Genomic DNA, 115,343 nt, shown 5'->3' with positions numbered 1-115,343 from the left:
TATATAGAGCAGCGCCGACCCTGGTAGAGGCGGCCCATTTAGTTCGGATACAACCTTTTGCCAGGAATTAGATTGACTTGTGATGACGGCATCGCGCATAGGATGTTGCAATCCGGTTTCTGTGAGGTAATAGGCGTAGAATGGTTCATCTACACCGCGGCAATCAGATCGATTCCCAAAGGAACGCATCATTGCCGTCGAAATATTTCTCGGGCCGGACCACATGGATATTCGGGTTGTTTCGTCCGCTGTATTCATCAATCGCAATCTTGCTGACTTATTTTCTGTGTTACAGCGGACAAATTCTGGCGTCTATAGACCTAGAATAAGCTTCGCCATGATATTCCGCTGGATCTCGTTGGATCCGCCGTAGATGGAAACCTTTCTTGCGTTAAAATAACGAGGGGCGACGCCGCTTGAGTAATCTTCACCAACGGGCTCTTCGTTTTGCCCTGGGTAAAGAGGTGTAAAGGGCGTTGAATGTGTGCCAACGGCCTCTAACGCCAACGCGACAACTTCTTGATACAAGTCAGTGCCGCGGCATTTCAGCAACGAAGATTCAGGCCCCATATTTTGACCCGAGGACAACTTGCTCAAAATTCGAAGTTCTGTCATTTCAAGTGATTGAATGGCGACTTCAAGCTTCGCAAGCTTCGCAATAAATGCAGGATTTCGGATCATAGGCTCTTCGCCATCGATTTCTTTTGCTGCAATGGTTCGGATTTTCCCGATGCCGCGCTTCAATCGACCAGCGTAGGCGCTTCCACGTTCGAATTCGAGAAGGTATTTGGCGTAAGTCCAGCCTTTGTTCACATCGCCAATCAAGTTTTCTTTAGGAACTTTTACATCATTAAAGAATACCTGATTAACTTCTTGCGCACCGGCAACAGGCAAATCCAGGGTTTGAATCGGATCGACACTGACACCTTCCGAGTTCATATCAATCAGTAGAAATGATATACCCTCTTGTCTTTTACCTTCCGTAGATGTCCGTACGAGGCAGAAAATCCAGTCGGCATATTGTGCTAAGGTCGTCCAGATTTTCGAGCCATTGCAGAGGAAATGGTCGCCCTTGTCTTCTGCTTTCATCTGCAGGCTGGCAAGGTCAGAGCCTGAGCCTGGCTCAGAGTATCCCTGACACCACCAGACATTTGTTTCTAGCATATCTGGCAAGAAGCGTTTTTTCTGTTCTTCATTACCAAATTTCATGATCACCGGTGCACACATGCTTGGTCCAAAGGGTATAACCCCCGGAGCATTTGCGTTGGCCATTTCAGTCTGAAAAATATACTTCTGCGTAGCGGTCCAGCCTGGGCCCCCGTACTTTACCGGCCAATCCGGAGCAAGCCAGCCTTTTCTTGCCAGCGCTTTTTGCCATCTGACATGGTCATCTTTCGGCAGATAACTATTCCGATTCTCGGCCATTTTGGTTTTTAGGTCATCATCAAAATCGTCTTCCAGAAACTGGATGACTTCGTCACGGAAAGTGTTGTCTTCTGCGGTGAATGAAAGGTCCATGGGTTCTCTCTGTTTTATTTTTTTTCATTGGCGCGTTGTTCACGTAAATTGTAACATCATATATAGGGCAGTTTGCAAGATCGTTTTAACAAAAGATGCTACGGGAACAAAAAAAATGAAAAAAACCGTCAAACAACTCGTTGAAGATGCGAATAGCCAGATAGAAACGTTGTCGATCGACGAAGCTCTTGCCTTACATGGTAAGGAAGGCGTGACGTTTGTGGATATTCGTGACGTTCGGGAATTGGAGCGTGAGGGACAAGTTCCGGGAGCCGTTCACGCACCCCGCGGCATGTTGGAGTTTTGGGTGGATCCGGAAAGTCCTTATCACAGGGAGTTGTTTGTGAGCGGAAACCGGTTCGTTTTTTTCTGTGCGGCGGGCTGGCGATCTGCATTGGCGACACGTACTGTACAGGATATGGGTCTTGAGAATGTATGCCATATTGATGGCGGATTTGGTGCCTGGAAAGAAGCTGAAGGAGCTATTGAAGAGCGAAAACCGCGCGGTGAAAAATAAATTAACAACTCCAAAGCGTCAATTTGGACGTTCTGTTTTTTCAAAGAATTCAGGAATGAGTAGATAGGCGGCGACTAAGAAACAGATCGCCCCGCCGAATGTACCTGTGTTGGCTAACCAAGGGATATTCAGTAAATTTCCAGATGACATAAAACTAACAATTGCAGACAGCATGAATAGGATTGCGCCCGTCATGTTTATTGCAACAATCCACCAGGATATTTGTTTGGGTTTGAAGGAAAAAGCAGCGTGGGAGAATTCCATAACGGCAAATTGGCTGGCTAGCAAAAAACAAATAGACCCCAGAAAATTGGGAAGCCAGACAACGACATCGTAATCTTTCATGTCCATACTACCGACTAAAGCATCACCTGTGTTGAAATTGAAGAAAATCGTACCGATTAGTTGTACCGCAGATGAAAGGTAGCCCAGATCCCGGCTTCGCCATCCCCAATATTTTATTTTTGACCGTTGCGAATATTGCGCAGCCAAACCCTCTGTCGTCAAAGGGCTATTGACTGCCTGAATCCATTGTAAGTAGGCTGCGCTTGTGAAAAAAAGTGAGCCCAAAAAATAAATATCCCCGATCCACCTATTGAGACCAAGGTTGGTGTCCGCCAGATCTGGCCAAAGGGATAGGGCGCTGGCAAGTGCAAAATGAGCGGCACCAACCATGAAAAGAACAGCTATCCACCAGCTTAGATGCGAGGTAGCCCAAATTTGAAACCAATGGTGGTTGATCATTTTTATCAACTCATGGGGTGCATGACGTTGGGTGTGAAACACCGGTGGCATAATCGTTTTACGTCGCCGACGTGAGGTTTGGTGCAAAAAACCTGACATGGGATGCTTTTGAACAACCCACGTCGTAAAGGGGCCGGGGCCTCCCGTTTTTATTTTCGGCTTATATCGTTGATCATCCATCAAATAAGCTCAGTGATGATGTCCGGTCGCTTCCTTTGCGGTCAATGACACAGACACTGGGTGTTTTGAAAGTTTTTCCAGTGCTGCTTTCATGTCTTCCAAAAGGAGATCAGCGAGGTCTCGGCTCACACCATGTCGCACCAATATTCTTTGAATGGCTAATTCCTCCATGTTTGAAGGCAGGGCATAAGCCGGTACCTGCCAACCTCTCGTTCGAAGTTGGTCTGCGAAATCAAAAAGGTTCCAATTGACGTCGCAATCGCTTTTTAATTGCCAGCAGAGGCCGGGAATTCCGCCTGTACCATTATAAATAATCTCGAAAGGGCCTAGATCACTGATTTTCGTCGCAAGATGCGCAGCGACATCGTAACAAGCGTAGTGAATTTTACGATATCCTTCTTTTCCGAGTCTTAGAAAATTATAATACTGACAGGCAACTTCACCTCCGGGACGCGAAAAATTCAAAGCGAAGGTTGGCATATTACCGCCTAAATAATTAACATCAAAGATAAGGTCTTTAGGGAGATCTTGGGATTCTCGCCAAATTACCCAACCGACACCCAAAGGAGCGAGACCGAATTTATGGCCAGAGGCGTTAATTGACTTTACGCGTGGCAGCCTGAAATCCCATACAAGGTCAGGGTCGCAAAATGGAGCAAGGAAGCCACCGCTTGCAGCATCCACGTGAATAGGGATGTCTAAGCCAGTGCGTGCCTGCAGGTCGTCGAGAGCGGCGGCAACTTTAGCTACAGGCTCATATTGGCAGGTAAAGGTTACCCCTAACGTCGGGACAACTCCGATGGTATTTTCGTCGCATCTTTTAAGAACTTCTGCAGCTGTCATTAGCAGTCGGTCTTCTTCCATCGGTATTTCCCGGAGTTCTATATCCCAATATCGTGCGAATTTGTGCCAGCATACTTGTACCGGTCCGGTGATAAGATTGGGACGATCTGTTGGCTTTCCTTGCGCTTCGCGTTTGGCGCGCCAACTCCATTTCATAGCCATGCCACCAAGCATGGCAGCTTCACTTGATCCTGTGGTTGAGCAACCAACAGTATCCGCGGAAACCGGTGAATTCCATAAATCTGCGAGCATATGAACACAGCGTGCTTCAAGCTCGGCTGATTGCGGATACTCGTCCTTGTCGATCATGTTTTTACCAAGGCACTCGTTCATCAAGTCATGGACTTGCGGTTCAACCCAAGTTTGGCAAAAAGTAGCGAGATTTTGTCGGGAATTTCCATCAAGAAGGAGTTCATCGTGAATGACTTGAAAAACCTGTTGAGGATCATTTTCTTCGTCCGGCATGCGATATTTGGGCATCGAGCGTGGGAGAGTTGACGACGCATATATATCATCAAAAAGATTGGCTCGGATGTCGTTTTTCGAATGAACTGTCATCAAAATCTCCTGTTACTGCGCAAAAAAAAAGGGTAGCTGATGCTACCCTTAATCTTGGTTCGCGTTAATACTATTTCTTTTTACCAAATAAGCTTCCTGCTGCATCCAATAGCCCTTTGACGGCTTCTTCGTCACCGCCTTTCGCGCCTTTGAGAGCGTCCTTTAGTCCGTCTCCGGATCCTTTCGCGCCGTCTATTAGGTCTTTGACGCCTTCAGGGCTCGTTACGTTCTTGAGAACGCCGGCGAGATCTGGGGCGAACTTAAGATTGTCCCAAGATCCTGAAACATTAATCGGGATCGCGAGGCCTGATTTCTCCGCGCCACCCTGACCTTCCGCCGTCGCCACTAATTTTGGTTCAATGCGGTAGTTTAATGTTTTCGGTGGCAGTTCAACAGTGCCAGCGCCAGAAAGCCGAACGAAAGGATTGAGCATTGTTAGATCATTATTGGTCAAGATTCCGTTTTTTATATCAAACGTGCCTGATAATTCCGCGAAATCCGTTTTCTGGGATCCTTGGTTATCTGTGAACGCGGTTGCAACGTTGCGAGCCATCGCCGCCAAGTTTATGCCGGAAATAGATCCGTCCTCAAACAAAATTTGACCAGCACCGTTCAATGCGCTCACCATATCAGCTTGAGATTTACCCACGGTTGTCGTGTCAATTTGAACAAGGCCTTTGCCGGAAAGTTTCTTGAAATCAGCCGCGTCGGTTAGAAGTGGCTGAAGCTGCACACTTTCAATAGTAAATGAGTTCGAAATTTTTAGAGTTGGGTTTGTTGCATCAACTCGGATCGATCCTCTGCCGCTTCCGTCATACAAATTCAGTTCATTTAGACCGATATCCAAAATACCGTTCTTAAGCGTGGTTGCCAAAGCACTGGCGCCGATTTTAATTTTTTTAATGAGGATTTCTTGAACAGATAAATCGAACTTGGCGTTCAGGTTGTTGAGGCCCCTAAGGTCGGTCGGCGTAGAATCCCATTTTTCGCCTGTGGTGGACACAGATTGTGATTTTTGTGAGGTTGTTGTTGTTTCCTGATTTTCGGCTGCCAAATAGGGATTGAGGTCTAATGTCTCAAGCGCTAATTTTCCAATTATATCAGGAACTTCACCGCCGAGATCAACGGTAAAATCCCCCGCACCATTTATCTTGTCAAAAATTATTTTTGCGTTTGTGAAGCTGTATTTAGAAGTATTCACTCCCACTTTTCCACTGATGCTCAGAGGCCCAAATCCATCTCCTCCTGCTTCAATAGGTTGGCTCACCCAGGCTGCTAGTTGGCGAACGGATGGTATATCCAAAACAACATCCCCACCCAATACAAGTGGATCTAGTGTCGTCACAGCGCCGTCATACTTCAGGGTGAAATTTGTGGACGACATGTTGAAATTTGTCGTTGTATCGCGATTCTCGAGAATTGCCCTGAGGGCACCAACTTTAACATCGATATCTGTTTTTTCTTGATTCCAGACAGCACTTCCCTTCGCCTCAAAAGGCTCGTCCAATCCGGCGAGTAATATGTCTAAATTTAAGTCACTTAGTTCAATTTTAGTATCAGATTTCAGATCTATGTAACTGACGAAGCCATCAACAACACGGACGTCACCAAGGTTTAAATCGGATATACCAAGATTCATTGATCCTGAACTTGAGTCAGTCTCTACTGCTTCGGTAGTTGAATTTTCTTTTGATTGCTTTGCGTCAAAGACCCAATTGGCCTGGCCGTTCTTGTCTATCTCTAGGTTGATTACCGGTTTCGTTAATACAAATTCATCCACCTGTATTTTGCCACTTAACAACGGTAATAGATCGAGCTCGAGCACGAGGCTGTCAATAGTCGCCATCTTAGCGGCCGATGCGCCGTTCGCATTACTAAAAGAGACGTCAGACGCTTTGACACCGAGTGTAGGAAAAATGGACAGGCTGAAATCGCCATCGATAGCCAGTTCCCGGCCAGTGGCATCATTTGCTGCGGTGACCAATTCTTGTTTAACACGGTCGATCGGGACGATAAAAGGTAATGCAACGGCTGCGGCTCCGATAATGACCACAAGCGATACCAAGGCAATAATAGCTTTTTTCATAGCAGACCTTTCTGTCTCTTCCTTCAGAACGTTAGGCTTCAAGAGAATAATGCCATATATTTGATTATATGACAGGAAAAGTTAGACTAATTTTGTGTCACAATTTGGCCGTTATAATTGATACACTAATGCTTACTACAATGCCCTCAACCCTTAACCCTCTGGATCTCATATGAAGTGGCTTGCTGTTGCGATAGCGTTGATTTTTGCGCAGAGCATCGATCGTTTCGTTGAGGCGGCGGAAGTAGATGTTCAGCTTGTTTTGGCAATAGATGTCTCTTCCAGCGTGAGTTGGGATGAATATGGACTGCAGATGCAAGGCGTTGCGGCGGCTTTTCGCGATGAACTGGTCATTGACGCAATACAATCTGGGCCAATGGGACGCATAAGCGTTGCCGTTACTCAATGGGCGGGCCTGGGACAGCAGAAAACTGTAATGTCTTGGCGGGTTATTTCAGGCCCGGAAGAAGCCGCGGCGTTAGCAGATGACCTTGGATTGATTTCAAGAGCGTTTCCTTATGGCGGAACGGCCATTGCCGAAGCTCTGGATCATGCATATGCGCTTTTCTCCAGAGATGGAAATATATCTCAGCGTCAGGTGATTGATATATCCGGCGATGGTAAAGTTTCGATAGGCCCATCACCTGATGCTACGCGGAATAGGATCGTGAATAAGGGTGTAATTATCAATGGATTGCCTATTTTGGACAGTGCCAAGGATCTGGAGATATACTATCAGGACCATGTGATAGGTGGAATAGGGGCCTTTATTGAGATTGCGGCGACATTTGAGGATTTTTCCAGAGCAATAGCCGAAAAACTTGCCCGCGAAATTAGAAGCACCTGGCAGGGAGTGTAATTCCTGAAAAATACTTTGTTGGAGTTTATCCGGGACGATTTAGTGCAAAAGTATTCTCGACATAGCAATAATCCATATATCCTAGTCGCGCCAATGGTTGGTATTTCGTCATATCCACCATACCGTCCGTTATGACATCATCGCTAATATGGATGCCAACGACTTGGCCCAACAGCATATTGTTTTTGTGATTGGGGTCGCTGGACGGCAATTCGATCGTTTGCCAATAAACACACTCTAAATGGGCAGCGCACTCTTTTACGCGAGGCGGTTTAACAAGCTCTGATGGTGTGGGCGTTAGTCCGGCCAGTTCAAATTCATCAACAGCCCGCGGCGCCATGGCCGATGTTGTGTTCATGCTGTCCCGTATATCGTATGTCACCATATTGCAGACAAACTCTTTAGTTTTTTCAATATTGTGCAGAGTATCTTTTGCACCGCCTTCTGAATGAGTACCATTTATTCCCATCGCAACCATAGGTGGGTTTTCTGCCATTGCGTTGAAAAAACTAAAAGGAGCCAAGTTTAACCCACCAGCTTCGTCCAAGCTGCTGATCCATCCGATGGGTCGAGGCGAAATGATAGCTTTCAATGGCCCGTGCTTCAATCCATGTGGCTCGGATGGCTTATAGAACATACTGTCTCTCCAACTATTTTTTATTATGCGCGGCAGCTATTTCTTTGAAATCTATCGCGCCACCTCCACAGAGGCAAGCGGCTAATTATTTCTTTATTTGTCCGCAGGCTTATGATAAATCGGCAGGATGGCATATGAATGGATCATACGACGACGACGAGCCGACGCAAGTTACAGCGCCGCCGCTTGATATTGCCTATTCTTCCTTAAACGAAATTTTCGTGACGGTTCAGGCGCTCCAAGAGGCCTACTTCCCAGACAGTTTGGAAATTGGAAAATCGTCATGCCACAGATAATTCACGAACGGCCAGAAGACGCCGCACTTATAGAGCCCTTATTGGAAAAATGCTTCGGTTCGGAGCGGTTTAAAAAAACTGCCTACAAAATTCGAGAGAAGCTTGAGCCAATACGGGAGCTGAGTTTTATCGTCAAAGAAAGTGACAAACTTTTAGCGACTATTCGCTATTGGCCTATAATTATTGGAAAACATACTGAAGCCTTGCTACTTGGACCGATAGCCGTTGAGCCGGAACGCCAAGGAGAAGGGCTAGGGGTATCCCTAATTCGGAAAAGCCTTCAAGTTGCAAAAGATCTCGACTATCAAATTGTTATTCTAGTTGGGGATCCAGAATATTATGAGCAATTTGGGTTCACTAGTGCAGCAGAAAATAATCTCTCGTTGCCGGGTCCAGTGGAAGATCGGCGGTTTTTGGTCAAAGAATTAACAAGTGGAAGTTTGTCCGGAGTTTTGGGAACAGTTAGCGGCGGCGGCATTGGTCCGCAACCAGCAGGGCGGATTTCTAGGTTGCAAGAAACAGCAACCGAAATAACTAAACTAACGTCCTTCGCGCCACCACCCGAGGCATAAAAATGCCATCGCTAAAATTAGTCCAAGAAGTGGTGGCAACAATGCTTGTCGTTTGTACCCTGTCACTTCGAATTTCTCATTTGCCCTAAGGCCCATCCAATATGTTGAAGCCTGGCTATTGTTAGGTTTCGTTCTTCGAAAATCGGGCAATCCTTGTTCATTCAACCAACGGACACCGCCTCCTGTAGTTTTCGCGACAGGTAAAACCTTGTCGGTTGTCGCTCGTAAGTCATGAAGTTCTTTAGGGTTGAGAACACCTACCGCGACGAGGGATTTTTGGTCATTGTGCTGCAATGTATATAGGCCGCTGGTCGTTATGGGCGTGGTGCCTGTTTGCCGTCCCGAGCCGCTTGGTGAAAGTGCGACGAAGGAACTATTTCCATCGGGATCGGTCACCGTGACGGTGGCGGGCGCCTCTTCCAGAGATTGGCGGTACAGAACCAGATTGTCGCCTTCCACAATCGCAGACAATTGCTCCTCTTCAAGTTCCGGTTCTTTCATAAGCCAATGGGAAACACGTCGTAGTAATTCGGATTGTGGACCACCACCCTCAAAACCACGACCCCACAACCAAGCGTGATCGGAAAGAAGCTGTGCTACCCTGCCATTCAATCGTTTTTCGAGTATCAATAGGGGTTGATCATCAGGGCCGGTCATGAGCGTTTGGCCAGCAAGCGCTTCAGCTTCAATCATACGGAACCATCGCCCCCATTCGGGGCTATTTATGTCATCGGGTTTCAATTGGCCTGTAACAGGATGCCTCTTTCCAATATCGCTAATCGCCGGTACATAACCTTCATTGAAAACATAACCAGTTGGCCTTCCGGGTAATACATCAGATAGCGGGGTTCTGTACAAACTTAATGCTGTTGCAAACGCGGGGCCGGCGGCCTCTAGCAACGCACCACCTTCCTCTACATATCGAGAAATATTTCGAAGATAAGTAGAAGGAAGTACGCCTCGACGTCTATATCGATCAAAGATTATCAAATCAAAATCGTTTAGCTTTTTCTCGAACAGGTCTCTAATTGGAAAAGGAATGAGAGATAATTCTGTTATTGGTGTACCGTCTTGCTTTTCCGGCGGCCGCAGTATCGTAAAGTGGACAAGATCGACGGAGGGGTCAGACTTTAAAATATTACGCCAACCACGCTCTCCCATATGTGGTTCACCGGAAACCAGCAAGACTTGGAGCCTATCCCTTACACCATTAATGGTGACGTATGCCGTATTGTTTTTTTCGGTAAGCTCACCATCCAATGGGTCAACCGTTATCTCTACAAAATTTGCCCCTCCGTGTGGCAACGACAATTCTATTTCGACGTCTTCACCGACTTGAATTGGCCGGTTTTGTATTAACTGCCCGTCCAGCATGATCGAAAGCTTCGCAGTGGCGATTGGATCTCTAACACCAAAATCTTCCGCTTTTACGACAAGGGAGATAGGTTGATTGACGATGCCAAAAGCCGGGGCCTTGACAAGTTGCAAGACACGGTCTTTTTCATTTTTGTTGCCAGAAAGCAGAAAGTGAATCGGCCCTTCCGACTTAGAAAGATTTTCAAGGTTTGGGATATCGTGAATTTGCCCGTCAGTGATCATTATAGTCGCGGCAATACGATCTGGCGCAATATTTATTAAGGCATCTTGCCGTGAAGAGAATAGAAGCGATCCATCCTCATCTCCTGTTGCCGAAGATATTTCGTTTTTAAAAACAAGCGTTTCGACTTGAAGATTGTCAAAGGCTTCAAGTTGTCCTACTAAATTTTCATAAGTATCCGATGTTACTTCTTGCCGTTTGCCTATGCGCTGGCTATCGCTTTCGTCGATTACTATAAGAGCAACATCATCGAGATAATTTCTTTTCTCCGCCAGTAAAACTGGGTTTGCGAGCATAAATAGGAGAAGCGCGAGGAGACCGCCCCGCCAAATAGATCCGCGTGCGTTGCGTAAAATTCCGAGCGTTAAAATAGCAGCTGACAAAATAGCTAAACCGATTAACCATTCCAAAGAAATATGAGGACTGAAATCCAAACTGTAAGCTAGGTTTTCCGGCATTACTGACCAAGCCTTTCCAGGATGGCCGGTACATGCACTTGGTCCGCCTTATAATTGCCAGTGAGCGTATACATTACTAAATTTATACCGAACCGGAAGGCCATTTCGCGTTGTCGTTCGTCACCGGATGCAATTGCAGCTAAAGGTTTTCCTTCATCATTAACAGCCCATGCGGCCGCCCAATCGTTGCTTCCGATAAGCACGGATGCAACACCATCGTTACCTTGTTTTTCCGCTGTATCTTCAACCCATAACTCCCCATTGAGATATCTTCCGGGGAAGTTTTGCATCAAATAGAATGATCGTGTCAAAACGTGGTCTATTGGCACTGGTTGCAGGCGCGGTATATCTAGTTTCGACAGAATTTGACGTAATCTAATATTTTCTGGGCTGTTAAATAAATCAGCACCAAAACCTCCTACTGAATTTTGATTCCGTGTATCAAACAGGACGGTTCCGCCGCCGCTTATATAATCATTCAGCTTGGAAAGAGCGGAGCTGGAAAGCAACGGAAAGTCACTGGTCATCGGCCAATAAATGACTGGATAGAAAACCAAATCATCTTGCTCGATATCGAGGGGTAAAGGCGCTTTGGCTTCGACAGAGGTGCGCCGGCGTAGCTCAGCAGCAAGACCAGTCAACCCGGCTTTACTCATTGCGTCGATTTTAGCGTTGTTAGTGAGAATGTACCCAAGCCGCGTATCTAAGGTCGCCGCCAGAACTTTCTCTTCTGTCGTCATATCGGTTTCTTGAGCAATACTTTTTGGTGGATGTCCGAAAATACCTGCACTAAGGGCAAATAGAATTAAAACAGAAGTTGCAATTGGGCGTCGTCCGGAGAACTTACCCTGTAAATACAGAGAAATCAGCTGGTCGATGAGGGCTAGGAAAATAGCAAGGAGTAGCAACGGGGTTGATAAATCAATAACTTCATCGCTATCAAATGGTTTAACTTCGGCACTAAATCTGGTGGGATCAATGGCCCGATAGATTGCTTTTTCATGTCCGACATTCACGGCAATTTTATAATCTTCGTTGCCATAGAATCCTGGTGGATGATCAGCATCCAGCGGTAAATTTTTGAGGAGGCCCGTATCCAAGGGTTCTGCAGTACCAATATCTAAGGTCAGATCACCAAATCCATTGAGAAGTCTATACGGTGGTAAATTTCTATTTTGGGCAATATCCTCAGTAGTGAACTGGCCTAAATTTCCGATTTCTCGGAGCATTTCTACAAATAGTCCTGAGATTGCCAGATCTGACCACTCTGGCGTTGCCGTGATGTGAAATAAAACGAGCCACCCTTTACCGCGCTTTTGCGCCGTCACCAAGGGTGTTCCGTCTTCAAGTTGCGCCCAAGTTTTATCAAGTAGGTCGGGGGACGGATTGGCCAGCACTTGTTTCATGACTTTGATATCATCTGGTATTTCAAGTGTTCTAAACGGGCTATGATCTGGTATTTTTCCGAGTTGTGATGGTTTCGCCCAAGACATTGCACCTTCTAGATTTCGATTGCCTGATCTCAACTCAACAGGAATTAAACTTGTTTCAGCGTTCGCAAGTTTTGGACCGGCAAAGCGGATGAGAACGCCTCCCTTATCAATCCAGGATTCTATTGACCGTTCAATATTGTCGGGCAGATTGCCAGTGTCACCAAGAGCAATCATTGAAACGTCTTTTTCAATCAACTCCTCCAAAGGCATTTTATCAATATCGAAATAGGGAATGAGGGCTTGCGTGAGATAATGGTTTTCTGTCAATAACGGTTGGTCAATGGAGGTGAGGGATGCACTGACAAGGCCAATTTGGCGGCGGTGCCACCTATGATCCAAAAGAAAAACAGAGCCCGAATTATCAGCGTCCTTAATCTCAATTCTGCTGATGTCATTTCGAATATCGTTGGGTATGTTTAGGGTGACAAAACTACTGCCAGTCTGAAAATCTGTTGTTATTGGCTCGGAAGCGAGGATTTTCCCGTCCAATGTTTGCGCGGTCAAAATGCCGTTAAATAACTGGGGACCATTCGTTGTAAAAAGCGGAATTTCCATTGTTTCGCCGGAGATTTTTGGTGTCCCAACGATAGGCGGTCGCTGAATAGCGTCTTGTTGGAATATTGTAAGAGGACCAATCTCCGTAAGTGCCGTAAAAAATTCTGCGAGGCCCACCTCATCTTCTTCTTGCATAAGACCACTGGATAGCCAAATAAATTCAGGGTCTTCCAAAGAATTTAGTTGTGGTATTAAACTGAGGAGCTGAGTTCGGTCTGAAGGCCAGGATTTGGGTTGAATGGAATAAGAAATTCCTAATGCTTCTTTTTCTGACAAAGGCCTAAATGTTGGCTTGACGCCCTTGGCAGGCTGTGATGTCGTCACGACATATATTTGGCGTTGCTCTCGGGTGACATCATTTACAAGTGAGTTAAAAGTCGTTTTAATTTCCGTCCAGTTATTTGCTGCGCTCCACCCATCATCAATAATAAAAACGGCCGGGCCATTTCTGTCTTGATGCTCGGGCAAGTTTACGAAAGGGCTGGCTATCGCGAAAATTATTAACGCGGTAATTAGGAGTCTAAGGAGAAGGAGCCACCAGGGAGTTGTCGCCGAACTCTGTTCTTCTTTCTTTAATTGATAAAGAAATTGAATGGCGGGAAAAGTGACTGTTTTTGGCTTAGGCGGAACCAAACGTAATAGCCACCAAATAACGGGCAAGGCGAGTAAGGCGGTTAACGCCCATGGAAAGAGGAATGAAAAGGAACTCATAAACGCCAATTCATCACACCCCTTTCACTAAAAGTGCTGCATACATTTTGCCCAAGGCATCGCTAGGAGAAACGTCGGTACGGTGAAACACACATTCCCAAGAAACACTATTAGCGAGATCAAAAATCTTCCGTTTATGCTCTCGGAAAACGTCTTGATAGTCTGATTTTAGGATTTCTACTCGCCCAAAGGTTAGACTTTCTTCGTCATACATGCCTTCAAAACGTGTGCGGCCGGAAAACGGTAGATCAACCTCAGCCGGGTCTGCGATATGCAAAATAATTCCATTGCATCCCAAATCAATGAAGGCTTGTAAAGTGTTTTTCAGGTCTTCCAATGGCGTGAGAAAATCGCTTATGAGAACAATCGTTGCTTTTTGCGGAAGCTTAATGTTTTTGGTCATCGTCTTGAGGGGTATTGCTTCACCGCTTTCGAGGTTGGCGGCAAAGGTATTGAAAACCGTCGGCCCTGTAACGGCCTTTTCTGAAAGGCCAAGCAATCCAAATTTCTCTCCACCTTTCGTCAATAACAATGCGAGGGCAAGTGTCAGGACTTTTGCTCGGAACTGTTTCGTGCCAGTTTCTGGTGTTGAAGAGTAATCCATCGTGACCGAGCTATCGCTCCAAAACCAAACGCTTTCGGATGTTTCTTGTTCTTTTTGCCTGATAAATAAATGCTCACGCTTGGCACTTTGACGCCAGTCAATTTTGGACGCGGCGTCATCTGGGCCATATTGCTTGAACTGCCAGAAATCTTCTCCTGTGCCCGTACGACGGCGTCCATGGACACCTAGGTCATAGGCATTGGCCAAATGCTCCGCCGCAAGGATCAAGGCAGGAAGGGTTTCAGCAAGTTTCTCTGCTTCCGCTTTTTCATCTGGTTTTCGATTGGAAAGACGAGAAGGCCTCAGCATTCCTTATTCCAATGTTGATGTCAGAGAACTAATAACGTCATCCATTCCGACATTTTCAGCCCGTGCCGCGTATGATAAGGCCATTCTATGTTGTAAAACGGGCTTCGCCAGTACAACAATATCATCAATTGAGGGACTTAGCCGGTTCTCTAGTAATGCACGAGCACGGGCAGCAAGGACAAGCGCTTGGCTCGCCCGCGGGCCAGGCCCCCATGATACGTATTTGGCTACAAGATCATTATCAGTTGTATCTGGTCGGCCATTTCGCACAAGTTTTAAGATTGCTTCGATTACTTTATCGCTGACAGGTATATCTCGAACCAGATGCTGGGCATCTTTGAGATCCTGTGGTGACATAATCTGAGTGGGGACAACTTCTTCATTTCCGGTAGTTTCCAATAGAATCCGTCGTTCCGTGTCCTTGTTAGGATAGTCAATGTCAATTTGCATTAGGAACCGATCCAGCTGCGCCTCTGGAAGCGGATAGGTTCCTTCTTGTTCTATGGGGTTTTGGGTAGCAAGCACATGGAAGGGGGATGGTAGAGGGTAGGTTTCTCCCGCAATAGTGACGGTTTCTTCTTGCATTGCCTGTAAAAGGGCCGATTGTGTCCGTGGGCTTGACCGGTTTATTTCATCTGCCATGAGAAGTTGACCAAAAATAGGACCTTTCAGGAATTTGAAATATCGTTCGCCACTTTCCGAGGTTTCTAAAATTTCTGACCCAAGTATATCTGCTGGCATTAAATCAGGCGTGAACTGGATACGTCGATCTTCCAAGCCTAAAACACCCCCTAAAGTTTCCACCAAACGAGTTTTTGCAAGGCCTGGTACGCCGATTAACAATGCATGTCCACGTGCTAGCAAAGTAACAAGGGTGAGTTCGACAACTTCTTCTTGCCCGAATATATACTCGCCTATGCCTGTTTTGAGTGTATTCAATTTTCCGGAAAGATCGTTAACTCTCTCCAGTATTTGTTGATCCGATTTAAATGTGGTTGTCATGCTACTATGTCGATCCAATCGTAAACCGTTATTATTAAGTGTGCATTTGATAGCCAGCGACGAATATCCTAAATATAGTATCAAAATAAATGTGTTTAAGGCCAAAAATATGACAGAACAAAGCACGCAAGATGGACTTAGCGCTATTCTTCAGCAAATAAAGGGGCAAAAGCATCCGCCAGTGCATTTGTGGAACCCGGATTTTTGCGGAGACCTTGATATGCGCATTGCGCGGGACGGTACCTGGTTCTATCTAGGCTCACCAATTGGCCGAAAACCTTTGGTGAAGTTGTTCTCAGGTGTAATAAGGCTCGATGAAGACGATAAATATTATCTTGTCACACCTGTAGAAAAGATAGGTATTACAGTTGATGATGCTCCGTTTGTAGCCGTCGAAATGTTTCGTGAAGGAGACGGTCCAGATCAAATATTAAGTTTTCGAACTAATGTTGACGATTTTGTGATCCTGGATAACGATCATCCTTTTCGAATTGAAATCGACCCGGAAACAAAAGAACCTGCTCCCTATATTAGGATTCGGGCCAACTTAGATGCATTGATTACTCGTGCGGTTTTTTACGATTTGGTGAATTTAGCGGAAGAAAAAATGATAAATGGTAAGAATCTATTTGGTTTCTGGAGTAGCAGCAAATTCTTTGAGTTGGGGCCGGTTGATGAAATTTTTGAAAATTATAACTAGATGCTGACAAAAACACTTCGCCAAAACCTTGAGCCCGTTCCAAACAATATTGCGCCGGCGTTAAACCTGAATGGCACTTTTCGGGGCGACCACGATCTGAATCCTGCAAGTCCGCCCATACGCGATGAAGTTTATACGCCAGCAGCGGTTCTGGTTCCGATTGTTTTACGGGAGGAAGGTCTGACGGTGCTATTGACGCGCCGTGCTGCGCATCTTGCGAAGCATCCGGGTCAGATTAGTTTTCCGGGAGGTCGGGCAGAGGAAGAAGATTTAAGCGCGGTTGAAACAGCGTTGCGTGAATCAGAAGAAGAAATTTCTCTTGATCCAAACCTCGTTGAAATTGTCGGCTCGTTGAATACATATATAACCGTGACACGTTACTCGGTGACGCCAATTGTTGGCTTGGTGCAGCCTTCCTTCAGTTTACAACCCGAAGTCGGAGAGGTGTCCGAAATTTTCGAAGTTCCGTTGTCCTTTTTACTCGATGAAAGAAATCGGAAGAAACACAGCGGATTTCACGATGGAATAGAGCGGTTCTGGTATGCCATACCCTACAATGACTATTATATTTGGGGTGCGACCGCCGGGATGATTAAAGACCTTTCAGAGAGAGTATTACTAGAATGATCAGAGGACTTTTGTTTCATGTAATTCCGCTTATTCTGCCTTTTGTAGTGTATGCAGTTTATTTATATTTTAATAAGCGAGCAGGAGGGGATAAAACCTGGCGCGGAAAATCTATCGCGGTTTCGACGGTAATTGGCTTGATGCTGATGGCGATTAGCTTGATTGTGCTAGGGTCGGTCAGCGGGGAAACACGTGACGGCACAGAATATATTCCGCCGAAATTTGAGGATGGCAGAATAATCGATTCACAAGTAGTTCCCGCTAAAGACAAAAATTGATCAGCTATGGGTGTTACGCCGCCAAAAAGAGATTTTCAGGCAAACCCACCGGCTTGGTTTAGATGGCCGGAAACAAAACAAGTGCTTGATGCAATTTCGGAGGCACAGGGGACAGCACGATTCGTTGGCGGCTGTGTACGAGATGCATTGCTCGACATAACGAGCGACGATATTGATATATGCACGGATCTAATACCGGCGGATACAATTGAAGCACTCGAGAAAAAATCTATACGGGTTATTTCAACCGGATTAGCACATGGAACGGTTACGGCTGTGATAAACAAACGTCAATTTGAAATAACGACGCTGCGCATAGATGTTCAAAGCCATGGCCGTCACGCGGACGTTCGTTTTACGAAAGACTGGCACAGTGACGCATCGCGACGGGATTTTACAATCAATGCCATATATCTGGATTCTTTAGGCGTGCTTTACGATCCAATGGGTGGTGTATCAGATATAGCGGGTGGGCGCGTTCATTTTATTGGTAACCCTGAAGACCGTATTGCCGAAGATAGGTTGCGCATATTAAGGTTTTTTAGGTTTTTTGCCCGTTTTGGTGACCAAAATCCGGACAAGGAAGCTATCGATGCTTGCCGGAAAAATGCTCAATATTTGGAATGTTTATCCGGCGAGCGTATACAGAAAGAACTTTTGCAGTTACTTGCAGTCGTTGATCCGTTGCCAGCCGTAAGTCTGATGGCAGAAAACCGAATTCTCACAGCAGTTTTGGAAGACGTTCCAAATATAGAACTTTTGGCTTCATTGCTATCCCTGCCTTTTGACACCGATAATATTCAGCGCCTGGCTTGTATGTTAGGCGGAGAAACAAAGCTGGTGCGGAGAGTTGCGAAAAAGTTGAAGCTCTCGAGAAAACTTGAAGCCCGATTGGTGGGTATGTGTGACATTGACATTCGAAAACATTCTTCTGAGCAGCAAAGGAAATCTGATTTGTATCGATTGGGGAAACAAAGGTTTATTGACCAAACACTTCTTCTGTGCGCAATGCAGGAGGGAATTCGCGATTTGGCAGCCTCTTCGGATCTAGCGAATAACTGGCAACTTCCTAAGTTTCCTGTTGCCGGATCAGAACTATTTGCCTATGGCGTCACGCCCGGCCGTGAAATGGGTCTGCTTCTCAAAAAGATGGAGCAGCGATGGATTCAATCAGGATTTTCCTTAACTAAAGAATTGCTGATTGATCAGGTCTTGCCGCCGTCGCTAGACTCCTAAAATCCACCCTTCTTCTTGTTCGCATTTTTGTTGATCACTTAAGGAGAGCCGGTCTGGAGCTTTAAAGAGGTTGCTGAGTGTATTCCGCGCCTCATGTTCAAGAATCCAGTCTCGACAAGCCATAACCTGACGGGCGTCCTTGATAGGATGTGTATACGCTGAAAGATCGTTCAAGCTGGGCCAGACTTCCGTTAAAATGATTCCGCTTAGATCCTGATCCCACTTGGTATTGAAAGGCCAGAATTTAATATTATTCGTTAGCTCGGGTCGCATGTACAGGTCATGAAGTGCTTTGAGCCCCGTTAATGTTTGACTGCCAACAGATCCCTGACCCAATAATTGCCATACATTCATAATTCTGTGCTTTTTTGACTTAAGGTATCGCTCTACCATACGCCATTCTTGAAAGTGCTCGTGCTGAAACGGAGGTTTTGTTGTCGATAAATATTGATTTTCCAAGGCAGGTGGGCAGCCCCAAAAAGGCCCCTTATGTGGAGAGATGCTTCGATTCAAAATTGTAGCCGCGCCAAATCGATTGTTGGCATCATTATGATCTGAAAAAAGGATCTTTGAAATATTTTGCGCGGCGCTTAGGCCACCCCCTAAACTACTGTTGAATGGGTATCCAAAAGGGAAATCAAAGCCGAGCAAGGACGTGCCAGGGTATTTTGTAAGGAGCTCGTAAATTCTGGACATGCAATCTGCTCGGGTGCGAAAATATTCTGCTTCGGGGCAAAGGGTTCCGACACTCCACGCGATCCAGCATCTGTCCGAAGTGGGTTTCTTCGGCCCGGGTTTTGAGGCGGCAGACCAATCGACAATGATAATTAGTTCAAAGATAATTTATGCTTTCCGACAGGGTTTCGACTAATCCTTTTGTTATAGTGTGCTATACTAGGACGAAGGTTTCGCCTTGAAAATGACAAAATCAATAGGGACATACAGTCCTTTGACACATTGTTAGCGGAAAATTTAGGAGAAGGTGATGAAACAGGTTCTTTTAGTCTCGGTGATGACAGTTTTTGTGTCTATGGCTGCTCCGGCATCTGCTCAATCAAATGACAACACGCCTGAAGAATTGGCGGTTGAAGGTATCGCTAAGCTTATGGATGCACTGGGCGTATTTATTCAATCCATTCCTCAATATGAGATGCCCGAAATGAATGAAGATGGTGACATTATCATTCGGCGTAAACGCTCCGAAGAAGATGAAAAAACAGATCCGAAACTAGAAGAAACTTCTACGTAAAGACGAATATCAATATCGGCACGGAAACCGGATAGGTCGACTTTGAGCAACGAACTAAGTTACGTATCAACACTGATTGATACGGAGCAAACAAAATGAATTATGAGAGAAAACTAGAGGCCGTTCTGGCCCGTGATACCGCACAAGATGGGCTTTTCATTTATGCGGTTAAGACGACGGGTATTTATTGTCGTCCTTCTTGCCCATCTCGCAACCCAAAACCGGAAAACATTAAATTTTTTGAGAAAGCAGAAGAAGCGGAATCTGCTGGATATAGACCGTGTAAACGATGTCGGCCTGATTTGGTCAAGATAGCGGATCCGAAGCTTTCTCTAACGCGGCAGATATGTCGGCTAATTGAAGCTTTTATTGATAATCAACCGGAAGAGAAAATTTCACTGTCTTCTCTGGCTCAAGAAACGGGCTATAGCGAAGATCATCTTTCGCGAAGTTTCAAAAAAGTTATGGGTATTACTCCGATTGACTATTATGACAATTTACGGGTGTCGACGTTTAAGAAGAACTTGCATTCAGGTGACGACATCTCTGGTGCGGCTTATGGTGCCGGGTTTGGATCATCAAGTAGATTGTATGAAAAGGCGAGGGAGCGTCTCGGGATGACACCAGCGTCCTATGCTAAAGGGGGAGCTGGAGCAGAAATTGCATATGCCTTTGTCGATTGCTTTTTGGGGCGAATGCTAGTCGCAGGAACACGGTCTGGTGTTTGCGCAGTTTATTTTGGAGACAATGACAATAATTTACTGTTGGAACTTCGAGAAGAATTTCCGAAGGCTGAAATAGCACCGGATGTTGGAAAACTGTCCGAATGGTCGACGGATATCATCGCGTTTTTAGAAAAATCGTCTATAGCATTGCCTGAAATTCCATTGGATATGTATGGCACTGCCTTTCAGCGTCGGGTTTGGCAGGAGCTCTTAAAAATCGGCCCGGGCGCGACTAAAACGTATCGGGAAATTGCTGAGGATATGGGTCAACCAAAATCCGCACGCGCCGTGGGACGAGCCTGCGCAACAAATCCGGTTTCACTAATCGTTCCGTGTCATCGGGTGATTGGCTCAGACGGAAAGTTACATGGATATCGATGGGGTCTGGAGCGCAAAGAAGCACTACGTCAGTGGGAGGGCGCCGCTTAGCCGGCATCACGAAGCTTCGTCACCGATCAATTTTTTCCGCTTGATAGTTTGTGTGAATCTACGGGCGCTGGCCTCTTTCATTCGTTCTTTTAGTTTTTCGCGTGACAGACGATATGTTTTTCGTGCTTGAGCGCGGCGTGCCTCTGAATCTTTTCGGCGTTCTTCTCGCCAGATTTTCATAACCTTTTTGCGATAAGGGATATAGAATTTTTTCGTTTTGGAATGGTAATGTGCAATTGCTTTCGTCCACGAACGATCACGTTGGCGCAACGACGATAACAATTCGGCTGCATATTTCGTATTACGGTTCGGATCAAAGGCAGCTTCCAGATTTTCAAAGGCTTTCGGATGGAAGTGCAGGTTGACCTGCATGCAACCCACATCGATGTTTTTGATCCCTTTCGCTTTAAGAGCTATAACTTCTTCTACGGCAGCAGCTTTGTTGGGAAGATATCGACCTCTTCCTTCTGCATAAACTGTCCAGGGCCAGGCAATTATTTCCTGTCTTTTCGCATGCCAGCGTCCTGTTTCAGTTAGGGAAATAGCAGTGAGGAGACGCTTCGGTAGCCGATTTTCTTCTTCTGCTTTTTCTACGGCAGATCGGCAAGTATCTTCATACTCCGCGCTATTCTGCGGAAAAATCGCAGCAACTGCAGAACTGTTAATAAGCCAAAAAGCGGCAGATCCAATAAGTAGACTTGTTATACGCATAAATTCTCTCCTGCAATACTAGAAGCAATAATCGCGCCAAGTTACAAAATATGGAATTTAGGTCAGGTTTTTCTGCAGAATGACAGTGTCGACCCATTGATCGCGCTTGTAGCCGATATCTTCCAAAATACCAACAAGCCGAAAGCCCAGTGAGGTATGCAGAGAGATGGAACCGCGGTTTTTTGAATCACCTATAACGGCAATCATTTGCTTTTTGCCTAGATTTTCACAATCTTCGATAATTTGCTCAAGAAGTGCCTTGCCAATTCCCTGTCGGTGCATTTCCGTTCGAACATAGACAGAGTTTTCAACAGAAAATCTATAGGCAGGTCGTATCCGATACGGACTGGCATAAGCGAAACCAAGCAGAGTTCCCTGTTGTTCGGCGACAATATAGGGTAGTTGCTGTTCCAGCACGTTGTTGCGACGCACAGTCATTTCGAGGATATCGGGTGCCGTATATTCGAATGATCCTAACCCGGTTTCTACACTATTGCCGTAGATCTCCGTGATGGCCGGAAGATCTTTGGGCGTTGAGGGGCGAATATCAAAATCAAGTTGCTCAGACATGTGACTTATGCAATCAATAAAGAACTATCATACATGCCTAATTCGCCGACATAACGGGATAAATTATTGCGAAGGTTTTCGAAACCTTCATTCGGCGTCAGGGTTTTCTGGTCCATATAAAGTTCCCGGCTGATTTCAATTTGAAGGGCGTGGACGTTTTTGTCGGGCTTTCCGTAATGGGTCGTAATGAAGCCACCGGCGTAGGGTGAGTTATGGCCAACCCGATAGCCAAAAGATTCAAAATGGTCCAAAGATCGGTAGAAAAAAGCGCTTTCACACGACGTTCCATACCGATTGCCAAGGATGATTTCAGGTCTTTTGTTCCCAAATCTTGCTCCTGGGCGAACCGCTGGCATGGAGTGACAATCTATTAGATAAATAACGCCAAATCGTTTAAGGCCATCACTAATCAATTGTCGAAGGGCATGATGATACGGAAAGTAGCATTCATCAATGCGGTTCCTTATTTCTTCGAATTCCAGCTTCTTTGCATATATTTCCTGCCCTGCGCCGACCACCTTTGGAATTGTACCAATACCTGAACTTAACCGAGAACTATTCGTGGATACATATTTAGGAAGTGGTGTTGTGAACATATTTGGATCAAGCTCAAAAGCTTCCCTATTGACATCGCAATAAGCCCGCGGAAATTGCGCACAGAGGATTGGTGCGCCAAAAGAAGGCACTGCCGAAAAAAGTTCATCAACCAGAAAATCTTCTGATTGCCGTAAAGCTGAAAATTCCAGTTGCGAATTGTTTATAAAGTCTTGTGGATAATGGCGTCCGCTATGGGGTGAGGAGAAAATAAATGGAAGGCTCCATTCTTTCGGCCACTTAATCGATACTGGATTTGATGCCGCGCCCATCTGATCTGTCACCTTAATAATAATCAAAGAGATATTGGTCTATCGCTTTCTTTGCCATGATTATTTTAATAGTATAATCTACAAAAGGTAAAAAACAGAATGACAATTACGTGGTTTTTTTAGTATGGCGCGAATACTACTGGCAGAAGATGATGATAACTTGCGTCCCTTTCTCGCGCGGAGTCTTGAAAATGCGGGGCACGAGGTTCTTGCCTTTCGCGATGGTGAAGATGCGATCCCTGTTCTTGATACTGGGGAAATTGATATTCTGGTTTCTGATTTGGTTATGCCCGGAATTAATGGAATTGAACTTGCACGGCTCGCCAAGGACAAAGCGCCAGATCTTCCGGTCATTTTTATCACTGGATTTTCAGCAGTTGCTGTCGAGGCGTTGGAAACAGTTGACGGCGTAAATAAGATTTTGTCAAAGCCCTTCCATCTCAATTCATTAGTAGAAGCCGTAAATCGGGCGCTTGCCGAAGTTGCGTCCTCATAGAATAAGGGCGCCGCTTTCTTTTCGCCTCCGCTATTCAGATTGAACTTGCAAAGCCCTTGGGAGCACTTTATAAGTCGCGAATTCTCGCACGCTTGTTAGCGGCAGTGAGGGCGTATAGCTCAGTTGGTTAGAGCGCTGTGTTGACATCGCAGAGGTCACAAGTTCGAATCTTGTTACGCCCACCATTCTTTTCAATGACTTAGCCGATGTTTAAACCAACAGCATTAAATTTTGGTGCCCTATCCGGTGCCCTAATATTATTTTCAGAAGCTCAAAATTGGTGGTTTTGAGGCTGCCTTATTGGCACTCTCTAAGCTGAATCCGATGTGCGCAAGATTTGGGACAATACTTTCTTCATGGTTACGGAACTTACGGCTTTCAAACCACTATAACGCGCCGCGCCTGCGGCAAGTGTTCCAGCTATTATCGATGTCGGAATAGTAACACTGTTGTTCCAGCAAGCAGGACAGTGCCGCCAGCAGCGGCTACAACACGCCCGAAACCACTGCGACTGGTGTAACCCTATTTATCAGCCGTTCAACCCTTGTCGCACCTTCTCGAGAAACAGGGCCCTTCATTGTGTCGATTGCATTAAACAGGGCAGACTGCTTACGGAGCGATACCTTGATACCTACATCAAGGGTGGTTTCTGCTATCAACTTGTTTACACAATCTCGCAGACCTGTCACCGCCTTCTATACCGCCGTATCTTTTGCGACCTCACGAGTGGTGAAATATTAATTCCTGATCACCCGCTCGCAAAAGTCACGCTTGCCACCTCTCCACCATATATGCGCCAGACAAGCGCCCAGGTGTTGGTATCAGTCCATCTCTGCTGGGATACTAGTGGGGGCGTGCCGTTTTTTGGCCATGGGTGTTATTGCGACTGTCGATCAGTGGGTCGGCGTTAAAACTCTCAGGCTGGGCGAAGCAAGCGTGATCGGAAACATGGAGTATTCGAAGTTGACCCATGCTGCAATCTTCGGCTATGCCTTGTTCAGTGAAATTCCCGATTTCTACACATTAGTCTGAACTAGAATTATCGTCGGCTCATCAGTCTACATCTTTCACCGCAAGGCGATTGGAAAGAACAAAGATCGGTAAGAACATCCGTTGGTTTAGCTGACTGACGCTGTACGCTAAGTAATGTAGTGCGTGAATTCTACTTCATCCTTTCGTTACAAACTTAATGGATAACCGCTATTGGCATTTTTCAGACTATTTTTATATCTGCGGGAGTAAGTCCGTAACTGCGTGGATAGCGGAAGTTATTTCTGAGAAATCGGAAAATCCGTTTTCAATGTCCGTTATAGGGAGATGAAGCGGAAATGAAATTTGCGATCCAAAAACTTCTCAGTTTGACCCAAAACAGACAATCACTACGTATAGCACTAATGGTAGCAAAGCAGGCCAATCGACCGGTGCTCGGTGCATCCAATGTCACAACTGTGACACGGCTCCTGTGATCAAAATAGGCCAATAGCAATTGCGTGCTGCATTGCGCAGACAATAGAGCGTAGCGCCTTATTATACCATCATTCTCACGATGATTACTCAGGCTAACAATGCAATTTGCTCCTTTTACTTCTTTTCCAGACGCGCTAGCATCGATAACGAAACGGTTTTCTTCAGCAAGGTGAGTAACACATGACGGTACTTGTTTGGATTGGGCGCAACATGGTGACATGGGCCCTTAGTGTTCTTTTGTTGCTCACGTTGAATTCCTCGGTTGTCGCGCAGACGCAGCCAGAACCGACAGAACTTCGCGTCATCAGTGCAGACTTGTCTGAAACTGAGTTTCAAGCGATGCTGGGTCGGTTGAGCGATGAGCAGGTGCGCGATATCCTCATTGATGAATTCGCCGCGCGCCGCGCCGCAGAACCTGTCGCTAAGGCTGGATTACTTGCTAACGCGGACACGATTATTGCAACACTTTCTTCTAATGCGCAGTCGCTTTGGGCAAAATGGCCGGAGTTCGGCGCGGCGTTTTCCGCCGTTAATAATCGATTGGCGGCGGCTGGGGGTTTAAGTAAAGCCCTGCTAGCACTGGTCATTAGTGGTGTCGCAGGTTTAGCCGTGCGCTTCTTCTGGCGCCGCAAAGCCGCTAAGCGTCAGCTGGCCCTTGCCGAGCGCAATATCGATAAAGGGCCTTATGCCACGCTTGGAACCATTGGTGATGCCGGGCTGTTCCTTCTTATCGAGCTGTCGAGCGTGGTGGCTTTCGCCGTTTCGGCCATGGCAGCGCTCTATTTACTCTTCCACAATGTCGACCTCAGAGTTTTTGTTTCATATTACGTCGCCGTTTTGACAGTCGTGCTCGTCGTGTGGTCATTTGTTGAGTCGATGTTTCCCCGCAACTGGCCAATCTATCGCTTGGTCGCGATCAGCGATAACGCGACGCGACTTTTGCACTGGGTGATACTCGGCTCGGCAGGTCTTTGGATGTTTGAGGCAAACACATCAGCGTTGATGTCCCGTTTCGGTGCGCCGGAGGGGACGCCACACCTGTTCAGTTTCAGTGTCAGCATCTTGTGGATCGCAATGGCGCAGATCGGTATCTACTTCATCCATCGAGCGACATCTGATCTGTTGCCGAGGCGTGAAGATACGGGTTTTGTCAATATGATCACGCGTAATTGGGCTGTTCTGATGGGATTTTGGATGTTTGCCGTCTGGATTCTATTCGCCGGCGGCAGTTTGCTGAATTCCGATATCGATGTCGTTGCAGGGCTAATTCTTAAGATGCAGTTGGTTCTGTTGGGCTTCTGGACGGCTTATCGAGTGCTCTTGCATTATCTGCGGGCCCAGGATCTGTCCGTCGAGATGGAATCTGCGATTAGCCGCACAGCGCGCGCGGTGCTCTTTGCGGCGTGCTTGATAACTGTCTTTGCAATTTGGGGTTTGGACCCAGCAACACTGCAAGCAGGAGGACCCGCAGAGCAATGGATACAGGCGGCGATTAATGTCGGGCTGACAGCGTTGATCGGCTGGGCAATTTGGGATTTCATTAGTACGCTCATTGATACACGGATTGCAGCCGAGCTGCCAGAAACCAACGGCGATGAAGGAGGTGAGGCTGAAGGCGGGCTGGGGGCGAGCAGGACTGCGACACTGCTGCCACTTCTCCGCTCCACGGCAGTTGCAACAATTGCAGTGATCTGCTTGTTTGCGGCACTCTCAAGTCTTGGGGTTAATGTCGCCCCTCTGGTTGCCGGTGCCGGCGTCCTTGGCCTGGCTATTGGGTTTGGTGCGCAAACTTTGGTCAAAGACATCGTTTCCGGCGTGTTCTTCCTGATTGATGATGCGTTCCGGCGCGGTGAGTACATCGACCTCGGTTCGGTCAAAGGCACGGTTGAGCGTATTTCGGTGCGCAGCCTTCAATTGCGCCATCATCTTGGTGCGGTTCATACAATCCCGTTCGGTGATATTTCGGCGCTGACCAACTATTCGCGCGACTGGGTGATTATGAAACTGCCCCTGCGGCTGACTTTTGATACCGATCCTCAGAAGGTCAAGAAAATCATTAAACAGCTTGGCGCAGAATTGATGGCGGACGAGATATTGGGCGACGGACTTTTATCGCCGCCAAAGTCTCAAGGTGTGATTCAGATGGAAGATTCTGCCATGATCTTGCGAGTCAAATTCACGGCGATACCCGGCAAGCAGTTCACCATTCGCCGCGAGCTTCTGCACCGTATCCGAGCCGCGTTCGAAGAGGCCGGTATTCGCTTTGCCAACCGCGAGGTGACGGTTCGGGTCAGTGAAGATGCAAGTCCGTCGGAGCGGCAGAAGGCTGCAGGCGCGGCCGCGTCACGCGCGCTGGAAACTGAACCGCCTGCGACTTAGGCTACACCAAAAACTGTCTGCACAATACGCGGTTAGGCCTTGGAATCAAGCCGCGTCAATGCTAAGCCCTTCTTATATGACAATGGGACGCATAGCATCTGATTTACAGAGCAATGCACGATGCGAAGAACGGCCGCTGCTGGCACAAAAGAAACCTTTTAGTATCGGCGAAGTTATGTCCGTAATGGTGTAGCGCGCGCCTACCAGTTGCTTTCTGCTTTCACAATGTCACCAGACACATTAAACATCCCTATCTTTAATATTCAGGGACAAATCATGGCGCAGAAAGCCACAATTTATAAAGTTGAACTTTCCGTTGCAGATATGGACCGTCACTATTACGAGACCCATAATCTGACCGTTGCCAAACATCCTTCGGAGACGGACGAACGGTTAATGGTGCGTATTCTTGCTTTTGCTCTGAATGCCCATGAGAAATTGGAATTTACCAGAGGCATTTCAACGGATGACGAGCCTGACATTTGGCAAAAAAGCCTGAGCGGTGAGCTTGAGTTGTGCGTTGCGTTGGGACTGCCGAGCGAGAAGATTGTTCGTCAATCCTGTGGCAAGGCCAACGAGGTGATTGTCTATTGTTACGGCGGCAGTACCGCTGAGCTGTGGTGGGAGAAAATGAAAAACAGCACCACCCGATTTGATAACCTTCAGGTAACAAATTTTTCAAAGAAAGACAGCAGCGAACTAGGAAAAATGGCCAGTCGCTTGATGAAGCTGCAGGTTAATATTCAGGACAGCGATGTGATGGTCAGTGTTGATGACAGCATTGTTTACGTTACCCCGGTCAAATGGAAAAAAGCTGATCATTAAGAGCAAGGCTTGGCCGTGTATTATTATGTTTTTTTACACTTTGGTTATGATGAGGTTTTGATCATTTTTACTGACTAACGAAGGACCGCTTCTGACCCAAGGCGGACCTCTTCTTTCTCCAATTGGAGTGACCTTTTTTGAACTTGAGACAAAGTGGTTTAAGGGGTGCAAACAGCAAATCACTATACGCCCATCATGCGAGCTTGACGTAAGCTATCTCCGCCTTTTTGAGAAAGAAAGCGATGGGCGCTCGATCAGGCACCATGAAAACACTGCACAAATTAGGGCCAGAGGCAGTGAGATCATAATATTTACGAACGGTTCCGTTACGCCCTGCTGTGCGACAATCTGTTGAATTGGAAAGGCATAGATATAAATACCATAAGAATAGTCGCCGAGTTTATTATACTGCCGGATCAACCCATCGGGCAAATAGGCGAGTAAAAATATTACGTAGGCTAGAGCGATAACAAACGCTTCGCGAAACAGGGGCGTGGGGTAGCAAATTACTGCCACGGTAACCAAGCCAAGACCAATAGACAGGTTGAGCCTGATTTTCTCGCGCCAGACATAGAAAACAACTCCGGTCATAAACGGCAGAGACAACTCGGCCAGATTGACTAGGCGCTTATGCGGCTCAAAATAGAGCACAAAACTGTAGGCTACTAAAAAGGCGATTATGGCAATAATCATTGATAGACGATTTTTGAGGACGCCAGCCAGCCCTAACAGGAATACAGAAAAATAACAAATTAGTTCATAATTCAATGTCCAAAGGGGAATATTAATGATGCGATGCACCGGATTGTCCATAAACACACCGGGCAATTTATGCTGCAGGTAGAAAAGCGTGAAATTTCTTGTAATATAAGCAGGAATTGCCTTCAAGAGTTCGTCCATTGGCGCCGCGGTCAATATAGGTGCAAGTATAAATGCCGTAACCAGAAGGACCACCAGCAAAGCTGGAAATATCCGGAATATTCGGGCCACCCAGAATGATTTAAGGTTGCTTGATCGCACAAAACTTTGGGCAATCAGAAATCCGGAAATGGCAAAGAATACATAAACGGACACCTTTCCCAAATCGGTACCTTTTAGAAGGCTGGATAAGGGCTGCTCGTGGACAAGCCCATCGGACACGGCCCAAGCATGGGATATGAGAACGCCAATAGCCGCAATAATTCGGATCAAATTTAGATTGTTGTCACGATTACTGGCAAAATCGCCAACGAATTTCGGCTTTATGGGTGATATTTCATTTCTGCTCATCAGCTATGTCTGCATTGCGCTGCTCCATGACGGCCTGAATACCCATAGAGCCATTGAGCGCTTTGACAACACTGGGAAATTCCGGCAGCAATCCATCTCCTGCTGTACTAACCAGCCGTCCGCCATGTTCTTGCGCCATTGGGGTAAAGGTGTTCTGATGTGCTTTTAAAACACTGAGCGTGTCTACTTCATCGCCACCCATCGGTCGGGAGTAACCAACTACGTCAATATCCGCTAGCCGCCTTTCAGGATTTTCGTTCTCCATAAATTTCCCAACCTGATCACCCCATTTCTTACATTAGTATAAAATTGTATTAAATGCGAGTCAGGCTTGGTTGCAGGAGATACTTCCGCTTATGGCACAAAGCAGACCCTTTTGGATCGACGAGTTTATGTCTGTATCTTCACGGTAAGCGGAAGTTATTTTTGGGAAACCTGAAAAATCAAAATCGATGTGCGCTATTGATGGGTATAGCGGACTCCATTTTCAGTGCCCGAAAAGGGCGGTTCATGACCCGAAACGGTCATTAGAAACGCGATTATATCATTAATCGAACACCCTTTTCACAATAACCGAGTAAATCTCTTAGTTGTGAATAAGCTACAAGGAATTAAATAATGTAATTGTGTGACGTGAATAATGTAATTGTGTAGCTTGGATACCTTATGCCTGAAACTGGATCACTAAAGAAAATTGGACGTGCTGTCTTCGAGATGAACATCCTCGATGGTTTGGCTGATCCTGTCATACTGATTGATGAAAAACGGAATTTTGTCGATGGAAACCAGGCTGCTTTTAATCTTGTTGGAGAAAATGTCATTGGGAAGAACTTTTCAGTTATTCTCAAATCTTCTGAAATTATTGAGGCTGTTGACCGCGTTCTGGCAGGCCAACCGACGGAAAACGGTGTTGCATTTATTCCATCACCTGTATCGAAAACTTACGAAATGCATATCATGGATTTGTCAGCTCGCAATCCTGAGAGGTCCGGATGGGTCATGCTGGCTCTACACGACATAACGTCTGCTTTACGGTCTGATAAAATGCGAGCTGATTTTGTGTCCAATGTTAGTCACGAAATGCGGTCGCCGCTATCATCTTTGTTGGGGTTCATTGAGACCTTGCGGGGGCCTGCTCGTGATGACCGAAAGGCACAAGATCGATTTCTTGGTATAATGGAAAACGAGGCCCGGCGTATGACCCGTTTAATCAATGATCTGCTGACTTTGTCCCAAGTGGAGGCCGATCAACATATTGTTCCGGATCATTCAGTAAATATTCAAGAATTGCTGAAAGAGGTTATAAATCTTCTTTCCGGCAGGGCAAAGGAACAAGATATGACCATTGTGCTGGAGGTTTCTTCATCTCTTCCTTCGGTCACTGGTGACAAGGACGAACTTATTCAAGTCTTCCGCAACCTTGTTGATAATGCTCTTAATTATGGGACGGAAGGCACCGTAGTTACAATCGCAGCCTCGCACACAAGGGAATCACCGCCGGCGAAAATCTCGAAGGTTCTAGTCTCAGTAACTAATCAGGGTGAAGGGATCGAATCCAAGCATATACCCCGCCTGACAGAGCGTTTTTATCGTATTGATAAAGGGCGTTCACGCGCGACCGGAGGAACGGGCCTCGGCCTAGCTATCGTCAAACATATTGTTTATCGCCATCGCGGGGATCTGGAAATTAGCAGTATCCCAGGAAAGAGCTCAACCTTCGCCGTGAGTTTAAGGGCGAATGGCTGACACCTATTGTCATAAAAAGTTCACATAACAATCACAAAAGAGAAGCCTTGCTCGGATAGGTTTTTTGAAGAGCAGAGAAATTGCTCATGCTTTAAGTTTATGATTGAAAAGGTGAACATATAATGTTGAAAAAAATCCTAGTGTTTGGTTCGTTTGCATTATTGGCATTCCATGGAACAGCCTTGGCACGAGACCAAATTCGGATCGTTGGTTCCTCCACGGTATTTCCATTTGCAGCATCTGTTGCAGAGCAATTCGGTTTATCTACAAATTTCAATACACCCATTGTTGAAAGTACAGGTTCCGGTGGTGGATTGAAGCTCTTTTGCTCCGGAATCGGAGATCAGTATCCAGATATTGCCAATGCATCCAGGCGCATTAAGAAATCTGAAATCAAGCGATGTTCAGCAAACAATATCCAAAATATTGGGGAGTTCATGATTGGCTATGACGGTATCGTTATGGCAAATTCCCGTAAATCTAATGTTTATAATCTATCACTGCTGGACATATTTTTAGCTCTCGCCAAAAATGTTCCAGATGGCCAAGGTGCGACAGTACCGAATACTTATAAAACCTGGTCTGACATTAACCCGGATTTACCTGCGACGAATATTGAAGTTTTCGGCCCGCCTCCGACATCTGGAACACGAGATGCTTTTGTTGAGCTGGCTATGGAGGGTGGATGCAAAGTATTTCCATGGATAAAGGCCCTTAAGAAATCAGACAAGAATGCCTATAAAACACTGTGCCATACCATTCGCGAAGATGGCGCTTTTATTGAAGCGGGTGAGAACGATAATCTCATTGTTCAAAAGCTTGATGCAAACCCCAATGCCCTTGGCATATTCGGATTTAGTTTTCTTGACCAGAATGCAGATAAGGTGCAGGGCAGTGTAGTTGGCGGCTCGTCTCCAACCTTTGAGAATATTGCTGATGGAAGTTACCCTGTTTCAAGATCACTCTATGTTTATGTCAAACAAGTCCATATAGGCCTTGTTCCTGGTATCGCTGAATTCCTTACTGAATTTACCAGTGAAGATACTTGGGGGTTCGATGGATATCTGGTTGATAAAGGCTTGATCCCGATGTCCGATGAGGAACGCGCTTCTTGGAAAGAGAAAGTCAAATCCTTTGCAAACTCCACAATGTAATAACCCGATTGTGTGCAACAGAAGACATACCAAACCCAAAAGTGTATTTTCTTCTGTTGCGCGCATCCATACAGATCGACTGATTGTTGCAGCCCTTTTTGTTGGATCATTGGTTGCTGTACTGACGACAGTCGGCATTACACTATCTTTGGTGTTTGAATCCTTTCGCTTCTTTCAGATGGTTCCCATAAGCGAGTTTTTGTTTGGTTTGCACTGGTCACCTCAAACAGCGACACGGGTGGATCAGATTGGTGCGTCAGGTGAATTCGGTGCTGTTCCTCTGATTGCGGGAACACTTTTGATCAGTGTTCTGGCCTTGTCAATTTCGGCACCTGTCGGATTGTTATCGGCTATTTACCTTACAGAATATGCCAGTGATCGTACACGCGCCGTAATCAAGCCAACGTTGGAAATACTCGCTGGCGTACCAACAGTGGTATATGGTTTTTTTGCCGTCTTGGTTGTTGCCCCGATCTTGCGCGGCGGCGGCGAGTGGGCAGGCTTTGCTGTCTCTTCCGAAAGTGCCCTTGCAGCCGCGTTGGTGATGGGTGTTATGACCATACCCTTCGTCTCTTCTATGGCTGACGACGCTCTTGTTGCGGTGCCGCGGCCTTTGAAAGAGGGGGCATTGGCGCTTGGCGCTACTCATTCAGAGATGGTCCGACAGGTTCTGCTGCCTGCTGCCTTGCCGGGGATCATGGGCGGGCTTTTATTGGCGGCGTCCAGAGTCGTTGGAGAAACCATGATTGTGGTGATGGCTGCTGGATTGGCGGCAAACCTGACGGCCAATCCATTTGCTGCTGTAACGACAGTGACGGTGCAAATCGTAACATTGCTGACCGGGGATCAGGAATTTGACAGCGCCAAAACCCTATCTGCTTTTGCACTTGGTTTGCTGTTGTTCTTGCTAACCCTGATCATGAACACCATCGCTCTGCGTTTCGTTAAGAAATATCGAGAACAATATGAATAACTCCCTTAAGTCGCAACGTATCGCTGCCGGGTTGAAAGTACGGCATCACAAGGAAAGAATTTTCCGTGCTGCGGGGTTTGGCTCCTTGCTTTTGGGCGCAGTGCTATTAGGTGTTTTGCTTGTCACCATTGCGTCAAAGGGAATGTCGGCTTTCCAACAGACAAAAATTCAACTGGTTGTGAATCTTCCAGCTAGTATCAGCACTCCAAATTATCAAAGTATTGTGAAACAGGCACTGCGGAACATGTTTCCTGATGTTGAAACCCGACGTAATAAAAAAGAACTTTATGCCATTGTCAGCTCTGGCGCGGCTTATGAATTAAAAGAATACGCTGAGCAGAATGTGAACCTTGCAGGGCAAACGACCGAAGTCTGGTTAACAGCATCTGACGACGTCGATATGCTCTTTAAAAAGTCTGTTTCCAGGGAAGATCCGCCGGAAGTGCGGAGGCTTAGTGATGCGCAGCTGGCATTTTTGGATGTATTCAATGAGAAAGATGCCATTGAAACCCAGTTTAACACTGAATTCTTCACGAACGGCGATTCACGGGAACCTGAACGCGCCGGTATAGCGGCTGCGATGGTAGGATCATTTTTCTCCCTAGTTGTTTGTCTGTTATTGGCTTTTCCCACGGGCGTTATGGCGGCAATCTATCTCGAAGAATTCGCACCGAAAAATTTGCTGACTAGTTTTATAGAAGTGAACATCAACAATCTGGCTGCCGTCCCTTCAATAGTGTTTGGGCTGCTCGGGCTGGCAATATTTCTGAACATATTTGGCCTTCCTCGATCTGCACCTCTGGTCGGTGGAATGGTTTTGACCTTAATGACTTTTCCGACAATCATCATAGCCGGACGGGCCTCACTAAAAGCCGTACCACCCTCTATCCGCGAAGCCGCATTGGCTTTGGGCGCCAGCAAAGTGCAAACCGTATTCCATCATGTCTTGCCGCTGGCAATGCCGGGTGTGCTGACCGGAACTATTATCGGAATGGCCCGGGCGATTGGTGAGACAGCACCCTTACTTATGATTGGTATGGTGGCATTTATCGTAGATATCCCAAAAACTATTCTCGATCCTGCCACGGCTCTGCCCGTGCAGATATATTTATGGTCAGATAGTCCAGAGCGTGCGTTTGAGGAAAGAACAGCCGCAACAATTCTCGTGTTGCTCGGTTTCCTCATTGTTATGAACATGATTGCCGTGGTCTTGCGCCGGAAATTCGAAAATCGATTTTAAGGAGTCGTAAAATGACAAGTATAAGCCTTGCAAACCCTGATTGCAGACGCACCCCTCCGTCCTCTTTAGTTTTCGCTGATTTTTTAATTGAATCAGATATACGAATGCAAACCAGAGATTTGAATGTCTTTTACGGCAGCAATCAGGCGCTTCATAACATAGAGCTGGATATTCCCAGGCATAAAGTCACTGCTCTTATTGGTCCATCTGGATGTGGCAAATCAACTTTCTTGCGGTGCTTAAACCGAATGAACGATGTGATCGAAAATTGCCGGATTACTGGATCAGTTCTTCTTGATAACCAGGACGTCTACAATGCCAATCTCGATGTGGTGCTATTACGTGCACGTGTCGGTATGGTGTTCCAGAAACCAAACCCGTTTCCAAAATCCATCTATGACAATGTAGCTTATGGTCCGCGGATTCACGGCCTCGCAAATAATCGCGATGAACTAGACGAAATCGTCATTGAAAGTTTACAGCGTGCCAGATTATTTGATGAGGTCAAGGATCGCCTCAAAGCGCCTGGTACCAGTTTGTCTGGTGGCCAGCAACAACGTCTATGTATTGCGCGTGCCATCGCAGTCGAACCGGAAGTCGTCCTAATGGATGAACCCTGTTCTGCACTGGATCCCATTGCTACAGCTGGAATTGAAGAGTTGATCACAGATTTGAAAGAAGAGTATACTATTGTAATGGTGACACACTCCATGCAACAAGCAGCTCGTATTTCCCAAAAAACAGCCTATTTCCATATGGGGCATCTCGTTGAAGTCGGAGAAACTGAGCAGGTTTTCTCAAACCCTATTGATCAGCGAACTTGTGATTATGTCTCAGGGCGTATCGGTTAGAAAAGATCGGAGAGGCCATGTCTGGCTTAGTTCTAATAGTCGAAGATGAGGCCCCCCAGGCCGAAATGCTTAGCTACAATTTAAACCACGAGGGTTTTCGGACAATCCTTGTTCAGAATGGGAATGAGGCCTTGGAGGCCGTTGCGCAGCACATTCCTGACGTGGTTATTGTGGACTGGATGTTACCGGAACGTTCTGGCATAGAAATCTGCCGGGGCTTGCGTGGATCCCCCGAAACCAAAAATATCCCCATAATCATGCTTACGGCGCGCGGGGAGGAAAGTGATAGAATCCTGGGCTTCGATGCTGGTGCGGATGATTATGTAGTAAAACCCTATTCGCCGCGGGAAATAGTTGCCCGTGTCAAAGCCCTTCTTCGGCGTTCCAAACCCAAGACTTCAGAAGGCCATCTTACGTTAGACGATATTGTGCTGGATATAGTAAGCCATAAAGTTAGTCGGGCCGGCCAGTCTATTCACCTTGGTCCAACTGAATTCAAAATTTTACGTGTTTTAATGGAAAAACCAGGACGCGTTTATTCCCGAGAAAACCTGCTTGATAGGGCATGGGGACGAGATATTTATGTGGAGTCGAGGACTGTAGATGTGCACATGAGGCGTTTACGCAAAGCTCTGAATGCAAATGGAGCTTCGGACGTAATCCGAACGGTTCGTGGCGCCGGTTACGCTATCGATAGTGAAATAGTATAATAACAATTATGTAAGATATGGGTAGAATCAGCGGACCGGGCTTTCGTAAACCAAGGCAGCGTAAGAGTTCCATCGACCTGCCTCTGCTATCTTCATGCTGTGGATCTCTATAATGGGCATTAACTATATTCTCATCACCGCAACTGATGATTTTGGGCCTATCGTTTCAATAGGTTACGCAAGAACCTAATAAAACAGCAATTTTGTGAGGTTTCTGTATTGCGTTGAATTGGGTCAATTCTTTCTCCCAAGTCAACGGCCCAATATTTGAAAAATATCAGTAATCCTGAATCTGTCCTAGGCGTACTGACAGAGAACAAAAAAACATGCGATACTACCTTTTCCGACCCAGATTTTCGCTCCTATCTTCTAGATTAGAAGCTCATTGACGCCAACAAAACAGGCTTAGTCAGTGGTATCTTTCAATGTCCGTTTTAGTCCGGATAGCAGACATGCAAGATGTCTATCATAAATGTCTGCTTTTGACCCTAAGCGGACATCTTAACGTTTTTTGATTTTTCCAGACAAGAGGTGCGAGCCAAGACATGCATTGCTTTTCCTGCTTTCCTGTCTCATCGATGAATACGGGGGGGTGATGTGATGGAATTATCCGGTGCTTGCGCTTTTGTTACGGACGGATCAGGCGGTCTCGGTTCTGTTATCGCCATTTCCTTAGCGAAGGAAGGTGCCAACATAGCCGTTGGGTATCGTAACGGTTTGGCTCATGCTGAGGAAGTCAAGGCTGCGGTTGAGAAGCAGGGACGAAAAGCCATACTAATAAGATTTGATCAAACCAATCCGGTTTCAGTTGATGAAGCTTTACGTAACGTTGCTGAAGATTACGGTGGATGTGACTTGCTGATTAATAATGCCGGAATGGCTGCCGGGGGACGCACTTTGCCCCATGGAGATCTCGCAGCTTTGACGCCAGAAATATGGGATGAAATGATGGTAGTTAATGTACGCGGTCCTTATCTCACGTCGCGAGCTGCCGCGTCATATCTCCGCAAATCTAAATGGGGCCACATCGTCAATCTGGGATCGACAATTGGTTACGGAACTTGGGGCGCAAGCGCTTCATATGCACCCAGTAAGGGCGCAATAGTGCCCTTAACGAGGTATTTAACGGCAGCTCTCGCTCCGGAAGTCGCAGTAAACTGTGTGGCGCCAGGACTAATGGAAGACACACAGATGAGTAGCAGCGCTCCAATGAGTTTTGTTGAAAGTTGGCAGAACCAGGCAATTTTGGGGGAGATCACCTCTTTGAATGATGTTGCCTCGCACGTGGTGGCATTTTGTAAAAGTGGAACTGTTGCGGGTCAGGTGCTCGTCGTCGACGGCGGTATTCACTTCAATTGAAATTTAGAGCGCGGTCTATGCGAAGCTTGTGGCTCAGCCAGTCGGTGGTTCGAATCCACGCAGGCGCCACTTTTTACCTATCGCAATAAGATCGACGGTCAAAGTCAAAGCCACGATATTTAAACTTGTTATTCAATGGCCTGGTTATTGCACCAAAAGCGGGCGACTTGTTTGTATAGGTGAAGAGTCTGCTTTTGGCACAAAAGTGGCTAAATCAGATCGCTCAGTTTCTTCCGTTCTCGTTCTGTAAGCTGACTTGTTAGGCATAGATGTCCGGAAAGTGTGGCAGGCCAGCTAGACGTTGATTGCAAAGACGCCGGGTTACACTGGGCCGGAAAAGGAGTTTGTGTAGAGCGGGCCGGAAGGGTAGGTATACTAAACCAATCTTAATCACGGCCAAACCCAGGAGAATAGCTAGGACTATCACTACTATAAAAATCAAAATTGTGAGTATTTAGTGTTTAACGGTAGTGTGGAACGGGCTGGATACCGGATTCCGCTCTTCATTTTAAGCCTTGGTGCCCTTATGATGCCCTAACGTCAGGACAAAAGCAGAACATGGGAGTTGAACGATGCGAAAAAGCCTTATAAATCAATGCCTGAATATAAAACCCCTGCCTTGACATCGCAGAGGCCACAAGTTCGAATCTTGTTACGCCCACCATTCTGCAATAAATTTTACAATTGAATAAGGAAGCAGGAATCCGTGCTATTCCTTACTGATTAATACTCTTTAGTCGGGTGTATCATTTCATTTTATATGAAAATAATCTAATTTAAATCTCGTTTTAGTTGTTAACAATTATTTATTTAAAGTAAGCTCGTAAATATAGTATTAAATTTACCTTATATGAGTGCGGGCCGATCGACACGAAGGTTGATCGACCCGCTATTAGGCCGCTGAAAATGATTAGAAAACGGCGGCTAATTTAAATTATGAGGTTACGCGCAGGTACCATTTGTCAGATTACTATTCGTTGTTGCGAAGCATAAAGCGTCTGCAATATCAGTAAATGCCTTGGAAACGGTGTCACCTAGCGCTGTGAAGGCGACGACGCCTACCAGGGCAACCAGTGCGGCAATAAGGCCATATTCGATCGCTGTGGCGCCTTTGTCATCGGCAATAAATTTTTTCATTAACATTTTCATCGTGAAGTCCTTTAGTTGTTTTTCCCTCAATAAGGGTATATAACCGCATAATCGTTAACGAATTATTACCATCAAAAGTAAAATACAGATTCTTTTAACACCCTTAATAAGAGTCTTATTTGATTTTACAAAAATCAGACAAAACTTTTAAGGGTTCTGGTTATTTAAAAAGTTTTTCCAAACTTAATCGTTGTAAAGTTGCTGGAAAATAAACTATATACGCCCCAAATACACTCAGGTTTTAGCCGTTGCGTCCTAACAAGGCATAAGAAATTGGCAGCGAGTAAGCCCAAAAGAATGGCTCCAATGCTCACGGGCCTTCTTTACTAACTCATATAATGGAGTGAATTACACTTAGCTCGTCGCTTTATTGCTGCGGTGTGTTGCCAGATAGAGATTTGTCTCACTGGTGTTAACACCGTCAATTAATCGAATGTGTCGCAGGACGACATCAAGATCGGCCAGAGTATCTGTTCCCAGCTCCACAATAAGGTCCCATTGTCCATTGGTGGAATGGATGGCTTGTACTTCTGGAAAACCCCGAAGCCTGGCGATGATCCTCTCATTCCCTTTGCCTTCAATCTCGATTAACGTAATTCCGCGCACGGGACGATCGGACATATCCCCTTTAAGTGAAATTGTGTATCCAAGAATCTCGCCTGTTTTTTCCAGTTTTTCCATCCGGGCTCGAATGGTCGCGCGAGAAGCGCCGATATTCAATGCTAGATCTGACACGGATGCCCTTGCATTTTGCCTCAGCGCAGAGACCAGTTTTTGATCAATTTTGTCCATTTTGATAACTATATATATCCATTTTGTATAATTCAAGTATCAAAATGCCAAAAAATGGGATTGATACCGCCATTTATATCATATCAATTAACATTATGTACTTCTGATAGTCTTTTATATCTGGATTAATGGTGACTTAGCGATGACGATACATAAATCAATTGCACTTATCGGTGCGCCCGCCGACACCGGCGGTCGTCAGAATGGCTGTCTGATGGGCCCTGACGCTCTTCGTACCGCCGGAATATCCGATATTCTTTGTGATATGGGGTATCAGGTTGATGATATGGGGAATTACAACGCGAAACCGTCTTCAGAAATCATCCATCCAAATGCCTCTGTTCATCATCTAGCTGATTATGCCGCCTTGATCGCCATGCTCGGTGCATTTTGCCGCGATAATCTGGCGGACGATCAGATACCAATTTTTATGGGGGGCGATCACTCAATTGCGGCTGGCTTTCTGCCGAGCCTTGCTCAAAAAGCAGCTGAAGATGGATGCGAGCAATTTGTTCTTTGGCTGGATGCACATACTGATTTTCAAACGCTGGAAAGCACAGATACCGGTAATCTACATGGGACACCGGTTGCCTATATCATAGGTGATCCGGCTTTTGACGGAATTCTTCCATCCCCGATATGCCCTATCAAGCCGGAAAATATCTGCATGATGGGTATTCGCTCTGTTGACCCTGTAGAAAGCGCTCGGATAAAGAAAACGAAAATCGAAGTGCATGATATGCGGGCAATTGATGAATATGGGGTTGCCCAACCACTCAAGGCTTTTCTTAGCCGCGTTCGTGCCGCTGGTGGGCGGTTGCATGTTAGCCTCGATGTTGATTTTCTGGATCCAGAAATCGCGCCAGCCGTCGGAACCACAGTACCGGGCGGCGCAAATTTCCGGGAAGCTCATCTTATTATGGAGTTACTCCATGAAAGTGAGCTTGTTACGTCTTTGGATATCTCCGAACTTAATCCATTTCTCGATGAACGCGGTCGAACCGCAAATCTGATTGTTGACCTTGTCGCCAGCCTATTTGGGCGCCAGGTCCTTGATCGCCATACCAGGAGCCTTTGATCATGATAACAGCCGTTCGAAAAGATATAAATATTGTCCCTTTTGTCAGCGTGGACAACATGATGAAACTTGTTCTCGATATCGGAATAGAAACTTTTTTGAAAGAGTTGGCCATCTTTATCGAAGAGGATTTCAAACGCTGGGAGAAATTTGATAAAGCTCCGCGCGTGGCTTCTCACTCCAAAGAAGGAGTTATTGAATTGATGCCGACAAGTGATGGAGATGTTTACGGATTTAAATATGTAAATGGCCATCCTAAAAACACACGTGACGGATTACAAACGGTAACGGGATTTGGCGTGCTTTCAAATGTTGACAACGGGTATCCTGTACTGCTTTCCGAAATGACGATCCTGACAGCTCTGCGGACGGCAGCAACCTCTGCGCTGGCTGCCAGATATTTGGCGCCAGCCGGAGCGGAATGCATGGCAATTATCGGCAACGGTGCCCAATCTGAATTTCAGGCAACTGCCTTTAAGGCGATATTGGGTATAACGAAACTTCGGCTGTTTGATATTGATCCGGCGGCGACAAATAAATGCTGTAAAAATCTGGAGGGCAAGGGATTTCAGATAACGCGTTGCGCAAGCGCTGAAGAAGCTGTTTTAGGCGCGCAGATCATTACGACAGTCACGGCAGACAAACAATGTGCAACAATTCTGACTGACAATATGGTTGGCAGTGGCATTCATATCAATGCAGTAGGCGGCGATTGTCCGGGCAAGACGGAACTACACAAAGATATTTTGCTACGCTCAGAAATTTTTGTGGAATACCCGCCTCAAACTCGCATCGAAGGAGAAATTCAACAGCTGCCTGAAGATTATCCCGTCACCGAATTATGGAATGTCATAACAGGGAATATTGAGGGGCGTCGTAACAAATTGCAAACCACGCTATTTGATTCAGTTGGATTTGCGACGGAAGATTTCTCCGCTCTCCGATATGTCCGAGAAAAACTATCAGGCACCGCCTTTTTTGACAATCTGGATATGTTGGCGGATCCGGATGATCCTCGCGATTTATTCGGCATGGTTCTCCGTGCTGAAAAAGCGGCTTGATAAAATGGCGGCTCGAATACGAGCCGCCATTCTTTACGAAACTCTAAGCCGTCTTGGCTAGATTTTTTCTTCTCCGGCTCAAGAAACCCATGCCCAACAAAGCAGCGCCAAAGAGAGGAAGCGCAGCCGGCAATGGAACAGCCGAAATCTCAATGCGTGCGACCTGAAAATTGCCTGGATCCGAGAAAAAATCAATTTGCTCCAGTGTCAGCTCCTGACCGAACAGAACTTGTCCGGCGAAGGCGTTAAGGCTTTGGCCAGCCGTAATGAAGCCATTCTCAGCAACGCCTGCCATCGGGTTATTTGTGGGCGCCGCTCCACCATCCAGAGCAGCATTATTTACTTCTGTTCCGGCGTCAAAAATATCAGCACCGGTCACGTTGATTGTTTGATCACCCAGGAAGTTCCCAGAATTATCAAAAATTCGAATGGCGTCGTCTGAGCCAATAAAACTATCGTTTGAAGGAAGTATCATGGCTAGGAACGTAAAGAACGCATGATCATTTCCGTCTAATGTGAAAACACGTGACACGGTTTCCCCAGCTTGAATTGGTGGAGGTGTTCCGGCGGTGAGAACGCCACCAACGGAATTGGGATCGGCAGCCGTCCTAATACCGGCGATCACGGAAGGGTCACCAAGCTCGGCAAGCAGTTCTAATCCTGCTGACGCCGTATTTCCGACATCAAAAGCGTCAAAGCTGTTATTGTGAAAAGCCGTGTAGAGTGGCGTGATGGCGAAACCGCCAGGTTGGGCTAAGTTCGTCACTGTAATTTTAACAGATGTTGCATATGATGCTGTTGCCGTTAACGCCAGCAGAGAAGCTGTTAATATGGCCCCGCCTGCTATATGGCTTATTTTTTTCAATACCATTTTATTTTCTTTCCCAGATGAAATTTACCCATACTTCCGCGTTACGCAGCAAACTGTCATCTGCATTTGAATTAATAGAATTATTCCGAACAACCAGTGTCAAAAAACTGGCCAGAGAACGATACGGGGAAGGTGATCCATATGCGAATAAACTTGTGATCAAAAATTTGTGCTAAATTTTCCTCAATTATTCACTAAATATTGAGCACTTGTGAGGCGCTGTTCTTGGCAAGTTGTTCTGTCGGGGCAAAACCTCTGATCACAATTTAATCTGTCCGGCTTCACTATTTAAACCAAATATATTGATGGAGACTATTAGCGAAGCTGTGATACGTGCGCAAAAGGTTAATAGAATATTTGCATGGGTAAATGAGATAAAAGGGATGCGCATAAGGCGCATCCCGATTTGATTAGCTGTAACGGTACGGCCGTCCGGCTTTTTGCATTTCTGTATTATATTGCTTGAAGATTTCGACGACTTTCGCCTTGGTCTCGGATTCTTGAGCGATTTCGTCCCAGAATTTCCAGGCGGCAGTCTCAACCTGTGCCCATTCTTCATCGGGAATGGTTGTAAGTTTCATCTTTGTGCCATTAACACGAAGGTTAGCTTCGCCGCCCCAATACCACCACTGACGGTAATAGTGGGAGCTGTCCATTGTGAGTTTCAAGAGCTCTTTCAAATGATTGGGCAGTTCATTATAGCGATCCATGTTGGCAAAGAAGGATCCGGCCCAGGCCCCGGAAATATTGTTCGTCAGGAAATAGTTGGTGACATCAGCCCAACCGACTGTGTAATCCTCGGTGATGCCGGACCAGGCGATACCGTCGAGTTCGCCAGTTTGAACAGCGACTTCAATATCTTCCCAAGGCAGGGTGACGGGAACAACCCCGAATTGGCTCAAAAACCGTCCCGCAGTCGGGAAAGTGAAGACCCGCTTACCTTTCAGGTCCGCAAGACTATTAATTGGATCTTTGGTGGCAAAATGACAGGGATCCCAGGCCCCGGCTGACAGATGTTTGACGCCCAGTTTGGAATATTCGGAATCCCAGATTTCATTGAGACCATACTGGTTGAAAAGCACGGGGATATCGAGTGAGTAGCGGCTGGCAAACGGGAAATATCCGCCAAATACGGTGACTTCTGTCGGCGACGCCATACTGTCATCATCGGATTGGACAGCGTCGATCGTGCCTTTTTGCATGGCGCGGAATAATTCTCCCGTTGGGACCAGCTGATCGGCGAAGAACAGTTCGATTTCCATTTCATCGCCGGCGATTTTGTTAAAGCTGTCGATTGCGGGTTTGATCACATGTTCGCCGAGCGCCGGGCCTGCATATGTTTGCAACCGCCAGCGAATTTTCGATTGTGCGATTGCCGGTGTCGCAAAAGTCGATGCTGCGGCAATCGGTGCGGCAACTGCGGCAGTGGTCAGGAATTTACGTCTCGTCGTCATGACTTATCTCCTTTGGTCGGTTAGTTTTAGATATTGTTATCTTCTTAATTTTCGCTCCTTTGGGAGTTCTTGTTATTTTGCGTACACATATTGCGGAAGCCACAAGGCTATTTCTGGAAACACCATTACCAAGGTTAAGGCGAGCAGCATGACGCCGACAAAGGGTGCGATAGATCCATAGATATCCCGTAATGAAATTTCTGGCGGTGCCATTGCCCGCATCAGGAACAGATTATATCCAAACGGCGGGGTCATATAGGCAATTTGCGTGGTGATCGTATAGAGGATCCCATACCAGATCAGATCAAATCCCAAGGCATGGACAAGGGGCACATAAAGCGGTGCGACAATAACCAGCATGGCCGTATCGTCGAGGAAAGTTCCCATCACCAAAAACGACAGCTGCATGATAATCAAGATAACCCAAGGGTTGAGTCCGAGTTGATTAGTAAACAGGTTCTCGATGGCGCGAACGGCGCCCAGACCATCGAAAACCGCTCCAAACCCGAGCGCTGCCAGAATAATCCACATAAACATGCAGGAGATCGCCAGCGTTTGTCGAACCGAGACTTCGAAAACGTCTTTTGTCATACGCCCTTTGAGGATGGCCGCAACGAAAGCAGCCATCGCCCCGATGGCGGAACTTTCAACCAAACTCGTCCAGCCATTGACGAACGGGACCATCATGACGGCAAAAATAGCGAGGGGCAGGAGGCCTGCACGAAGCAGCCGGAGTTTCTCCGACAAGGGTACCTGACGTTCACTTTTGTCCAGTGCCGGACCCAGTTCCGGTTGCAGGCGACAACGGATTGCAATGTAGAGAATAAACATGGCCGCCATCATCAAACCGGGAATGACGCCGGCGAGCCACAACTGACCCACGGGTTGGCGCGCAATCATTGCATATAGAACAAGCACAACGGAGGGCGGCACCAATATGCCCAGCGACGACCCCGCCTGCACGACCCCTGTAACCATCCGTTTGTCATACCCCCGACGCAGCAGCTCCGGTAGGGCAATGGTGGCACCAATGGCCATTCCCGCGACAGATAAGCCGTTCATGGCGGAGACGAGAACCATCAATCCAATTGTACCAATGGCCAATCCGCCATTGATCGGACCCATCCACACATGGAACATTTTGTACAGATCATCAGCAATTTTGGATTCCGACAATACATATCCCATGAAAATAAACATCGGCAACGTCAGGAGCGGGTACCATTTCATGAGCTTCATGGCGGAAGAAAACGGAATATCCGAGCCGCCCGTACCCCATAAAAGCACGGCGGACAAAGCAGCCACCGCGCCAATGGCACCAAAAACGCGTTGTCCCGTCATGAGCATCAGCATCATGGACGAGAACATTAAAAGGGCGATCAGCTCATAAGACATTAAAGCTCAAGCCCCTTGATTGTCGCAATATCCTTGAAGAATTCCGATATGGCTTGCAATAACATCAGGAAAAATCCGACGCACATGATAATTTTTATGGGCCACATATAGGGCCGCCAGGCGGTTGAGCTTCTTTCCCAATATTGCAAGGAATAGGTGGTGCTGTCGATGGCGCCATAGAGCAGGACACCCAAATAGAAGATCAGCAGGAAGATGGTGATCGCATCGACTTGGGCCTTTCGGCGAATGGACCATTCACCGTAGAATAAATCCATCCTGACATTGGATCCGAGCTGGATGGAATAGGGGCCCCCCAGGATGTAATAAGTCACCATGGCGAATTGCGCTATTTCCAACGTCCAGAGGGAAGGGAGCGTGAAAGTTTTTGAGAAGGAGGACCAGAGCAGGATCGCCACCATGACGAAAATTCCGTACATCATGATCCGGCCAATGCGACGGTTCACGGCGTCGACAATGCGAACATATCTGCGTATTACTCGAGGCATTGAATTCCTTGTTGACGAGAGACATCAGAGATCAAAATGCAAGCGGCCACAAATAATTCGCAAATATCCGTGTGACGAGAGGCCCCTCACAATCGACGATAACTTGATTTTACTTGAATGAAAACAAGGAAATGGACCTGGACCAGGTGAATGGCCGGGCGTTCGTTGTTAATGATTGTGTTTTGGCACTTTTGTGCCGACATCTCCGAATTTAACTGCCATTTCGAAACAGGCGCCAGTGGAGAGCGGCCCGACATTGTCGCGGTAAATCTGCTGCCATGGGGTCTGGGTATCGAGATCTTCCGGCAGCCAGTTTTCCCGTCGTTCCGCCATCTCGGCATCGCTAACTTTCAAATCAACATGTCGGTTTGGGATGTCGACACAGATTATGTCATTATTTTGCAGCAGCGCGAGCGGTCCACCAACTGCAGACTCCGGTGTGATATGGAGTATGGACGGGCTACCGGATGTGCCGCTTTGACGTCCATCTCCCATAGTTGGAAGTGAAGATATGCCACGTTTCAGCAAATGATCCGGCGGCTGCATATTGACGACTTCTGCAGAGCCCGGCCACCCCACGGGTCCAGTTTGCCGAATAACAAGAATACAGGTTTCGTCAATATTGAGATCAGGATCGTTAATCCGGGAATGATAATCTGCCGATCCTTCAAATACGATGGCGCGGCCTTCGAATTTCCCCGGATGGTCGGGATGTTCCAAAAATCGCTTGCTGAAATCTGCGTCGATCACGGATGTCTTCAAAATAGCGGAGTCAAACAAATTACCGCTCATGGACAGAAACCCGGCTTGTTTCTTCATGGGGGCGTCCGCAGAGAATATGACGCGGCGATCACGGGTTTCTGTCGACCGCGCCCCGATAGTACCACCGTCGCAGGTCAGGGCGTCAGCGTTTAGTTTACCCAGTTGTTGCAGCTCCCACAAAACCGCCGGGACGCCGCCGGCGCGGTGGAAGGCTTCGCCAAGAAATTCACCCGCGGGCTGAAGATTGACCAGCAACGGCAAGTCATATCCGTAAGTTTCCCAATCATCGACGGTAATATCCAGGCCGATATGCCGGGCAATGGCATTGATATGAACCTGGGCATTTGTCGAGCCTCCCAGAAGCGTATTGACCGCAATAGCATTTTCGAAGGCGGCGCGTGTCAGGATCTTCGATGGCTGCAGATCATCGAACACCATTTGCACAGCCGTTTTCCCGGTCCGATAAGCCATGGCCGCGCGCTCTGTATACGGCGCTGGGATACTGGCGCAGCCTTTAAGCGAAAGGCCAAGTGTTTCTGCCAGGCTGTTCATGGTCAAAGCGGTCCCCATGGAATTGCAATGGCCGGTACTCGGTACCTGGCTCAGGGCCATGCCGATATAATCTTCATCACCAATTTCACCGGTCGCATGCAGTTTGCGGGCTTCCCAATGGGTGGTGCCAGATCCAGAAAGACGGTCACGCCAATAGGCATCCAGCATGGGGCCGCCCGATAGCACGATAGCAGGGATATCTACGGTGGCCGCGGCCATGATCGCTGCCGGTGTGGTTTTATCGCAACCAGTGGTCAGAACAACACCGTCAAAGGGGTAGCCATGCAGGATTTCCACCAATCCAAGATAGGCGAGGTTGCGGTCCAGTGCAGCTGTTGGGCGTCGCCCGGTTTCCTGAATTGGATGCGTCGGAAAGACCAGCGGAATACCGCCGGCATCGCGAATACCGTCGCGAATACGATCGACAATCTGGGTGTGGATATAGTTACACGGCGACAGCTCGGAGCCCGATTGAGCGATGCCAACAATTGGTCGGCCAGATTGTAATTCTTCCGGGGTCAGTCCAAAATTAAAGTACCGCTCCAGATACATGGAGGTCATGCCAATATCGTCTGCGTTATCAAACCACAGTTGGCTGCGAAATTTTTTTGAGCCGGATTTATTATTAGCCATTCGTAAATGTCCTTTTAGTCTTTTGTCGGGCGGTTGATCCTGAAACCGGGCAATCAATTCGATGAATTTTGGTTCTGAAAAGCCAAATTAGCAAGTAATCTTATTGGCCTACGCAAAGGTGGCAAGAGAGATCGATAAATAGAAAATTGTTTGAATATTTTGCAAATGAGTGTTTTTGCCTTAGTTTATTGAACGATACTATTTTTAGGTAATTAATTTTTTAGAGTTATTTGGAGATCAACTAATTTGCTGACGCGCGCAAAAATCACGGTTATTTCGGGACTTTTGCTACCCGTTTTGCTCGCCGCACCGGCCTCTGCCGAGCAGCGAAGCGATTGCACGGATATTGCCATTGACTATACAGATAATTCGACGTTAACGGCGCAGGAGCAGGCGAGTGCCATGGAGCGAGCGTTTTATGACTCGCTCAATAAATTTGACAGCTGCCTGACGGAGCAAGAGAACTCTTCCGATGAGGCATCTGACAGTGGCGCGCAAGGTGGCGGCGGTAGTAGCGGTGCTTCTGGCTCTATTTCCGGTACTGGGACAGGATCCGGCGCGGGATCAACGTCCGCGGAGACCATCTCTGCCGGCGCAACGGCGTCCTCCGGTATTTCCGGTAGCCAAAAACAGAGTGAGGCGGAAAAGCTGGAAGGCGCTCTGCAGGGGGACCTGCAGCAGGATCAAAAATCGACAACAGAACCAGAAGCGCCCAATGAAAATGGTCAGGCGACAATTGTCTTGCAAAATGGCAAAACACCCGATGATATACCGGCCTCTAATAACGATAGCTTGCTGGAAGCCAAAATCCGTGAAGCCGCGGAAAAGGAAACAGATCCGGAGACGAAAGCAAAACTTTGGAATGAGTATCGAAAATATAAAGGTTTGCCGTTAAAGTAGGGGAAGATGAATGGAAAAGAGAGGAGGATCCTTAGGATGCTGAAAAAAGCGATTACCTGGTTGGCATGCTGCTCTTTTGCCTTGGCGAGTTGCGCGACCCCGCAAACCTCGACAAATGTCGGGCCTGGATTTTCCTCGACTGTCGCGGATAATTCTCAGCAAGCAGCGGAGGTTGCGGCGGCTCAGTATCAAGGTCCTAAACTGGATATTGTTGTGCCGGTATTTGATCCGGGATTGCCTGAAGACGTAAATGATTATGAAGACGAGGGTATCTGGCCGGAGCTACGACGCGCCGAGGCAAATCGCTTTGCTGTGAAGCTTAAAGAAGCGTTGGAACGAACCGGAGCCTTTGGTGCCGTGAGGGTGACACCGGATACGACGGCAACCGGTGATTTATATGTTGTTGGCCGAATTGACGAGTCCAATGGTGAAGAAGTAGCGATTTCCATCCAGGTTTCGGATATATCCGGGGAGCTCTGGTATGAGGAACGATATGACCATGAGGTTTCTGATCAATTCCACAAGAATATTCGCAACAAGGGGCTAGACCCTTACCAGCCGGTTTTTGACGAGGCGGCGGAAGAACTTGTTGAAGAATTGGAAGATTATGACTTCGCCGAGCTTGAACAGCTTCAGTCTTTAGCGGAAATCCGCTTTGCGGCCAATTTTTCCGAAGAAGCCTTTGCGGAATATCTGGAAGTTGACGGCGACGAAATTAAACTCACCAGCCTGCCAAGTGATGCCGATCCCATGCTGCAACGGATCCGCGCTGTCCGTATCCGCGATCAGCTGTTTGTCGATGGTTTGCAGACCCATTATGAAGAATTCAATGTGAAAATGGAGGAGAGTTACGCTCTCTGGCAGGAACAAAGCCTGCAGGAAGTCAAAGCCCAACGAGAAGCTGAATATGAAGCCATGGGTAAAGCGGTTTTGGGAGTGCTGGCCTTCGGCCTTGCCATTGCGGCCGCAGCTGCTGGGGCCAATACAGGGTCCGCTGGGACAAGTGCGGCGGCGAATACGGGGGCGATCATTGCCGGCGTTGGTGGTGTGGCTCTGATTGCAGATAGTTTCCAGACGAGCAAGGAAGCCGAATTCCATAAGGACACATTGGAAGAACTGGGCCAGTCCATTGATATCGAAATGGGCCCGCAAGTTGTCGAGTTTGATGAAACGACCGAAGAAATCACGGGGGATGCGGCAGAGCAATTTGCGCAATGGCGAGCTTTCTTGAAACGCATGTATGACGCCGAACGCACGCCTGCGAAGAAACTGTAACTTGAGTTTAAGGTAGATGCTGAACGAAAAACTGCAGCGGGCGGAGGATGGGAGTCGGCAGCGGCTGATTATCTATAGCCTGGTTATCGCCGTTATCCTGTTGGCCAGCGCCTTGTTTATGATTATTTCCATAGGCGGGTTCTGGCAGAAGCAAGCAGCAGATATCTCCGCAGTGGAAGATCCGGTCAGCGCGACCGTCGCTCTTCCCGGGAAAACAACAGCGGACCCCGAAGCACAGCGGCGTGACTTCGTTGCGGGACTGGCGAAATATGAAAAGGAACATGAAGCGGTGGTTGCCACGGCTGAATTTGCCAATTGGGATGCTGCCTTGCAAACCCGCCTTGCCAATAGCAAGGAAACGGCGACAACTGAATTTGCGTCCGGAAATTATGAAACAGCGCTCCTCGCTCTCAACCGGCTTTTAGAAGACGGTGGGTTGGCGATCCAGGGGTTCGAAGCGGCGTATCAGGAAAGCCTCAAAAAGGCCCGTGTGGCTTATGACGCGGATGCCGTCGCCGAAGCGAAAATATATATAGCTCAGGCGCTTTCCTATAAGGCATCCGAGGAAGCTATGCAGTTTTCGGAGACAGTAGAAAAACTACAGTCTGTTTTGGACCTTATTAAACTGAATAATGTGGCGAAGGTGGAAAACAACGTCGCCGAAGAACGCCGGCTTTCAGAAGAAATCTTTAAGCTGGATCCAGCGCGGGTGGTGTATGGGGAGCGCGTCGCGCAAATAGACCAGCAGTGGAAAGACCAGCGTTACGAGACGGCCATTACAACAGGTCTTGCTGCTTTTAAAAAACGCGATTTAAAAAATCTGGACGCGGCGGCCCAACAGGCCCGTAAGATTTACCCATCAAATGCGGAAACGGCAGCTCTTGAAAGCAAGGTGATTTTCTTGAAAACAGATATCGCCTTTCACGGGTTCCTGAAAAAAGGGAATGCGGCAATTGAGCAGGATAACTGGAAACAGGCCAATGAGAATTTCGCCCAGGCGACCGCCCTTAAATCGGACAATGCAGAAGCCAACGCCGGACTGACAATATCATCGGACATTCTGGCAAGTTTATATGAAATCCAGGCTTATAATCGAGATCCGGGGCGATTATCCAATGAGCAGGTTTCGGCAAAAGCAACCGCCACCATCGCTGAGGCCAAGGTGCTGGCATCGTTAAGCCCGGCGCTGGCCCGCGAAATCGTCGATTTGGAACAAGCCATCATTGATCAAAACCGGCCGATAGGTATTATCGTGATCTCGGACAAACTGGCCAATGTCTTTGTTCGCGGTGTCGGGCAAATCGGATCCGTGGATCGTTATCGTATAGAATTAAAACCGGGTACCTATTTGTTCGAGGGGCGCCGCGACGGCTTTAAAGCGAAAATAGTCGAAGTCGAGATTAAGCCAACGGATGTGTTAGTAGAGGTGAGAGTAATTCCTGATGAGCGAATTTAATCAAGAGCTGAAACGGGCGGCTGCCCGTCAGCATCGGATTTTCTTCTTTTCCCTTTTGGTGATCATTCTTCTGGTTGTGTCCGTGGGCGGCTTTACTCTGTTTGTCAAAGGAACGCCAATCCGTGTGGCGCCAGCTGAAATTGAGGCGACGGCCGAACTTGAAGTGATAAACGGGATGGCCATGATCGTTGACGGCACCTTGTTCTCCCTTTCGCGAAACCCGAAAATCAAAACGGCAGCGCAAGGGTTTGCGGTCGATGAACGGGTAATCACGGCGGAGCAAGAAGGGACGCAACAGATCATTGAACTGGTTCCGCTGCCGGGCCAGATTATTCTGACGACGGACAAAGAAAACCCTGCGGCTGAATGGTTCGTTGATGGCAAACCGGTGAGTCTTTCCAAGGATCTTGATCTGACAATCGAGGCGGGACGCTATACCATCTCGGTTGATCCAAAATATTATCTTAAGGAAAGCCTGGATATTGACGTCGGCCGCGGAGAAGTCGTTCAACAAATAGTGGCTATGAGAGAACTCACCGTACCGTTAAAAATCGAAACAATACCAGGCGATGCACTTATCGAAGTTGATGGTATATCCGCCGGGAAAAGCCCGCTCATTTCCGAACTATCCGGCGGCAAGCACCAATTCGTAATTCGCAAAGACGGGTATGCGACGACCGAAGAGCTACTGGAAGTTACCAACAAAGATGAGACGGTTAGCCGAAAGTATCGCTTAAAAATCGAGCCCGCCTACGTCACCATAGATATCACGCCAAAAGGGGGGCAATTGACCCTGAACGGGAAGCCGGTCAAACATAATACCAAAATCTCGGTGGCGCCCTCCCGGTCCTATGACGTTAAATATGTGAAACCCGGGTTTTTTGGGCAGGAGAAGTCTGTCAAAGTGGCGTCTGGCACAACGGAAGCGCTGGTCTTCGCTTTGAAAACAGAGATCGGAAATGTGACAATCTCATCCACGCCATCGGCCGTTGTGATCGTCAATGGTCAACCCGTTGGCGAAACGCCGGTGAACCTTCGCCTGCAAGCTATTCCGCATCGTGTCCAGCTTGTCAGAGAGGGGTATCGCCTGCAAGAGAAGAAGGTCACGCCGTCAGCGGCCCGCGATGTCCGCTGGAATGCAGATCTCCTGACTATTGAGGCGGCGAAAAAATCGGAAGCCAAAAAGACTTATGTCAACGCTGTTGGCATGCAAATGAAGCTTTTCAAACCCACAGCTTTCGTCATGGGCGCACCGCGCCACGAAACAGGCCAGCGGGCGAATGAGTTTGTAAAACAGGTTACCTTGGACCGGTACTTCTATGCGTCCCGCCGCGAGGTGACACAACGGCAGTTTGCCGCCTTCAAGCCAAGCGCGTCTGTTGCCGCTCAGAATATACCGGTCACCAATGTTTCCTGGCTGGAAGCCGCTCAATTTTGTAACTGGTTGAGTGTGCAGGAAGGCTTGAAACCGTTTTACAAATTCTCCGGCAACAGATTTGCCGGATATACGGCGTCTGCGAATGGCTATCGTCTGTTGAGCGAGGCGGAATGGGAGTGGTTGGCACGTAAAGCTGGCAGACAGGTAGAAACACGGTTTCCTTGGGGGAACGATCCCGTCATTCCCACGGGATCCGGAAATATAGCTGACGAGTCTGCGAGAGGAAAAACGAGGTTTTATGTGCCCGATTACGATGATAGCTTTGCAGGCTTGGCGCCCGTAGGCAGTTTCGACGCAGATCAGTCCGGATTGAATGATCTTTTTGGAAATGTCAGTGAATGGGTGAATGATTATTATTCTTTAACACCTCCCGCAAAGGGAGAGACTTTTAAAAACCCACTGGGCGGGCTCTCTGGTGATAAACATGTTATCAAAGGATCGAATTGGCAATCCGGTACTCTCACGGAGCTTCGGCCTTCCTATCGGGATGCCGGGGATGAAGGCCGTAAAAATGTTGGTTTCCGTATTGGCCGTTACTTGTAAGGAGTGAATATGCGTTTCCTAAAAAAATCCAGGCTTTCGCTATTGGTTCTGTTTCTATCGCTTGCGGGCATTAGTACCGTCAGTTTGCATTACGCGCTGGCGCAATCCGGTGGAAAAGTGCTGGACTTGACGACGCCCGTTTCCTTTCCGGTGGATATTTAGATGCGGGACTTCATTAAGAATACAAGTGCCTTGGTATTGGCGATCATTGCGGTACATCTGGTGTATCAGGGATATATAAGACCGGAAGCCGCACAAGTTTTAGAAGCCTCCCGGCTGGCCGGAACATCGGCCCCCAGGGATCTGGTGGTAATTCTGAAAGATTGGGAACAGGAGATCTGTCTTATATTGATGTTCTGGGGTGTTTTTCTGATCGGGTCAAAATGTATAAGTATCGTCAAAAGCGGATATCTGTACAAAGTAGACTTGCTTGAAGGAAACAGTGAAGGCGAGGAAATGGATCTGGCGACCACTGTCGACCGCATCGAAGAGCTTCCCGACAAAATCAAGAGCACGCCTCTCATTCAAACCCTGATCTCTAGTATACGCCGTTACTTGATTACAGATGATGTACAGAATACATCAGACGCCATTGAAACCAGTGTCGATGCGCTTGCGGTTCGGCAAGAGGCGGAGAACTCGATGATCCGTTATTTGATCTGGGCCATCCCGTCCATTGGATTTATTGGCACAGTCCGTGGTATCGGCCAGGCCTTGTCACAGGCGGATCAGGCCCTTGCCGGGGATATATCAGGCATGACCAATAGTCTTGGCGTGGCTTTTAATTCGACGTTGGTGGCGTTGATCATTAGCATTTTCCTGATGTTTTTGTTGCATCAATTGCAGCGGCTTCAGGATGGTCAGATTATTGAAACACAGGCCTACTGCGAGAAGTTTTTGCTCAATCGGATAAGTAAATAGGTGCATTCTGAAACGGCAGCGAAAAACTGAGGGCTTCAATCTGGCCTTTCTCGACATTATGTCGTGCGGTCTGGGAGCAGTGATTCTGGTGCTCATCCTTTTAAAACATCAACCGGATCCGGCGCCCATCGAGACAGATGTGTTAAAGTCCGATTTATCGCGTCTGCAACAAATGGAACAGGAACTTCAATCCACGCTTGCCGTTGTTCGCAAACAAGAGGCGGCCATAAAGAAGAGCATTAATAGCGAGGGAGCCGATAATACGCGAATTGCCGAACAGATCGCTGCCATAACGCAGATCGCAAAAAAACAGCAAGAACAGCTTCAAAGCTTAAAGACAGAAATTGAGAATGCGCCGCCTGCGCAAAAAGAAGATGTTATTCAGGCCGACAAAGGCCAGGAGGAAAATTATCTGTTAGGGCTGAAAGTCGAGGGGCGGCGAATTGTTCTGTTGGTGGATACAAGCGCCTCGATGACCGATGAAAAACTGATTGATATCATTGTCCGGAAATCACGATCGGATGGCGATAAGAAAAAAGGTCCGAAATGGTTGCGGACGAAACGGATTGTTGAATGGTTGCTGGCGCGGTTACCAAAAGATTCAGAAGCCATGGTCATCGGGTTCAGTGAAAAGGCGGAAAAAATCGGACCGCAAAACTGGTTCTCTGCGACGGATCCCTCGGCTATTACTCAGGTTATGAGCTCATTGAATGCGCTGGTACCAACGACGGCGACGAATTTGCAGCAGGGTTTGAAAACCGCAGCAAGCCTGTCACCTTCGCCGACAAATTATTATATTGTCACGGATGGCTTGCCGACCAAAGGAACATCAAACTACGCCAGTTTAAATCCTTTTTCTTCCTGCAATTCATTGTTGGGAAAAGCCAACAATATAAGCGGTGAGTGCCGCGTAAAATTGTTTCGCCATACAATAAACGAGACGGCACCACGAAAAGGCCAGCCAGTAAATGTCATTTTGTTGCCTTTGGAGGGAGACCCGCAAGCCGCACCGGAATTTTGGCGCTGGACGTATTCGACGGGTGGCCTGCTTATTTCACCAGCGGAGAGCTGGCCATGAAACGCCGAAACAGACCCTTCGAAATCTTCAGCCTGTCTTTTCTGGATCTGATTTCCTGCGGTTTCGGGGCCGTGGTTCTCCTTGTTTTGATTTCCAAGACATCGGTCGACGTGGGGACTTCGAGCTTGGACGCGGCCAAGGATCTTCTTCGGCAAATGATTACCACGGAACAAGCCGTTGAGGAACTCGACACGCAATTGGCAGTTAGTCAATCGGCGCTGGAAACCTTGAAAGCCCGCCTCGGTCAGGAAAAAAGTCAGTCGGTTGCACTGGAGAAAGAGCTCGACGTTAAAAAATCTGAAAGCAAAATGACGACGGATGATCTTGAAGGATTGGCCAGGGTTGCGGCCGCGCAAAAGAAATCCAGCATCACGCAGTCTTCGTCAGAAATTCGTGATGAGGAAGTCGGCGGCATTCCCACGGACAGTGATTACATCCTGTTTATTGTCGATACGTCAGGTAGCATGAAAGCCATCTGGAACCGGGTAAGCCGGGAAATGCAGAATGTGTTGGAGATCCATCCGCAAGTGAAGGGATTTCAAATCATCAATGACAATGGCATTCATTTGATCTCGGCTTACGCTGGGAAGTGGATTGCCGATACACCGGGTCGGCGCCGAGCCATTTTCAAGGCCTTTAGTGGCTGGAGCAGCACGTCCAACAGTAGCCCTGTTGAAGGCTTGCGACTGGCGTTAAAACGCTATGCGCGGCCTGGGATCAGTCTATCCATTTACATTTTCGGTGATGATTATACCGGATCTTCCTACAATCAGGTTATTAACGAGCTGGAGCGAGAGAACACAAACAGGAATACCGGAAAGCCGTTGGCCAAGATTCATGCAATTGGCTTTATTTCTCCCGGGGCGACAAATCGTTTCGGCATTCTAATGCGCGAAGTGACGAAGCGAAATGGCGGTACGTTTATCGCTTTACCACGATAGAACAATTGAAGTCTTATTTCCTTTGATTTTCGTTTAATATTCATATAATGAAATTATAGGTTCAAATTACTTCGAAAATGCGCAATTGTGCTTTCGAAGCTCAGGAGTTTTTGGCATGTCGGCGGATTTCGACGTCTTTATTATTGGCGGCGGTATTAATGGCTGCGGGATCGCGCGCGACGCGGCTGGTCGGGGCTATTCTGTCGGCCTGTGTGAAATGTCGGACCTTGCCAGCGGGACGTCGTCTGGCTCGACCAAACTCATTCATGGCGGGCTCCGATATCTGGAGCATTACGAATTTCGGCTTGTGAAAAAAGCCCTTTCAGAGCGCGAAATATTATGGGCCAACGCACCGCACATCATCTGGCCTTTGCGGTTTGTTCTTCCTCATCACCGCGGACTGCGACCTGCATGGTTGCTCCGCCTCGGATTGTATATCTATGATTATATAGGCGGCCGTAAAAAACTGCCGGCGACGACAACCCTTGATTTGACAACAAATGTTGTTGGTAAGCCGTTGAAGCCGCTCTTTTCGAAGGGATTTGAGTACTCTGACTGTTGGGTCAATGACTCGCGACTGGTCGTGCTGAATGCACAGGATGCAGCGCTGCGTGGGGCCAAAATTGAAACCCGAACGAAATGTGTTTCGGCAGAGCGCAAAGGCAAGGTTTGGCATATTACGACGGAAGACATGCAAACCGGGGATGTCATCGTCAGGACCGCAGAGTTGCTGATCAATGCGGCAGGCCCTTGGGTGGACGAGGTTCTGGTTGGGGCGGTTAAAAGTTCAAACAGCAAGAATGTGCGACTTGTCCAAGGTAGCCATATCATTGTTCCCAAGATTTTTGATCATGATCGGTGCTATATTTTTCAAAACAGTGATGACCGTATAATTTTCGCCATTCCTTATGAGCATAAATACACGTTGATCGGAACCACGGATCAGGATTATGTCGGCGATGCTGCTGACGTCGCCATCACGGCGGAGGAAATTTCCTACCTCTGTTCTGCGGCGAGTGAATATTTTGAAAAACCAGTGCGCGATGAAGACGTCGTTTGGACTTATTCTGGTGTCAGGCCGCTTTTCGATGACGGCGCATCAACGGCGCAAGAAGCGACACGAGATTATGTTTTACGACAAGACGGTGCAGCGGATGCCGCTCCCCTACTAAATGTTTTTGGTGGGAAGATCACCACGTACCGCGTTTTGGCCGAAGCGGTGCTTGAGATGATTGAGGCAAACTTACAAGCGCGCGGACCGGCCTGGACAAAACAGGCAAGCCTTCCGGGTGGGGATTTCCCTATTGACGGTTTCGTCGGACTTTTGATTGATGTGCAAAAAAAGTATCCGTTTCTTGAGCCAGAGCAGGCGAAACGAATGATCCGCGCTTATGGCACTCAGATTTATGATCTCTTGGCTGATGCCACGACACTTTCGGAGCTGGGTATAGATTTCGGACAAGGCCTCACAGAGCGTGAAGTTAGCTATCTGATGGAGAAGGAGTGGGCCCGCACCGCAGATGATATTTTATGGCGGCGGACAAAACTTGGCATTGAAGCTGATGAGGCTTTATTCACCGCGTTAAATGACTGGATGTCAGCGTGCGGGTGAGATCAGTCGTAGCTAGTCTGGATGTTTACCAGGAGAATAGGATGGGCCATCGTTTTGCGTCAGCCCATCCCGTCATCGTTTTTAATGCCGCTAGATGAGGATATTATCCGCCTCTATATCCCGCAGCTTCACATTTTCAAGGGTAAGAATATCCTCTTCAGTGAAGGTAAAAACAACATCCCTTCCAACCTGCTCAGCGAGGTCAGTTGCGGAGGATACACTTTCTAGGTCATAAAGGATCAGATCCAGGACATCGTGTTTGACACTGAAGTCTTTGATGATATCTTCTCCTGAATTCGGGCCAAAAACAAATAGGTCATCACCGCGCCCGCCTTCCAGCTGATCTGCACCGGCACCGCCATTGAGCGTATCATCGCCGTTCATACCGAGAAGCAGGTCATGACCTTCATCCCCGTCCAGACTATTGTCGGTGTCGTCACCGCCGATGCGATCGTACGCGATCAACGCATCGTCCTGGATGGCGTCTACGTCACTGTTCCGTTCTATGATATCTGCCAGGGTGGTGTCCCAAAGCATATCGATTTCGCCTTGTGATAAGTCGGCATTCTGGCTCCAGAAAGGGTCGCCGTCCCGGATAGCCATGAACTGGTCGGCAACGATGGTTGCGAACAATTCTCCAAGCATGCCGTCACTTGCAGGGTCTTCAGCCAAACCACCAACCCAGGCATCAATATCGTCGACATTGTCATATACGCTGGCAAGAGCCAGAGCCAAATCTGGGTCCGAGGTGATATCCGAGAAATTTTCCATTCTATTCAGACCGACGGCTTCGCGAAGATCGTTGTAGCTCGCGACGCCCAAGTCTCTGCCGCGCTGGATATTCAACGAAGCAAGGTCAAAGCCAACATCTCCATCTTCGCTGAACAGAAAGTTCCGTAAATCATCAACGATCTGTGTATCAAGTTCCTCGGCAGTACCATCCGCGAGGCCGCGCAACAGGGGTTCGATCCCACCATTAGCGGCGACAACCTCCGCCGAAAAAAATGAATCTCGTAACGCAAGATCACCGGCTGCAATGGTGTCTCCATTCTCGTCAAGACGCCCTAACGTTGAGGAGACGAGGCTATGGCCGAACCGATAAGCCGCGGTTGCAAATTCGACGGAAACACCTGGATTAACGCTACTGTCGTATCCGGTATAGGTCGTGATGGCGTCTTCCCCAACCAGCAAAGGCAGATATTCGTTGAACGTAATGGCTTGAATTTCTGCCTCAACGCGGACGCGTGCTGCATCGTAGAGCTCATCTGCCGTCCAGTCCGGATTTTTTTCTGCGAGCTTATCGACCCAGTTATTATGCTCTCGGGCGAAGAGTGTTTGAATGGAATAGAGACCTGAATTTTCTGCGGCCCGTATATCACCGGCAAGGACACTGCCATCGTCGGCGAAGGCTACTAATCCAATCTCATCTAATAGTAATTTCCCATCGTCTGTACGGAGGGCTGCAGCGGTTTCTATATCAGATCCGTAAATCATGGAGCCATCCATGAAAGACGTGATTTCATTCGTATACTGTGCTGCAGTCTCGGTGCCCGTTCCACTCACAGGATCCGCACGGAAGAAACCCATATCAATTTCGGGATCAAAATACTCGTCGTCGTCCGGAATATCGATTGGTTCATAGGTTGTGCCAGAGACTGTTAGGTCGATATCGTGGTCTATAAATTGACCCCATACCCAAAAAAGATCACTAACGTCAAAGGAGTTAACAGTTTCGCTGTCTTGAGCCACGACGGCGTTACTGATTTCTCGAGGGCTTGCCAGATCGTCTTCAATTTGCCAAATACCATCTTCAAAATTTTCAGATGCTAGCCGCAGTAATGTTTGCCCGGCAGCGCCCCATTCCGGGTTATCTATATTGCTTGCCACGCCATCGATGGATCGGGTTGTTCCTTCAGTATCAGGGCCATCGAGATCTGATCTTCTAGGCGGACCATCTTCTCTGTCCTGGTTAATTCTATCCAAGCTCTCTCTTCTACCGCTTGGAAGCTGGTTGCGAAAATCATCTTCTGGATTGCGTCGCGTTGACCTCATCTCAATCTCCTCTCAACAATGAAGGGGGCAATATGTAGCTGCCCGACGTAAAAATTTACTCTTCCACGATGCTTAGGGCGTTGGGCAATAATATGTTTAAAATGTGATATTTGTTTGAAAAATCGAAATTATGCAAAAAATAGGAAAATTTCGATCAAATAACTAGCGTCGATAAAGTGAAGCAATATATCTGCTCAGCTACCGAGGTTTTTAGGGCTTAATATGCGATGGATAAAAACGCCGAACAGGCGTATAGGGTCACGTCGGAAGTCCGGCGCAATCATAGGACTTGATTGCGCTGGATCCCTTCAAGTGATTGTTGCTAATCTTCTTTAGGAGCTGCTTTATCGAGGTTCTTCGGAGCAAAAATATCGCCAAAGGCACCTTTGCCTGGATTTTGAGCTTTTCCAGGCTCGCTATCTTTCGGGGCAGTTTCATCCAGGTTATTTGGATTAAACACGCCACCAAACGAACCCTTGCCCGGGCTTTGTGGAATAGAGTCTGTACTTGGTGATGTTTTACTACCACCAAAAATGTCCGGACCCTTGAGATTTTCCTGTCTTCGCTGCTCCAGCCGTTGTTCCTGAATCGCTTTAATGCGTTGATCCTGGATAAATCGTTTCTGTTCCCGGACGTCCATGACACATTCTTTAGGACTATAAACCTGAGAAAACCATATGGTCGTAAATCCGCCAAGAGCCACCAAGATAAGAATGATCGCGGCCGGGTTACCTCGCAGGAATTTTGGGAGCTTGAAACTTCCAGTGACGGCAGAAACGGGTGCGCCATTCGCCAATGCTAACTGCTGGCGCCGCCGATAAACTTCATGGATTAAGGCGCCAATTACTGTCATTGCGATGATAATGAAGGCGAGGGAGGATATGGACGGATTAATGCCATATCGAACTTTTTGCGCCAGCTCGATCGTCAAGGTTGGATATTTTCCAAACGTGAAGGTTGTCGTATTGTAGTTCTCGAAAGAAGCAAGAAACGCGAGGACGGCAGCAGAAGCGATTGCCGGTTTCATGAACGGCAGAAGTATTTTCCGGAAAGCCTGTACGTTGGTAGCACCAAGATCAAGAGCGGCCTCCGTCAATCCCATATCAAAGCGTTGTAGCCGAGCTATGAATACGAGCATGCAATAGGATGCAATAAAAGTTGATTGGCCAAGGATCGTCAGGAAGATGCCATTATGCAGGAAGCTATCGCTGCTGAAGCCCAGCATAATATTGATGCGATCCCAGAAAACCAGCGTCGAAATACCCAACACAACGCCAGGTACGAGAATAGGTGCGATAACAATTGTATAGTAGGTCGCACGTAGTTTTGGCCAGATTTGAGTTAACATCAACGCGCCTGCCAAGCCCATGACGACGGACAAGATTACAGTTCCTATCCCGACAAAAATACTGTTCTTAATGCCATTTAGAATTCGGTCATCATTTGCTAGTACGTCAAACCATTGAAAGGTTAGACATTCCCATGGCGTCATTTTTGGAAAGCTCGGCGAATTAAACGCCGTAATACTCATAACGACCAACGGGCCTAATAAGTATCCAAAAAAGATAATCAGATAGGCAGCGAGGAATAATTTGATGAGGAAATTTTCGGTTTTCATTTACCAATATCCCCCATCTTGACCTTAAACAACCGCATCAGGGACAATACAATAAAGACACAAGTGACCAGCAATACGATCGCGAACGCTGCCCCTCGCGGCCAGTTTCCGCCTTGGTTAAACCATTGATAAATAATTTGCGTAAACCAGAGGCTGGAGGGACCACCCAATATCTGAGGCGCAGCCAGTGCACCAGCCGAGAGCATGAAGACCATTGTGCAGCCGGAAACAATTCCTGGTTTTGCATAAGGGATTACGATACGCCAATGAATGCGCCACCAAGGTGCACCCATATCCCGAGCCGCTTCGATTTGGTTGCGGTCCAGGCTTTCAATGACGTTATACATCGGGAATATCATCAGCAGGATATAGGCATATCCCAAACCGGCGTAGAGGGCGACGTTAGCCCGGATAAAATCAATGGGGTCGCTAATTAGTCCAAAAGCCAGCATCATCTCGTTGATGACGCCGCTTTCACCAAAAATAATCCGGAAAGCAAACGCCCGCAAAATTTCGTTGATCCAGTAAGGTATGATCAACAGAAGGACCAGAACTCGTGTGAAACCGCCGCCTTTAGATTGGCCTAAGTAATAGGCCAGGGGATAGCAAAGGACCAGATCAAGAATTGTTACAAAAACTGCAGCAAGCAAAGTACGTCCGAAGACGCCCAGATCAACTACGTTATAGGAGCTATCTGAACCAGGAGCGCCAAGCACCAGATATTTGTAATGCTCAATTGTATAGGTGTCTTTCGGGCCGCCCATTTCCGGCGGAGGCAGATGATGCCGGAAGGAGAAATCCAGCATGGACAACTGCGGAAGGATGATGAGTAATATAACCCAGAATCCAACAGTGACTAATAGGAAAATCCCGAGCCCATAGCCGTTCCTGTTAAAATAATCTGAAAATATTTTTGTTATATTCATTGCGCTATCTTATTCACTGGCCAGGTCGCCGGCAGGAAGCACAACAGCTTGCTGAGCGTCATATTCCAATGTCAAATCATGCCCTTGTGCAGATTGGCGTTGCTGACCCACATTGACCAAGGACATTTTGATTTCTTTTCCTTCGCTACCTTCCAGGAATACGTTGTAAATTTGCCCTTCAAATTCTTCATGCTTTACCATAGCCGTTAAACGATTTTTGGCAGGCGCGTTATCGGCGGCAATGTTACAGGCTTCCGGGCGGACAAACATCATCGCCGGATCGCCGACATTCATTTTCCCAAGAGCGGCAGGCGCAATACGCGCCAGCAATTCACCTGATCGATTTGTATCGATAAGCGCTGTATCTCCGTCAATGGATTTCACATTGCCACGAAAGACATTATTTTCTCCGACGAACGACGCGACAAACGGTGTGGCGGGGTCATTATAAATCGTGTGCCCGTCAGCGATCTGGTCGATTATGCCCGCACGCATAACAGCAACATTGTCTGACATTGTCAGGGCTTCTCCCTGATCATGGGTGATATATATGAAAGTAATACCTACCCGTTGCTGTATTTCGCGCAACTCGGTCCGCATATGTTGTCTGAGTTTGAGATCAAGCGCCGACAATGGTTCGTCAAGTAAAAGGACATCTGGTTCCGCACAAAGGGCTCTCGCGATCGCTACGCGTTGTTTTTGGCCACCAGATAATTCAGACGGTAATTTGTCGCCTTGGTCCGGAAGGGCAATCATTTCCAGCAATTCGTCTGCACGTTTGCGTCGCGCGGCTTTTCCAACCCCCTGAACTTCTAGCGAGAAGGTGATGTTCTCCCAAACTTTCATGAGCGGGAACAGTGCCAAATTCTGAAAAATGAGGGCCGTTGGACGTTTATTGGGGCCGATGCCCGCCATGTCCCGTCCACCAATTTTGACGTAACCGTCGCTTGGTTCAAGAAACCCAGACACCGCTCTCAGGATCGTTGTTTTGCCACAGCCAGATGGTCCGAGAAAGGAGAAAAATTCGCCTCCATTAATATTTACATTGGCTTCACGAACGGCAACAAAATCACCAAAGCGTATCCAGACGTTCTCAAGACTAACGTCAACCCCTTTACTCATAAAACTCTCCTGTTCAGTACTATTTTGGTCGCACTGCCCCACTAAGGAGGAACTTTTATTGTCTCTTATTATTTTTTCCGATAATCGCGATTATGCACGGTCATTGGGAAAAATAAATATTATCCCGGGCTTTCTTTGAGGCCACCCGGGACAATAAATTCGAAAATTATGAACTCTTGAACTTGTTCACATATTCTGTCCGGATTTCAGCATACCAAGGTGCCTGCGGCGGCCATGGATTGAGATTGCTGAGAGAATCTCCAGGATACGCATCCGCGAAGTTCTTCTTATACGCTTCGCCAGCAAATCCATCAGCGCCCAGAACCGGTGAGTTATAACCATGCTCATCGATCGCTTTACCCGCGTTTTTCGGATCATAAGAGAATTTGATAAATTCATAGATCTGATCAACGTTTTTCGCGCCTGTTGGCATCGCCAAGCCGTCAACCCAAGCCATCGCACCTTCGACAGGAGCCTGATACATGATTGGATCACCAGCTGTTTTAAGAGACATAGGCGGTCCGTCCCAAGTCTGACCAACAATCACGCCTTCGTTCAGCAAGCCGTTCTTCTGTGTATCGGCATCGTTCCAAAGAAGTTTGATGTTTTTCTTACGATCGATGCACCATGCTGTAACTTTTTCCCAGATTGGGCGCATAGTTGCTTCAGATTCGTAGGCTTTCCACATATCACCAGGGTTCAATTCACCAATGGTTTCCATGTAAAGGCCTGCGCAAAGCATCATGGAATGTGGACGTCCCATTGTCTTGCCAGCATTTGCTTCTGACCAGATATCGCCGTAACTTGGCGCAGCACCGGCTGGCGTCCATTTATCTGTGCGCCATGCAACGCCTTCGGTGCCCCAAATATGAGGAAGCCAATGTGAACCCTTGCCGTCGAAATCCCAATCCTTTGTGCCAATATTCGTCATAGCAGGATTAACATTCGCAACAGGAACACGTTTCATGTCGAAAGGTTGCAACAATTGAAGCGGACCCCACTCAAGGCCTTGATTGTTTGTTGGTGAAACAATGTCGAAGCCCTGACCTTTGGTGGCCTTCATTTTATTGATAATTTCTTCGTTTGATCCGATACCGGTATAATTGATCTTGATACCGGTTTCTTTTTCAAAGTCCGCAATAAACGGCTTCGGTAGGTAGTCTGACCACATAAGTATGTTGATCTCGCCAGACGAAGCAAGCGCGCTCCGGCTAATAATAGCGGGTGCGATAGCCGCAGCACCTGCAATGGCGGCTCCTTTAAGCAGGTCTCTGCGTTTAACCTGATGTTTTGTAATTTTAGTCATTTACGATCTCCCTTAGTTGTTAGAGCATCTTCGTAATGTGTTGAAGTTCGCTCATAAGCGGTAGCCTTCTTTGAGGGCTCCGAAATTTCTTAAACTCGTTTCTGAGTTCAATATACTCTGATTATTAACCGTCAAAATTCAGAAACCGACATTTAGTGCTGCGCGATGGCAATTTGTCTACGGACAACCTGTGGCAAATTGCAATTTGGTAATTATGTGGTTTCGTGATGGTTTTGATGGTTTTTAATTTCCCCTGTTATCGTAGCTCTTGAAAAGCCGGACAAATCTGAGCCTATGTTTGTAGACGTGTCTGTTCTTCGCTGTCTACATTGAGGATACCAAACCCGCTAGTCAAGTTTAGATTGCGTGTTCGTCTTTTTATTTAGTTCTTTCAACAACCTAGTCGTGCAATAAATTCAATATTATGCCTCGATGAAATGCAAACGCCTAAAAACCGAGCATAATAAACACCCTATGTTGCAACTGGAGGTCTGTTTATCTTCACCAACAAACGCGAACTACAACTTTTGCGGTATTTTTTGGGAATTTGGTGTTAAATTGAGGAAATGTTGATCTGATCGAGTACCTTCAAAATAGAATCTCTAAAAATGGGGCAACAAATGACGAACACTGAAATAAATGCCTTAGTCGAAAATGGCGACATTGAAATACAGGGCGCGTCCGTAGGAGCTTTGACGTCTCGTACCTTCGTCGCGAAAGATCTTTTTGATGTTGCCGGGTATCCAACAGGAGGGGGTAATCCCGATTGGGCGCGTACGCATCGCGTTCCAGAACAGCATTCCTGGGCTGTTTCAACTTTGTTGGCAGCAGGGGCAACCTTTAAAGGGAAAACCATTACCGACGAAATCTCTTTAGGTATCCTGGGCGAGAATGCCTTTTATGGTACGCCGTTAAATAGCGCGGCACCTGATCGTGTGCCGGGCGGTTCATCTTCCGGCTCTGCGGCCGCTGTCGCGGCCGGTTTCGCCGATATAGCATTGGGGACGGATACCGGTGGATCGGTCCGCGTCCCCGCAAGTTTTTGCGGATTGTATGGTATTCGACCCACCCATGGCCGTTTGAATCTTGCCGGTATGCTTCCGCAAGCGCCCACCAGCGACACGACCGGATGGTTCGCCAGAGAGGCCCAGTGTTTCGCGGAGGCTTCGTCAGTTCTTTTGGAAGAAGTTAGTGAGATGGTGCGGCCGGAGCGCTTAGTCATCGCGGTTGATGCTTTTGGATTTGCCGATAGAGATACTGCAACCGCCCTTGGGCCGTTGGTCGGAAAATTAAGTAAATTGGCGGATGAAACAGTTGAGGATGTCATGGCGCCACAGGGCATATCAGTTTGGGGAAAGGCGCAACGAACTTTGCAAATGGCAGAAGCCTGGCAAACCTTCAAAGATTGGATCGACGCAACGAATCCTGGTTTTGCATTCAATGTCGCTCGCGGCCTGGTAATGGGATCGATGGTATCGGAAGCAGATCGCCAATGGGCCGCTTTAATGAAACGAGAGGCGCGCGCCCGATTGGACTATTTATTGCCGCCCGGCACGGTCATGGTATTGCCAACTACCCCATTTCCTGCTCCGTTTAAAGGATTGTCGATACAAGACCAAAATCCGATCAGAGAATTGATCCTGTCTCTATGCGCTCACGGAGGCCTTGCCGGTCTTCCACAGGTCAACGTTCCGGGTGCCTTGGTAGATGGGGCGCCAGTTGGATTGTCCATAATTGCTGCTCGCAATGAGGACGCACGTCTTGTCGGGTTGGCATGTGCTTTAGGAGATGAAGTGTCATGAGTGAATTTGAACCAAATATTCCAGAAGTTATCGCAGAAGTACGCGAAAAATTTGAGGCCTATGAAACAGCCCTCGCTGAAAAAGATGTTGATGTGTTGGATAACACTTTTTGGAATAGCCCTTTTACCGTCCGTCTGGCCATGAGCGAACATGGATATGGTTTCGATGCTATACATGATCATCGTGTTGCTCGTCCTCCCGGACCCAGTATAAAAGAAAAAAGAATTCGTCTTGAAATACTGACGATCGGCCACACCGTAGCGACCGTGAATTTGGAATTTAAAGTTTTAGGGCAAGATTTGATAGGTCGACAGAGTCAATCTTGGGTCAAATTCCCTGAGCTTGGCTGGAAGGTAATAAGCGCGCATGTTTCGACGACGGATGGGACCAAGCTCTGGTAAGTCTACCACTATCGTTCACATGTATAATCAGGATTTTCCATTTTTTATGTGATTACCTATAAAATATACATTATTATTACCGAATGTAGTAAAAGAGGGGCTTAATATGAGTAATGACGTAAAGAACTATCAAAAATATGCCGTAGAATTAATAGGTACGCTTGTTCTGGTGCTGTTTGGATGTGGTAGTGCGGTTATCGCCGGGGATGAAATCGGGTTTGCCGGAATTTCCTTTGCCTTTGGGTTTTCTGTTTTGATAATGGTTTATGCCATTGGCGGTATCTCAGGCTGTCATATTAATCCCGCTGTTACTTGTGGGATGGTCGTCGCCGGTCGGATGCAAATCAAAGAAGCAATCATTTATGTAATTATGCAATGCATCGGCGCTATAATAGGTGCGGTCATTCTTTATGTTATTGCCTCTGGAAAAGCAGGATACGATATTGCGGTCAACGGACTTGGCCAGAATGGGTATGGCGCATCCTCACCCGCTGGGTATGGTATGTCTGCGGCCTTTATTGCGGAAGTCGTTCTGACAGCTATTTTCATATTTGTCATTCTGGGATCAACGGGCGCCCGTGCTGCCGCTGGCTTTGCAGGATTGGCAATTGGCATCTCTTTAGTTGTTATCCACTTGGTTGGTATTCCAATTACAGGAACGTCCGTTAATCCGGCGCGTAGCTTGGGCCCTGCACTTTTGGTCGGCGGGGAGGCGTTGTCGCAATTGTGGCTCTTTTGGGTTGCACCCCTTATCGGCGGAGCCGTTGGTGCTATTTTATGGAAAGTAGTATCTTCAGAACCTGCGGATGCAAGTTAAAAGGTAATTGAAAAAAGTGTCAGCCAGACCAATCAAGCATTAGGCTTGTACCCATGGCTGGCGCTTTTTTGAGACTGTTAATAGTCTCAAGACACAATAGAACCATATCAACACGATCGTCAGTTTTCCCCATGGGCAAAACTAATACTTCAACCACGACCCGCTCTTTTTTCACAAATTGAACTTGCTCTCTGACGGCGATCGGAGCTTTCGTATCGGTACAAGTTTTGAAAGCCCAGAGCATATTCTCGGTGCGTTCTCCGTAGAGATCTTCGTCGATGTAGTGACCGGTTGCATCCCGTTCAGAGATGGCTGTTATTGTTGTGCCAATTAGACGATAGCGAAATCGTAACGGATCATACGTCACATCTACTAAAGCAATTTGTGGCAGCAGCTTGGGAAATTCAACAGGATCGATATCTGCACGGGCGGGAAACTCTCGGCTTCTTCTTTTCTCAAGCCAATAATCACGTAATTCGATTAATGTATCGGAGGAGATATTTTCGCCACTTTCTATACGTTCCACTCAGATATCTTTCATATTTTTCGGGCAGCAACTTCACTAGATTAAATATCTACTGAATAGATGGTAGTAAACATGAGAAAAAGAATAGTCTACATGACTTTCCGTAGCTCCACTATTAGTAAACCTAAGGAGTGTATCTTCGAATTTCTGTTCACGAAATAGTTAAATGAGGGTGATTTGCTATTGTTTCGAGCTGTGAATATGTATTTTGGGCTGCACCATTGTTGGAGAAGTTCTAAATGACTGCTAAATCTGTAAATCTCACCTTGTATCGCTGGGCCGGGGCTTGGGGACCTTTTAAAGTAAATATTCCATGTGGTGAATGCTCTCTAACGATCGATGTAATTACAGATACACTGAAAACAGAGCTTGCTGGTATTCCTGTTGAACTGGAAATAAAGGATTGGCTTAGCCAATGGTGGAAGCCACTTCCAAAAGGCGGCTGGCATGCCCCTATTGTTATAGTCGATGGTAAGCTTGTCAGTCAGGGCCGTGCCTTAAATCGAGGAGTTCTCACCGAAGCGGTTATCGCAGCCCATGTAGAAAAAACTGAAGTTGAGGGCAATCATCTTTATGGGAAAGCGACATGCCCACATTGCGTGCGGGCGAAAAGTTATTTCGAACAGGCAAATGTTGACTATACGTATCATGATGTTGTTAAGGATTCACGTGCCCTTTATGAAATGCTCGGTCGTGTTAAACCCATCGTAGGCCCAAAAACACCTATAACTGTCCCGCAGATCTGGATTGAGGGAGCCTATATTGGCGGGGCGGATCAATTAGGTAAAAAACTTGGCCTGGATGTTGAGCCTAATCGCGAGCGAGGGCAAAATTCCATGACGTCGAGACCTAGTTTGAAGCCGGCTTGATTCTATTGCCTGATTTTTGCTTCGACGTTTCGCTTAATGTTCTCTAGGCTTAATTCAGCTTCCTGATCGATCCGTTTTATCATTTCCTGGGTTGGTGGTTTCGGCCGTGAAGGGTTTGTTAGAGAACGCGTGAAGCGCACCTGATTTCCGACAGCTTCGACATCATATCGGACAATAATTTTTCCGATGAAAGGTGTCGCTGTCTCACCAATCCATAAATGTGGCGGTTCGCAATCTGTAACGATCCAGTTCAATTCGGCTGGGCCGCTTTTCGTATGCCATTGTTCGCGAAATCTATCGCCTTTTACGAGAGGTCGGTCTGGACTATCGATTTCGTGAGAAGCAGCAATCCATTCTGGCCATGAATTTGGGTTGGTAACATAATTTAAAACGGCGTCAGCAGGCGCATCGATAAGAATACTGTGGCTGCGATTGAAAATATTGACGGTATTCATGTTGTCTCCGGAGTTATTATTAAACTGCAATCTTCTCCGCACCTAAAACGATGCAGCTTGGATTTTCAAGATACCATAAAACAGACGGTTCTAGTTCGGCGTCCTCTGACGCCAACTGCAGCGGATGCCAGACTATATTCGTGAAACCTGCTTGTTCCAGGCAACGTTCATGGATGGCTTTAGACCATTGCCACATCCGGGCTTTAAAATCTCCGATGACAAGATGATAGTTTGGAGGGTCGTTTATTTCGTATCTAAAACCGAAGATTTTTTCCATATCTGGATACTGGTTTTCAAAATCATATTCGGGATTAATCGTATATGTTAAAAATCGTCCGCCATGTTTCAAGCTACGGCTTAAAAACTGGCACATTCGAAGCAAATATTCTTCAGTCTCTGCATAATGAAATAAATACATAGCCGTGACGACGTCGACCGGAGAAGGTAGCGAAAAGTTTTCATCACAAGCGTCTTTAACCTGATATGTCAGGTTCTCCCAATGCATTTCGCTACTTGGAAGATTTTGAAGGCGCGCACGATCAACCATTTCCGCTGAGATATCAGTACCCACGACGGATTTGGCACCCATGTCCATTAACGCACGTGAAAGGCGACCTTCTCCGCAAGCAACATCCAGTATCCGCTTGTCGGAGATATTGCCGAGTGTTTGTAAAAAGACATGCCATTCAAGATGAGAATAGACACTATCTGTTTTGCTCCACTTTTGATACCTACCCGTTTTATGATCATAGTCGGTCATGAGGACTCCCGAAGATTAAGGGTGGATCCAGAATTTACTACCATTGAAATATGCTAGCTTCCTATGAGATTACGGGCGATACGTTCATTCTGAATTTCCGTTGTGCCATCAACATAGTTCGCAATGCGTGCACAGGCAATATGCCGTCCTAGTGGGTATTCTCGTTTCAGTCCAGCCGCGCCCATGATTTGCATGCATCTTGTCAAATGCTTGTCCGCAATTCTTGCCGCAAATTTTTTCGCATGTGCTGCATGGATTTCAGCATTTGTTTGTGCTTCTACGGAGGATACGGCGCGATATGCAAGCAAACGCGCCGCTTCCACATCGGTTTGCGCATCCGCCAAATCCCAGCGAAGTCCTTGAAAGGCTGAAATTGTAGTTCCAAAAGCGGCACGCTCCGATGCATATCCTGCGGCCAGTTTAATCGCCGCTTCCGTCATGCCGCAACACATGGTGGCGACATATGTCCGGGCGGCGTTGACGCCATTCATGGCGGCTTTAAATCCATCTCCGGGGGAGCTGATAAGTCTTTCTTCAGGAACGAAATGATCATGCAGTTTAAAACCGCCGGTGCCGATAGCATGCCCGCCCATTATCTCGGTTGGTAAAAGCTGTTCAACGCCGTCTTCTCGCGCATCTATTAAAAACCCAGCGACACCCCGCCAACCGAGTTCAGGATCTGTTTGCGCATACAGAAATATAAGATCTGCAGCGGCGGCATTGGTGATCCAGGCTTTCTCTCCAGTGATGACCCAGCCGCCGTCCACTTTACGAGCATTTGTCGAAATAGCCGCAAAATCGCTCCCGGCAGCCGGTTCGCTCAGCGCTGTGCAGCCGATTGCTTCACCAGCCATCATTTCTGGCAAATATCGTTTCGCCAGTTCGCTCGGCGCATCTCGGGCAATTTTCCCAGCTAATCCCATGTTATTGATGAGGCTAAAGGAAAAAGCAAAGCAATCACGCGCTATTTCTTCGGCGACGCGAGCTTTAAGTCTAAATCGACCGCCAAAACCGCCATATTCTTCGGGAATTTCAAGACCAACTAATCCGGCATTTGCTGCGGCCTGCATGGTATCAACAGGCATTCGCCGCGCGTCTTCCCAACCTTGGGCATTTGGCGCAACTGCGGATTTGGAAAATTCTATCGCTCGATCCAGAAAATCGATTTCGGTGTTTTCAAGTTTCAAATCCATGATTGCTTCCAATGGCTGTTCGAGATTACCTAGTCGTGTTGACGAGCGGAATGATATTCTTTTGTAAGCCGGGATACCAGCTCGGCCGTATCTGGAAGGTCGTCAATGAGGCCGACGCCTTGTCCTGCACTCCAAATGGAATTCCACGCCGTTAATCCGTCGGGAAGGTTCGGTCGGAAAGGGCCGTCCGGCGTGGGTAGATTATCAGGATCCAGACCGACAGCCGTGAGGGACGTTCGCATGAAATTCGCCGGAACGCCGCTGATGGCGTTGGTATAGACAATATCATCGGTCTTTTCGGCGACAATCATGTTCTTATAGGCGTCTTCCGCCAGGGCTTCTTTCGTTGCGATAAACCGGGTGCCGAGATACGCCAGATCCGCCCCGAGAATTTCCGCGGCGCGAATACCGCGGCCGCTGGATATGGCGCCGGCCAGGATAATTGTCCCGCTGAAGAAAGAGCGCACCTGCTCGACCATTGCAAAGGGGCTGAGGGGTCCCGCATGCCCGCCGGCGCCGGTGCAGACAAGGATCAATCCATCGACGCCCGCATCGGCCGCTTTTTTGGCGTGATACAGGGTCGTCACGTCATGATATACTAGGCCGCCCCAGGCGTGGATACCTTCGACGACCGGTGACGGATTGCCGACACTGGTGATGATGATGGGCGTTTCATACTGTCGGCAGGTTTCCATATCCGTGTCGAGCCGGGCACCTTTCATGCGGGCGAGACTGAAATTGACCGCATAGGGCGCATCGCTTGAACTGGTTTCCTCGGTGATCCTTTTCATCCAGTGCGAAAAGTCGTCACTGCTTCTTGCATTCATGGCGGGGAATGATCCGATGACACCGGCTTTACAGGCGGCAATCACCAGATCGGGTCCGGATACTAAAAACAAGGGGGCGGCAATTGCCGGAACCTTAAGTCGGTTGCGAATGGACGGGGGTAGGGACATTTATCAGCCTCTTGCTCGAATGAAGTAGAGCGCCAAATTTCCCGCCCGCATCATTTGTTATTGTTATTTTGCGTTCATTCTACGTGTCCGCCGCACATAGTCAACCGAGCCCGTTGAGGGGATGTAGCAGCTTCAACTGGCTTACACGTTATGGTTATGGACTTAATTGAACAGGGGGGATAGGGTGCCGCAAGCTGTTTCGTCATCCAGATTTTGAGTTATCGCATCATGACAAATTCTTCGACCCTTTATTTTTCCCATGCCATTACCCGGGCTCCGGCACCTACCGTCACGGGTGGGTTGCGCGCGATCGATCAAGGAGCGCCCGATCCGGCCCTCTTCAGCTCTCATCATAGCGCCTATATTTCGGCGCTGCAGGCGACCGGGGCCGAGGTCGTTCAGCTACCGGCACTGGTAAACTACCCAGATTCCGTCTTTGTCGAAGACACCGCCCTTTGTCTACCGGAAGGCGCCATTGTTATGCGCCCTGGTGCGCCCTCCAGGCTTGGTGAAGCCGTCGAGATGGCCACTGTTCTTCCCCAATATTTCAAGGAAATCCGATACATTACGTCCGGGCATGTGGAAGGCGGCGATATCTTGGTGACATCCAAAGAGATTTTGGTTGGGCGCTCGGCGCGAACAGACGAAAAAGGTGTTGCCGCGTTACGTGAAATTGTGACGGACTGGGGATATGAGCTGCGGGAGCTGCAAACACCGGCGGGCGTTTTGCATTTCAAAACCGATTGCGGGTTGCTCGATGAAGACACTATTTTGTCAACGCAGCGCCTCGCGGCATCGGGATGTTTCGCAGATTACAAAATTCTCCATGTTGCTGAGGGCGAAGAAGCTTGTGCAAATGCGGTCCGTTTCAACGATATCATTTTATTCCCGGCAGGCTTTCCGAAGACAGCGTCGCTGTTGCGTGACCACGGATTTGATCTCGTCGAGATTCCGAATACCGAAGCCGCCAAAGTCGATGGAGGCATGTCCTGTTTATCGTTACGCTTTACAAAATATCCAGACCCAGATCCAGACACGGCGAGCTATGAGTAAGCCAGCCCAGTGATAAGACATCGACACCCGTTTCCGCAATGCCTCTTGCCGTCGCCGCTGTAATGCCGCCGGAGGCTTCCAATATTGCTTGCTTACCTGTCATGGCAACAGCTTGCCGAAGTTCCTCCAGACCCATATTGTCGAGGAGAATAATATCAGGGTTATGGGGCAATGCCTTTTCCAGCTGCGCCAACGTGTCGACTTCGACTTCTATTTTGATCATATGACCGGCGCCAGCCCGGGCACTTTCAATTGCAGTCCCGATATCGCCCCCGACAGCCGCAATATGGTTGTCTTTGAGCAGAATCCCGTCATACAAACCAAATCTATGATTAAAACCGCCCCCGCAGCGCACCGCATATTTTTCAAAAGCGCGAAGTCCCGGCGTTGTTTTTCTGGTGCAGGTAACCCGAACCGGCAAATCGTCCACTAAATCAACAATATTTCGGGTTGCCGTTGCAATACCGGATAAATGTCCGAGAAAATTCAGGGCAACTCTTTCGCCGCTCAAGATGGGTCTTGCCGGCCCTGAAAGCGTGGCGATATGATCTCCGGGTTTGATGATCGATGAATCCGGCATATGCGCATCGACTGTGACCTCGCTTGAAAGCTGCGCCATGACGGACACCAGGATATCGGTGCCGGCAAGGCATCCCGCCTGGCGACTGACGATATGGGTCGTGATGGCAAGATCTGCGGGGATCGTGCTATCGCTGGTTAAATCCCCGACAGAGCCAAGGTCTTCCAACAAAGCATTTTCAACGGCTTGTGCCACGAGGATCTTGGGCAGAGGCGGGATAACTTTATTCATTTGATCGCTACTTTTCTGTGGGTTCAGGAGGCTAGGGGTAATCCCGCCGGTTCGTTATTGCTCCAGCATTCATCGATATACAGCGTCGACGGTTTCGCAAAATCAGCATCGCTTGTCGGAAAGTCGGATCTAAAGTGGCTTCCTCTACTCTCTCGGCGCCGCAGTGCTGCCGTCGCCAACAGCCGGCTGCAAAGAAGGACATTCTTAAAACGCAGTGACGGCGATGGGTGCTGCCGCTCAAGGTGATCGAGATGGCGTAACAAGGAGGCCAACCCGGCTTGATCGCGACGCAGCCCGAGATAGCGATAATTCAGCGTTTGAAGGTCCAGAAGGGCAGCCGCTTCAATCGATGTTTCCTGAGGGAATTGGAAATTTGTAGCGTTGAAATATCTTTTCAACCCGGCTTTTTTATCAATTCCCAAAATATCACGGCTGGCATGTTTTGCAAAGACCACAGCTTCCAACAGGGAATTGCTGGCAAGCCGATTTGCGCCATGTAATCCCGTGCACGCCACTTCACCGCAAGCCCATAGACCGGGTAATGAGGTGCGCCCATGTTTATCCGTTTGAATGCCACCCATATGATAATGGGCAGCAGGTGCGACCGGAATCAGCTCTTTGATCGGGTCAATTCCATGGGTTTGACAATGTTTGTAAACGGTTGGAAATTCTTCTGGGAAATCGCTCCCAATCGACTGTCTTGTATCAAGGTAACATTTGCGCCCCTGATTGATCTGGTTCCAAATTCCGCGAGCGAGTATATCGCGCGGCGCAAGCTCGGCCAAAGCATGTTCAGATACCATGAAGCGGTCCGCTTCATCATTGACTAACAGCGCACCTTCTCCTCGCAATGCTTCGGTTGCAAGCGGCCTCGGAATGACGTCGACATCCAGTGCAGTCGGATGGAATTGGACAAACTCAAGATCTTTAAGTCTGGCGCCGGCGCGGGCTGCCATCGCCAATCCATCGCCGCTCGCGGCCAAGGGGTTTGTCGTCGCATTAAAAATCTGACCGATGCCGCCTGTTGCGAGAAGTGTGGCATCTGCAAATCGAAGCGTGGTTTGCCCGGCTTGAAAAACGGCACTGCCAACGACCGTGCCCTCGGAGACCAGAAGATCGATCGCTTCAGCCTGTTCCAGTAGTGTAATATGCGAGCTTTCCAGGACTTTTAGTGTCAGGGCGCGCATGATTTCCTTACCAGTAGAATCGCCGTTCGCATGAACCACACGCCGGTGGTTGTGGGCGGCTTCTTTTCGAAGACTTAATTTTCCGTCTTTTTTGTCGAAATTCACCCCAAGGTCAATCAACGTCTGGACACTGTCTTTGCCATGATCTGTTACCAGTGCGGCGACATCCTTATCGGCAATTCCGCCCGCAACAGCCAAGGTGTCGCGGCAATGATCGCGCGGACTATCCTCGGGGGACAAAGCGGAAGCAATGCCGCCTTGGGCCCAGGCTGTCGACGCATCGCGGCCAAGTGTTCCTTTGCACACCAACGTCACTTTTCTTGGTGCCAGAGAGAGCGCAGCTATTAAGCCTGCCAGACCAGCGCCCAGTATCAGGACATCCGTTTTCAGATCAGACGTCATTAGCTTGCATCAAGCATTCGTTGGACGGCAAGACGCGCCCGATCCGCCAACACCGGATCGATGGTCACCTCATGGGTCATGTCTTCCAGTGACTGGCAGATATTCATTAGATTGATGCGCTGCATATGCGGACAAAGACTGCAGGACCGGATAAATTTCGTCTGTGGATTTGATGAGGCGATATTTTCTCCCATGGAGCATTCGGTAATCAGCGCCACTTCTTCTGGCTTGCGGTCGCTGACGTAATTTATAAGATCAGCGGTTGACCCGGAAAAATCTGATTGCTCGATGACTTCAGGCGGGCATTCGGGATGTGCCAAAACGGTGACATCCGGATGAGCTTTTCGCAACTGGATGATTTGTGAGGCTGTAAATCTTTCATGAACTTCACACGCACCGGCCCAGGTCAATATTTCGACATCGGTTTGTGCGGCAACATTTTTTGCCAAATACTGATCCGGAATCAAGAGAACCCGATCAGCACCGAGGGATTCGACAATCCGCTTGGCGTTTGCCGAGGTGCAGCAAATATCGGATTCTGCCTTTACCTCGACGGAAGTGTTCACATAGGTGACAATCGGGACACCGGGATATGTACGTCGAAGCTGCCGGACATCGGCGCCTGTAATAGACTCTGCCAAAGAGCAGCCGGCCCGCAAGTCAGGAATAAGAACTGTTTTTGACGGGTTTAGCAATTTCGTCGTTTCTGCCATAAAATGGACGCCGGCCATGACAATGACATCGGCCTCAACCGCCATGGCTTTTTGAGCGAGGGCAAGGCTGTCACCAACAATGTCCGAGACGCAGTGATAGATGTCTCTGGTCTGGTAGTTATGCGCAAGAATGACGGCGTTGCGCTCTTTCTTAAGCTGCAGAATGCGATCAACATACGGTGCAAATTCCGGCCATTCGACGTCACTGATGGCAGACGAGACCCGGTCAAAGATTGGGGCCATGCGTTCGGCAACCTCGGGCGTATAAAGGAGCTCGGGCTTTTGCGCAGCGTGGGCAGAAACAGACATAGTTTAATCCAATGCTCAAAATGAGTATAAATAGGGCCAAAAAAACAACGAATAAAATCCGCTAGACTAATGCTACAAATGAGTATTAATCTTGTCAAGCATATTTTTGCTCGTAATGAGCATAAAATTAAGTCAATGAATTAATGCAATGATTTGGAAAGTGGTGCGTGGTCCAGAGTCAGGATTTAGTTTTGGCGAACGCCCAACGCCTGTCGTTCAATAAGAACTTCTCGTCGAAACCTGAATTGGGCTGCTGGTCGTCCCCTGATTTGCGTCTCGATACGACCTGTGGCTTCCACAAGGCCTTTCTTTTCAATCAAGCGCCGGAAATTCTGCTTGTGCAAGCGAGAGCCTGATAACGCTTCGACAACCCTTTGTAATTGCAGCAGCGTAAAGGTCGGGGGCATTAACTCGAACACCACGGGTCGGTATTTAATTTTACCGCGTAGCCGACCAATTGCTGTTGCGAGAATGCGGCGGTGATCCAGGGCCATGGGAATACCCAGTTTTTTACTGTCAACGGTGTCAATTTGCGCTTCGGTTACCATCGCGGCTTCGTACAGGAGTTCGAATCTTTCCAGCACCAACTCGTCGTTCCAGGGTGTTTCCCCGAGACCAAAAGTAATTGCGGCCCTTTCCTTTCGCTCTTTCTTCTGGCTGTTACTATCGGCGTCTTCGATCCAATTTTTCAAGGCCGGGAGAATATCACGATCCAGAATCTCGGGCCGTCCTTCCCGCCAATCTTCCCACGGGAAATATCGGTACCAGTCGCGCCATAGCCCCTCTTCCCGTGCGGTGGGGTTTTTGTCTTGAACAAGGGCCAGATACCCGACGCTTATTACCCGCGGACCGCCGCCTTGCTCCCGCGGATCCCGTCCGGCATTTCCAAAGGTATAAAGCTGCTCGACATACCCGATCTCCTGGTTGGTCTGTTCGCCAACCCAGGATCGCAGGCCGCTTTCCAACGTCGGATGCTGGGCTGGGTAAAAGGGTCCAAACGGGAGGACGTCATACTGGTTATCGGTGGGAAAAAATTGATCGGACGCATTGGAGGCCGATGCGCTGGACGTCTCTTCCTTATTCTGCACCAGCAAAACATTGGGCTGCTGATCAATAACAGAGACAATGACCGCATTGAGCCCGATGGTGATTTGGCTACGCGTGTCTTCTGTTCCCAATGTCATCTTCCGTCAATTTCCTGCTAATTTCCCCGCCCTAGAATCTCAGAAGATCGAGGATTACGCAAGGAATGTAAACGAAGAAGGCAAAATATTGAAGGAGCGCCGGATATCTGACTTTGTGGTTACAGCTCAACATCTCCTTTAAGCAGTCGTTGGGCGATGGTTTTATTGAGGATCTCATTGGTGCCGTCGGCAATATTAATGATGCGCAAATACTGCCAGGCTTCCGCCAATCCGATTTCGTTGGTCAGACCCATGGCCCCGTGAACCTGTATCGCGCGATCGACGGCTTTTAATCCAACTTGGACAGAATATACCTTTGCCATGGACAGCTCCTTGATCGCCGGGTGTCCTTGATCCAGAAGCTTGGTGGCGTTCAGGCCCATAAGATGGGCGGCATGCAGCTCTGTTGCCGCCGCAGCGAGGGGGAAGGAAACACCCTGATTTTCGGCAATCGGCTGGCCGAACGCGACCCGGGTCTTGGCGTAGTCGAGGGCCAGCTCAACCGACCAGCGGCCGAGGCCGACAGCCCGCGCGGAATTATAAATCCGACCGAGGGATACCCCATATAAAGCGGCGGCAAAGCCATTATCCAATTCCCCGACCAGTTGCCAGGGCTCGACTTTCAAATCTTCGAACCGCAACTCGGCTTCGTCGCCGCCGATATGGCCGAATAACTTGACCACCCGTTGCATCTCAAACCCCGGCGCGTCGGTCGGGACGAGGAAGGCAGATATGCCGCCTTTTCGGACTGCGGCTTTCTCCGGATTGGTAATGGCAAACAGGATGCAGTAATCTGCAATGGGGGCATTGGATGTCCAGATCTTGCGCCCATCAATAAGCCAGCCATCACCCTCGGGTCGGGCCCGGGTCTTGATCATGGTGGCATCGGATCCGGCGCCCGGTTCTGAGAGGCCGAAGCACATGGATTTTTCGCCGGACATGAGCGGTGCCAATATCTCGTCCCGGGCCCGGTCGGTGACTTTCTCGAGCAATCGACTGGGGCCGAAAGCCCAATGGGCCAGGGCGTACAGCATCATCCAGTTATGCGGCCCGCAAGTGCGGAAAAGCTCTTCCCAGCAGGCGTAATAGGCCTGCATCCCCTGACCGCCACCGCCCAGCTTTTCCGGCACGCACATATGGTAGTATCCGGCTTTGGCGGAGGCCATCCGCACCTCTTTGATAAGCCCCCGCACCGGAGCGGATAACCGTCCATCTTCATCATACTTAAGACGCGGATTATCAAAAATGTTTTGATAATCAAGATGACGGGGGATGACTTCGGTTTCCGCAAATTTACGGATACCATCGCGGATCTGGCGGACGTCTTCTGGTAAATCGAAAGCGATTGCGGACATCTATTTTTTCTTTCTTTTGTTAGATTTTCCCGGTTGCTTTGGCGCAGAGTGGATAGCTGTTTATGCTGTTTCGTCCACCTCGATGTTGAGTTCCTCTATCATCGCATCGCGCATGACAAATTTCTGCGGTTTGCCGGTTACGGTCATGGGCAGCTCGGATTTAAATCGCACATACGCCGGAATTTTATAATGGGCGATTTGACCCTGACAGAAAGCCCTGATTTCTTCTTCGCTTGCACTTTCGCCGGGATGCAACACAACCCAGGTGCACACCTCTTCGCCCAGCCGCTTGCTGGGTATTCCAAAAACCTGAACTTCCTGAATTTTCGGATTACGATACAGGTATTCTTCTACTTCACGCGGATACACATTTTCGCCGCCGCGAATAATCATATCCTTGACCCGGCCGACAATATTGCAATAGCCGCCGTCGTCCAGCACGGCAAGATCCCCGGTCTTCATCCAACCGCCGTCAACAATGGATTCCTGTGTTCGTTCAGGATCACCCCAATATCCCTGCATCACCGAATACCCGCGGGTCCACAGCTCGCCTTGTTCGCCAACTGGCAGAATATTGCCGTCCTCATCAACAACTCTGACTTCCACATGCGGATGAATTTGCCCGACGGTTGTCACCCGCCGCTCGATGCTATCTGTCGTGCTGCTTTGAAAGGATACCGGGCTTGTTTCCGTCATTCCATAGGCAATTGTCACTTCGGCCATATGCATGTCAGCGATCACCTGTTTCATCACTTCAATAGGGCAGGGCGCGCCGGCCATAATACCAGTTCTCAAAGACGATAAATCAAAGGTTGAAAACGCGGGATGCTGCAACATGGCGACGAACATGGTCGGAACACCATACAGCGCCGTACAGCGTTCTGAGGCAATGGTTTCAAGAGTGGACGCGGGGTCGAACGCCTCGCCCGGAAAGACCATTGTCGCGCCTTTCGTTATGCAGCCAAGCGTCCCCATTACCATGCCGAAACAATGATATAGCGGGACTGGAATGCAGAGTTTATCCGTGTCCGTCATTGCCAGCGCTGCGGTAACAAAATTACCGTTATTGATAATGTTCTTATGGGTAAGGGTCGCTCCTTTCGGGGAGCCTGTGGTACCACTCGTAAATTGGATGTTAATGGGGTCATCCGCAGACAGGGAATTGGTAATTTCATCCAGAACCGCAGGATTAAGAGAGGCACTGCCCTTGGCAACGACATCATCGAAATTTAGCATACCGGGGCTTTGTTCGCTGCCCATACGAACAACAATTTTTAAGTCGGGCAGCGCGGCGGATCGCAAGTCTCCGGCCGCACAATTTTCGATTTCCGGGGCCAGGGTCCGGATCATCTCAAGATAGTCAGATGATTTAAACGTTGCGGCTGTGACCAACGCCTTGCAACTTACTTTGTTGAGCGCATATTCAAGCTCGGACAACCGGTAGGCGGGATTGATATTAACCAAAATCAGGCCGATCCGCGCCGTCGCGAATTGCATGAGAACCCATTCGAGACGATTGGGAGACCAGATGCCAATACGGTCTCCCTTATTCAAACCAAGGGCGAGCAGGCCTGCTGCCAATTCATCGACCTGTTGACCAAGTTCCGCATAGGTGAGGCGTACCTGCGTCTCGGCAAAATAAGCCGCCTCTTGCGGGCCGTAAGTTGCAACAGTTTGTGCGAAAACGGCGGCGATGGTCGTGTCGATCAACGGAGGCGTTTTAGGTCCCCTGACATATGAAAGATTATCAACGGGCGCAATCAACGGTAAATCGGACGACGGCCCCCTCGATCTTAAATCCGCTTGATTCATTTCCATATCCGTCGAGCTTGTCATTAGTATCCCCATTAATTTCAAGAATTGATGCGCTGCTGGCCTAGCTTATCCGCTATTGTCCCTATCTTCAAATTGTTCAGTTGGCGTAAAGTATAGGAGTTTGATCGGCGCCTTGTTAGTATTCCTTTTGCTATCGAACAATAATGGCGTGTCCCTCTGTTTCTTCCACTATAGGCCTATCCATGAAAAACCATCCGCAAAATCCGGCTCCTGAGGATGCCATAGCCCGCCGCGCTTGTCCCCCGGTTATATGCTATCCGACGGACACGCTTCCGCCGGTAAGTCCGGTTATTTTTTCGAAAGGCCGGGAAAATATCAAGCTTATCGAAGAAATCATCGTACCGCCCAGAGAGGCAAACACCTTTAGTGTTCCGGCGGGACACTATTTCCGGATCGTGAGTGTTGAGGGCGCCCAGGTAGGAGACTTGAATTTATGGAATGCCTTGGATCTTGAAGAAAAATTTTTCAGCGGAAAAACGCGCGCTTTGCACGGCACCCATGTAAGCGTTGGTGACCGACTTTGGAGCAATTTACCCAATATGCGGTCCATGGCGACGATCACCTATGATACACTGGATTGGTACGGATGGGATGAAGACGGTGGCAGCGTCCATGATGTCATTGGCACCAGATGTGATCCGTATACCAATGTATTATTAAGTGGGAACGAATATCATCATTGTTGTCATTCAAACTTGATCCGCGCCGTTGCGGCGGAAAGGAAAATGTCCGCCGACATGGCAGAGCGATTTGTCCATGACGTCTTGAACGTTTTTATGTGCACTGGATTTACCCAAGATACGCATCAGTATTTCATGAAAGCGAGCCCGGTAAGGCCCGGTGATTATATCGAATTTTTTGCCGAAATTGATCTTCTCGGTGCCTTGTCGGCTTGTCCGGGTGGTGATTGTAGTTCCGGCCATTCAAGCGAGGACGCACAATGTTATCCGCTTAAAGTTGAGATTTATGAGCCCGCTGACGGGAGTATCGGGGACTGGGTGAAACCTGCCCGGTCACCTTATTCTAGAAGTCATGGACTATGAGAAAAATAATAAGAAGAAAGTTTGCAGAACAATGACACAGTTTAAGGCGACGAACGAAAATCCAAAAGAAGGTTTCTCATTGCGCGGCCGCCCAAGTCCTCTGACGGACCCGTGGGAGCCTATCTATTCCCGCGAAGAAACGGACAGGATCGATGTCGGTTTGTGGCTGAGAGAGGCACATTGCAATGCCCGCGGGTTTGCCCATGGCGGATTGATCTCGGCGCTTGCTGATAATTGCATGGGACATAGCTGCAAGCATGTGATCGGCGGGGAAAAGAGCCTTGTAACCGTCAATCTGTCCGTAGATTTCCTGGGAGTTACGCGGCCGGGCGCCTGGATGGAAATAAATAGCGAGGTCGTTAAAACCGGGCGAAGCCTGTGCTTCGTTCAATGTAAAGTGATGGCAGATGGCGTCATTTGTGCGCGAGCAAGCGCGACTTTCAAGATAGTTTGATAACGCACTCGAATTTTTATTTTGGTCGAAATCTTTTCAACAGCTCCCAGACCGGAAGAGTGGTGACCCCGCCGACGATACCGGCAACATAACTGGGCATTTCCCATCCGCTCAAGAAAACCCACAATAATCCAGCGAGATAACTGGCAACCAGCATTGCGACAAACGTAATGCCCAATCGCTGCCATATGGGTAGAAGTCGCTCCATTTTTTGCTCCGTTATCTGCCGTTAATTCGAATTTTACGACCTTATCATACGTCAGGGCCGATGAAAAAGGTACATCCTGTTGCGACCTAAGTGACGAGACCGGGTATTAGCCGCCTTCTCTGATAATCGTAAAATCATCATCCGCCTGACAGTTTTTCTCAAATTTTTTGAAGGCGGACTTGAATTTGATTATTGCTTCCGGCGATACAATTTCCGCCGGGGCGGTAATTAACGGGTATCGGGCCATCACTTCCGGAATTCTATTTCGAAAATCTCGCAAGACTGAAGGCCGAACGGCAACTTTTTCAAATTTGACAATGTTGATTTTCCCGGGGGCAATTTTAAAAACCGGGGTTCCTTCTGAATAACAGCTACGGACAGCCTGACCGTAGGTGCCGGAATCAAATGTTTTAAGCGCGCTGGTCGGCCTGCGCCCATACTCGCGAGAAATCAGGGCGTAGTCTCCTGGCGGTACTTTTTTAAGCTCCAGATAGTATGAAGCCCCGTCGGTTTCCGTGTCTTTCAAGGCAAGCTTGCGGCCCGGTGCCCGCATCTGGATTGGCGCACCGAGGAATTTTCCTGTCTTCAGATCTACTGCGTGAATAGTATAAATATTGTAGTCATGACCGGACCACACGGCCGGCGCGATGATGCCTTGGGGATCTTCTGCCGAATATGGAAATTCGGAAGAAATTTCACCAGAAGCGCAAGCTGTCATAAAAGCGGTAAAAGCCAATAGCAAATATTTCATAAAAAGCCCAAAAAATAAGCGACGACGGATTACAAGAGGTTGGCGTTGAGCATAGCTAATGCAGAATTTTTTTCAATCTTTCTAACCAGTTTCAAAATTGAACCCGGTGGCAGCCCCCTAGGTTCATGCGGGCCTTTTGTCTTGAGCTTTCAAAACAGGCGTGAGACCCTTCATCTGACATAATCGGTAAAAAATACCGAGCGGGCAGTCAAACAGGGAAGATTTTAGAATGGTTCAGATCAACATCCAGTTCACTTTATTTTCAGCTTTTTACTCGCCGTTGATTTCGGCGATATCGGGGCATTTTCTGGAGAACGAAGGTCTTGAGCCCAAATGGTCGGTTGCCAAACCGGGTGTTTCGGCCATATCGGCATTGGAAAATGGAACGGTTCATGTGGTCCAGTCTGCCCTTAGTCAGGGTTTTGGCGCGCCAACAGATACCGCAGCGTCGGTCACGCATTTTGCTCAAATAAACGAGATGGACGGCTTTTTTCTGACCGGCCGTGAGGCGGATTCAGAATTTTCGTGGAAAAAGCTCGAAGGCGCGTCGGTTGTTTTGTTTGGCGGCGGTCAGCCGCTGGCCATGTTCAAATATGCCTGTCACAAAGCCGGTATTGATTACGACAAAATAGACGCTATTCATGTCGGCGGCGCAGCGGCGATGGATGACGCTTTTCGGCAAGGCCAAGGGGCGTATATTCAACAACAAGGCCCGTTTCCGCAACAGCTCGAAGTAGATGGGATCGGCCATATTGTTGCACAAGTTGGCACGCAAATTGGCCCTTGTGGATTTTCTAGTCTGGCGGCGAAACCAGAATGGCTTGAAACGGATATGGCGCGTGCCTTTATGCGCGGCTACCGTAAAACAAGACAGTATATCAATGAGGCCTCCGCGGCAGAAATTGCGGCGGCAGAAATGCCCTATTTTCCGGATATCAATCAACAGGCACTGACCGACTGTATTGCGACCTATCAAAAGCTTGGATGCTGGACACCGCATGTGGAAATTACCCGGGAGGCCTATGAGGTGACGCTTGATATATTTGAATATAATGGAACGATTGACACCCGGTTGCCTTATGAACAAGTCTGTAGCACACCGCCGTCGGGCTAATGCTGGTAAAAGGTTCTTGTTTTAACGATTTATCTCGGGTGCAGTCAGTTTGCTGCGCCCAAATTTTGTCAAGCGTGCGGCATGGGCTGATTGGGCAATAGAATGTGATTTGGTTATGTCGCGGTGTAGAAGCGCGATTTCGGGCCGGTCTGACAAATCAATTTCTTGAACAAGGGTATCCATAATAGCTCCGCACGCCATCATTTGCTGACGGAAACCCAATTGAAGATGTAACAAAAAATCCATATCTTCGGATGCCTGATCGGCTCGTAGCGCAAGTTCGCGGGCAACAACATCAAGGGCCAGAAATTGGCTGGTGATTTGACCGACTTCGTCTGCCAAATTTTCCGGAATGTCTTTGATAATATCGTCGAGTAAGCGTTTTAGCGCGCCGATATGGCTGGCGGCGCCGACGGCATCTTCAATAGCGCGCATACGAAGAGAGGTCCGCAAAAAAGCATCTCCTTCCGCACCTATCAGGTTCGAGAGGGGCACTTTGCAATTCTGTAAAAGAATTCCGCCATGCGGGCAGGGATGCAGAAAGTCTATTTTCACACCGTCCGTTCGGGTCAACCCGGCGGTCGAGGCATCAACAAGTATAGCACTAAAAGACCGGCGGGAGTTATGTTCGGCTGTGATTGCAAGAACGATAAAATACCGCGCAAGGGGTCCGTTGGTTAAAAAGGCTTTTTCGCCGTTTAGAATATAGTCATTTCCGACCCGATCTGCCGTCGTTTTAAGATGTTTTGGATGCGCGCCGGCTTTTGGTTCCGATATGGCAACTGATAAAGTTGCCTCACCGTTAGCCAATAGAGGGAGCAATTCCTGCTTTAAGGAGTGATCAGCCTGTTCGACGATGTGAAGCTTGATAAGCTGCCAATGGGCAAGAAACGTCATGGTTGCGCCCGGGACACCGCCATATAGATTGAGGTAATTGGCGGCTGTCGATAGCACCTGGTACGACGCGCCCCGGCCGCCATATTGTTCCGGAATAGAAAGCCCGGCCAAGCCGCTTTGTGCGAAAGCTTGCCACAGATCCGCCGGAAATTCCTTGGCGACGATCAGCTCCTGACGGCGCGGTAAAATATGTGTTTCTGCAAACTCTTTTACAGTGTTGAGAAGGTCAGCTGGGTCGCTTGGAGAGGTATCCATTTTGATTAACCCTAGGTTATTGTGGTGGTTCCAGGTTGTTGAAAACCTATAGTGCTGCCGCCGTCTTGAAAAGCTTCAATTGCAGGGCTGAAAGAAGATTTGGGCGCAAGGCGGGTACGATTTTTTACGTTTAAATCTGTTCAGCGTAATCAACTCGGCGTACAATTCCAGAAAACAACTCTGAAAAGAGAGAAAAATGACAGATCTGAAATGGGATATAAAACGCGTTGCCGGTGCGCTTGGGGCCGAAATACGCGGGATTGATCTTGCAAAAGCCGCCGATGACGAGATTGCAGATGTTAAGGCATTGCTCAGCGAACATATGGTGCTGTTTTTTCCGGACCAACATCCGACAGTCGATGAACATGTCGCCTTGGGAAAACGCTTTGGCCAGCTGGAGGGGCATCCTCATCTTAAGAACCCGTTTACCCAGCATCCCGAACTTTTTGAACTGGCGGCGAGCGCTGGTGGTATCGCGGACGAGTGGCATACAGATTTATCTTTCCAGGAACAGCCTTCCCTGATGTCGATTTTACATATGGTCAAAAGCCCAACTAGCGGCGGTGATACCATGTGGACCAATCTTTGCGCGGCGTTCGACGCGTTGTCCCCGCCGATGCAGGAAATGTGCAGTGGTTTGACAGCTTTGCATGATGCCGCGCCACATAACCGTCCCGATCAGATTGCCATACATCCGGTTGTTCGCTTGCATCCTGATACGGGGCAAAAAGCGCTTTACGTCAATGAGCATTTCACCCGTCGCATTGTCGAAATGAACGCAATGGAAAGTGACGCACTCCTCCGATTTCTGACAAATTGGGTGCAAAACCCTAAATTTACGGTGCGATATCGGTGGAGTGAGGGAACAATCGGCATGTGGGACAATCGCTGTACGCAGCATTATGTTCTCAACGATTTTAGCGAAGAACGCATTATACAGCGGGTGACCGTTATTGGTGATTTGCCTGTGGGCGAACCGGCGCGCTGGCCGGCCTGGACCAATTCAAACGGTCGATCAGCCGCCAGCCGGCATGATCGACAATTGGCGCTTTACCTTAAATCTCAATCAACGGCCGCCGAATAATAAGAAAAGGAAATTCAATGACCCACGGTATGGTGACTGCGCCGCAACCTGAAGCGGTGGACGCGGGATTAGAAGTGCTTAAATCCGGCGGTAACGTAATGGATGCGGCGATTGCTGCCGCACTGGTTCAAACAGTTGTTGATCCTCAAATGTGCGGCGTTGCTGGATTTGGGTCGATGCAGATTTATGTCGCGGAAACTGGAGAACATCATTTTATTGATTTCCACGGCCGGGCACCGAAATCAACGCACGAAGATATGTGGGAATCCCTCATCCTTGGTGAGTGTGAGGACGGGTTTGGGTTTATTTTGGAGGGGCAGGTCAACGAGATTGGCTATAACTCCATGACGACACCAATGACAATTCGGGCATTCGGCGAAGCCCTAGAACAATACGGAAGCCGGCCACTGAGCGAATTGATTCAGCCTGCCATAGAATATTGCGAGGAAGGATTCACGGTTCGGCCCGCCGTCCATGGGTTCTGGCTTCAGCCGGCGCAGGCGGGACGAATTGAACGAATCCGAATTTTACAAGACGACCCAGCCTCTACGAAAATTTACATCAAACCCGATGGCAGTCTCTATCAGGTCGGTGAAGTTCTCAAAAATCCAGATATGGGCCGCACTTACCGCAGAATTGCGGAGGCGGGTATTGAAGATTTTTACAATGGTCAAATAGCAGCGTCCATAGCAGCGGATATGGAGGCAAACGGCGGCCATATTACCCTGGAAGATCTGGCCGAATGCAAGGCCATTCACACATCGCCTTTGAAAGGTACGTATCGCGGCTTTGAGGTGGCAACCAACCCTCTGCCGGGCGGTGGATTAATGGTTTTGGAGATGCTCAATATTTTGGAGAATTTTGATCTTTCTGCCATGGGTCATAACTCTGCCGAATATATTGCCGTTGTTTCTGAAGCGATGAAAATAGCGACCGTTGATAAAGATCAACATATGGGCGATCCAAATTTCGTGGATGTTCCCATGGATCGATTGATGTCGAAAAGCTATGCGGCAGATGTGGCAAAGGCTATTCTGCGTGGCGACAAAAAACACGTTCCGCGTATTAATTCCGGTGCGGCGGAGAGCAAGGAAACGACGCATATCTGTGTTGCGGATGAGCACGGAAACATCGTCAACATGACACATTCCCTTGGTTCGAGTTCTGGCGTTGTGAGCGAGGGACTTGGGTTTATGTATAACAATTGTATGATGGTCTTTGATCCAAGGCCTGGAAATGTTGGCTCTTTGGCGGCGGGAAAGACCCGGTTTTCAGCCATGTGCCCAACAATGTTGCTTAAAGACGGTCAGCCCTTTTTGGCGTTGGGAGCGCCAGGCGGAACGACGATTACCATGGGTGTCCTGCAAACAATTCTCAATGTGGTGGATTTTGGCATGAGTGCGCAAGAAGCCGTTTCTGCACCAAGATTTTGCACGACCTCTGATACAATAGAAATTACGAACCGCGTTCTCCGGTCCACGGAAAAAGAATTGCAAGCAAAAGGCTATTCGACCATGAGATATGCCGTGAGCTATGCGACGCCGATTGTCCATGCAATCCGCATGGTTGACGGAAACATGGATGGCGGGGCCGATCCCTCGGGCGACGGAATGGCCGCTCAGGTTTAAAATTATAAAATGAGGCCTAGGCCCGTTGATCCTTATTCGGCCGTCAACTGAACAGCGTCGAGAACGGCTTGTGCCCATTCGTTTGGTCGTTCCTGTGGCAAATTATGCCCGGCGGCTCTGAAAACACGATGTTGATGCGGGCCTATAAATTTATGAGCGTGCGATGCCGTGCTGCCGCTTACGCCATCTGCATCCCCGTCAATCGTAATTGTCGGAACTAAAATTGGAGGCTGAGCAGATAACGCTTCTTCTAGGGCACCTACTGTTGGGTCCCCGTTTACAAGGCCGTAGCGATGCCGATAGGAATGAATAACGACATCCACGAAGTCCGGATTGTCAAACGCGGAAGCGGTTTTTTCGAATGTAGCAGGATCGAAGCCCCAAGTTGGTGACCACATCCTCCAGAGCAGGGACGCAATTGCTCTTCGATCTTTTTCAAGCCCTCGTTTACCGCGCTCCGAATGGAAGTAGTATTGATACCAGAAATTAGCTTCTACTTCTGGTTCGGCGGGCTCGCTATAATTGGCTATATCCTGGATATTGTAGGAATTTCCAGAGATAAGAGCGGTAATGCGTTCCGGCCATAAAGCGGAAACGATACATGCTGCGCGGCCACCCCAGTCATACCCGCCAACCACGGCCTTTTCCATATTTAGTGAATCCATCAAGGCGAGGAGATCGGATCCAAGAGCGGCTTGCTCTCCAGAGCGTGGCGTGTTTGGAGATAGAAATTGGGTTGATCCATAACCTCTTAAATAGGGGACGATGACGCGGGCGCCATGGGCAGCCAATTGAGGTGCTACGTCGTCATAAGCATGAACATCATATGGAAATCCATGGCATTGGATAACAGGCCATCCATTTGCAGGACCATACTCCAGATAACCAACATTGAGGACGCCGGCGTCTATTTGTTTGATTTCCATTGGGACGGCTAGATCCTTCCTTTGGGAATGCAGGGCGCAGGATTGTTAATTTATTCGGTTCAGTTATTGCGTATTTTGATTTAATCTGCAAATCGAATGATCAAATGATTTTGGTTCGAAACCGAGTTTGATAAATGCCCATGCAAAGACTACCGCCTGCAGAAATTAACGGTCCAGCAGCATGGATCGGATCAGAACTGGCCCGAACTCCAGAAAAATGGCTTGTCCATCTTACGGCTGAACAGATAGCCGAATTGGAAGCCGCGGCGCAGTATTATCTATCTCTGGGAAGGGATGTAGGTGAAATTACGGCGGCAGATTTTCCCTTGCCCCGTTTTGCAGATCATCTGAAATCACTTCAGGAAAAACTGCGTAATGGCTGTGGCGTTGAGGTTATGCGAGGGCTGCCGGTCACCGGGTATAGCCAAGAAATAGCGGCCACCATTTTTTGCGGGATAGGTGCCCATATTGGACGGGCACGTTCTCAAAACGCTCAAGGACATATCCTCGGCCATGTCCGAGATACTGGTGCGAGCTCCCAAGATCCAAATACGCGCATTTATTTAACATCAGAGCGTCAGAGCTTTCATACAGATAGCTCTGACGTGGTTGGATTGCTCTGCCTACAAGATGCGATGGAAGGCGGGCTTTCGCTTCTTGTCAGCGCTCTTACAATTCATAATCGAATGCGGGATCTGCGACCAGATCTCTTGGAAAAACTATACGATCCAATTGCGACTGATAGGCGCGGGGAAATACCAGATGGTGCCGAGCCTTATATGAATATACCGGTATTGAATTGGCACCACGGACATCTGACAGTTTTTTATCAGCGACAATATATTGATAGCGCGCAACGTTTTCCAGGCGCGTTGAGACTTAGTGACGCGCATATTGAGGCACTTGATTTGTTTGACACATTGGCAAATGATCCGGATTTATATTTGCAGATGCAACTTGAACCAGGTGATATGCAATTCGTCTATAATCATACGCAATTACATGATCGTACCGGCTTTAAAGATTGGCCTGAGCGGACGCGGCGGCGACATCTGTTTCGTCTTTGGTTATCTCTTCCGGACGATCGGTCTCTTCCTCCGTGTTTCAAGGAACGCTATGGGTCGATTGATGTTGGTAATCGAGGTGGCATCATAACAAATCAAACCAGGCTTCATGCGCCGCTAGATTGAACTGATATGATTTACATCATTCGATGATGTAAATCGAACATAATCCAAATGCTGCCACCGACCATAATCATGATGAGGATTGTCGCGAATGCCAGTGCCAGAATATTCTCGCCCGGTGTCGACCGAAAATTCAAGTGCAAGAAAAAATAAAGATGGACAAGAACTTGCGCCAGAGCGGCAACAATGATGATCACGAGCGTGGTCAAACTTGGTAATGTGCCAGTCCATACCAATCCAAAGGGAATGACAGTCAGGGTGACAGCTAGTCCAAAGCCGATGAGATAAGATTTTAGTGAATGGTTATTATCTGCTTTCATAATTCCCCCTACAACATTGCAGGTAAATAGACGACCGAGAAAATCCCGATCCAGACGATATCGAGAAAATGCCAAAAAAGTCCCAAGCGGAAAAACCTGGATCGGACCGCGTCAGTAGGCCCTTTTACAAGGAGCTGTCCAATAATCACCATAATGCCAATCATTCCGAGTGACACATGTAACCCATGCGTCCCGACAAGGGCAAAGAAGGCAGATAGAAAACCACTTTTGTCCGGTCCGGCACCTATTGCAATCATGCCTTGAAACTCTGTAATTTCCATTGCAACAAAGCCGAGACCTAAAAGAATGGTCATGATCAGCCAGCCAATGGCCATCGTCTGTCGACCCGCCGCGAGAGAAAGCGAGGCAAAACCAAAGGTCAAACTAGAAAATAAAAGCAAAAAGGTTTCGCCAAAAGTATGTGTCAGGTCGAAAACGTCATGACCAGATGGTCCGGTTGCCACATTTCGTGACATAACAACATAGGTGGCGAAAAGAAGCGCGAAAAGGATCGCGTCTGACATCAGGTAAAGCCAAAAACCAAAATCTCTCGACTGAAAATGCTTGGATTGTTCTTTCGCGGATTGCGCATTCATACTCATATCAACCTTTCCCCGAAATAGATTGGGAGACGCTGGCAAGCCGGGCCTTTTCTATTTTTTCGACTTCTGCGGCTGGTATGATGTAGTCCGTATTATCCATACTGCTTCGGATGATTAAACAAGCGAGTACACCGATAAATGCAGATATGGCCAGCCACCAAATATACCAAATCATGGCAAATCCAATAACGAAACCAAGCCCGCCGATTATTATACCCAGAGACGTGTTGTTGGGCATCTCGATATCTTCATAGGCGTCGGGCTGTACATAGGCTGTGCCATTTTCTTTCATGGCTGTGAAGGCATCCAAACCATTTACTTGTGGGATGACAGCGAAATTATAGGGTGCTGGAGGGGAAGACGTTGCCCATTCGAGGGTACGACCATCCCAGGGATCGCCAGTGGTATCTTCGGTTGCGTCGCGATCGCGAAAGCTGACGACGAGTTGTATGATATTACAGATAATTCCGCCAAGAATGATAACCGCGCCGAGGGCGGCGACAACCAGATAGGGTTGCCATTCGGCGTTATCATAATGCTCCATTCGGCGTGACATACCGAGGAATCCCAGCGCGTAAAGTGGCATGAAGGCGAGATAGAACCCGATAATCCACATCCAGAAAGCCCGTGCTCCCCATTTTTCGTTGAGAGTGAAACCGAAGGCCTTTGGAAACCAGTATTGAACACCGGCGAAATATCCGAACAAGACACCTGGGATTATGACGTTATGAAAATGGGCGACGAGGAAAGTCGAATTATGCATGAGATAGTCGGCTGGCGGGAGCGCAAGCAAAACGCCGGTCATGCCGCCAATGGCGAAGGATATGAGGAAACCGACCGTAAACATCATTGATGGGTGAAAACGGATCTTTCCACCGTACATGGTGAACAGCCAATCGAATATCTTTACACCTGTTGGAATGGCAATAATCATGGTTGCCGTTCCGAAAAATGCATTAACATTTGCGCTGGATCCCATCGTAAAAAAGTGATGCAGCCAAACTGTAAAAGAAAGAAGGGCAATACAGGCAGTCGCATAAACGAGGGACTTATAACCAAACAACGCTTTGCGCGAGAAAGTAGCAACGACTTCTGAGAAGATACCGAATGCGGGTAGTATCAAAATATAGACTTCTGGATGGCCCCAAATCCAGATCAAGTTGGCAAAATTCATCATATTGCCACCATCACCGTTGGTGAAGAAATGCATGCCAAATATTCGATCGAGCGATAAAAGACCCACAGCAACCGTTAGAGCCGGGAAAGAAAATACGATCAGGATGCTGCTACAAAGCGATGTCCAAGTAAACAAGGGCATTCGCATCAATGTCATGCCGGGCGCCCGGTTTTTCAAAATCGTGACCATGAAATTGATTCCGGTCAACGTACTTCCGACACCGGAAACCAAAAGAGCCCAGATCCAATAATCCACACCAACACCGGGATTATATTCAATACCGGAGTAGGGCGGGTATCCCGTCCAGCCGGCTGTTGAGAACTTTCCAATAACTAACGAAACGAGAACCAGGCCGGCGCCTGAGGCCGTCAACCAAAAGCTAAGGGAATTGAGAAAAGGGAAGGCAACATCTCTGGCGCCAATTTGTTGCGGCACAATGACATTCATGAGTCCTGCGAGAAAAGGCATCGCTACGAAGAAGATCATGATTGTTCCATGGGACGAGAAAATTTGGTCAAAATGATCTGCGGGCAGATAGCCTTCATTGTTGACGGCAAATGCCTGTTGCGCACGCATCATGATGGCATCCACGAACCCGCGCAATAGCATCACGGCGGCGAGGACGATATACATCACGCCGATGCGTTTATGGTCAACGCTTGTCAACCATTCCGTCCAGAGAAAACGCCATTTTCCCAGCCAAGTTACGAGCAAGAAGACGGCAGCACCCCCAAGTATAGTGACAGCCGCTCCGCCCATTGCCACCCAACTATATAAGGGAAGGGCATCGATGGTTAATCTTCCGAGCATTACTGGCCCTCCTGACAGATCATTCTAATATTTTCACTATCACCAGGGCACGCACGAGAGGTGTATTTAGCGATTATCCCTTTGAATAAATTGGGGACAACATTGGAGAAATACTCGACGGGATGTGCGATGCTCTTAGCTGCAAGCTTAACGTATCTGGCGCCATCCAATATTTCAGAAGATTGTTTTCGGGCAGCCACCCAAGCGTCAAAATCCTGCTCTGTCATTGCGACGGCCTGGAAATGCTGATCGGAAAAACCATCGCCACTATATTGAGTGTTTCGACCCGTAAAACTGCCATTCTCATCTGCAAGAAGCTGTAATCTTGTTGTCATTCCCGCCATAGCATAAATTTGTCCACCCAAGGCGGGCACCATGAAGGAGTTCATCACTGTATCTGATGTGATTTCCAGACTTAGTGGCCTGTTGCTGGGAAAAGCCAGCTCGTTAACGCTGGCTATATTGAAATCAGGATAGACAAACAGCCATTTCCAGTCCTGTGCAATGACCTGAACATTAATTGCCGGTTTGTCAGATTCAAGTGCACGATAAGGATCAAGTTTATAAGTATAGGTCCAAGTCAAGTAACTGAGAGAGATGATAATTGCTATTGGGACAAGCCAGACGAATGTTTCAATTAACGAGGAGGAGGCCCATTTCGGTCGATGCTGGCCTTTTCCGCCATTTTCTCGGTATCGCCAGCTGAAAAACAATGTCATGGCAAACACGGGTATCAAGACAATCAGCATGAGACAAAATGCAGCAAATAATAAATCACGTTCAGCTGTCGCGATAGGACCTTTTGGATCAAGAACTGGCGAGTCCAATAACCCGCAGCCTGCTAATGAGGCGGCAAGTAAGCAGAGAAAAAGAACGGAAAGCCCGGTTCTGACTTTTTCAAACATGACCATAGAATGCCCGCCCCATAAACAAAACGCCCCAAAAATTATTGGTCCTAACAGAATTCCCGAAAAGTCCGAACATTTTCAATTCAGAACTCGTGAAAATAGTAGACTAATATTAAACATGCTCAAGGAAATTTTGAAAGAATGTCGCGCTGGATACGTATCTCGAATATTCAATTGGTATCGCGCCTTGCCAACAAATTCCTTAGACATACCAGAAAAATTTGGCGCATAATTATGCGGGTACTAATGAAAACTTTAAAGGGGAGACTTAAAAATGGACATTCAGGGAGGATGCTATTGTGGCGCCGTAAGATATCGGGCGCAAGGCGAGCCTCAGATGAAGCTTCAATGTCATTGTCGCCAATGCCAGTATTTTACGGGCGGGCATCCAAATGTCGTTATGGGTATGTCGAATGTTGGCTTTTCCTTTACCAAAGGGGAGCCGAAAGAATATTGTAAATCAGATTTGGAAGGTGCCCGGACCCGCGTTTTTTGCAGTGGTTGTGGTACGCATCTTTTAACGCTTTCGCCGAGCCTGCCGGACGGTGTTCTTATAAAAGTTGGCACATTAGATGATCCCAGTGTATTCGGCATGCCGGTTGTGGCTATTCAAACTGCCGATAGTCAGTCTTTTCATCATCTTCTAGAAGACGTACCTTCGCATGAAAGATGGGTCGTCAAATAGTGTTATCGCGATAATTCTTATGCCGCTAGCTTTTTTGTGGAAACGGACAATGTATCAATAGAAAGCGCCATTGAATGACCGAAAGGCAGCCTTACTCGTTTTTATGTTTGGTGACCCTGAGTAGACGAAGTGCAATTCTCCTGTCGTTGCTGACGCTTGTTGCTTATAGCGCTTTTATTCTCGGCGGTGCGGCAGAGGCGCTATATCAATGGTCTAAAAGTTTCGCGCCCTATGAAGTGCGCGAACATCTGGGCATGAGTAAACGATACCTTTTGCAATATGGCCATTTGATTTTCCTATTTACGCTTTTATTTCTGTCGAGATACATTTTCATTGATCCCAAGGATTTTCCATTCTCCAAAAAGTTCATCAGCGTTGTTGCTAAATACACGCCCGCTGTATTTTTGTTCCATTTTCCAATTTTGTTTTTTTTGGCAGCTGTTACAAATTACGATCGGACCCGGTTACTCGATCAGGCGCTTCTACTGGTTTCAGTTTTGACAATATCCGTACTGCTTGGAAAATTGTGCATTCTGATGAAGCCGGCATTTGATAAGTGTGAATCGAGAATCCATACTTTTCTCAACGAAAAATACCCGATGAAAGTTTCAGTGGAGCGTTTTCCTTTGCAGCTTACACAAGCGCATAGTCAGTATCTTAATTTTGTGAAAATTGTCTCCATGGGGGCCATTGTACTTGGTCATTTTAGTTTTAAGGAATTTACGACTTATTCTTTACCCGGTTTCGATGGATCAGCACCTCGATTTGCAGTCCCCGTGTTTTTTATGCTTTCTGGTTACTTTCTTATGCTTAGTATTGACCGGAGTACCGTCAGCGCTCCCGTTTTGTTTTTTCGTCGTTTTTGGAGTTTGTATTATCTGATTGTACCAATGCTCCTATTCGTACCGTTACTCGATAATATCGGCTATGCCGAAGGAGCTCAAATTTATCAGTATGACGACTACTACGTGTTTGAGCGCGAGCGGGGCCCAGTGGGCGCCCCCATCTTTTTAGCGACCTGGTTCAATAGTCTTTTATATCTCAACGAAATATGGTTTTACACCCTGTCGGGACTAAGTGATTTGCGGGGTGGCATTGTCGCTTTTAGCAATGATCCCTATTGGTTTATTTGCTATCTTATTCCATACACTTTACTCATGATCGTTTGGCGTATGGTCCAGGGGGTAAAAAAATACGTAATAATTGCCCTTATTTGTCTCGTTATTGGGCCGCCAATATTAATGCTGGCGCCTTTGTTCTTTATCGGGGCTTTGGTGTATATTCTCCATAAGCGAATAGGAGATTTGTAGTGAGATTGCGGAATACTGTTAGGGGTTGGGTTGGCAAGCTGCAGATATTGCTCCTGCTAATCTTGTTTGTGTGTAACCCGTTTGCGGATGCAGCAGCAATCGAGTTCGGTATGTTTAAAGAGAACACGATTTTCTCTAAGGACACGGACGGCTTTAAGGACAAAGTTTTGTTGCTTTTTCATGGGCTCCGTTCTGCGCATCCGAATAGTACGTTTAGACGATTGGAAAAAGCACTATCGGATGAGTACAGCGTTGTTGGCGTCAACTATGATTACCTGGATGTAGAGCGCAACAAACGTGAATTGGACGACTTATGGACGCGTTATTTGGCAGGCCATGAAGTCTTTGTTCTGGGGACCTCGTTAGGAGGGTTTTGGGCGGACTATTTTGCCAATAAATATGGTCTCGAAAAAATGGTTCTGGTTAATCCGGTGACATCCCCCGTACATGATTTGACCCAGTTTGTTGGAGAGCAATACAGTGAAAGGCGACAAAAGCATTTTGTCGTGACACCAGAGCATATTGAAGATTACGCGGCATTACCGCTTCCCACTCATCCAAATACCAAAAGCCTGGTTATTTTAACCCGCGACGATCCAGTTATAAATTTTCGGCAGGCGCTGGAGAAATATTTGAAAAATGAAAATAGTCAGCTTGTGATATTTGGAACCGGGGGCCATTCTTTGCCATTATCCGATCCCAAATATTTATCCGCACTGAAAGCCTTTTTTGAATCCAAATAAATTGGATACTTGGAGTTTGAACCCGGTCCTAGCTTAATCGAAACCTATATACTGAACGACATTGGCAACATCTTCACGATCGCTAATGAGTGTATTTTCAATGGCTTCGGTATCTTCATATCCCAATGCCATACCGGAAATAAGGACTTGGTCTTCCGGAATATTAAGGTGCCTGAAGATTGGTTCCTGAAACGAAATCCAGGCAGCCTGTGGGCAGGTATGCAATCCTTCGCCTCTTGCGGCAAGCATTACTGTTTGCATATATAGCCCGACATCTGCCCAGCTCCCCTTGGCAAGATAGGCATCAGCCGTGAAAAAAATACCAACGGGTGCGTCAAAAAATTTATAATTTCTTTTGGCCTGTATCATGGTTCTTTCACGGTCACCTTTTTGAATGCCGAGAAGCCCATAGAGGCTCCAGCCAACACCGCGTCGTCTATCCCGATGAATATCTTTCCAGTTTGCAGGATAGTAGTCATAATCTTCGTACTTTTCAGCCTTGCCTTGATCAAATAGATCACATACGTCGTCAGCAATGGCGTCTTTTACGGCGCCCGTGCAAACATACGTGTGCCAGGGTTGTGTATTTGTTCCGCTCGGAGCTTGCTGAGACAGTTTTAAAATTCTTTCAATAGTTTCCTGTGGAACTGTTTGATCCGTGAAAGCTCGAACGGATTTTCGGGAACGGATTGCTTCTTCAACCTTCATTGGGACACCTTCCTGGCATTTTGTTTTGTTGTATTCTAACAATCGTTAGGTGAAGGTCCAGATAATTCCTCTCGCCGGCACTCGAGAATTTTGCGATACATCGAAAATTATGCATGACTTGGAAACCAATAGATGTGAGGAATGTTAGGTGAAGTGCCCATGAAATAATGATCTTGGTAAATCCTTGCTTCGTATAAATGCTAACAATCTAAAAACCTGGTTCAACAAATAATGAATATTCTCGCCAATAGTGTTTCCGGAAAAATTATCAATTACGGTATATTGTTTGTGGCGCTGGCGTCACTGCTTCTCGCAGCTTGTGAAACGAACAGTCAAACGATAGCAGATGCTAAAAAGCCTCCGCATCATACGGCAGATGGCTATCGCAATTTATATATCGAACACCCTGATAAGAGCTTTTTTGATTTTCTCTATTTGCGGTTTTTCAGCGATGTTGAATGGGCAGATCATGAAAGTCGCTCGGCAGAGGTTGCCGTCAAGGATCTGGACATTGATCTGGTTAATATGCCCAATGAGCCTAATCAGGTTAGTTGGCTGGGCCATTCCACTTTCTTAATTCAAAGTGCCGGCAAGAATATTCTAACGGATCCAATATTCGCAGATCGGGTATCACCTGTGTCTTTCGCCGGGCCCGCGCGTTACATTCGACATGTGACAAATTATGACGATTTGCCGGATATTGACTATGTAATCATTAGCCACAACCATTATGATCACTTGGATCGTGAAACCGTTCAACTGTTGGGCAATACACCGGTGTATTTGGTTCCTCTAGGATTGAAACCCTGGTTCTTGGAACTGGGTATTCGTGCCGATAGAATCCAAGAACATGATTGGTGGGATAGAACTGAATTGCCGGGCGTTACTATTCAGGCAATGCCGTCCCAGCATTGGTCTGCGCGCGGATTGGGTGATCGCCACGAGACATTATGGGCAAGCTGGTACTTGGATTTTGGGGATCGGACATTGTGGTTCGGCGGGGACACTGGATACAACGCCGTCCAGTTTAAGGAAATAGGAGCGGCAACGGGGGGTGTCGATTTAGCCCTCATTCCCATTGGCGGGTATGCGCCGCGGTCTTTTATGAAGACGTATCATGTCAATCCTGAAGAAGCGATTTTCATTCATCAGGATATCAAGGCTGCTAAAAGTATAGGAATGCATTGGGGAACCTTTCCATTGACTGCGGAAGGGCCTATTGATCCTCAAATCGAACTTATAGAGAAACGAAAGACACATGGCTTATCAGATGAAGAGTTCTCTACCATGATCGTCGGTGAAACAATCAAATGGTAGAGGATCGAGGCTTATTCCCGCGCCCATAGTTGATGGGTTAAAACACCCACAGTGTTTTCGATAACTTGTGCAGCATCCAAGCAGGTATCTTCGCGAAATCGTCTTCCGATAATTTGCACGCCCGTGGGTATGCCGTCGGCGATTCCAGTTGGGACGGCGGCGGCTGGGAGCCCTAAAAGATTGATTGCGTAGAGCATGCTCTGTTCGTCCAGCATTTCACGGATCCGGTCGTTGCCCTGTTGATCGGCGTCTTGTGGAAATGGCGGGGTTTGAGAAACCGGCGCAACGATTAGAGGATATTCTTCCATAAACACGGACCAGGCTCTAAGTAATCGCGTGCGATCTGCAAAAGCGCGTGTCTGGCCATCAAGATCCCGAGCGTTGGAGGCTGCCAGATATCCGTCGAGGACGCGAATGAAATCTTCTGAGCCCATGGTGCGCATGCTGGTTTCGCTCATGACCTGGGTATCCGTCATCAGTAAACTGCGCCATGCTTCTGCGATTTCAGCAACCAGCGGCGGATCGATCAGTTCCACTTCATATCCGGCAGCTGCTAATAAGCGCCCTGCTTCATCAACAGCTTTGGATACGGTTGGATGGCAGGGTATGCCAGCAGGCGTTTTCGTTAATGCGACTTTAATCGGCGTTTCCAGGCGCGAACCGTTCAGGGGGGCTGCAGTATGCCATGGGTCTCGAGGGTCATGCTGGATCATCGCCTCAAGTGACAATCGGACGTCCCGTACTTCTCTGGCGATCGGGCCCTGCACGGACATGAGCTGCACCATCGGCGGGCGCTCTTCCGCACCGGTTGGGTTATAGGCAGGGACACGCCCCATACTGGGACGAATTGTTGCAACACCGCAAGCGTATGCCGGATAACGCAGGGAGCCTCCAAGATCATTGCCATGCCCCATTGCCCCGATGCCCAAAGCAACAGATGAGGATGCGCCGCCGGAAGAACCACCGGGTGTAACACCATGGTTCCACGGGTTCAGGGTTTTGCCGCGCAAGGGATTATCCGTAAACCAGCGATAGCTGAATTCTGGTGTATTCGTTCGACCTATGATAATAGCACCGGCTTTTTGTAGATTTGAAACGACGGGCGAGTCTTCCGTGGCAATGATTTTATCAAGGTCGGGAATCCCGTTTGGCGTACTATAACCGACTTGGTCGACATTTTCCTTGATCGTGATTGGAACGCCATGCAATGGGCCAGTAGCGATGCTTGTCGCTTGAATTGCATCCGCTTCGTTCGCTGCGTTGCGGGCTTCTTTCGATAAATCGACTGTCACCGCATTTACACGACCGTTCATTTTTTCCATGCGCGATAAAGCGGCATCGACAGCATCCTTGGCACTGATGTCTTTATTGCGGATAGCTGCAGCCGTTTTGACGGCGCCCCATTGCCAGATTTCGTCCATTTCAATTCCTTTCAGGCTTCGATTGTCGGCAGTCGTTCGCGCAATTCGTTTTTGGCAATTTTCTCCAAAGTGGAGCGAGGAAACTCATCTACAATTATCACATCGCGAACTACTTTGAAATCTGTGAGGTTTTCCTTGCAGACATTTACGAGTTGTGCTTCAAGATCTGACGGTGCTGACGGACTTGGTATGACAAAGACTACCGGTACTTCATCCAGCATTGCATGTTTCTGACCGACGACAGCACATTCATTAACCCAGCCAGTTTCGTTAATGATGGTTTCGATTTCGGACGCGGCAACGTTTTCGCCGCCGACTTTCAACATATCTTTTTCCCGGTCTCCAAAAAATAGGTTGCCCTCTTCATCCATGACAATGAGGTCACCGGTTTCGAACCACCCGTTGTCATCAAAGGCTTTGGTATTTGCTTCGTCATTGCCGAGGTATTCCTTGAACAAACTGACCCCTCGAACTCCCCGAATGAAGAGCAGACCGCGAGTCCCCGGCGTAATATACTTCCCATTTTCGTCGCGAATTTCAATGTCGTAGCCCGGCGCAACCCGTCCGATCCCTAGGTCGGGACCAGGTTGATCGATATCACCGAAAATACCTTGTGTGATGGTTTCCGTCATGCCCCACCAGCCCAGTGTTTTGATACCGTATGTTTTCTCGATTATTTTCATGCGAACTGCCGGTCCCCAAAAACGAAAATTGTGGTCGGGCGGCGGATCTTGAGCAAGCAAGGCTTTTACGCAAAAGGGGATAAGGGACGCCCAGGTACATTTGTTTCTTCGGGCGACATCCCAGAACCGTGATGCAGAAAATTTTGGTTGCACAACAATTGTGCCGCCAACCCATAGCGTCGCGAGCATTGAATAGGATTGGGCGTTCGTATGAAACAACGGCAAAATAACCTGAGTGATATCGTCGTCACGAAGGCGCATATGCGCCGCATTCATTTGTGCACCCCATATGGCGTTTGCGTGAGTCCATAAAACGGCTTTTGGCCGAGAGGTTGTGCCGGATGTAAATTGCACACTTAGATCCGTATGCGGATTAGTAGGCCGCGCTGGATAATCGTTCTCTGTTTCTAATAAATCAGCAAAGGCCAGATAAGGTATAACATTCGGTGTCGTTGCCGGTTCGCCTGCGTTATTGTTGGTTACGATAAGAAAATTGATATTTGGCGCGGCATCAAAAACCAATTTTGCGAAGCAAGGCTGAGTGATTGCAGCGACGACACCAGAATGATCCGCAAAATAACTCATATCTCGCGCTACGGATCGCGTATTTGTTGAGACAGCAGTGGCGCCAATCTTGACGCAGGCAAACCATGAAATCAAGAATTCTGGGCTATTGTCCAAATGGATAAGAATGCTATCCCCTACGGCAATCCCTTTTCTATGTAGAGCACAGGCCAGAGCGTCTACTTTTTGCCCGAATTCTGCATACGTATAGGTTTTGGAAGTTCCGTCAAACGGTTCCCAAATCAAAAAAGGCTTATCCGGAGTGCGCGTTACCCATTGGTTAAGCAACCAAGGGACGTCACGGCCTTCCACCATTGACCTGTGAGATTTTTCAATTGCGTCTTTCAAAGCCACATCGCATTCCTTTTGCTTAGGGTAACACCCCATATTGTTTTTATTTACGTGCGATTATGAGATTGAGGATAATCCAGACTCAGATAGTGAACAAGTTTTGCGTTAAATAGTTCTGTAAGAATTTTTTTCTAGAATATTATAAACGGGGTTTATTTCTTTGCCAAAAAGGTCTCTAATTCGTTCAAAAAAAGGAGACTGTTATAGAACTCGCGAAACAACACTTGGATATTGGCCTTTATACGAATAATCGCGATGCCATGTTGGAATTTTGGCAATCTGAAATAGGCTTACCCTATGATCACATGGGAAAATTGGGAAGTGGCGTTCAGCAACATCGTCACTTTTTGGGAGATGGGCCAACCGGTCCCATCCTGAAAATAAATCATGCCCGCGATCCGTTACCAATTGCACCAGCAGCGGGCTATAGAGAACTTTTATTAGCCCGTGACAATATTACCGAACCTGAAAGTTATGTCGATCCGGACGGAAACGACGTGACGTTGGTTCCAATTAATTACTTGGGAATTACAGGAATTGGTATTCGGACAAAAGTAAGAAGTTTAATATCGTTCGATAATTTCTATGGTCGTATTTTATCCCTCCCTGCAAAAACGGAATCTGGAGATCACGTGTATGCTTGCGGTGACAGCATTATTATTGGAGAGTTAGATCCAGAAGCGACCAACGACGTTCAACAAATGGCAAAAGGATATCGCTATTTGACCGCACAGATTTACGATGCGGATGGGGAATATAGAAAGGTCATCGATCTCGGCGGCGGCGGCGGGCAGGAGCCGAAAACTCTTGGCACGACAGTACGGTACGGATTTATCCGTGATGCCGATGGCAATTGGATAGAATTATCTCAGCGAGCTACGCTCACGGGACCTTTATAAACCCATTGGCAGTCGTCATTCTTCCAGTTCAGGGGATGGCGGTTGACAGATGGGAGCAACAAACGCAGCATTGTCTGCAAATGACCTTTAAACAATGAGGATAAAAAAATATGTCGGGAACCGACCAAGAGTTGTTCAATCTAGCTATGTCAGAAGAGGCCCGCCCGCTCCTTCATGCTTTACAAAAGCATATTGAGGAAAATGTCGCGCCAATTACAGAGGAATTCTTTGCGTTAAACGAAGGCAAAGAAGACCGCTGGAGTTGGCATCCTCGCCAATTGGAGCTGCTTGATGGTGCGAAAGCAAAAGCCAAGGAATCTGGCTTGTGGAATTTTTTCCTACCTGACGCAGATACCGGCGAAGGACTGAGCAACCTAGACTATGCGTATATTGCGTCCGAGCTTGGCAAATATAGTCTCGCATCGGAAACTTTGAACTGTAGCGCACCTGATACTGGAAATATGGAAGTTTTGGAGCGAGTTGGAACGCCTGCACAAAAAGAGAAATGGTTGAAGCCCCTGCTCAATGGAGAAATTCGGTCAGCCTATGCGATGACGGAACCCGGACAAGCATCTTCAGACGCAAAAAACATCAGTACGTCAGCGCGTTTGGAAAATGGTGAGTGGGTCATTAACGGCGAGAAATACTATATCTCTGGTGCAGGTGACCCAAGGTGCAAGATTATGATTACCATGGTCAAAACCAGCCCTGATGCACCGGCATCCAAACAGCAATCGCAAATACTGGTGCCGATTGACACGCCGGGTGTAGAAATTCTGGAAGGCATGCAAGTATTTGGCGAAGATCATGCGCCTCGTGGCCACATGCATATTAAATTCGATAATGTCCGAGTGCCAGAAGAGAATATGTTGCTGGGTGAAGGGCGCGGGTTTGAAATTTCGCAAGTCAGATTGGGGCCTGGGCGCATCCATCACTGTATGCGATCACTGGGACAAGCCGAAAAAGCACTGGAATTGATGGTGAAAAGAGCCGGTAGTCGCACAGCTTTCGGCAAAACGATTTTAAAGCTCGGCAAGAATGTCGAAGTCATTGCCCGGGCGCGAATTGAAATTGACGCGATGCGTTTGATGGTCCTGCAAGCGGCAAAAGCTATGGATGTGCTCGGTAATAGAGAAGCCCGCGTCTATGTCAGTGCGGTTAAGGCGATGGTGCCAGAAAAAGTCTGTGTGATCATTGATCAGGCAATCCAGATGCATGGGGCAACAGGCGTATCGCAATGGACACCGCTGGCCACTATGTATGCTCATCAACGTCACCTTCGTTTTGCGGATGGCCCGGACGAAGTACATCATATGGTGGTCGGTCGTGCCGAGGCACAAAAGCATGATATGTGGTAAAGTGCAGCATTATGGTGGGGGCAATTTATGACGGATCATCTCATTGAAGAAACCAAAGTCCCCACGGAAGATCCGGGAATTTCCCTTTATCTTCGTAACAAGAGACGGGCGGATTCCATATTGGGAAAGCCGGATCGAACCCTGTTATTTGTTCATGGGGCAACCTATCCTTCGTCTGTAACCTTTGATTTCGTCGCAGGCGGATATTCATGGATGGATACATTGGCGGACGCCGGATTTGACTGTTGGCTGATGGATATCCGCGGATACGGACGCTCTGACAGACCTCCGGAAATGTCGGAGCCAGCGGAAGCAAATGGACCCATCGTACATACTGATGTCGCTGTGGCTGATCTTGCTGCAATGGTTGATTTCATTTTGGCAAAACGCAAAATTGAAAAGTTGCAGTTGATTGGATATTCATGGGGAACCTTAATCACGGGTGCCTATACAGCCAAGAATAATAGTAAAGTTGAGCGATTGGCCATGTATGGGACAAGTATGCTCAATTCCGGTGCATCCTTGATCGGGAGTGATCGTCCAACATCAGCTTATCGCTATGTTGACGCCAAATCGATAAAAGATCGCTGGGAACATGGACTCACTGCGGCTGAAATAGAAGACATCATAGAACCTGACTGGCAGCGGCAATGGCTTGAGAAAGCTGTTGCCAGTGATCCCAATTCCGGTGAATTTGATCCGCCCTTATTAAGGGCGCCGACGGGCGTCGTTGATGACAAAGTCTGTCGTTGGTCACAAGGTATTTTTCAATATAATCCCTCGGAAATTAAAGTCCCGACTTTGATCATTGTTGGTGAGAAGGACATCGAAACGTCGCCTGAGGGCGCCATCACTCTCTACCATCAACTGATAAATACACCCCATCGGCGCTATACGATTGTTGGAAAGGCGACCCACTCCGCATTGCTTGAGCGTCGCCGAGATCAATTGTTTCGAGCCACCCAATCCTTTCTTGAGGAAGATTTTTAGAAATCGAAATAATTCGAGGATTCTCAATTAAAAGCGATTTTTTGATCGATAAATCGTATATTTCCTGTAAAAATACTCTTATTTGTATTATTATATTTATCTGAATTAAGGTTCGGATACATAATATTACGGGGGAACTTCCAGAATGAAGAATAATGAATGGCATTCAAGAATTGGCTTTTTTATTGTCGTTTTAATGATGTCGGTAACGTGGTCAGCGTTGACCAACGCAGCAAATTCAGTTCGCGAAGAAAGTCAAGCTGTTGTTGTACTGCGCGGACTTCCGACACTCGATAGCAAGCATAGCATTGCCATTGTCGAGATGGATCCGGAGTCGGATAATTTTGGAAACATTATTGTTGAGTTCGAGCAACCAGATATCAAAGAGCCCCTTCATCATCTTTATTACAGCCCGTCAGGACGTTTGTACGCCGCTGGCTTGGACCCAGAATGCAGCTTTGCCGAAATTGGATTAGCCAGAGATGCAAGTGGTAAGCCGGTCGTTACGAAAATAGATTGTATCGATACCAAAGGACAGATGGTCGGCGAAGATATCATGTGGCATAGCGTCAATGGTAAAGACTATATGTTTGTAACTTTTATGGGCGGTACGGGAGGTCCTGATGGTGGATCTATCGGTGTTTTCGATCCACAGACGAATGCCGTTATAAAAATTATCGAAGCTCGTAAAAGTGAGGTGGGTGAAGGCAAGCCCTTTATCATGTATCCACATGGCATATCAGCCTATGGAGATCGTATGATAGTGTCTTCGACAATTCATCCTGACCTGGCAACAGGCGTTGGGAATTCCATTACTGTTATTGACCTCAACAAATTCGAAGCCATCGAGACAATTGTCGTTGAAGCAGCAAAGCCCGTTGGTTTCCCGTCTTCACCGGTGGAAGTGATTTTTATCCGTCCGAGCATGGTTCCGGGCGTAAAACCCGCCGTCCTAGTGAATACAATGTTTGGGTTCGAGACCTGGAGGATACCTTATAACGAAGCAGATAAAACCTTTGGCACGCCAGTGGTTTTATATGATGGCGTAAAAAGCGGCACGGGGGTTCCACTGGAATTTTATGGTAACGATAGTGAGCTGTTTATAAGCCATGCGTTGCCTGGTGTGGTAAAGCGGTATGATTTGGCGAAGCTTCCAGATCTCGTGCCCTCAGGCCCTGATATAAAAGCAGAAGCTGGCGCCCATCATATGATTTTCTTCACATCGAAATCGGGCCGAAAATTAGTTGCAGTACAGAATAATTTGCTTAACTTGGGGAACGCGGCGGACAATGATCCCACAGACATTGATTTTATTGCCGGCGTCAATGCACATTCGGTAACTGTCCATGATCTGGAGACAGGTGAAAAACTGGGGACAGTTAATTTTAGGGAAAAATACAATAAGGGAATCGACAATATTGAAGGCTTGTTCAGCTCGGGATTTGTGCACCACCACTAACCAGAACAAGATTGAAAATTGTTGAGGCGTCGAGAATGGCTGGGAGTCGTTGTTGCGGGCGCCTTGACGATTGCTGGATCAATCTATTGGGGGCAGGACTTGTTTCAGTCGCCTCCCACAGCTGTTCAAGGTTTTTCTGCTCCATTCGTGTTCGGACGTTTTTATATTCCTGAAGACAATCCCCTTACAGAAGAAGCTTTTCAGTTGGGCCGGAAGCTGTTTTATGATCCTCGTTTGTCCGGTAATAACCAAGTTTCTTGTGCCACTTGTCATAATCAAGCGCTTGCGTTTACGGATGGCCGCAGACGCGCCATCGGTGTTTCCGGTGAAGAACTTGCATTTAGCAGTATGTCGCTCTCCAATCTTTTATGGGGTCCCCGGCATTTCTTTTGGGATGGTCGTAGCCCAACGTTGGAAGCGCAAGCATTATTGCCAATCCAGAATCCAGATGAAATGGATCAAGATTTGGACCAGTTGGTTTTTGAGCTCGCTGCAGATCCAAAATATGAAAAGGAGTTTTCCAGAGCTTATGGCGAAGTCAGTGGAGACAATATAGCAAAGGCTTTGTCTACTTTTATGCGCATGTTGATTTCTCAGAATTCCAAATATGATAAATTTTTGCGTGGTGAGTTGACCTTGACCGACGAAGAAGAACTCGGTCGAAAGCTCTTTGTCGCTCATCCGGATGTGAAGGTGAGCAAACGGGGTGGAAATTGTGTCGACTGCCATAGTCAGTTCCTGACAGGTGGTTTTAAGGATGCTTATGATGGATTTTCAAACAACGGCCTGGATGATGAAGTCGATTTACTGCCTGGCCTGCAGTCGGTTACGGGAGATCCTGCCCACAAAGGCCTTTTTAAAGTACCAACCTTGCGCAATATCGCATTGACTGCGCCCTATATGCATGATGGCCGGTTGCCTACGCTGGAAGCTGTATTGGATCATTATAATAAGGGTGTGAAAATCAGCAGCACGTTGGATCCGTTGATCGTAGAGGCAAATAATATTGAGCTTGATAAGGGCGCTTCCATTGGCCTAAGCCTTAGTCCAAAGGAAAGGAAAGCGATCATCGCTTTCTTGCATACTTTGACAGATGACGATTTTATCCGGGAAGAAAAATTCTCTAATCCATTTAGGACGAAATAGATATGAGAGGATCTGCAATCAAAGTTGGTGGTTTATTTGTAGCGATCATTCTTCTAGTCGGAATCGCGTTCCAGCTTTATCTCCATTATAGAAAAACGGATTTGGAGCTAGTTTTTAAGGCATCTGTTGATCAACAAGCATTGGTGTTCAATGAGTATTTGTATGACAACCCCGGTGGTCCGGGCCGACTGATGGTGCGTGATTTCCGGCTTTATCTTAGCAATATTGTTTTGACGTCTGTTGATGATGAATATTATGAAACAGAGAGTTACCATTTAGCTCGCTTCGACAATGAAGCAAAAAGCTACGTTATAAATCTGCCCGAAATTCCCAGACGGAATTATACCAAAATCCGATTTTCAATTGGAGTTGATGAACAGGCGAACCTCTCGCGTGCCTGGCCGGGCGATCTAGATCCAAATGGGAAAATGGCGTGGAATTGGGAGGTTGGTTATAAATTTGTTCTTGTAGAAGGCAGCTTGTTGGTGGAAGAGGACCGAAAGGCCATTATATATCACGTGGGTTTTAGTGAAAACCTCCGAAAACAGAGCTTTATGATACCACAAAACAAGTTGGACTCAGGCACTGCCGTTTTGAAGTTTGATGTAGATATTATGAAAATGTTTCAAGGAAACACTGTCATCGATTTGACTGAGTTGACAAGTGTCGTCATGAAAAAATCAGATGCAAGCTTGGTTGCTAAAAATTACGCTAACATGATCTCTATCATAACTGAATAACCCAAAACCTTCCACGTCATGTGATCAAATGAGCAGTTTGTGAGCTCCTGTACGATTTAATCCAAGAAAACAATATTTCTAATAGATATAACTATTAGGTATAGGAAGATTCAATGACACTAAAACGATCCTCCATTCCGATGCTTGGGCTACTCACTTGGCGGCCAATGTCTGGGTACGAGCTCAAACAGGAGATCGAAGGGAGTCTCGAAAATTATTGGAGCGAGAGTTTTGGACAGCTTTATCCGCATCTTCGCGAATTACATCGGTCAGGTCTGATTGAGGAACTTAAAAACCGAGGCCGACGATAATCGGTCGAAAAGGACCTATGCGATTACAGACGAAGGTCGCCAATCTCTTCGGCATTGGTTGTCGGTATCACCCACGGTCCGACCGCCCGGAAACGAGTTGTTGTTGAAAGTATTTTTGCGTCAGACGGTGATGCGGCCGAAATTTTCAACCATTGCCGGCAAGCAAGAACTGACGCCCTAAGTACACTGGAGAGGTAAAAAAATAGTCGATGCGCGATTAAATGGCCAGGCCAAGGAAATTGTTGAAGCTAGATGTTGGCGTTATATGACAAGTTTGCTTAGAAAGGACAACGTCTGTAGCGAAGGCGGTGCTTAAGGGGCTGGGCGTGCCAGAAGATATCCTTGGGCGAGGTTAACGCCCTTTAGTTTGGAAACCAGATCAAACTGACTTTTTGTTTCAATGCCTTCGACGACTACCTCGCAATCGAAGAATTGAGCAAACTCTACAACGGCCCTAAGTGTGCGAAGTTTTTCACCATCCTGATTTACGGGCAGAAAGGATCTGTCTATTTTCACCCACGCAACCAGAGGAGAATTCAGATTTTCAAATCGCGATTGGCCGACCCCGAAATCATCAATCGCAAATTTTACTCTGTTGTCACGTCCAACGCGTTTGTAAAATTCTTCTAGTAGCTCGCATGGGAATGCATTGTATTCTGATAATTCTAAAATCAACCTAAACCTGTTCGACGCGACAAACAAAAATTGATTAATAAGGTCAATGCAAACTTGGTCTTCCAGACATGCCGGGGAAATATTAACCGTATAGACATAGGCCTCTGGCGTCTGGTGCGTATTTCCACCATATTGCCCAATCGCCCCGAGTGAGCGTGTTTCCGTCCGCACCCGTGATATAACGTCTTTTAAGACGACCTCCGTTATCCGCGGAACAAAGTCATTGGTTTGCGCATAGTGAATTAGTCGAGAATATGACATACCCTTATAAGACGTTTTTGTTCGAATTAGAGCTTCGGCGCCGACGCCAACTTGGCGGTGGATGTCGAATATGGTTTGATAATGAACAATAGAGTTGTTGATGGCTTCGAGAAACTGGTTATATTCATCGGTTTTGGCAATGTGGAGAAAATTTAGATTTCCCAACGCGTCGTCGGTGCTGTCCTTATACTCGATGTCATGAGCGCGCAATTCGGTTACCATGCTTTACTTACTCCTCATATGAAATAACATATAGATAATATGGGATTGCGAGCAGAAATGTCATTTGTTACATTGTAAAATACATGTATTAGATTAAGCCGCTATACTCAAATAATTTATGAAATAATAAGAATATATGTATTCTTTTATACATACCTAATATTATTATATGAATAGTTTTTTTTCTTTGTATTACTTAAAAATCTTAAAATTATTATGACATATGTTTATAAAAGTAATATAATAAACATTTTCTGAATGATAGCTTGCCGCGCCTTTCCAATAAGACAGATTGGAGATATGAGATGTCGCGCGCATTCAAATATTAAGTCCGATTTGTAATGAAAAGCTATAACCTCCAAGTCATTTTTTTGTGGTCAGTTCCATTTTTATAAATCGCCTATTTGAGCTGGTTAAATATCTTTAAATAACAGATTCTCCACTATTTATAGGAGATTTGATATTCGTACTAAGAACAATAATGTAACAGATATATTCTTTGATAGGCGAATAGGAATTGGATAATTGGGGGAGGTTTTTGATATGAACCAGAACAGAGTTATTTTTAGTAAACTTTTAGTTAGATTTTACTATTAGAGAGACACGAATGTATTGCTGCTAGTCAAGATTTATTACAAAACTCTTCTTTGTCTATTACAAATTCTAATGATGTAATAAATGTATCCCATAATTGAAGCGAGTGATATAGGTAAAATAATACATTTTAGACGAGTGTAATTAGAAGCTTTAATCAGACTTGCCCATAAACATAGTGATACTAGATATAATAGAAAATCATTTGATGCAGCAACAGGTTTTGTATAGATGTGCCTCTATAACAAATAACTTCCATTGAGCTTTATCAAAATGTCGTACGGTGAGGCCAGTAAAGCTTAAATATTTACAAGTAAATTGAAGTAAAGGTATACGAGAGGTTAGGGAATGTAATGGAGAGACTATGTAAAGCAAGCATATTTCAAAAAACCGCTTTTGAGAGTTCACGGGTTTTACTTATCGACGCGGATCTTTCTTTTCAGGCTCAGATTTCAGATTATATGAGGCTACTTGGGTTTACAGTTGATACTGCCGAAGATATGCAAACTGCTGTTAAGTTAGGCGGAGGAAGCCATTACGACGTCGTCATTGTCAATGCGAAACTACCCGACGGAAGTGGGATTGGTCTGATTGAGGCAATTAGGACGGATGATAATATCGTCAAAATTGTTATCGTTGACAGTGAAACACTTACGGCACAAAAAATTTGTGCGTTGGAATCCGGTGCAGACGATTGTTTATCGAAACCCGTAAGTTGTCGCGAACTTTTGTTGCGGATCAGACAGCGCATGAAACCTACACAAAAACATGAAGATTTGGCTGAGAAAACGTTTCATGTCTTAATGGACAAGATGGAAGTTTACGGGCCTGACACAAAGAAATTCAAGCTTTCAGGAAATGAATTCCAGCTGATGATGATGTTCGTCAATCGTCGATACGAAGTCTTGTCAAGGGATGAGATTTCGAAGGAGATATTTTCCGTGCCTTGGAATTATGACGATAGGCGTGTTGATAATCTTGTTGCCAAGCTTCGTAAAATTGTAGAGCCCCACGGAGAAATACCATCCTATATCAAAACAGTCCGCAACAAGGGATATGTTTTTGTCGGTGATGCTGAAGTGCAGGATACGCGCGGCTCAAATTTAGTGGCATTACCTAAATGGGCGACAATAGGGCGGACCTCGAGTTTTTCTAATACACAGGGCTAAAAATCTTTTTATAGAAAAGGGGCTAGGCCCTTGTACAAATTACTTAGCGACGCAGGGGGGCAATTGATATTGCTGCCTTTGTCAAATCTAGTTTTCAAACCGGCTGTTAAATCATTGACGTCCGTGCCCCCTTCTGGCAATGCGTGTTATTAAGAGAACCCATGAAATAACACTTAGAGATCCTGCGGTTTTATAATATTATTTCCTCTAACGTAGCATTTAGGAGCGCGGAGGAAAGCCGATGAAATGGCGAGGTCGTCGACAAAGCGGAAATATTGAGGATCGGCGACAACAAACCACATCTGGAGGTTTCGGTGGCGGGAGGCGATTGCCTATCCGATTGCCGAGGGGGCGTGGCGGTCGTTTGGGACTAGTCGGTGTTTTGGTTATTGTGGGGATTTCGCTGTTCCTGGGCGTTGATCCGACTGTCTTGCTGCAAGGAGGAATGCAATCCGCGCCTCAGGTAGAGAGCCGGCAACCACCGCAGGCCGATAAACTTAGCCAGTTTGTGGCAGTGGTACTGGCCGATACGGAAGAGACTTGGCACCACTTGTTTGCCAAAGCGAATACGCAATATGAAGAGCCGAAACTGGTTATTTTTTCGGGCGCTGTACAATCAGCCTGTGGGTATGCGCAGTCGGCAATGGGCCCATTCTATTGCCCCGGTGACCGTAAGGTTTATCTTGATTTGACGTTTTTCCAAGATTTGAAAAACCGCTTTGGTGCGCCTGGAGATTTTGCTCAGGCCTACGTTATCGCGCATGAAGTTGGCCACCATATTCAAACTTTGCTCGGTATTTCTCAACGAGTTAGCCAACAACGCCACAAATTAAGCGAAGCAAAGGGAAACAAACTTTCGGTGATGCTCGAATTACAGGCTGATTGCTTTGCAGGTGTCTGGGCCTATTATGCCGACAATGCACGACAATTACTTGAGGCGGGCGATATAGACGAAGCCTTGAATGCCGCAACAGCAATCGGTGATGATCGATTGCAGCAGCAAGGTACCGGAAGTGTTGTCCCGGATTCTTTTACTCATGGTACATCCAAGCAACGAGTGAGATGGTTTAAAAAAGGTTTCGAAACAGGGAATGTTGATGAATGCAATACCTTTGCCGCCGCAACACTTTAGGATTTATTTGGGTTGGCGTTCTCTTGTGGTTTTTTCGAGAGTTAGGCTGAACACTAATGTGAAAATCAATAACCCTAATTAAAAAGAAACGAATTAGGATAAGGGAAGTAATCAATTGTCTGGACCAATCTTATTCCAACCGCTTGATATTCGTGGCGTCACACTTCCAAATCGAATTGTTGTCTCACCGATGTGTCAGTATTCAGCGCGGAATGGCTATGCCACTGCGCACCATTCCGTCCATTATGGCAAATTTGCTCTGGGCGGGGCGGGTCTTGTTTTCGTTGAAGCCACGGGCGTTACACAAAATGGACGTATTACGAATGGCTGCCTTGGCTTATGGGAAGACGGGCAAGGGGAGGCACTGCAACCGATCGCTCATTTTCTCAAACAAAATGGATCTGTACCAGCTATTCAGATTGGACATGCTGGGCGGAAGGCTAGTATGCAGAGGCCTTGGCACGGAAATGGACCACAAACTGAAGAAGATATTGCAAGAGGTGACTTCATTTGGGAGGCCTTGGCACCTTCTGCACTCCCCTTAGATGATGGCTGGCTTACCCCAACTGCAATGTCGAAGAAGGATCTTGCAGATTTAAAAAGTTCCTTCGCCGAGGCGTCGATACGGGCTGTGAAAGCTGGATTTGAGGTCATCGAAATTCATATGGCCCATGGGTATCTGTTGCAAAGCTTCTTATCGCCGCTTTCGAATATCCGAGAGGATGAATATGGCGGATCCCTTGTTGGGCGCATGCGCTATCCCTTGGAAGTAGTCGATGTCGTTCGCGCTGCCATACCGGAAGGGATGCCATTATTTGTTCGCATATCGTCGGTGGACGGTATTGAAGGCGGATGGGAAATGGACAATAGTGTGACATTTGTAAAAGAGCTTAAAGCCAGAGGCGTTGATGTTGTCGATTGCTCTTCCGGTGGTAATTCAACGAAAGGAGCCACTAACTCAAGTTTAAAAAGAGGAGCTGGTTTTCAGGCACCGTATGCGGAGCGGATAAAAAGAGAAGCGAATATCATGACACAGGCGGTCGGTCTCATTCGAGACCCCAAATTTGCCGAAAAATTGTTGTGCGATGATGCTGCGGATTTAATCGCAGTGGGTCGACAATTTTTATATGATCCGTCCTGGGCAGTTCACGCAGCTGAAAAACTTGGTCAGACTGGCAATTTTGAGGATTGGCCCGAACAATATGGCTGGTGGTTGGAAAAATGGGACAAAAGCCTGCGTGCGATGGGAGAAACACCGTAAGCCTGTGGATTTATAATGCTAAAATTACCCCTCATTCTTGCGCCAAATCCGATTTTTCGTAAGAAAGCTTTGGAAGTCGACAAGTTCGATGATGAACTCCGACAATGTGTCTCTGATATGTTTGAGACATTATATGCAAATAGAGGCTTGGGCCTCGCGGCTAATATGGTCGGTTTACTAAAGCAGATTATTGTTATTGATCTACAGACGGAGGGTAAAAAAACTCCACTTGTGTTGATCAATCCGCAAATCATTGACGCGTCTGACGAAACACATAGATACACAGAGGCGTCACTTAGTTTTCCGGGCATCGAAGCAATGGTCCGGCGCCCAAAAATGATTACTGTCATTTATTTTGATGAAATGCGAAATGACAGAAAGCTAACAGTAGAAGGTTTTCTATCTACAGTCATACAGCATGAAATGGATTACCTCATTGGCCAAACATTTCTCGATCGTGTGTCCCGACTAAAAAGAGACAGCCTGTTGCGCAAATATAAAAAACTCCGCG

108 protein-coding genes, 1 tRNA gene and 1 pseudogene (1 of these 110 running past the window's edge) are annotated in these 115,343 nt (G+C 47.5%); 59 read left to right on the top strand and 51 right to left on the bottom strand.

The window, feature by feature from the left end; translation table 11 throughout:
• On the bottom strand, window positions 1–258 hold the 5' end (the start) of the coding sequence (locus V7723_RS00550) for a hypothetical protein (RefSeq protein ID WP_335682454.1). The gene continues 486 nt to the left of window position 1, outside the view; 258 of the gene's 744 nt are visible here — the first part of the coding sequence; it begins with the start codon at window positions 256–258; its stop codon lies beyond the left edge, outside the window.
• A 54-nt stretch (window positions 259–312) separates the two neighbouring features.
• The gene (locus V7723_RS00545) at window positions 313–1,518 is read right to left on the bottom strand and encodes an acyl-CoA dehydrogenase family protein (protein ID WP_335682453.1); all 1,206 of its coding nucleotides are present in this window, start codon (window positions 1,516–1,518) and stop codon (window positions 313–315) included.
• Window positions 1,519–1,633: 115 nt separating this feature from the next.
• Between V7723_RS00545 and V7723_RS00540 the strand changes: the two genes are divergently transcribed.
• Window positions 1,634–2,035, top strand: a complete 402-nt coding sequence (locus V7723_RS00540; protein WP_335682452.1) for a rhodanese-like domain-containing protein — start codon at window positions 1,634–1,636, stop codon at window positions 2,033–2,035.
• An 18-nt stretch (window positions 2,036–2,053) separates the two neighbouring features.
• Here the strand turns inward: V7723_RS00540 and V7723_RS00535 are convergent, their stop codons facing one another.
• The 3 genes from V7723_RS00535 to V7723_RS00525 all read right to left on the bottom strand — a co-directional run bounded on the left by V7723_RS00535 (window position 2,054) and on the right by V7723_RS00525 (window position 6,446).
• On the bottom strand, window positions 2,054–2,959 hold the full coding sequence (locus V7723_RS00535) for a hypothetical protein (RefSeq protein WP_335682451.1): 906 nt from the start codon (window positions 2,957–2,959) through the stop codon (window positions 2,054–2,056).
• A 9-nt stretch (window positions 2,960–2,968) separates the two neighbouring features.
• Entirely contained in the window at window positions 2,969–4,360 is a 1,392-nt protein-coding gene (locus V7723_RS00530; RefSeq protein ID WP_335682450.1) for a glutamate decarboxylase, read from the bottom strand.
• A 70-nt stretch (window positions 4,361–4,430) separates the two neighbouring features.
• A complete protein-coding gene (locus V7723_RS00525) occupies window positions 4,431–6,446 on the bottom strand; it encodes an AsmA family protein (RefSeq protein WP_335682449.1) in 2,016 nt (671 codons plus the stop codon).
• A gap of 172 nt (window positions 6,447–6,618) precedes the next feature.
• Here V7723_RS00525 and V7723_RS00520 point away from each other — a divergent pair, with 172 nt between their 5' ends.
• Window positions 6,619–7,305: a DUF1194 domain-containing protein gene (locus tag V7723_RS00520; protein WP_335682448.1), complete on the top strand. Its 687-nt coding sequence runs from the start codon at window positions 6,619–6,621 to the stop codon at window positions 7,303–7,305.
• A gap of 25 nt (window positions 7,306–7,330) precedes the next feature.
• Here V7723_RS00520 and V7723_RS00515 read toward each other — a convergent pair whose 3' ends face one another.
• Window positions 7,331–7,942 (bottom strand): flavin reductase family protein, encoded by a 612-nt coding sequence (locus V7723_RS00515; RefSeq protein WP_335682447.1) that lies wholly within the window; start codon window positions 7,940–7,942, stop codon window positions 7,331–7,333.
• A 134-nt stretch (window positions 7,943–8,076) separates the two neighbouring features.
• Here V7723_RS00515 and V7723_RS00510 point away from each other — a divergent pair, with 134 nt between their 5' ends.
• Together V7723_RS00510 and V7723_RS00505 are read left to right on the top strand one after the other, a co-directional pair.
• Window positions 8,077–8,238, top strand: coding sequence for a hypothetical protein (locus tag V7723_RS00510; RefSeq protein ID WP_335682446.1), 162 nt, complete (start codon window positions 8,077–8,079; stop codon window positions 8,236–8,238).
• Window positions 8,226–8,810, top strand: a complete 585-nt coding sequence (locus V7723_RS00505; protein ID WP_335682445.1) for a GNAT family N-acetyltransferase — start codon at window positions 8,226–8,228, stop codon at window positions 8,808–8,810. Before V7723_RS00510 ends, V7723_RS00505 begins: the two co-directional genes overlap by 13 nt.
• Here the strand turns inward: V7723_RS00505 and V7723_RS00500 are convergent.
• Genes V7723_RS00500 through V7723_RS00485 form a run of 4 tightly spaced genes read right to left on the bottom strand, consistent with a single transcriptional unit; the run spans window position 8,778 to window position 15,539 of the window.
• On the bottom strand, window positions 8,778–10,865 hold the full coding sequence (locus tag V7723_RS00500) for a hypothetical protein (protein WP_335682444.1): 2,088 nt from the start codon (window positions 10,863–10,865) through the stop codon (window positions 8,778–8,780). The genes V7723_RS00505 and V7723_RS00500 overlap by 33 nt on opposite strands.
• Window positions 10,865–13,624: a DUF4159 domain-containing protein gene (locus V7723_RS00495; RefSeq protein WP_335682443.1), complete on the bottom strand. Its 2,760-nt coding sequence runs from the start codon at window positions 13,622–13,624 to the stop codon at window positions 10,865–10,867. The genes V7723_RS00500 and V7723_RS00495 overlap by 1 nt, the downstream gene beginning before the upstream one ends.
• Window positions 13,625–13,637: 13 nt before the next feature.
• A complete protein-coding gene (locus V7723_RS00490) occupies window positions 13,638–14,537 on the bottom strand; it encodes a DUF58 domain-containing protein (RefSeq protein WP_335682442.1) in 900 nt (299 codons plus the stop codon).
• A gap of 3 nt (window positions 14,538–14,540) precedes the next feature.
• The gene (locus tag V7723_RS00485; protein WP_335682441.1) at window positions 14,541–15,539 is read right to left on the bottom strand and encodes an AAA family ATPase; all 999 of its coding nucleotides are present in this window, start codon (window positions 15,537–15,539) and stop codon (window positions 14,541–14,543) included.
• A 109-nt stretch (window positions 15,540–15,648) separates the two neighbouring features.
• On the opposite strand from V7723_RS00485, the gene V7723_RS00480 reads away from it, so the two are divergent.
• The 4 genes from V7723_RS00480 (at window position 15,649) to V7723_RS00465 (ending at window position 18,380) form a co-directional block, all read left to right on the top strand.
• On the top strand, window positions 15,649–16,239 hold the full coding sequence (locus V7723_RS00480) for a DUF1285 domain-containing protein (protein WP_335682439.1): 591 nt from the start codon (window positions 15,649–15,651) through the stop codon (window positions 16,237–16,239).
• Complete coding sequence (locus tag V7723_RS00475; RefSeq protein ID WP_335682438.1) at window positions 16,240–16,866, top strand: CoA pyrophosphatase; 627 nt, start codon at window positions 16,240–16,242, stop codon at window positions 16,864–16,866.
• A complete protein-coding gene (locus tag V7723_RS00470; RefSeq protein ID WP_335682437.1) occupies window positions 16,863–17,144 on the top strand; it encodes a DUF6111 family protein in 282 nt (93 codons plus the stop codon). Before V7723_RS00475 ends, V7723_RS00470 begins: the two co-directional genes overlap by 4 nt.
• 81 nt (window positions 17,145–17,225) lie before the next feature.
• Window positions 17,226–18,380, top strand: coding sequence for a CCA tRNA nucleotidyltransferase (locus V7723_RS00465; protein WP_335682436.1), 1,155 nt, complete (start codon window positions 17,226–17,228; stop codon window positions 18,378–18,380).
• Here V7723_RS00465 and V7723_RS00460 read toward each other — a convergent pair.
• The gene (locus tag V7723_RS00460; protein ID WP_335682435.1) at window positions 18,369–19,031 is read right to left on the bottom strand and encodes a hypothetical protein; all 663 of its coding nucleotides are present in this window, start codon (window positions 19,029–19,031) and stop codon (window positions 18,369–18,371) included. The genes V7723_RS00465 and V7723_RS00460 overlap by 12 nt on opposite strands.
• 334 nt (window positions 19,032–19,365) lie before the next feature.
• Here V7723_RS00460 and V7723_RS00455 point away from each other — a divergent pair, with 334 nt between their 5' ends.
• Window positions 19,366–19,629, top strand: coding sequence for a hypothetical protein (locus V7723_RS00455; RefSeq protein WP_335682434.1), 264 nt, complete (start codon window positions 19,366–19,368; stop codon window positions 19,627–19,629).
• Window positions 19,630–19,724: 95 nt separating this feature from the next.
• Window positions 19,725–20,783, top strand: a complete 1,059-nt coding sequence (gene ada, locus V7723_RS00450; RefSeq protein ID WP_335682433.1) for a bifunctional DNA-binding transcriptional regulator/O6-methylguanine-DNA methyltransferase Ada — start codon at window positions 19,725–19,727, stop codon at window positions 20,781–20,783.
• A 6-nt stretch (window positions 20,784–20,789) separates the two neighbouring features.
• On the opposite strand, the gene V7723_RS00445 is transcribed toward ada, so the two are convergent.
• The 3 genes from V7723_RS00445 to V7723_RS00435 are packed head-to-tail and all read right to left on the bottom strand — an operon-like array spanning window position 20,790 to window position 22,930.
• Window positions 20,790–21,494, bottom strand: coding sequence for a hypothetical protein (locus tag V7723_RS00445; RefSeq protein WP_335682432.1), 705 nt, complete (start codon window positions 21,492–21,494; stop codon window positions 20,790–20,792).
• A 57-nt stretch (window positions 21,495–21,551) separates the two neighbouring features.
• On the bottom strand, window positions 21,552–22,064 hold the full coding sequence (locus V7723_RS00440) for a GNAT family N-acetyltransferase (RefSeq protein WP_335682431.1): 513 nt from the start codon (window positions 22,062–22,064) through the stop codon (window positions 21,552–21,554).
• A gap of 5 nt (window positions 22,065–22,069) precedes the next feature.
• Window positions 22,070–22,930 carry an N-formylglutamate amidohydrolase gene (locus V7723_RS00435; protein WP_335682430.1) on the bottom strand — a complete coding sequence of 287 codons (861 nt, stop codon included), beginning with the start codon at window positions 22,928–22,930 and terminating at the stop codon, window positions 22,070–22,072.
• Window positions 22,931–23,054: 124 nt separating this feature from the next.
• Between V7723_RS00435 and V7723_RS00430 the strand changes: the two genes are divergently transcribed.
• From V7723_RS00430 to V7723_RS00410, 5 genes are all read left to right on the top strand, one after another.
• The gene (locus tag V7723_RS00430) at window positions 23,055–23,426 is read left to right on the top strand and encodes a response regulator (RefSeq protein WP_335682429.1); all 372 of its coding nucleotides are present in this window, start codon (window positions 23,055–23,057) and stop codon (window positions 23,424–23,426) included.
• A 108-nt stretch (window positions 23,427–23,534) separates the two neighbouring features.
• Window positions 23,535–23,611 (top strand) — tRNA-Val (locus tag V7723_RS00425).
• A gap of 679 nt (window positions 23,612–24,290) precedes the next feature.
• Entirely contained in the window at window positions 24,291–24,458 is a 168-nt protein-coding gene (locus V7723_RS00420; RefSeq protein WP_335682428.1) for a hypothetical protein, read from the top strand.
• Window positions 24,459–25,073: 615 nt separating this feature from the next.
• Window positions 25,074–27,272, top strand: coding sequence for a mechanosensitive ion channel family protein (locus V7723_RS00415; protein WP_335682427.1), 2,199 nt, complete (start codon window positions 25,074–25,076; stop codon window positions 27,270–27,272).
• A gap of 276 nt (window positions 27,273–27,548) precedes the next feature.
• Entirely contained in the window at window positions 27,549–28,097 is a 549-nt protein-coding gene (locus V7723_RS00410; protein ID WP_335682426.1) for a YaeQ family protein, read from the top strand.
• 213 nt (window positions 28,098–28,310) lie between these two features.
• Here V7723_RS00410 and V7723_RS00405 read toward each other — a convergent pair whose 3' ends face one another.
• Window positions 28,311–29,366: an acyltransferase family protein gene (locus V7723_RS00405; RefSeq protein WP_335682425.1), complete on the bottom strand. Its 1,056-nt coding sequence runs from the start codon at window positions 29,364–29,366 to the stop codon at window positions 28,311–28,313.
• A complete protein-coding gene (locus V7723_RS00400) occupies window positions 29,353–29,631 on the bottom strand; it encodes a hypothetical protein (RefSeq protein WP_335682424.1) in 279 nt (92 codons plus the stop codon). The genes V7723_RS00405 and V7723_RS00400 overlap by 14 nt, the downstream gene beginning before the upstream one ends.
• Before the next feature lie 401 nt (window positions 29,632–30,032).
• Here V7723_RS00400 and V7723_RS00395 point away from each other — a divergent pair, with 401 nt between their 5' ends.
• The 7 genes and pseudogenes from V7723_RS00395 to V7723_RS00365 all read left to right on the top strand — a co-directional run bounded on the left by V7723_RS00395 (window position 30,033) and on the right by V7723_RS00365 (window position 37,399).
• Window positions 30,033–31,112 carry an ATP-binding protein gene (locus V7723_RS00395; RefSeq protein WP_335682423.1) on the top strand — a complete coding sequence of 360 codons (1,080 nt, stop codon included), beginning with the start codon at window positions 30,033–30,035 and terminating at the stop codon, window positions 31,110–31,112.
• Between the two features lie 125 nt (window positions 31,113–31,237).
• Window positions 31,238–32,266: a substrate-binding domain-containing protein gene (locus V7723_RS00390; RefSeq protein ID WP_443024153.1), complete on the top strand. Its 1,029-nt coding sequence runs from the start codon at window positions 31,238–31,240 to the stop codon at window positions 32,264–32,266.
• Between the two features lie 58 nt (window positions 32,267–32,324).
• Window positions 32,325–33,239 (top strand): annotated as a pseudogene (gene pstC / locus V7723_RS00385) (phosphate ABC transporter permease subunit PstC); the annotation flags it as partial.
• Window positions 33,232–34,479 carry a phosphate ABC transporter permease PstA gene (pstA, locus tag V7723_RS00380; RefSeq protein WP_335682420.1) on the top strand — a complete coding sequence of 416 codons (1,248 nt, stop codon included), beginning with the start codon at window positions 33,232–33,234 and terminating at the stop codon, window positions 34,477–34,479. The pseudogene pstC and the gene pstA, both read left to right, overlap by 8 nt.
• 104 nt (window positions 34,480–34,583) lie before the next feature.
• Window positions 34,584–35,330, top strand: coding sequence for a phosphate ABC transporter ATP-binding protein PstB (pstB, locus tag V7723_RS00375; protein ID WP_443024152.1), 747 nt, complete (start codon window positions 34,584–34,586; stop codon window positions 35,328–35,330).
• Window positions 35,331–35,347: 17 nt separating this feature from the next.
• The gene (gene phoB / locus V7723_RS00370) at window positions 35,348–36,040 is read left to right on the top strand and encodes a phosphate regulon transcriptional regulator PhoB (protein WP_335682418.1); all 693 of its coding nucleotides are present in this window, start codon (window positions 35,348–35,350) and stop codon (window positions 36,038–36,040) included.
• Window positions 36,041–36,640: 600 nt separating this feature from the next.
• Window positions 36,641–37,399 carry an SDR family NAD(P)-dependent oxidoreductase gene (locus V7723_RS00365; RefSeq protein WP_335682556.1) on the top strand — a complete coding sequence of 253 codons (759 nt, stop codon included), beginning with the start codon at window positions 36,641–36,643 and terminating at the stop codon, window positions 37,397–37,399.
• A 942-nt stretch (window positions 37,400–38,341) separates the two neighbouring features.
• Here V7723_RS00365 and V7723_RS00360 read toward each other — a convergent pair.
• Window positions 38,342–38,536, bottom strand: coding sequence for a Flp family type IVb pilin (locus V7723_RS00360; RefSeq protein WP_335682417.1), 195 nt, complete (start codon window positions 38,534–38,536; stop codon window positions 38,342–38,344).
• 366 nt (window positions 38,537–38,902) lie between these two features.
• Window positions 38,903–39,340: an Lrp/AsnC family transcriptional regulator gene (locus V7723_RS00355; protein WP_335682416.1), complete on the bottom strand. Its 438-nt coding sequence runs from the start codon at window positions 39,338–39,340 to the stop codon at window positions 38,903–38,905.
• 142 nt (window positions 39,341–39,482) lie between these two features.
• Between V7723_RS00355 and rocF the strand changes: the two genes are divergently transcribed.
• Both rocF and V7723_RS00345 read left to right on the top strand, forming a co-directional pair.
• Window positions 39,483–40,418 (top strand): arginase, encoded by a 936-nt coding sequence (gene rocF / locus V7723_RS00350; RefSeq protein WP_335682415.1) that lies wholly within the window; start codon window positions 39,483–39,485, stop codon window positions 40,416–40,418.
• A gap of 2 nt (window positions 40,419–40,420) precedes the next feature.
• Window positions 40,421–41,479: an ornithine cyclodeaminase gene (locus tag V7723_RS00345; RefSeq protein ID WP_335682414.1), complete on the top strand. Its 1,059-nt coding sequence runs from the start codon at window positions 40,421–40,423 to the stop codon at window positions 41,477–41,479.
• A 43-nt stretch (window positions 41,480–41,522) separates the two neighbouring features.
• Here the strand turns inward: V7723_RS00345 and V7723_RS00340 are convergent, their stop codons facing one another.
• The 5 genes from V7723_RS00340 to V7723_RS00320 all read right to left on the bottom strand — a co-directional run bounded on the left by V7723_RS00340 (window position 41,523) and on the right by V7723_RS00320 (window position 47,652).
• Complete coding sequence (locus V7723_RS00340) at window positions 41,523–42,350, bottom strand: spondin domain-containing protein (protein WP_335682413.1); 828 nt, start codon at window positions 42,348–42,350, stop codon at window positions 41,523–41,525.
• A 410-nt stretch (window positions 42,351–42,760) separates the two neighbouring features.
• Entirely contained in the window at window positions 42,761–43,804 is a 1,044-nt protein-coding gene (locus V7723_RS00335) for a TRAP transporter substrate-binding protein (protein WP_335682412.1), read from the bottom strand.
• Between the two features lie 72 nt (window positions 43,805–43,876).
• Entirely contained in the window at window positions 43,877–45,199 is a 1,323-nt protein-coding gene (locus V7723_RS00330; protein ID WP_335682411.1) for a TRAP transporter large permease, read from the bottom strand.
• Complete coding sequence (locus V7723_RS00325) at window positions 45,199–45,705, bottom strand: TRAP transporter small permease subunit (RefSeq protein WP_335682410.1); 507 nt, start codon at window positions 45,703–45,705, stop codon at window positions 45,199–45,201. The genes V7723_RS00330 and V7723_RS00325 overlap by 1 nt, the downstream gene beginning before the upstream one ends.
• Before the next feature lie 168 nt (window positions 45,706–45,873).
• Window positions 45,874–47,652, bottom strand: a complete 1,779-nt coding sequence (locus V7723_RS00320; RefSeq protein ID WP_335682409.1) for an IlvD/Edd family dehydratase — start codon at window positions 47,650–47,652, stop codon at window positions 45,874–45,876.
• Between the two features lie 246 nt (window positions 47,653–47,898).
• Here V7723_RS00320 and V7723_RS00315 point away from each other — a divergent pair, with 246 nt between their 5' ends.
• The 9 genes from V7723_RS00315 to glpD all read left to right on the top strand — a co-directional run bounded on the left by V7723_RS00315 (window position 47,899) and on the right by glpD (window position 57,816).
• Window positions 47,899–48,552, top strand: a complete 654-nt coding sequence (locus V7723_RS00315) for a hypothetical protein (protein WP_335682408.1) — start codon at window positions 47,899–47,901, stop codon at window positions 48,550–48,552.
• Window positions 48,553–48,588: 36 nt separating this feature from the next.
• Entirely contained in the window at window positions 48,589–49,827 is a 1,239-nt protein-coding gene (locus tag V7723_RS00310) for a hypothetical protein (RefSeq protein WP_335682407.1), read from the top strand.
• A 16-nt stretch (window positions 49,828–49,843) separates the two neighbouring features.
• Entirely contained in the window at window positions 49,844–51,283 is a 1,440-nt protein-coding gene (locus V7723_RS00305; protein ID WP_335682406.1) for a hypothetical protein, read from the top strand.
• The gene (locus V7723_RS00300) at window positions 51,270–53,264 is read left to right on the top strand and encodes an SUMF1/EgtB/PvdO family nonheme iron enzyme (RefSeq protein WP_335682405.1); all 1,995 of its coding nucleotides are present in this window, start codon (window positions 51,270–51,272) and stop codon (window positions 53,262–53,264) included. Before V7723_RS00305 ends, V7723_RS00300 begins: the two co-directional genes overlap by 14 nt.
• A gap of 9 nt (window positions 53,265–53,273) precedes the next feature.
• Window positions 53,274–53,426, top strand: coding sequence for a hypothetical protein (locus V7723_RS00295; protein WP_335682404.1), 153 nt, complete (start codon window positions 53,274–53,276; stop codon window positions 53,424–53,426).
• On the top strand, window positions 53,427–54,185 hold the full coding sequence (locus V7723_RS00290; RefSeq protein WP_335682403.1) for a MotA/TolQ/ExbB proton channel family protein: 759 nt from the start codon (window positions 53,427–53,429) through the stop codon (window positions 54,183–54,185).
• Between the two features lie 88 nt (window positions 54,186–54,273).
• Window positions 54,274–55,263 carry a vWA domain-containing protein gene (locus V7723_RS00285; RefSeq protein ID WP_335682402.1) on the top strand — a complete coding sequence of 330 codons (990 nt, stop codon included), beginning with the start codon at window positions 54,274–54,276 and terminating at the stop codon, window positions 55,261–55,263.
• Complete coding sequence (locus V7723_RS00280) at window positions 55,260–56,204, top strand: PspA/IM30 family protein (RefSeq protein WP_335682401.1); 945 nt, start codon at window positions 55,260–55,262, stop codon at window positions 56,202–56,204. The genes V7723_RS00285 and V7723_RS00280 overlap by 4 nt, the downstream gene beginning before the upstream one ends.
• Window positions 56,205–56,319: 115 nt before the next feature.
• The gene (gene glpD, locus V7723_RS00275; RefSeq protein WP_335682400.1) at window positions 56,320–57,816 is read left to right on the top strand and encodes a glycerol-3-phosphate dehydrogenase; all 1,497 of its coding nucleotides are present in this window, start codon (window positions 56,320–56,322) and stop codon (window positions 57,814–57,816) included.
• 90 nt (window positions 57,817–57,906) lie between these two features.
• Here the strand turns inward: glpD and V7723_RS00270 are convergent, their stop codons facing one another.
• From V7723_RS00270 to V7723_RS00250, 5 genes are all read right to left on the bottom strand, one after another.
• Window positions 57,907–59,868, bottom strand: a complete 1,962-nt coding sequence (locus tag V7723_RS00270; RefSeq protein WP_335682399.1) for a peroxidase family protein — start codon at window positions 59,866–59,868, stop codon at window positions 57,907–57,909.
• 322 nt (window positions 59,869–60,190) lie between these two features.
• Window positions 60,191–61,486, bottom strand: coding sequence for an ABC transporter permease (locus tag V7723_RS00265; RefSeq protein ID WP_335682398.1), 1,296 nt, complete (start codon window positions 61,484–61,486; stop codon window positions 60,191–60,193).
• Window positions 61,483–62,406, bottom strand: a complete 924-nt coding sequence (locus tag V7723_RS00260; RefSeq protein ID WP_443024151.1) for an ABC transporter permease — start codon at window positions 62,404–62,406, stop codon at window positions 61,483–61,485. Before V7723_RS00260 ends, V7723_RS00265 begins: the two co-directional genes overlap by 4 nt.
• Before the next feature lie 15 nt (window positions 62,407–62,421).
• Window positions 62,422–63,534, bottom strand: a complete 1,113-nt coding sequence (locus tag V7723_RS00255; protein ID WP_335682396.1) for an ABC transporter ATP-binding protein — start codon at window positions 63,532–63,534, stop codon at window positions 62,422–62,424.
• Between the two features lie 166 nt (window positions 63,535–63,700).
• Window positions 63,701–64,840, bottom strand: coding sequence for an extracellular solute-binding protein (locus V7723_RS00250; protein WP_335682395.1), 1,140 nt, complete (start codon window positions 64,838–64,840; stop codon window positions 63,701–63,703).
• Between the two features lie 620 nt (window positions 64,841–65,460).
• Between V7723_RS00250 and V7723_RS00245 the strand changes: the two genes are divergently transcribed.
• From V7723_RS00245 to aqpZ, 3 genes are all read left to right on the top strand, one after another.
• Entirely contained in the window at window positions 65,461–66,642 is a 1,182-nt protein-coding gene (locus tag V7723_RS00245; protein ID WP_335682394.1) for an amidase, read from the top strand.
• Window positions 66,639–67,043, top strand: a complete 405-nt coding sequence (locus V7723_RS00240; RefSeq protein ID WP_335682393.1) for an AtzH-like domain-containing protein — start codon at window positions 66,639–66,641, stop codon at window positions 67,041–67,043. The genes V7723_RS00245 and V7723_RS00240 overlap by 4 nt, the downstream gene beginning before the upstream one ends.
• A gap of 106 nt (window positions 67,044–67,149) precedes the next feature.
• Window positions 67,150–67,860 (top strand): aquaporin Z, encoded by a 711-nt coding sequence (aqpZ, locus tag V7723_RS00235; RefSeq protein ID WP_335682392.1) that lies wholly within the window; start codon window positions 67,150–67,152, stop codon window positions 67,858–67,860.
• Window positions 67,861–67,879: 19 nt separating this feature from the next.
• Here the strand turns inward: aqpZ and V7723_RS00230 are convergent, their stop codons facing one another.
• On the bottom strand, window positions 67,880–68,386 hold the full coding sequence (locus tag V7723_RS00230) for a PAS domain-containing protein (RefSeq protein WP_335682391.1): 507 nt from the start codon (window positions 68,384–68,386) through the stop codon (window positions 67,880–67,882).
• 239 nt (window positions 68,387–68,625) lie between these two features.
• Between V7723_RS00230 and V7723_RS00225 the strand changes: the two genes are divergently transcribed.
• Window positions 68,626–69,255: a glutaredoxin domain-containing protein gene (locus V7723_RS00225; RefSeq protein ID WP_335682390.1), complete on the top strand. Its 630-nt coding sequence runs from the start codon at window positions 68,626–68,628 to the stop codon at window positions 69,253–69,255.
• Window positions 69,256–69,257: 2 nt separating this feature from the next.
• Here the strand turns inward: V7723_RS00225 and V7723_RS00220 are convergent, their stop codons facing one another.
• From V7723_RS00220 to V7723_RS00205, 4 genes are read right to left on the bottom strand one after another with little or no spacing between them, the layout of a single operon-like run.
• The gene (locus V7723_RS00220; protein WP_335682389.1) at window positions 69,258–69,710 is read right to left on the bottom strand and encodes an SRPBCC family protein; all 453 of its coding nucleotides are present in this window, start codon (window positions 69,708–69,710) and stop codon (window positions 69,258–69,260) included.
• 19 nt (window positions 69,711–69,729) lie between these two features.
• Entirely contained in the window at window positions 69,730–70,470 is a 741-nt protein-coding gene (locus V7723_RS00215) for a class I SAM-dependent methyltransferase (protein ID WP_335682388.1), read from the bottom strand.
• 53 nt (window positions 70,471–70,523) lie between these two features.
• Window positions 70,524–71,663, bottom strand: a complete 1,140-nt coding sequence (locus tag V7723_RS00210) for an acyl-CoA dehydrogenase family protein (RefSeq protein ID WP_335682387.1) — start codon at window positions 71,661–71,663, stop codon at window positions 70,524–70,526.
• Between the two features lie 29 nt (window positions 71,664–71,692).
• Entirely contained in the window at window positions 71,693–72,619 is a 927-nt protein-coding gene (locus V7723_RS00205; protein WP_335682386.1) for an NAD(P)H-dependent flavin oxidoreductase, read from the bottom strand.
• A gap of 228 nt (window positions 72,620–72,847) precedes the next feature.
• Here V7723_RS00205 and V7723_RS00200 point away from each other — a divergent pair, with 228 nt between their 5' ends.
• Window positions 72,848–73,672: a dimethylarginine dimethylaminohydrolase family protein gene (locus V7723_RS00200; protein ID WP_335682385.1), complete on the top strand. Its 825-nt coding sequence runs from the start codon at window positions 72,848–72,850 to the stop codon at window positions 73,670–73,672.
• Here V7723_RS00200 and nadC read toward each other — a convergent pair.
• The 6 genes from nadC to V7723_RS00170 form a co-directional block, all read right to left on the bottom strand.
• On the bottom strand, window positions 73,626–74,483 hold the full coding sequence (gene nadC / locus V7723_RS00195; protein ID WP_335682384.1) for a carboxylating nicotinate-nucleotide diphosphorylase: 858 nt from the start codon (window positions 74,481–74,483) through the stop codon (window positions 73,626–73,628). The two genes, V7723_RS00200 and nadC, sit on opposite strands and share 47 nt — an antisense overlap.
• A 23-nt stretch (window positions 74,484–74,506) precedes the next feature.
• Window positions 74,507–76,072: an L-aspartate oxidase gene (locus V7723_RS00190; protein WP_335682383.1), complete on the bottom strand. Its 1,566-nt coding sequence runs from the start codon at window positions 76,070–76,072 to the stop codon at window positions 74,507–74,509.
• Window positions 76,072–77,094 (bottom strand): quinolinate synthase NadA, encoded by a 1,023-nt coding sequence (nadA, locus tag V7723_RS00185; RefSeq protein ID WP_335682382.1) that lies wholly within the window; start codon window positions 77,092–77,094, stop codon window positions 76,072–76,074. The genes V7723_RS00190 and nadA overlap by 1 nt, the downstream gene beginning before the upstream one ends.
• Before the next feature lie 185 nt (window positions 77,095–77,279).
• Window positions 77,280–78,278: an NUDIX hydrolase gene (locus tag V7723_RS00180; protein WP_335682381.1), complete on the bottom strand. Its 999-nt coding sequence runs from the start codon at window positions 78,276–78,278 to the stop codon at window positions 77,280–77,282.
• Window positions 78,279–78,397: 119 nt separating this feature from the next.
• The gene (locus V7723_RS00175; protein WP_335682380.1) at window positions 78,398–79,633 is read right to left on the bottom strand and encodes an acyl-CoA dehydrogenase family protein; all 1,236 of its coding nucleotides are present in this window, start codon (window positions 79,631–79,633) and stop codon (window positions 78,398–78,400) included.
• Window positions 79,634–79,693: 60 nt separating this feature from the next.
• Window positions 79,694–81,469, bottom strand: coding sequence for an AMP-binding protein (locus tag V7723_RS00170; protein ID WP_335682379.1), 1,776 nt, complete (start codon window positions 81,467–81,469; stop codon window positions 79,694–79,696).
• A gap of 182 nt (window positions 81,470–81,651) precedes the next feature.
• Between V7723_RS00170 and V7723_RS00165 the strand changes: the two genes are divergently transcribed.
• Entirely contained in the window at window positions 81,652–82,512 is an 861-nt protein-coding gene (locus V7723_RS00165; protein WP_335682378.1) for an urea carboxylase-associated family protein, read from the top strand.
• A gap of 31 nt (window positions 82,513–82,543) precedes the next feature.
• Complete coding sequence (locus V7723_RS00160) at window positions 82,544–82,966, top strand: PaaI family thioesterase (protein ID WP_335682377.1); 423 nt, start codon at window positions 82,544–82,546, stop codon at window positions 82,964–82,966.
• 16 nt (window positions 82,967–82,982) lie between these two features.
• Here V7723_RS00160 and V7723_RS00155 read toward each other — a convergent pair whose 3' ends face one another.
• Together V7723_RS00155 and V7723_RS00150 are read right to left on the bottom strand one after the other, a co-directional pair.
• Window positions 82,983–83,174: a hypothetical protein gene (locus tag V7723_RS00155; protein WP_335682376.1), complete on the bottom strand. Its 192-nt coding sequence runs from the start codon at window positions 83,172–83,174 to the stop codon at window positions 82,983–82,985.
• 106 nt (window positions 83,175–83,280) lie between these two features.
• The gene (locus V7723_RS00150; RefSeq protein WP_335682375.1) at window positions 83,281–83,925 is read right to left on the bottom strand and encodes a hypothetical protein; all 645 of its coding nucleotides are present in this window, start codon (window positions 83,923–83,925) and stop codon (window positions 83,281–83,283) included.
• Between the two features lie 229 nt (window positions 83,926–84,154).
• On the opposite strand from V7723_RS00150, the gene V7723_RS00145 reads away from it, so the two are divergent.
• A complete protein-coding gene (locus V7723_RS00145) occupies window positions 84,155–85,039 on the top strand; it encodes an ABC transporter substrate-binding protein (RefSeq protein WP_335682374.1) in 885 nt (294 codons plus the stop codon).
• A gap of 21 nt (window positions 85,040–85,060) precedes the next feature.
• Here the strand turns inward: V7723_RS00145 and V7723_RS00140 are convergent, their stop codons facing one another.
• Window positions 85,061–86,191, bottom strand: coding sequence for an acyl-CoA dehydrogenase family protein (locus V7723_RS00140; protein ID WP_335682373.1), 1,131 nt, complete (start codon window positions 86,189–86,191; stop codon window positions 85,061–85,063).
• A 196-nt stretch (window positions 86,192–86,387) separates the two neighbouring features.
• On the opposite strand from V7723_RS00140, the gene V7723_RS00135 reads away from it, so the two are divergent.
• Both V7723_RS00135 and ggt read left to right on the top strand, forming a co-directional pair.
• On the top strand, window positions 86,388–87,275 hold the full coding sequence (locus V7723_RS00135; protein WP_335682372.1) for a TauD/TfdA dioxygenase family protein: 888 nt from the start codon (window positions 86,388–86,390) through the stop codon (window positions 87,273–87,275).
• Between the two features lie 17 nt (window positions 87,276–87,292).
• A complete protein-coding gene (gene ggt, locus V7723_RS00130) occupies window positions 87,293–88,903 on the top strand; it encodes a gamma-glutamyltransferase (RefSeq protein ID WP_335682371.1) in 1,611 nt (536 codons plus the stop codon).
• Between the two features lie 32 nt (window positions 88,904–88,935).
• Here the strand turns inward: ggt and V7723_RS00125 are convergent, their stop codons facing one another.
• Window positions 88,936–89,829, bottom strand: a complete 894-nt coding sequence (locus V7723_RS00125; protein ID WP_335682370.1) for an alpha/beta fold hydrolase — start codon at window positions 89,827–89,829, stop codon at window positions 88,936–88,938.
• Window positions 89,830–89,969: 140 nt separating this feature from the next.
• Between V7723_RS00125 and V7723_RS00120 the strand changes: the two genes are divergently transcribed.
• Window positions 89,970–91,019: a TauD/TfdA family dioxygenase gene (locus V7723_RS00120; protein ID WP_335682369.1), complete on the top strand. Its 1,050-nt coding sequence runs from the start codon at window positions 89,970–89,972 to the stop codon at window positions 91,017–91,019.
• Between the two features lie 11 nt (window positions 91,020–91,030).
• Here V7723_RS00120 and cyoD read toward each other — a convergent pair whose 3' ends face one another.
• From cyoD to cyoA, 4 genes are read right to left on the bottom strand one after another with little or no spacing between them, the layout of a single operon-like run.
• The gene (gene cyoD / locus V7723_RS00115) at window positions 91,031–91,336 is read right to left on the bottom strand and encodes a cytochrome o ubiquinol oxidase subunit IV (protein WP_335682368.1); all 306 of its coding nucleotides are present in this window, start codon (window positions 91,334–91,336) and stop codon (window positions 91,031–91,033) included.
• An 8-nt stretch (window positions 91,337–91,344) separates the two neighbouring features.
• Window positions 91,345–91,938, bottom strand: a complete 594-nt coding sequence (gene cyoC / locus V7723_RS00110; RefSeq protein ID WP_335682367.1) for a cytochrome o ubiquinol oxidase subunit III — start codon at window positions 91,936–91,938, stop codon at window positions 91,345–91,347.
• A 1-nt stretch (window position 91,939) separates the two neighbouring features.
• Window positions 91,940–93,925, bottom strand: a complete 1,986-nt coding sequence (gene cyoB, locus V7723_RS00105) for a cytochrome o ubiquinol oxidase subunit I (RefSeq protein WP_335682366.1) — start codon at window positions 93,923–93,925, stop codon at window positions 91,940–91,942.
• A complete protein-coding gene (cyoA, locus tag V7723_RS00100; RefSeq protein ID WP_335682365.1) occupies window positions 93,925–94,836 on the bottom strand; it encodes a ubiquinol oxidase subunit II in 912 nt (303 codons plus the stop codon). Before cyoA ends, cyoB begins: the two co-directional genes overlap by 1 nt.
• 271 nt (window positions 94,837–95,107) lie before the next feature.
• Between cyoA and V7723_RS00095 the strand changes: the two genes are divergently transcribed.
• The 3 genes from V7723_RS00095 (at window position 95,108) to V7723_RS00085 (ending at window position 97,571) form a co-directional block, all read left to right on the top strand.
• Window positions 95,108–95,518, top strand: a complete 411-nt coding sequence (locus V7723_RS00095; protein ID WP_335682364.1) for a GFA family protein — start codon at window positions 95,108–95,110, stop codon at window positions 95,516–95,518.
• Between the two features lie 74 nt (window positions 95,519–95,592).
• Window positions 95,593–96,828, top strand: coding sequence for an acyltransferase family protein (locus tag V7723_RS00090; protein WP_335682363.1), 1,236 nt, complete (start codon window positions 95,593–95,595; stop codon window positions 96,826–96,828).
• Window positions 96,828–97,571 (top strand): YqiA/YcfP family alpha/beta fold hydrolase, encoded by a 744-nt coding sequence (locus tag V7723_RS00085; RefSeq protein WP_335682362.1) that lies wholly within the window; start codon window positions 96,828–96,830, stop codon window positions 97,569–97,571. The genes V7723_RS00090 and V7723_RS00085 overlap by 1 nt, the downstream gene beginning before the upstream one ends.
• A 33-nt stretch (window positions 97,572–97,604) precedes the next feature.
• On the opposite strand, the gene V7723_RS00080 is transcribed toward V7723_RS00085, so the two are convergent.
• Window positions 97,605–98,279: a nitroreductase gene (locus V7723_RS00080; RefSeq protein ID WP_335682361.1), complete on the bottom strand. Its 675-nt coding sequence runs from the start codon at window positions 98,277–98,279 to the stop codon at window positions 97,605–97,607.
• 231 nt (window positions 98,280–98,510) lie between these two features.
• On the opposite strand from V7723_RS00080, the gene V7723_RS00075 reads away from it, so the two are divergent.
• Window positions 98,511–99,596 carry an MBL fold metallo-hydrolase gene (locus V7723_RS00075; protein ID WP_335682360.1) on the top strand — a complete coding sequence of 362 codons (1,086 nt, stop codon included), beginning with the start codon at window positions 98,511–98,513 and terminating at the stop codon, window positions 99,594–99,596.
• 11 nt (window positions 99,597–99,607) lie between these two features.
• Here the strand turns inward: V7723_RS00075 and V7723_RS00070 are convergent, their stop codons facing one another.
• A complete protein-coding gene (locus tag V7723_RS00070; protein WP_335682359.1) occupies window positions 99,608–101,017 on the bottom strand; it encodes an amidase family protein in 1,410 nt (469 codons plus the stop codon).
• A gap of 11 nt (window positions 101,018–101,028) precedes the next feature.
• Window positions 101,029–102,618: an AMP-binding protein gene (locus V7723_RS00065; protein WP_335682358.1), complete on the bottom strand. Its 1,590-nt coding sequence runs from the start codon at window positions 102,616–102,618 to the stop codon at window positions 101,029–101,031.
• Window positions 102,619–102,839: 221 nt separating this feature from the next.
• Here V7723_RS00065 and V7723_RS00060 point away from each other — a divergent pair, with 221 nt between their 5' ends.
• From V7723_RS00060 to V7723_RS00030, 7 genes are all read left to right on the top strand, one after another.
• A complete protein-coding gene (locus V7723_RS00060; RefSeq protein ID WP_335682357.1) occupies window positions 102,840–103,514 on the top strand; it encodes a VOC family protein in 675 nt (224 codons plus the stop codon).
• 110 nt (window positions 103,515–103,624) lie between these two features.
• Window positions 103,625–104,872 carry an acyl-CoA dehydrogenase family protein gene (locus V7723_RS00055; RefSeq protein ID WP_335682356.1) on the top strand — a complete coding sequence of 416 codons (1,248 nt, stop codon included), beginning with the start codon at window positions 103,625–103,627 and terminating at the stop codon, window positions 104,870–104,872.
• Between the two features lie 27 nt (window positions 104,873–104,899).
• Window positions 104,900–105,862 (top strand): alpha/beta hydrolase, encoded by a 963-nt coding sequence (locus tag V7723_RS00050; RefSeq protein WP_335682355.1) that lies wholly within the window; start codon window positions 104,900–104,902, stop codon window positions 105,860–105,862.
• A 145-nt stretch (window positions 105,863–106,007) separates the two neighbouring features.
• Window positions 106,008–107,321 (top strand): hypothetical protein, encoded by a 1,314-nt coding sequence (locus tag V7723_RS00045; protein ID WP_335682354.1) that lies wholly within the window; start codon window positions 106,008–106,010, stop codon window positions 107,319–107,321.
• Between the two features lie 18 nt (window positions 107,322–107,339).
• Window positions 107,340–108,467 (top strand): cytochrome-c peroxidase, encoded by a 1,128-nt coding sequence (locus V7723_RS00040; RefSeq protein WP_335682353.1) that lies wholly within the window; start codon window positions 107,340–107,342, stop codon window positions 108,465–108,467.
• A gap of 2 nt (window positions 108,468–108,469) precedes the next feature.
• Window positions 108,470–109,207, top strand: a complete 738-nt coding sequence (locus V7723_RS00035) for an MbnP family protein (RefSeq protein WP_335682352.1) — start codon at window positions 108,470–108,472, stop codon at window positions 109,205–109,207.
• Window positions 109,208–109,320: 113 nt separating this feature from the next.
• Window positions 109,321–109,518 carry a PadR family transcriptional regulator gene (locus tag V7723_RS00030; RefSeq protein WP_335682351.1) on the top strand — a complete coding sequence of 66 codons (198 nt, stop codon included), beginning with the start codon at window positions 109,321–109,323 and terminating at the stop codon, window positions 109,516–109,518.
• Window positions 109,519–109,830: 312 nt separating this feature from the next.
• Here V7723_RS00030 and V7723_RS00025 read toward each other — a convergent pair whose 3' ends face one another.
• Window positions 109,831–110,676, bottom strand: a complete 846-nt coding sequence (locus V7723_RS00025) for an EAL domain-containing protein (RefSeq protein WP_335682350.1) — start codon at window positions 110,674–110,676, stop codon at window positions 109,831–109,833.
• Window positions 110,677–111,623: 947 nt separating this feature from the next.
• On the opposite strand from V7723_RS00025, the gene V7723_RS00020 reads away from it, so the two are divergent.
• The 4 genes from V7723_RS00020 to def form a co-directional block, all read left to right on the top strand.
• Entirely contained in the window at window positions 111,624–112,439 is an 816-nt protein-coding gene (locus tag V7723_RS00020) for a response regulator transcription factor (RefSeq protein WP_335682349.1), read from the top strand.
• 241 nt (window positions 112,440–112,680) lie between these two features.
• Complete coding sequence (gene ypfJ, locus V7723_RS00015) at window positions 112,681–113,571, top strand: KPN_02809 family neutral zinc metallopeptidase (protein WP_335682348.1); 891 nt, start codon at window positions 112,681–112,683, stop codon at window positions 113,569–113,571.
• A 115-nt stretch (window positions 113,572–113,686) separates the two neighbouring features.
• Window positions 113,687–114,832 (top strand): NADH:flavin oxidoreductase/NADH oxidase, encoded by a 1,146-nt coding sequence (locus V7723_RS00010; RefSeq protein ID WP_335682347.1) that lies wholly within the window; start codon window positions 113,687–113,689, stop codon window positions 114,830–114,832.
• A gap of 15 nt (window positions 114,833–114,847) precedes the next feature.
• Window positions 114,848–115,343: peptide deformylase (gene def / locus V7723_RS00005; protein ID WP_335682346.1), on the top strand; the 496-nt coding region annotated here is incomplete at its 3' end.

The organism is Sneathiella sp., from assembly GCF_036960985.1.
Classification (GTDB): Bacteria; Pseudomonadota; Alphaproteobacteria; order Sneathiellales; family Sneathiellaceae; genus Sneathiella.
Note: the sequence above shows the minus strand (reverse complement) of the source record. Positions and strands in the feature narration are given on the sequence as shown.

Excerpts from the sequence above, each read along its gene's own strand:
- V7723_RS00090 (WP_335682363.1), top strand. The coding sequence starts at position 95,593 with ATGACCGAAAGGCAGCCTTACTCGTTTTTATGTTTGGTGACCCTGAGT.
- pstB (WP_443024152.1), top strand. The coding sequence starts at position 34,584 with ATGCAAACCAGAGATTTGAATGTCTTTTACGGCAGCAATCAGGCGCTT.
- V7723_RS00145 (WP_335682374.1), top strand. The coding sequence starts at position 84,155 with ATGGTTCAGATCAACATCCAGTTCACTTTATTTTCAGCTTTTTACTCG.
- V7723_RS00240 (WP_335682393.1), top strand. The coding sequence starts at position 66,639 with ATGAGTGAATTTGAACCAAATATTCCAGAAGTTATCGCAGAAGTACGC.
- V7723_RS00280 (WP_335682401.1), top strand. The coding sequence starts at position 55,260 with ATGAAACGCCGAAACAGACCCTTCGAAATCTTCAGCCTGTCTTTTCTG.
- V7723_RS00165 (WP_335682378.1), top strand. The coding sequence starts at position 81,652 with ATGAAAAACCATCCGCAAAATCCGGCTCCTGAGGATGCCATAGCCCGC.
- V7723_RS00045 (WP_335682354.1), top strand. The coding sequence starts at position 106,008 with ATGAAGAATAATGAATGGCATTCAAGAATTGGCTTTTTTATTGTCGTT.
- cyoC (WP_335682367.1), bottom strand. The coding sequence starts at position 91,938 with ATGAGTATGAATGCGCAATCCGCGAAAGAACAATCCAAGCATTTTCAG.
- V7723_RS00160 (WP_335682377.1), top strand. The coding sequence starts at position 82,544 with ATGACACAGTTTAAGGCGACGAACGAAAATCCAAAAGAAGGTTTCTCA.
- V7723_RS00170 (WP_335682379.1), bottom strand. The coding sequence starts at position 81,469 with ATGACAAGCTCGACGGATATGGAAATGAATCAAGCGGATTTAAGATCG.
- pstA (WP_335682420.1), top strand. The coding sequence starts at position 33,232 with ATGAATAACTCCCTTAAGTCGCAACGTATCGCTGCCGGGTTGAAAGTA.
- V7723_RS00495 (WP_335682443.1), bottom strand. The coding sequence starts at position 13,624 with ATGAGTTCCTTTTCATTCCTCTTTCCATGGGCGTTAACCGCCTTACTC.
- V7723_RS00265 (WP_335682398.1), bottom strand. The coding sequence starts at position 61,486 with ATGAAAACCGAAAATTTCCTCATCAAATTATTCCTCGCTGCCTATCTG.
- V7723_RS00245 (WP_335682394.1), top strand. The coding sequence starts at position 65,461 with ATGACGAACACTGAAATAAATGCCTTAGTCGAAAATGGCGACATTGAA.
- V7723_RS00325 (WP_335682410.1), bottom strand. The coding sequence starts at position 45,705 with ATGCCTCGAGTAATACGCAGATATGTTCGCATTGTCGACGCCGTGAAC.
- V7723_RS00405 (WP_335682425.1), bottom strand. The coding sequence starts at position 29,366 with ATGAGCAGAAATGAAATATCACCCATAAAGCCGAAATTCGTTGGCGAT.
- V7723_RS00095 (WP_335682364.1), top strand. The coding sequence starts at position 95,108 with ATGGACATTCAGGGAGGATGCTATTGTGGCGCCGTAAGATATCGGGCG.
- V7723_RS00270 (WP_335682399.1), bottom strand. The coding sequence starts at position 59,868 with ATGAGGTCAACGCGACGCAATCCAGAAGATGATTTTCGCAACCAGCTT.
- cyoD (WP_335682368.1), bottom strand. The coding sequence starts at position 91,336 with ATGAAAGCAGATAATAACCATTCACTAAAATCTTATCTCATCGGCTTT.
- V7723_RS00530 (WP_335682450.1), bottom strand. The coding sequence starts at position 4,360 with ATGACAGTTCATTCGAAAAACGACATCCGAGCCAATCTTTTTGATGAT.
- V7723_RS00410 (WP_335682426.1), top strand. The coding sequence starts at position 27,549 with ATGGCGCAGAAAGCCACAATTTATAAAGTTGAACTTTCCGTTGCAGAT.
- ypfJ (WP_335682348.1), top strand. The coding sequence starts at position 112,681 with ATGAAATGGCGAGGTCGTCGACAAAGCGGAAATATTGAGGATCGGCGA.
- V7723_RS00310 (WP_335682407.1), top strand. The coding sequence starts at position 48,589 with ATGCTGAAAAAAGCGATTACCTGGTTGGCATGCTGCTCTTTTGCCTTG.
- nadC (WP_335682384.1), bottom strand. The coding sequence starts at position 74,483 with ATGAATAAAGTTATCCCGCCTCTGCCCAAGATCCTCGTGGCACAAGCC.
- V7723_RS00440 (WP_335682431.1), bottom strand. The coding sequence starts at position 22,064 with ATGTCTGAGCAACTTGATTTTGATATTCGCCCCTCAACGCCCAAAGAT.
- V7723_RS00150 (WP_335682375.1), bottom strand. The coding sequence starts at position 83,925 with ATGAAATATTTGCTATTGGCTTTTACCGCTTTTATGACAGCTTGCGCT.
- V7723_RS00135 (WP_335682372.1), top strand. The coding sequence starts at position 86,388 with ATGACAGATCTGAAATGGGATATAAAACGCGTTGCCGGTGCGCTTGGG.
- phoB (WP_335682418.1), top strand. The coding sequence starts at position 35,348 with ATGTCTGGCTTAGTTCTAATAGTCGAAGATGAGGCCCCCCAGGCCGAA.
- V7723_RS00545 (WP_335682453.1), bottom strand. The coding sequence starts at position 1,518 with ATGGACCTTTCATTCACCGCAGAAGACAACACTTTCCGTGACGAAGTC.
- glpD (WP_335682400.1), top strand. The coding sequence starts at position 56,320 with ATGTCGGCGGATTTCGACGTCTTTATTATTGGCGGCGGTATTAATGGC.
- V7723_RS00220 (WP_335682389.1), bottom strand. The coding sequence starts at position 69,710 with ATGAATACCGTCAATATTTTCAATCGCAGCCACAGTATTCTTATCGAT.
- V7723_RS00120 (WP_335682369.1), top strand. The coding sequence starts at position 89,970 with ATGCAAAGACTACCGCCTGCAGAAATTAACGGTCCAGCAGCATGGATC.
- V7723_RS00510 (WP_335682446.1), top strand. The coding sequence starts at position 8,077 with ATGAATGGATCATACGACGACGACGAGCCGACGCAAGTTACAGCGCCG.
- V7723_RS00175 (WP_335682380.1), bottom strand. The coding sequence starts at position 79,633 with ATGTCCGCAATCGCTTTCGATTTACCAGAAGACGTCCGCCAGATCCGC.
- V7723_RS00335 (WP_335682412.1), bottom strand. The coding sequence starts at position 43,804 with ATGACGACGAGACGTAAATTCCTGACCACTGCCGCAGTTGCCGCACCG.
- V7723_RS00525 (WP_335682449.1), bottom strand. The coding sequence starts at position 6,446 with ATGAAAAAAGCTATTATTGCCTTGGTATCGCTTGTGGTCATTATCGGA.
- V7723_RS00500 (WP_335682444.1), bottom strand. The coding sequence starts at position 10,865 with ATGCCGGAAAACCTAGCTTACAGTTTGGATTTCAGTCCTCATATTTCT.
- V7723_RS00475 (WP_335682438.1), top strand. The coding sequence starts at position 16,240 with ATGCTGACAAAAACACTTCGCCAAAACCTTGAGCCCGTTCCAAACAAT.
- V7723_RS00415 (WP_335682427.1), top strand. The coding sequence starts at position 25,074 with ATGACGGTACTTGTTTGGATTGGGCGCAACATGGTGACATGGGCCCTT.
- nadA (WP_335682382.1), bottom strand. The coding sequence starts at position 77,094 with ATGTCTGTTTCTGCCCACGCTGCGCAAAAGCCCGAGCTCCTTTATACG.
- V7723_RS00295 (WP_335682404.1), top strand. The coding sequence starts at position 53,274 with ATGCGTTTCCTAAAAAAATCCAGGCTTTCGCTATTGGTTCTGTTTCTA.
- V7723_RS00155 (WP_335682376.1), bottom strand. The coding sequence starts at position 83,174 with ATGGAGCGACTTCTACCCATATGGCAGCGATTGGGCATTACGTTTGTC.
- V7723_RS00360 (WP_335682417.1), bottom strand. The coding sequence starts at position 38,536 with ATGAAAAAATTTATTGCCGATGACAAAGGCGCCACAGCGATCGAATAT.
- cyoB (WP_335682366.1), bottom strand. The coding sequence starts at position 93,925 with ATGCTCGGAAGATTAACCATCGATGCCCTTCCCTTATATAGTTGGGTG.
- V7723_RS00180 (WP_335682381.1), bottom strand. The coding sequence starts at position 78,278 with ATGACATTGGGAACAGAAGACACGCGTAGCCAAATCACCATCGGGCTC.
- V7723_RS00320 (WP_335682409.1), bottom strand. The coding sequence starts at position 47,652 with ATGGCTAATAATAAATCCGGCTCAAAAAAATTTCGCAGCCAACTGTGG.
- V7723_RS00330 (WP_335682411.1), bottom strand. The coding sequence starts at position 45,199 with ATGTCTTATGAGCTGATCGCCCTTTTAATGTTCTCGTCCATGATGCTG.
- V7723_RS00395 (WP_335682423.1), top strand. The coding sequence starts at position 30,033 with ATGCCTGAAACTGGATCACTAAAGAAAATTGGACGTGCTGTCTTCGAG.
- V7723_RS00020 (WP_335682349.1), top strand. The coding sequence starts at position 111,624 with ATGGAGAGACTATGTAAAGCAAGCATATTTCAAAAAACCGCTTTTGAG.
- V7723_RS00255 (WP_335682396.1), bottom strand. The coding sequence starts at position 63,534 with ATGAGTAAAGGGGTTGACGTTAGTCTTGAGAACGTCTGGATACGCTTT.
- V7723_RS00400 (WP_335682424.1), bottom strand. The coding sequence starts at position 29,631 with ATGGAGAACGAAAATCCTGAAAGGCGGCTAGCGGATATTGACGTAGTT.
- V7723_RS00080 (WP_335682361.1), bottom strand. The coding sequence starts at position 98,279 with ATGAAGGTTGAAGAAGCAATCCGTTCCCGAAAATCCGTTCGAGCTTTC.
- V7723_RS00480 (WP_335682439.1), top strand. The coding sequence starts at position 15,649 with ATGACAGAACAAAGCACGCAAGATGGACTTAGCGCTATTCTTCAGCAA.
- V7723_RS00485 (WP_335682441.1), bottom strand. The coding sequence starts at position 15,539 with ATGACAACCACATTTAAATCGGATCAACAAATACTGGAGAGAGTTAAC.
- V7723_RS00035 (WP_335682352.1), top strand. The coding sequence starts at position 108,470 with ATGAGAGGATCTGCAATCAAAGTTGGTGGTTTATTTGTAGCGATCATT.
- V7723_RS00075 (WP_335682360.1), top strand. The coding sequence starts at position 98,511 with ATGAATATTCTCGCCAATAGTGTTTCCGGAAAAATTATCAATTACGGT.
- V7723_RS00435 (WP_335682430.1), bottom strand. The coding sequence starts at position 22,930 with ATGGGCGCGGCATCAAATCCAGTATCGATTAAGTGGCCGAAAGAATGG.
- V7723_RS00455 (WP_335682434.1), top strand. The coding sequence starts at position 19,366 with ATGAAACAGGTTCTTTTAGTCTCGGTGATGACAGTTTTTGTGTCTATG.
- cyoA (WP_335682365.1), bottom strand. The coding sequence starts at position 94,836 with ATGGTCATGTTTGAAAAAGTCAGAACCGGGCTTTCCGTTCTTTTTCTC.
- V7723_RS00070 (WP_335682359.1), bottom strand. The coding sequence starts at position 101,017 with ATGGACGAAATCTGGCAATGGGGCGCCGTCAAAACGGCTGCAGCTATC.
- V7723_RS00030 (WP_335682351.1), top strand. The coding sequence starts at position 109,321 with ATGACACTAAAACGATCCTCCATTCCGATGCTTGGGCTACTCACTTGG.
- V7723_RS00540 (WP_335682452.1), top strand. The coding sequence starts at position 1,634 with ATGAAAAAAACCGTCAAACAACTCGTTGAAGATGCGAATAGCCAGATA.
- V7723_RS00300 (WP_335682405.1), top strand. The coding sequence starts at position 51,270 with ATGAGCGAATTTAATCAAGAGCTGAAACGGGCGGCTGCCCGTCAGCAT.
- V7723_RS00055 (WP_335682356.1), top strand. The coding sequence starts at position 103,625 with ATGTCGGGAACCGACCAAGAGTTGTTCAATCTAGCTATGTCAGAAGAG.
- V7723_RS00250 (WP_335682395.1), bottom strand. The coding sequence starts at position 64,840 with ATGACTAAAATTACAAAACATCAGGTTAAACGCAGAGACCTGCTTAAA.
- V7723_RS00210 (WP_335682387.1), bottom strand. The coding sequence starts at position 71,663 with ATGGATTTGAAACTTGAAAACACCGAAATCGATTTTCTGGATCGAGCG.
- V7723_RS00490 (WP_335682442.1), bottom strand. The coding sequence starts at position 14,537 with ATGCTGAGGCCTTCTCGTCTTTCCAATCGAAAACCAGATGAAAAAGCG.
- V7723_RS00430 (WP_335682429.1), top strand. The coding sequence starts at position 23,055 with ATGGCGCGAATACTACTGGCAGAAGATGATGATAACTTGCGTCCCTTT.
- V7723_RS00515 (WP_335682447.1), bottom strand. The coding sequence starts at position 7,942 with ATGTTCTATAAGCCATCCGAGCCACATGGATTGAAGCACGGGCCATTG.
- V7723_RS00305 (WP_335682406.1), top strand. The coding sequence starts at position 49,844 with ATGCTGAACGAAAAACTGCAGCGGGCGGAGGATGGGAGTCGGCAGCGG.
- V7723_RS00365 (WP_335682556.1), top strand. The coding sequence starts at position 36,641 with ATGGAATTATCCGGTGCTTGCGCTTTTGTTACGGACGGATCAGGCGGT.
- V7723_RS00355 (WP_335682416.1), bottom strand. The coding sequence starts at position 39,340 with ATGGACAAAATTGATCAAAAACTGGTCTCTGCGCTGAGGCAAAATGCA.
- V7723_RS00470 (WP_335682437.1), top strand. The coding sequence starts at position 16,863 with ATGATCAGAGGACTTTTGTTTCATGTAATTCCGCTTATTCTGCCTTTT.
- aqpZ (WP_335682392.1), top strand. The coding sequence starts at position 67,150 with ATGAGTAATGACGTAAAGAACTATCAAAAATATGCCGTAGAATTAATA.
- V7723_RS00345 (WP_335682414.1), top strand. The coding sequence starts at position 40,421 with ATGATAACAGCCGTTCGAAAAGATATAAATATTGTCCCTTTTGTCAGC.
- V7723_RS00140 (WP_335682373.1), bottom strand. The coding sequence starts at position 86,191 with ATGGATACCTCTCCAAGCGACCCAGCTGACCTTCTCAACACTGTAAAA.
- V7723_RS00125 (WP_335682370.1), bottom strand. The coding sequence starts at position 89,829 with ATGGAAATCAAACAAATAGACGCCGGCGTCCTCAATGTTGGTTATCTG.
- V7723_RS00225 (WP_335682390.1), top strand. The coding sequence starts at position 68,626 with ATGACTGCTAAATCTGTAAATCTCACCTTGTATCGCTGGGCCGGGGCT.
- V7723_RS00520 (WP_335682448.1), top strand. The coding sequence starts at position 6,619 with ATGAAGTGGCTTGCTGTTGCGATAGCGTTGATTTTTGCGCAGAGCATC.
- V7723_RS00340 (WP_335682413.1), bottom strand. The coding sequence starts at position 42,350 with ATGGTATTGAAAAAAATAAGCCATATAGCAGGCGGGGCCATATTAACA.
- ada (WP_335682433.1), top strand. The coding sequence starts at position 19,725 with ATGAATTATGAGAGAAAACTAGAGGCCGTTCTGGCCCGTGATACCGCA.
- V7723_RS00445 (WP_335682432.1), bottom strand. The coding sequence starts at position 21,494 with ATGCGTATAACAAGTCTACTTATTGGATCTGCCGCTTTTTGGCTTATT.
- rocF (WP_335682415.1), top strand. The coding sequence starts at position 39,483 with ATGACGATACATAAATCAATTGCACTTATCGGTGCGCCCGCCGACACC.
- V7723_RS00050 (WP_335682355.1), top strand. The coding sequence starts at position 104,900 with ATGACGGATCATCTCATTGAAGAAACCAAAGTCCCCACGGAAGATCCG.
- V7723_RS00025 (WP_335682350.1), bottom strand. The coding sequence starts at position 110,676 with ATGGTAACCGAATTGCGCGCTCATGACATCGAGTATAAGGACAGCACC.
- V7723_RS00505 (WP_335682445.1), top strand. The coding sequence starts at position 8,226 with ATGCCACAGATAATTCACGAACGGCCAGAAGACGCCGCACTTATAGAG.
- V7723_RS00190 (WP_335682383.1), bottom strand. The coding sequence starts at position 76,072 with ATGACGTCTGATCTGAAAACGGATGTCCTGATACTGGGCGCTGGTCTG.
- ggt (WP_335682371.1), top strand. The coding sequence starts at position 87,293 with ATGACCCACGGTATGGTGACTGCGCCGCAACCTGAAGCGGTGGACGCG.
- V7723_RS00535 (WP_335682451.1), bottom strand. The coding sequence starts at position 2,959 with ATGGATGATCAACGATATAAGCCGAAAATAAAAACGGGAGGCCCCGGC.
- V7723_RS00200 (WP_335682385.1), top strand. The coding sequence starts at position 72,848 with ATGACAAATTCTTCGACCCTTTATTTTTCCCATGCCATTACCCGGGCT.
- V7723_RS00215 (WP_335682388.1), bottom strand. The coding sequence starts at position 70,470 with ATGACCGACTATGATCATAAAACGGGTAGGTATCAAAAGTGGAGCAAA.
- V7723_RS00290 (WP_335682403.1), top strand. The coding sequence starts at position 53,427 with ATGCGGGACTTCATTAAGAATACAAGTGCCTTGGTATTGGCGATCATT.
- V7723_RS00205 (WP_335682386.1), bottom strand. The coding sequence starts at position 72,619 with ATGTCCCTACCCCCGTCCATTCGCAACCGACTTAAGGTTCCGGCAATT.